This is a genomic window from Microbacterium sp. gxy059, from assembly GCF_050958665.1.
Taxonomy (GTDB): domain Bacteria; phylum Actinomycetota; class Actinomycetes; order Actinomycetales; family Microbacteriaceae; genus Microbacterium.
Map to the genome: position 1 here is coordinate 1 of NZ_JAMXWT010000013.1, position 82054 is coordinate 82054.

Genomic DNA, 82054 nt, shown 5'->3' on the forward strand with positions numbered 1-82054 from the left:
CGCCTGCTCGAGGTCGGGCTGCGAGAAGACGAACCCGGCCTCGAGCAGCCGCTCCGGCAGCACCCACCTGCTCTTCAGCACGAGCTCCGGCTCGGTGCGCAGCGCCCACATCGCGGGTTCGAGCATGAACCGCCAGGCCGGGATGCCGATGGGCATCCCCACGACACGGCGCAGCGTCGCCATGAGCTCGCGGTTGTCCGAGGGGTGAGGCGAGGCGATGTTCACGGGGCCCGCGATGTCGTCGCGGTCGCGGAGGAACGCGATCGCGCGGATGAGATCGTCGATGTGCACCCAGCTGAACCGCTGACGCCCGTGCGTCGGATCGCCGCGCGTGATGCCGGGGCCAGACGGATCCGACCCGATGCCGCGGTAGCGCCGGTGGGCCGGCCACCAGCCGTCGATCTGCGGGCCGCCGAGGCCGAGGCGCGCGAGGCGGAACAGCAGGTTCGTCGCGGGGCCGTCGCCGAGCGCGATGGTGATGCGCAGGGCCACGCGGCGCGTGCCAGGCAGGTCTCCTGCGAACAGCTCGCGCTCCCACTCGCGGGCGACGTCGACGGAGAACCCCTCGCCGATCTCACCGGTGCTCTCGGTCTGCGAGCGGTCCATCGCGTAGCGGTAGATGGTCGCGGTGCTCGCGTTCATCCACACGGGCGGCGGGGCGTCGGCCCGCTCGATCGCCTGCCGCAGCGCGCGGGTCGTCTCGGTGCGGGAGCGCAGGATCTCGTCGCGGTTGCGGTCGGTGTAGCGGCAGTGCACGGGCTTGCCCGAGAGGCCCACGACGAGGTCGGCGCCGTCGACCGCGCGGACGAGGTCGCCCGGACGATCCCACCGGACGGGGCCGGAGCGTCCGATCGTGCGGATCTCGTATCCCTCCCGGGTGAGCTCGTCGGAGAGGGTCGTGCCCACGAACCCCGTCGCCCCCGCGATCACCGCCACCGGCTGCGCCATGTCGCCTCCTGTCGTCTGCCGCGAGCGTATCGCGCGACGGGGCGGGGCGACGCGCGGGCATCGTGATCGGGCGGGTGCCGCCTGCGGCATCGGCGACCCGGACCCGCGTGGATCGCCGATGCGCGGCGCCTGCCCGCGCGGCATCCACCGCGCGCGGCTCTCCGGCGGAACGAGCGCCGGCCGGCGCCTCAGCGCGAGGAGCGGGCGGTGCGGCCGCGGGTGATGCCGACGAGCGCCTGCACGTCCTCCGCGTCGCGATCGCGGCGCCACGCGAGCACGACCTGCGAGGTCGGCCCGCCGACGAGCGGCCGGTGATCCGCGTCGCGGCGATGGTGCAGGCGGGCGAGCGACATCGGCACGACGACGATGCCGATGCCCGACGCCGCGGTCGCGATGGCGTCCTCGGTCGTCGCGACGGGAGCGAACGCGGGCTCCTCGGTCGGTAGGTCGAGCGGGCCGAGCACGTCGTCTCGGGGGGTGATGAGCACCTCGCCCGCGAGATCGTCCGGCGCGAGCTCGTCGGCCGCGCACAGGTGCGACTCCGCGCTCGCGACGACCACGGGGATCTCCTCGTACAGGTCGACGACGTGCAGATCGTCGCCCGCGAGGGGGCGGCGGGCGATCGCCGCGTCCACCCGGCCCGAGCGGAGCGCCTCAGCCTGCTCGGCGACCTCGATCGGCACGAGCTCGATGCGCTGGTGCGGGCGCTGCTCGCGCCACCGCGACACCCACTTGCCGGGCATCGCCCCCGGGATCGCGCCGAGGCGGAACGTCGGCAGGGGCGCGGGCGCCGGATCCTTCATCGCGGGCTTCTTCGGCCGCGGCGGCCGCGGGGCGGGCTTCCGCGCGCGTCCGCCTGGTCGGGGTCTCCGCTGTGCCATGGAACCAGCGTAGGCGGCGCCGTCGCACCCGAGAGCGCACCGTGCTGCCGTGCGGATCCCGCCCGCGCGTCCGCCACGGCGTGCGTGCGAGCGGCGAGCGTGCGGATCCGGCGACGTCGGGGGCGAGCACGCGGATCCGCCGTCGTGCGGGCCGGGCATGCAGAAGGCCGCCGCCCCGCGAGGGGACGGCGGCCTTCAGAGCTCTCAGGCGGCGAGGCGGAAGCCGCGGCGGTCGGTGGCGACGCGCTCTCCGTCGGGGATCTTCTCATCGTCGCGGATGAGGGATCCTCCGGCGATCTGCGCCCCGCGGCCCACGTAGCTGCGGACGCCGATCTTGGCCTGCGCGCCCACCGCGGCCTCGGGGCCGATGTGCGCGCCGGCGTCGATCACGGCGCCCTGGCCGATGATCGCGCCCGGTTCGATCCATGCTCCGGAGGCGATGCGCGCTCCGTCGAGCACGCGCGCGTGCGGCTCGATGTACGCGCCGGCCTCGACCCGTGCGGTGGCTGCGACCTTCGCGCCGTGCGCGACGAGGCCCCGGCCGTTGGCGTGCTTGCGGTAGCGCAGGACGCCGCCCTGGTCGTCTTCGATGTCGACGTAGTTCTTACCCACAATGTCCTTCCGCTGGAGTTCGGTGTCTGGTCGGACGTGAGGTGAAACCGAGGTGTCTGCCCGGTTATTCCCCGGATGCGCTCCCTATCCTTGTTCTGTGATCGAAGCCCCCGCTGAGCGAACCCTTTCCTTTGACTGGGAAGAGACGCGCCACACCGTCGCCGAGGACGCGCTCGGTCTCCTGACCGGCACCTTCGTGGCCTCCCTCGGGCTGCATCTGCTGCACGCGGCGGGCGCCGTCACGGGCGGCACCGCGGGCCTCGCCCTCCTCGTGTCGCACGCGGCGCCGTCCGCGCCGTTCTGGCTGCTGTTCCTCCTCATCAACCTGCCGTTCGCGGTGCTCGCGGTCGTGAAGAAGGGCGTGCGGTTCGCGGTGCTGACGGCCGTGTCGATCGCCGCGGTGTCTGGCTGGTCGGTCGTGCACGAGCACCTGCTGTCGTTCGACCGCATCGACCCGCTCTACGCGGTGCTCGGCGGCAACCTCCTCGCGGGCGTCGGCCTCCTGATCCTCTTCCGGCACGGCGCGACCCTCGGCGGCGTGAACATCATCGCGATCCTCATCCAGGAGAAGACCGGGTTCCGCGCGGGGTGGACGCAGATGATCTTCGACGTGCTCATCGTGCTGGCGTCGTTCGCGCTCGCCGACTGGCGGATGACGCTGATGTCGGCGGCCGGCGCGGTCGTGCTCAACATCGTCATCGCGCTGAACCACCGGCCGGGCCGGTACATCGGGCACTGACGGATCGGGCCGGGCGCTGACGGATCGGGCCGGGAGCGGACGGATCGGGCCGGGCGATGCGGCTGGATCGCTCGCGAGTGGCGCAGCTTCTCGCGAGTGGCGCAGAGATCCGGCCTCGGATCTGCGCCGCTCGCGAAGGTCTGCGCCACTCGCGAGCCGTGCGGGGCGGGTGGGCGGGCGATCGTCACGAGCCGTGCGGGGGACGGAAGTCGGGGTTGGGGCGGGGAGGATCCGCGCCGCGGGTCACGACATGATCGGCCGCACCTCGACGACGCCGTAGTCGGCGGTCGGCATCGAGCGGGCGATCCGCTCGGCGTGCGCGTCGTCGGCCGCCCGGATCGCGTGCACGGCGAACAGGATCTCGTCGCCGGGGAGAGCGACGGGGCCGACGAGCGCGCGAGCGGTGTCGAGCGCGAAGGCCGCGGCGATGATCCCCTCGCCGCGCAGCCGTTCGTCGATCTCCGCCCAGCTCCGCATCTCGGCGTCGTGCTCGGGCGTGCCCTCCTGCGGCCCATCGCCCGGGCGGTATCGGTGGAGGAGCAGGTGCGTGGCGGTCATGAGGGATCCCTTCTGTCGAGGCGGTAGCGGAGCGAGACGACGTCTCCGCGACGCGAGATGTCGTCGAGCACGAGGTCGCGGCGGCCGGGCGCGGATCGCAGCCGCACGCCGTCGCCGAGCAGCACGGGTGCGACGTTCACGTGGATCTCGTCGACGAGATCCGCGGCGAGGCACTGACGCGCGACGTCGGCGCCGATGAGCAGCACGTCCTTGCCGCCCGCCGCTCGCAGCGCCTCGGCGATCACGGCGCGCACGTCTCCCGAGCGCACCGCGATGCCGTCGGAGAGGCCGCCCGGCGCCCGGTGCGTCAGGAGGAACTGCGGCCCGGACCACGCGCCGTCGAACACCTCGCGGGCGTCGCGGCTCCCGACCTCGAAGCTGCGGCGACCCGCGACGACGGCCCCGGTGCGCGCGGGCACGTCGGCGTCGTCGGGATCCGTCGGGTCGACGTAGTCGAACACCCAGTCCTGGTCGTCGCCCGGCCCGGCGATGTAGCCGTCGAGCGAGGCGGTCGTGTGCCAGAGCACGCGTCCGGTGTGTGGCATGGCGGCCTCCGTCCGTCATCCGATTGCGTTCTGCAACTGGTACGTCCGACGGTAGGGCAACCGGATGTAAACTGCAACCGGATATCGCGGATCCGTCGGAAGGGACTCGATCATGGCCGCATCGCTCCGGTCGGGATGCCCGATCAACCTCTCGGTCGAGGTGCTCGGCGACGCGTGGTCGCTGCTCGTGATCCGCGACGTGATGTTCGGCGGACGCCGCCACTTCCGCGAGCTCCTGACGCGCTCGGAGGAGGGGATCGCGTCGAACATCCTGGCCGACCGGCTGCGGAAGCTCGTCGCGAACGAGCTGCTGAGCACGGCCCCCGATCCGACCCACCGACAGCGGCGTCTCTACAGTCTGACGGAGCGGTCGATCCGGCTCGTCCCCGTGCTCGCGACGCTCGGCGCATGGGGATCCGACTTCCTCCCCGTCACGCCAGAGCTGAGCGTGCGCGCCCGGATCCTCGCCGACGGCGGGCCCGAGATGTGGGACTCGTTCATGGGCGAGCTGCGCGAGCAGCACCTGGGCGTGCCGCGCCCCGCGGGCGCCCCCTCGGTTGCGCAGGCGCTGGACGACGCCTATCGCGCGGAGGTCGGCAGGGTCTGACGGGCGGATCCGGGGCGCTCTGTCCGCGGAACGGGCCGGGCGGGACGATGCGGTGCGATCGCTCGCGAGTGGCGCAGCTTCTCGCGAGTGGCGCAGAAATCCGGCCTCAGATCTGCGCCGCTCGCGAAGGTCTGCGCCACTCGCGAGCCGTGCGGCATCGGATGTCGGAGGCCCTCGATAGCGTGGCCCCGTGGTGAGAACGAGACTGTCGCAGAGCGAGGCGCGCCGGGCGGCGCTGTCCGCGCAGGGCATGGGGCGCACGCGCGCCGGTGGGGGAGCGCGGGCGCTCGCCGCCGAGATCGGGCGCATGGGGGTGCTGCAGATCGACTCGGTCAACGTGTTCTCCCGGTCGCACTACATGCCCCTGTTCTCGCGGCTCGGCGCGTACGACACGGCGGCGCTCGACCGCCTCGTCATGCGACGCGGCACGCCCGCGCGCCCCGCGCGGTATGTCGAGTACCTCGCGCACGAGGCCACGTTCCTGCCGGCAGACGACTGGCCCCTGTGGGAGTTCCGGCGGCGGCGCATGCGCGAGCGCTACGGGGGTGAGGGCAGCTGGGCGGGCGACCCGCAGAACGCCCGGGTGCTCGAGGGGATCCGCGCCGAGCTGCGCGACCGCGGACCGCTGAAGCCGTCCGAGATCGAGTCGGTCGTGCGGCGCGGGGGTCGCGGGCCCTGGTGGGACTGGGATCACGCGAAGCGCGGCCTCGAGATGCTGTGGCGCTTCGGCGAGGTCGCCGTCGCGGGGCGCGACGGCTTCGAGCGCGTCTACGCCCTCGCCGAGCAGTCGCTGCCCGCCGAGGTGCTCGCCCGCTCGGTGCCGGAGGACGACGCGCTGCGCGAGCTCGTGCGCCGCGCCGCGCGGGCGCAGGGCGTCGCCACCGTGGCCGACATCGACGACTACTACCGCCTGCGCAGCCAGCGGCTCGTCCGCGAGATCGTCTCCGACCTCGAGGAGAGCGGCGAGCTGCTCCCCGTCGAGGTCGAGGGGTGGGAGAACGGCGCGGGGCGCCCGATCCCCGCGTGGATCCACCGCGACGCCCGCGTGCCGCGAAAGGTCGACGGCGTCTCGCTGCTCACGCCCTTCGACCCCGTGGTCTGGTTCCGCGACAGGGCGGAGCGGATGTTCGACTTCCGCTACCGCATCGAGATCTACGTGCCGATGCCCGAGCGCCGGTACGGCTACTACTCGCTGCCCGTGCGGGTCGACGAGGCGATCGCCGGGCGCATCGACCTCAAGGCCGACCGCGCCGCCTCGACCCTCCGCGTGCAGTCGGCGTGGTGGGAGCCCGGGAGGGCGTCGGGCGAGACGAGCGTCCGCATCGCCGACGAGCTGCGGCACGCGGCCGCCTGGCAGGGGCTCGAGCGCGTGACCGTCTCGCGCTGGGGCGACGCCGCCGACGATCTCGCCGCCGCGCTCGGCGCCGACCGACACGACCACCCGAGGGGAGAGGGCCGATGATGGCGCACGTGAGGATCCCGCCCGCGCGCGAGGTGCGCGAGCGCGCCGAGGAGCTGTGGGGCCTGCACGCCGAGGTGTTCGACGAGACCGCGCCCTTCGCGGTCTGGCGTGACGAGCAGCTGCTGCGCCACGCATCGCGCGACCGGTTCCGCCTCGCCGCGGCGTTCGACGGCGACCGGGTGATCGGGTTCGCCTACGGGTACTACGGCGCGTCGGGCCAGTACTACACCGACAGCGTGCGCGACGCGCTCGGGCCCGACGAGGCGAAGGCGTGGCTCGACGGGCAGTTCGAGTTCGTCGAGTTCGCGGTGCGCGCCGCCCATCGCCGCGGCGGCATCGGACGAGCGCTCTACGACGCCGTCATGGCGGGCGTCGACGGTCCCGCGCTGCTCAGCACGTCGACCGACCCCGACGACCCCGCCGTGCGGTTCTACACCCGCCGCGGCTGGCGCCGGATCGGCGCGCATCCGCGCGCGGACGGATCCCGCGAGATGCAGATCATGGGCAGGCGCCCGTGATCACGACGCTCGCCGTGCGCGGGTACCGCTCGCTCGTCGACCTCGTCGTGCCCCTCGGCCGGACGACGGTCGTGAGCGGAGCCAACGGGTCCGGCAAGAGCAGCCTCTACCGCGCGCTGCGCCTGCTCGCCGCGGCATCCCGCGGCCGCACCGTGAGGGCCGTCGCCGAGGAGGGCGGCCTCGGATCCGTGCTGTGGGCGGGCCCCGAGACGCCGCAGGGCCCGGGGGCCCAGGGCGGCGTGCGGTCGGGGCCCCTCTCGGTCTCGCTGGGCTTCGCCGCCGACGAGCTCGGCTACCTCGTCGACCTCGGCGCGCCGCAGATCGATCCCGCCTCGCTCTTCGTGCGAGACCCCGAGATCAAGCGCGAGCAGGTGTTCGCCGGTCCGTTCGCGAAGCCCGCCACGACCTTCGTCGACCGCGACCGTGCGAGCGCCCGCGTGCGCGACGGCGCCTGGCGCGCGGTCGACCAGCCCCTCGCGCCCCACGAGTCGATCCTCACCGACCTCGCCGACGTCGACGCGACCCTCGAGCTGCTCGCCCTGCGTCGGCAGCTCGCCGGGTGGCGCTTCTACGACCACATCCGCACCGACCGCGACGCCCCGTGCCGGCAGCCGCAGGTCGGCACCCGCACCCGGCGCCTCGCGCACGACGGATCCGACCTCGCCGCCGCCTGGGCCACGGCGAGCGAGGCCGGGCTCGCCGATCGGCTCGACCAGGAGGTCGCACGCGCCTTCCCCGGCTGCCGCGTGGAGATCTCCGGCGGCGACGCGTTCCGCCTGCGCATGCGCCAGCCGGGCCTGCTGCGCCCGCTCGACGCATCCGAGCTGTCCGACGGCACGCTCCGGTACCTGCTGCTCGTCGCGGCGCTCGTCCCGGCGGCGCCTGCGCCGTTCGTCGTCCTCAACGAGCCAGAGGCCAGCCTGCACCCCGACCTGCTCGCGCCCCTCGCGCGGCTGATCGCCCACGCATCCGAGGCGTCGCAGATCCTCGTCGTCACGCACGCCGACGCCCTCCGCACGGCCCTCGCCGACGCCGGCGCCGAGACGATCGCCCTCGAGTCCGCCGGGTGGGGCACGCGGGTCTCCGGACAGGATCCGCTCGACCAGCCCCCATGGCGCTGGCCGAAGCGCTGACGCGCCTCCCCGGCGGGAGGGGGAGCAGGATCCCGCCGTCGCGGACGCCGTAGGGTGACCTCGGGCGCCCCCGCCCGCGCGAAGGAGGACACCATGTCGACGACACCCCGGATCGCCCTCGTGGGGCCCGGCGCGATCGGCACGACGGTCGCAGCCGCACTGCACGAGGCCGGGCGCACCCCGCTGCTCTGCGGCCGCACGCCCCGTCCGCAGCTCGAGCTGCGCGCGGGCGACGAGCGCATCGTCGTGCCGGGGCCGGTGCAGGCGGATCCGGCGAGCGTCGACGGGCCCGTGGATCTCGTGCTGCTCGCCGTGAAGACCACCCAGATCGCGGACGCCGCCGCGTGGCTGCGGGCGCTGTGCGGGCCGGACACCGTGGTGTGCGCTCTGCAGAACGGCGTCGAGCAGCGCGCGCTCGTCGCGGAGCGCGCGCCGGGGACGCACGTCGTCCCGTCGATCGTGTGGTTTCCCGCCCAGACCGAGGGCGACGGATCCGTGCGCCTGCGCGGCGAGGCGCACCTCACGCTGCCGGACGAGCCCGCCTCGGAGATCGTCGCGGAGGCGCTGGCGGGCACCCGCTGCGCCGTCGAGGTATCGGCCGACTTCGTCTCGGAGGCGTGGCGGAAGCTGCTGCAGAACGCGGCCGCGGGGCTCCTCGCCCTCGCCGGCCGGCGCTTCGGGGTGTTCGCGCGCGACGACATCGCGGATCTCGGCCTCGCCTACCTGCGCGAGTGCCTGACGGTCGCCCGCGCGGAGGGCGCGACGCTCGGCGACGACGTCCCCGCGCAGATCGTCGAGGGCTTCCGGGCATACCCGCCCGACCTCGGCACGTCGATCCTCGCCGATCGCGAGGCCGGCCGCCCGCTGGAGTGGGGCATCCGCAACGGCGTCGTCCGGCGCCTCGGGCGCGTGCACGGGATCCCCACCCCGATCAGCGACGTCGTCGTGCCGCTGCTCGCCGCCGCGAGCGACGGGCCGGGGTGAGGGTTCGACGCGGGAACCCCGCTCTCACGCGCGCGGGCGGGCGGTGCTCCGGCGCACGATGAACTCGACGTCGGGGAGTGCGACGGCGGGGAGATCCCGATGCTCGACCATCGCGACGAGGGTCTCGGCCGCGGCGGCTCCCCACGCCACGACGTTCTGCTTCACGGTCGTCAGGGGCGGCGCGACGAACGGCGCGAGCGGGACGTCGTCGAAGCCGACGACCGAGAGATCCTCGGGAACCCGCAGGCCCCGGGAGGAGGCGGCGGCCATGCCGGCGATCGCCATGAGGTCGTTGGCGTAGACGATCGCGGTGGGGGGCTCGGGCAGGTCGAGCAGCTCGTGCGTCGCCCGCGCGCCGCCCTCGCCCGTGAAGTCGGCCGCGGCGACGGGGCCCGAGGGGAGCCCCAGTTCGGCGAGGGCGTCTTCCCACGCGTGCTGTCGGAGCGACGAGTGCACGTACGCACGGGGGCCGGCCACGTGCCCGATCCGCCGGTGTCCGAGCGATGAGAGGTGGAGGACGGCGCGCCGCACGCCGGCCCCGTCGTCCATCCCGACCGCCGTGGGATCCTCCACGGGAGGAGCGACGACGGCGGCCGACAGGCCGAGCTCGCTCAGCTGTGCGGGTCGGTCGTCTCCGACGCGCATGTCGGTGAGGAACACCCCGTCGACCCGGGATTCGCGTGCGAAGCGCTCGTACGCGGCGCGCTCGGCGGCGTCGTCGGCGACCACCTGCAGCAGCAGCGCGTACCCGCGGGAGGCGAGCTCCGTCTCGACGCCCGCGACGAACTGGGGGAAGAACGGATCCGTGCTGAGCAGCTCGGGCGCGCGTCGGATCACGAGCCCGATGGTCTGGCTGGTGCTCTGCGACAGGGCCCGCGCCCGTGCGCTCGGCTGCCAGCCGAGCTCCTCCGCGGCGCGGCGGATCCGCTCGCTCGACGCGGCGCTCACGCCCGGGCGGTTGTTGAAGACGAACGACACGGCGCTCTTCGAGACGCTGGCGCGCGCGGCGACGTCGCCGATCGTCGGACGCCGCCCGCTGCCTGCCGCGTCGCGTGGGGAGGAGCTCTTCGCCGTCATGGTCTCAGGATAGCGCAGATTTAGTATCAGTTTAGTAGCGACTGATCGCGACAAGCGGCGTCCGAAGCCAGGTTTCGGCACCCGGTTGACATCGATGAACTGAACCGGTTTAAATGAGGTGTGCCGACGACGCCACTCGCGAGAGAGCTCGTTCGGCGCTCTCATCACCGTGAGCAGAGCTGCTCGAGAAGGAGTTGGACACCATGAGGCGTCACACACAGATCGCATCGATCGCCGCGCTGGGCCTGTTCGTCCTGCCGCTGGCGTCCTGCGGATCCGAGGGCGGCGGAAGCGAGGGCGATGCGCTCTCGAGCGGCCCGATCGAGATCTGGTACTCGACGAACGAACAGGAGATCGCCTGGGGCGAGCAGGTGGTCGAGGCGTGGAACGCCGACCACCCCGACGAAGAGGTCACCGCGCAGGCCATCCCGGCGGGCAGCTCGTCGGAGGACGTGATCGCGGCGTCGATCACCGCCGGCAACACCCCCTGCCTCGTCTTCAACACGGCCCCCGCGGCCGTTCCCGCCTTCCAGAAGCAGGGTGGCCTCGTCAACCTGTCGCAGACGTTCGACGACGCCGAGCAGGTCATCGCAGACCGCTCGGGCGCCGCCGCAGACGGCTTCCGCAGCACGGACGGCGACCTCTACCAGATGCCGTGGAAGACCAACCCGTTCATGCTGTACTACAACAAGGACGTCTTCGCGGAGGCCGGCCTCGACGCAGAGGACCCGCAGCTCGAGACCTATGACGACGTGCTCGCCGCGGCCGAGATCATCGTCGACTCGGGCGCCGCCGACTACGCGCTCTATCCGCCGGCGACGGCCGACTACACGAACATCAACTTCGACTTCTATCCGTTCTTCCTCGCCAACTCCGGCGGCACGCAGATCATCGAGGACGATGCCGCGACCTTCACCAGCGAGGAGGGCCTCGAGACGCTCGAGTTCTGGCAGACCCTCTATGCGGAGGGCTACTCCTCGGCGGAGGCGTACAGCGGCGACATGTGGGCCGGCCCGTTCGCAGACGGGGTCTCGGCGATGGGCGTCGCCGGCCCCTGGGGCAAGGCGCAGTTCGACGAGAAGGTCGACTTCGGCGTGGTGCCCCTCCCGACGGCCGACGGGACTCCCGCCGACGAGACCGCGACGTTCGCCGACTCCAAGAACATCGGCCTGTACAGCTCCTGCGCCAACCAGCAGACGGCGTGGGACTTCCTGAAGTTCTCGACGAACGACGAGAACGACCTCGCCCTGCTCGAGCTCACCGGACAGTTCCCGACGCGCGACGACGCGGCCGACCTCGCCGCCGACTTCCTCGCCGAGGAGCCCTTCTTCGAGCCCTTCTCGACCGCCGTCCCGCTCGCCGTGGACGTCCCGGCCGTCGACGGGCTCGCCGAGAAGATGCAGGTGTTCCGCGACACGTGGAGCGAGAACGTCCAGTCGGGATCCGGTGACCTGGAGTCGGCGTTCGGCGCGGCCGCCACGACCATCGACGGCATCTCGGGCTGACGTTCGGGACGCAGACGAGATGAGCACCCTCGCCAGAGCGGATCGCCCCGCGCGGGGAGGCGACACCGCCTCCCCGCGTCGCGGGCGCCGACTGCAGCGGTTCTTCGGCGAGAACCCGATCGGCCTGCTGCTGAGCAGCCCGTATGTCGCCTTCGTCGCGGTCGTCTTCCTCGTTCCGTTCGGCTTCGGGATCTGGATGTCGTTCCACGACTTCTTCTTCACCGCGCCGGGCGTCGCCGCGGAGCACCCGTTCGTGGGGTTCGAGAACTTCGCCGCGGTCCTCGCCGATCCGCAGGTGCGCCAGGCGTTCGGGAACCTCGGGCTGTTCCTCGTCATCAACGTGCCGCTGACGGTCGTCCTCGCCCTCGTCTTCGCGATGGGGCTCGACGCGGTCGTGCACTGGAAGGGCTTCTTCCGCGTCTCGTACTACATCCCGTACGTGACGGCGTCCGTCGCGACGCTCACCGTGTGGATCTTCATGTTCAACGGGCCGGGCGTCGTGAACCAGCTCCTCGGATCCCTCGCCCCCGATCCCACCTGGCTCGCGAACCAGGGGCTGATCATGCCCCTCATCGCGGTGTACGTCACATGGAAGAACCTCGGGTTCTTCATCCTGCTCTACCTCGCCGCGCTCCAGAACGTTCCGACGGAGCTGCACGAGGCGGCCGAGATGGACGGGGCCGGAGCCTGGCAGCGCCTCCGCGCCGTCACCCTCCCCGCCGTGCGCCCGGTCACGTCGCTCGTGGTGCTGCTCTCGATCATCACGACCGGCCAGATCTTCACCGAGCCGTACCTGCTCACGGGCGGAGGTCCGAACGGCGCGTCCATGACGCCCGCTCTGCTCGTCTACCAGAAGGGGATCCAGCAGGGCCAGCCCGACATCGCCGCGGCGATCGGCATGATCCTCGTGGTCGTCGTCATGGTCGTCTCGCTCGTGTCCCGGCGCCTGACGGAAGGGAAGAACGCATGAGCGAGACCACCGCGCTCGTCCAGCCGAGCGAGAAGGCGAGGAGGAAGACGGGAGCCAGGACGCGCGCCCGCCGCGGATCCCGCGTGCTGCGCGCCCTGCGGTTCGCGCTGCTGAGCGTCGGCGCGTTCCTCTCGCTCGTCCCCTTCTACTACATGGTCATCGGGGCGCTGCAGAAGGAGCGCGACACGAGCTTCCTGGGGCTGCTGCCGCTGCCGGGGAACCTCACCCTCGACAACCTCATCGGCGTCAACGACTCGCTGAACCTGCTGCAGGCGCTCACGAGCTCGCTCATCATGACGGCCGGCGTCCTGGGCTGCACGCTCGTGTTCGGACTGCTCGTCGGCTATGCGCTGTCGGTGCTGCGGTTCCGCGGGCAGGGGCTGGTGTTCGCGCTCGTCCTGCTCGTGCAGGCGATCCCGTTCCAGCTGCTCATGGTGCCGCTGTACGTCATGGTCGTGCGGTACTTCGGCCTCGCCGACAGCTACGTCGGCATGATCCTGCCGTTCGCCGTCAACTCGGTCGCGGTCCTGATCTTCCGCCAGTACTTCCTGCAGATCCCCCGCGACGTCTTCGACGCCGCTCGCATCGACGGGGCGAGCGAGTTCCGGATCCTCCGTTCGATCGCCGTCCCGCTCGTGCGCCCGGCGATCCTCACGGCGATGCTCGTGACGTTCATCGGCCCGTGGAACGAGTTCCTGTGGCCGTTCCTCGTGACGAAGGATGCCGCGAAGCAGCCGCTCGCCGTCGCCCTGGCGAACTTCTCCCAGGCCAACTCGACCTTCCAGGACAACCCGATGGGCGCGGTCCTCGCCGGCGCGTGCGTGCTCGCGATCCCCGCCGTCATCCTGTTCCTGCTGTTCCAGCGACACTTCACCTCCGCCAACCTCGGGTCCGCCATCAAGGGCTGACCCGCACGCTCTCTCCGAGGAACCATCCGTGAACACGACCCACACCGTCGCCTCCGTGCCGTACGCGCTCCGTCGCCTCGCGACGATCATGTCGCCCGAGGAGGGCGAGCCGCTCGAGGCCGAAGGCGTCCTGAACCCCGCAACCGCGTGGGGGCCGGACGGCGAGCTGTACCTCTTTCCGCGGATGGTCGCCGCGGGCAACGTCTCGCGCATCGGCCGCGCGCGCGTCGTCGTCGAGAACGGCGAGCCCGTCGGCGTCGAGCGCCTCGGCGTCGTGCTCGCGCCCGACGAGGGCTGGGAGCACGGCACGAGCAACGCGGGGGTCGAGGATCCGCGGATCACGTTCGTCGAGCCGCTCGGGCTGCACGTGATGACCTACATCGCGTATGGGCCGCTGGGCCCGAAGCCCGCGCTCGCCGTGTCGGAGGACACGGTCGTCTGGCGTCGGCTGGGCCCGGTGCGATTCGCCTACCAGCCCGAGCTCGACACCGACCTGAACCTCTTCCCGAACAAGGACATCGTCTTCTTCCCCGAGGTCGTCCCGGGCCCGGACGGGCGCCCCGCGCTCGCGATCCTGCACCGGCCGATGTGGGACCTCGACTGGCTGCGGCCCGGCGAGGGGGCGCCCACCCCGGCCGGCATCGACGACGACCGCCCCGCCATCTGGATCGGCTTCGTGGATCTCGAAGCTGCGCGACGGGATCCCTCGGCGCTGACCTTCGTCGAGCGCTCGTCGATGCTGGCGGGATCCGAGTTCCCGTTCGAGGCGTCGAAGGTCGGCGGCGGCCCGGCGCCGCTGCGCGTGCCCGAGGGGTGGCTCGTGCTGCACCACGGCGTCACGGGCGCGGACACGAAGGGATTCGAGCTCGCCTACGGGGCGCGCTACACCGCGGGCGCCCTGCTGCTCGACGCCGACGACCCGCGACGCGTCCTCGCGCGCACCCCCGAGCCCCTGCTCGTGCCGGAGACGGCCGACGAGCTCACCGGCACCCTCGGCAACGTCGTGTTCCCCACGGCGATCGAGGAGATCGACGGTCGCCGGTTCGTGTTCTACGGCATGGCCGACTCGAAGATCGGCGTCGCCGAGCTGACGCGCGCCGACGCCTGAGACCCCTGCGGCACCTCGCCGCGCCCCGCATCCCGACGACGACGTACAGGAGCGACATGATGAGATCCCCCTTCCCCGCGGCCCGGCGCGCGAGCGCCGCCGCCCTGACCGCGGCGCTCGTCGCCGGGGGCGCGCTGGTCGCCCCCGCGGCGGCCGCAGCCGCCGACGACCCCGTGGTGACGACGGCGGATCTCGTCGACGCCTCCGACGCGCAGCAGCGCTGGCTGTCGGTGCCGAACTCGCGCATCGTGCTCAATCCGTTCGACGGGGACCGCGACGGCAGCGAGCTCGATCAGACCGCCGGCCCGAACCTCCCCCTCCACCTCGGCTACTACGCGAGCGACGAGGCGCTGCGGATGCCGGGCCTGATCGAGACGTATGCGACCTCGGGCGAGCGGGCCGAGGGCGGCGGGTACCGTCAGGCGTTCGCGGAGTCCTTCGACGACGCCTCCGACTGGGATGCGCGGGGCGTCGCCACGACGTCCGAGGCCGGCATCACCACGGTGACGCTCTCCGAGGACCGCGGGTGGGGGCACATCGCGCGCACGATCGAGGTCGACGACGTCGCGGACACGCGCTTCCTCACGGTCGACGTCGCCTCGCTCGGCGAAGAGACCTCGTGGAACGTGAAGGTCGCCGATGAGAGCGGATCCGATCTGCCCGACCTCCAGCCCGATTCCACCGAGGCGGGCGAGGCGACCTTCGACCTCGCAGACGCATACGGCTGGGAGGAGGGACCCCGCACCCTCACGATCAAGATCTACGCCGTGAGCGACGAGGGAACCGCCGGCTCCCTCGACGTGCGCTCGCTGTCGCTCGACAACGGCGCGGACGCGCCGTGGGAACGCGACGACGACGCCCTCGTCGACGACTTCTCGGACGCGTCGGCGTGGTCGGCGGCGGCCGACAACGGGCGGTCCGCGACGCTCGTCTCGGACGGCGCGCAGGGAACCGTGCGCCTCGGCGACGACGCCTTCGGCGCGGTCGAGCGCTCCGTGACGGTGGATCTCGACGAGGCGCCTCTGCTGAGCGTGCGCGTGGCGGAGACCTCCGGCGAGTGGGCGCTGAAGGTGCGCACCGAGGACGGCGGCGACGTCGAGCTGCAGAGCGACACCTCGCGCACCGGCCTCACCACCGTCGACCTCGCGGACGCGACGGGCTGGAGCGGGGAGCAGACCTTCCTCGTGAAGCTCTTCCACATCGGCGCCGACGGCTACACGGCGTTCGACGACCTCGCCTTCCACGCCGGCGGCACGTGGCTCGACGAGGCGGAGTCGTACGACAACAGCTGGACGCCCGAGGCCCTCGAATCGCACGGAGACTACGCGGACGGCGGCACGATCGACGTCGTCGACGCCTTCCACGACGAGGACGCGTTCTCGCGCACCGTGACGGCGACGACCGACGGAGCCGCGCTCGCGGGCTCCTTCACGGGATCCGCCTCATGGGACGCCGAGAGGTCGCTGCTCACGGTCGAAGAGGAGTTCCACACCTACGCGATCGCGATGCCGCACGACGCCGAGGTGCGCTTCGGCGCCTCGGTCGCCGGGCTCTCCGTCTCCGAGGGGGAGGCGCGGCCCCTCGCGGGCGACGGCGCCTGGACCGCGGAGCTGACGGACGGCGAACAGGTCGTCGGCGTCGGTCTCGCGGCGAACGCCCCCGAGATGACTGACGACGCGGCGGCCGACGCGCAGGAGCGCGCGCTCGCCGCGGCAGCGGATCCTGCCGGGGACCGTGCCGCGTGGGCCGGGTTCTGGGACGACTACCTCACGCGGATCCCGCAGATCGAGGACTTCTCGGTGCAGCGCGTCGCGGACGGCGACGTCACCGTGGACGAGATGCGCCACTTCTGGTTCTCGGCCTGGATCAACCTCGAGATGAACGTGCTGCCCGCCACACCCGAGACGGGCAACGAGTTCGCCCAGCTCGGCACGGGCAAGCCCTCGATGTGGATGAACGGCACGCCCGGCACGAAGAACGTCGCGAGCTGGGACTCGCTCCTCGGCATGCAGCAGCTCGTCTACGTGGATCCCGAGAACGCCTGGGAGTCGTTCCAGGGCATGATGGCGCTCGTCGAGGACGGCCCGGACGCGACCGAGCCGAGCGACACCGAGTACGGCACCCGCGGCGAGCTCGGTGGCGAATCCCTTCCCTCGCGCAAGGCGCAGACGGCGTGGATCCTCTACTCCGTCACGGGCGAGAAGGACAGGCTCGAGAGCATCTACGAGCCGCTCGCGCTGCACCTCAACTGGGAGCGCTACAACATGCGCTGGGTGCTCGGCGAGAACAACCACTTCGACGAGCGCGACTCCGAGTTCGTCACCTCGCTCGCGTACGACCTCGAGTTCGCGATCAGGATCGCCGAGGAGCTCGGCCACGACGAGGACGTCGCGGAGTACGAGGCGGTGATCTCGGAGATCAGCGAGAGCTACTCCGAGTGGTTCTTCCCGAAGGGCGCGGACGACGACGGCAAGGTCTGGGACACCGTGCAGAAGGTCTACCTCGACGAGACGCGCGACGAGCCGCCCTTCGGAGACGACACCGAGGGCGAGCCGTTCCGCAACGAGAACGGCCAGTGGGTCCGCGCCGGGTTCTCCTTCTACACGTCGACGGCGTTCGTCATGGACGAGCTCGCGGACGAGTCGATGGTCAAGACGATGGACCGCTTCGTCGGCGACTACGACGAGACGGCCCAGCTCGCCGGCCTCGGCGACTTCGCCGTCAAGGCGCCCGACATCCAGCTCATCACCTACGGGCTGCTCGACATGGATCCGATCGAGGGATCGCCGGAGCCCGAGCTGCGCGATCGCGCGACGGTGCTCGTGAACACGTTCCTCCGCGACATGGTGCGCAGCGGGTGGTTCGCCGAGGTGTACTACGCGGACGGCGAGCCCGGGGATCCCGTCGGGGCACGAGGTGTGCGCCCCTCGCTGTTCGGCATCTCGAACTACATCGACTTCGTGCTCATGTCGAACGGCGTGCGCACGGACGAGGGCGATCCGACCTTCGTGCGGCTGGCCGGCGCGACCGGCGGCGTCTCGGGCCTCACCTATCGCGGCGAGGCGCTCGACGTCGACATCGACGGCGGCACCCTGCGGTTCTCGGGCGCCGCAGCGGAGGGCGTGTGCGACGCGATCGACGTCGCCGAGGGGCAGACCGTGACGTGGGCCGCCGACTGCGCGGACGCGGAAGAGCCCGGCGATCCCGGTGACGACGCGGAGGACGGCGGCGCGGGGTCGGACGACGCCGATGCCGGGTCGGAGGACGGCGGTTCCGCCGGCGATGCGGACGGTGGCGAAGAGGGCGCCGCGGATGCCGGTGCGGATCCGGCCGTTCCGGGCGATGCGGACGCGTCGGGCTCGGGTGATGCGGAAGCGGACGGCGGGGCGGATGCAGCCGAACCTCTCCCGGCGACGGGCGCGGAGAACGCGGGGGCGGTGCTCGCCCTGCTGATCGCTCTCGCGCTCGCGGGAGGCGGCGCGCTGCTGCTGCGCCGCCGAGCCGCACGCGGATAACGGGTCACCCGGGGGCGTCGCGTCGCACGGCGACGTGGCGCTCCCGGGCCGCTGGTCGGCGATGCGCGGAGGACAGGCTCTGCCTCAGCCCTGACAGGTCGGGCACGCCGCGCGCACGGTGCCCGACGACGCCAGATGGCGCCGTGGTCGCGGAATGCCCCGGATCCGGCTCGTGACCGAAGAACTGGCGTCGTCGGGCACGGACGGGTCGGGGTCGGCGCGGGACGCCGCTCTCGCGGAACACCGCCCGCGGGGCCGTCCCGGTCGATGTGCGCGGCGCCCGATCTCACCTCTGGCAGCTCGGGCACCAGAAGACGCGGCGCAGCTCGGTGGCGCGGGCGCCGAGGTCGGTGCGGCGGACGATCGTGCCGCAGCGCCGACACGGGCGGCCCTGCCGGCCGTAGACCCAGTGGCCCTTCCCGGGGCGGGCGTCGCCCGTGAAGTTGCGCACGGGGAGGTCGACGTTGCGGCGCATCGCCCGGAACCCCAGATCGACCAGCGGGGCGATGTCGACCGCGTTCATCGGCGTGCGGGGATCGACGCCCCGCAGGAACAGCAGCTCGTTGACGTACTCGTTGCCGAAGCCCGCGACGTTGTCCTGATCCATGAGGGCGACGTGCGCGGGGCGATCGTCGGCGGCGAGGCGGCGCCGGGCCTCGTCGGCGTTCCAGTCGGGCGAGAGCGGGTCGGGGCCGAGCCGGCCGACGAGATCGGGCTCGTCGGCGCGGGGCACGAGATCGACCATGCCGAGCTCGAACCCGACCGTGTCCCACTCGTCGACGTCGACGACCGCGCGCGCCTGGTAGGCGGGGCGGCGCCACGGGGATCCGTTGGGATACGTGTGCCACTCGCCCTCCATCCGCAGGTGGGTGCGGAGGGTCCAGCCGTCGCCGATGCGGTGCAGGATATGCTTGCCGACGGCGTGCACCGAGACGACGGGCTCGCCGCGCAGGTCGGCCGTCGCGGCCTGCGGCACGCGCAGGTCGAAGCGCGTGATCGTGCGCCCGGCGAGCACCTCGTTCAGACGCCGGGCGGTGCGGTGCGCGGTGTCGCCCTCAGGCACGGCGCACCTCCTCGGCGGCGGGCGCAGGGCAGGGGGCGTGTGCGAGGCACGCTGTGAGAGAGCGCCGCGGGACGGGTGGAGGATCGACGCGTCGGCGGTGCACCGTCTCGGCCACCGCGCGATCAGCGAACGCGACGGGCGGGGCGGCGTCCTCATGCCCAGCGCATGTGCGGGACCGGGCGAGGGGGATCTGCTGCGTCGGACCAGTGGTGCGGCGCGCTGCGTCGCCCTCAGCTGCGGCTCTCGTGCACGGGCTGACGCGCGGACGGGAGCGCTTGTGTGCGCGGCGGTGCGGCGTGGTGATCGCCCGCCGCCCGGTCATCGGCGCACCTCCCGGCGGAGGGCGAGGCCCTTCGGCGACTCGACGAACCCGGCCCGGCGCAGCGGCAGCGCGAGGGGGGAGGAGTACACGAAGACGCCGTTGACCTTCTCGATCGTGAGGGTCTCGAGCCGGTGCGCGCGCGATGCGCCGGCGAGCCCGGCGGCCGCCGCATCGAGGATGTCCTCGTCGTCGGAGAACGCGAGCACCGTGCGCCCGCCGCGTTCGAGGGTCAGCACGAGGGTTCCGTCGACGAGCACCACGAGCGCGCCGGCCTTTCGGCCCGGCCGGTGCGAGACGCCCTCGAGCGGCGGCCAGGCGAGCGCCGCGCCGTATGGGTTCGCGGGGTCGGTCGCGGCGAGCACCCGCGCGGCCCGGGGCGGCGGATCCGCGAGGTCGGCGAAGCGCCTCAGCCGGTCGACGGTGGCCGATGCCGCGAACTGGGCGGCGCCGAGCTTCTCGATGAGGTATCCGCGGCGGCAGTGCCCGGCCTCCTCGAACGAGGCGAGGGTGCGGTAGACCTGCGCGAAGCCGCCGGGGGAGCCCTCGTTCTGCGCTGACCCGCGGGTGACGACGCCGTAGCGGTCGAGCAGGATCGATGCGTGCGCGGCCGCGCGCACCTGCCCGTCGCTCTCGGACGCGGGCAGCAGCGCCCAGCGCCCGCCGAGCACGGGGCCGCGCGGCGCGGACGGCGCGGGCGAGAACGAGACCCCGCGGAAGGTGCGGGTGCGCGGGGCGCGACGGGCGGCCTTGTGGCTCTGGGATCCGCTCTGGAGCAGGGTGCGCACGGGGCCGAAGGTGTCGTTCGTGACGCGCCCCGCCCACACCAGCCGCCAGAGGGCCTCGGCGACGGCCGTCTCGGAGACGGTCGCCGCGTGTGCAGGATCTGCGGCGCGGGCGAGGTCGGCGATCTGGCTCGTGAAGAACGCGCCGCCGGTCGACAGCGCGCCGAGCACGCGGGCGTCGAGCGCGTCGTCGGCGACCTCTCCCTCGGGTGCGGCGAGGGTGAGCGGGGCGACGTCGGCGGGATGCAGGGCGATCCACCCGTCGCGCCCGGCGATCGCGCCGTGCCCCGACCAGACGATCTCGCCCGACGCGGTGAGCTCGTCGAGCATCGCCGGCGCGTAGTCGCGCACGCGGGCGGGCAGCACGAGCGACTCCCACGCGCTCGCCGGGATCGGCACGCCCGCCAGCTGCTCGACGACCTGCATCACCCCGTCGAGCCCCTCGAGCGGGCGGTCGAGGTGCTGCCAGGACGGCAGGAACCGGGCGAACGCCTCGGGCGCCACGGGCTCGATGGATCCTCGCAGTGCCGCGAGGGAGCGCATGCGGATGCGCCGCAGCCCCTCGGCGTCGCACCACTCGGGCTCGGCGGCATCGGACACGTCGGCCTGCGGCGACCCCTCGGGCAGGAAGAACCCGCTGACGAGGCGCCCGGCCGTCTCCAGCCGCGCGAGGGCATGCCGCGCGACCGCCGCACCCAGCCCGAACCGCTCCGCGAGGGCCCGCACCGCGAACGGGCCGTGCGTGCGGGCGTAGCGCGAGACGACGTCTCCGAGCGGATCCGCCACCGGCTCGGTGAACGCGACGGGCACTCCCACGGGGAGGGCCACGCCGAGCGCGTCGCGCAGGCGCCCGGCGTCTTCGATCGCGGCGACGCGGGGGATGCCGGCGATCGTCACCGGGATGGCGCGCCTGGCGTCGATCAGCGCGTCGAGGTGGGCCCGCGCCTCGGCCTCGGACGCGGGGGATGAGGAGCCGCTCGCTCCTGGCTCGTCGGGGGCGGCCGGCTCTCCGGCGTGCGCAGCCGCGCTCCGGCCCGCGGGAGGCGCGGCGCCATCGGCCGCAGGCGGGTCGGTGCGAGGGCCGGTCGCGCCGCTGCCCGCCGTGCCCTCGTCCGTTCGCGAAGTGCCCGCCCCTTCAAGGCGCTGCGCGACCTCCGCCGCGTCGAGCGGACCCAGCAGGCGAAGCAGGTCGGCGACGCCCTCGATGCCGCGCGCTCGGCGCCCCGGGGCGAGGCGCTGTGCCTCGAGCTCGTACTGGGCGACGACGGCGGGGTCGAGCAGCTCGCGCATCTCGACGCGCCCCAGCAGCTCGCCGAGCAGGGCGGGGTCGACCGAGAGGGCGGCCGCGCGGCGCTCGGCGAGCGGCGAGTCGCCCTCGTACATGAACGCCCCGACGTAGCCGAAGAGCAGGTCGCGGGCGAAGGGCGACGGCTGGGCGGGGGCCGATTCGACGAGCCGCACGCGGCGCTCGCCGATGGCGCGCGCGAGGCGCAGGAGCGCGGGCAGGTCGTAGACGTCCTGCAGCACCTCGCGCAGCGTCTCGAGGATCACGGGGAACGTGGGGTGATCGCGCGCGACCTCGAGCAGCGCCGCCGAGCGCTGGCGCTGCTGCCAGAGGGGCATGCGGGTGCCGGGTCGCAGCCGCGGCATGAGCAGCGAGCGGGCGGCGCACTCGCGGAACCGCGAGGCGAACAGCGCGGAGCCGCCCACCTCGTTCGTCACGATCTGCTCGAGCTCGTCGGCGTCGAACGCGAACAGCTCGGCACCGGGCGGCTCGCTCTCGGTGTCGGGCAGTCGGACGATGATGCCGTCGTCGCTGGCCACGGCGGATCCGTCGACGCCCAGCCGCTCGCGGATGCGGGCGTTCACCGCGAGCGCCCACGGCGCATGGACGGGCATGCCGTAGGGCGAGTGGAGGATGATGCGCCAGTCGCCGACCTCGTCGTGCCCGCGCTCGATCGTGAGCTCGCGGTCGGTGGGGAGCGATCCCGTCGCCTCGCGCTGCTCGGCGAGGTGGGTGAGGAGGTTCTCGCGCGCGTTGTCGTCGAGCCCCGCTTCGCGCATGCGCGCGTGCGCCTTCTCTGCGGGTGCGCCGGCGATCTCGCGGGTGAAGCGGCCGAGCGCCTCGCCCAGCTCGGCGGGGCGGCCGAGCCCGTCGCCGCGCCAGAACGGCACGCGGCCCGGCTGCCCGAACGCGGGCGTCACGTTGACGCGGTCGTGCGTGATCTCGAGGATGCGCCAGCTCGTCGTGCCGAGCGTGAAGACGTCGCCGACGCGCGACTCGTAGACCATCTCCTCGTCGAGCTCGCCGACGCGCGCGCCGGTCGTCTCGCCGGGCACGAAGACGCCGAACAGGCCGCGGTCGGGGATGGTGCCGCCGCTCGTGACGGCGAGGCGCTGGGCGCCGGGGCGGCCCTCGATCGTGCCGCCCTCGCGATCCCACACGACGCGAGGCCGCAGCTCGGCGAACTCGTCGGACGGGTAGCGGCCCGCGAGCAGGTCGAGCGTGGCCTCGAACGCGCTGCGCGGCAGGGTTCGGAAGGGCGCGCTGCGCCGCACGGTCGCGTACCACCCTTCGACGTCGAGGGAGTCGAGCGCCGAGGCGGCGACCGTCTGCTGCGCGAGGATGTCGAGGGGGTTCTGCGGGATCGCGATCGCCTCGATCTGCCCCGCGAGCATGCGCTCGGTGACGACCGCCGTGTGCAACAGGTCGCCGCGGTGCTTCGGGAACAGGTCGGCGCGGCTGATCTCGCCGACCTGATGGCCCGCGCGCCCGACGCGCTGCAGGCCGCTGGCCGCGCTGGGCGGCGACTCGACCTGGATGACGAGGTCGACCGCCCCCATGTCGATGCCGAGCTCGAGGCTGCTCGTGGCGACGACGCAGCGCAGGGCGCCGGACTTCAGCTCCTCCTCGACGACGGTGCGCTGATCCTTCGACACGGACCCGTGGTGGGCCTTGGCCAGCACGGGGGCGACGCCCGACGTCTGCCCGGAGGCGCCGATGATCTGCGCGGGCACCGTCGGATCGGGCACGTCGAGCCCGAGCCGGTCGGCGTAGATCTCGTTGAGGCGGCCCGTGAGGCGCTCGGCGAGACGGCGCGAGTTGGCGAACACGATCGTCGAGCGCCGTTCGAGCACGCGGTCGACGATGGCCTCCTCGACGTGCGGCCAGATGGAGCCCGTCGCCTCGGGGAGGGTCGCGTCGTCGGCGCTCACCGCGTCTCCGCCGCCCACCGCATCGCCCGCGCTCGCCGCGTCTCCGTCTTCCCAGAAGCGGTCGTCGGGCTCGGAGGCCGGCGAGCGCGCGCCCGCGAGATCGGCCCGGTGATCCTTGCGTCTGCTCTCGGCCGGCGGCGGGTTGTGCATGTCGTCGACAGGCACCCGCACCGCGAGCTCGAACGTCTTGGCGGCGCGCGGGGCGACGATGTCGACCGCCGCCGACCCGCCGAGGAACCGCGCGACCTCGTCGATCGGGCGCACCGTGGCCGACAGGCCGATGCGCTGCGCGGGGCGCTCGAGCAGCTCGTCGAGGCGCTCGAGCGAGACGGCGAGGTGCGCGCCGCGCTTCGAGGAGGCGACCGCGTGGACCTCGTCGACGATGACCGTGTGCACCTCGCGCAGCGTCTCGCGCGCGCCGCTCGTGAGCATGAGGAACAGCGACTCGGGCGTGGTGATGAGGATGTCGGGCGGCGTGCGCACGAGCTTCTGCCGCTCGCTCGACGGGGTGTCTCCCGACCGCACGCCCACCGTGACCTCGGGCGGGTCGACGCCCAGCCGCTTGGCGGCCTGCGCGATGCCGACGAGCGGGGAGCGGAGGTTGCGCTCGACGTCGACGCCGAGTGCCTTGAGTGGCGACACGTAGAGGATCTTCGTGCGGCGCTTCCCCGCCGCCGTGCGGCCCTCGAACCCCGGCAGCGGGGCGTCTCCCTGCTCTTCGCGGAAGACCCGGTCGATCGCCCAGAGGAACGCCGAGAGGGTCTTGCCGGACCCGGTCGGCGCGACCACGAGGGCGTGGCGCCCCTCGGAGACGGCGTTCCACGCGCCCTCCTGGGCGTCGGTCGGCGCGGCGAACGCCCCGCGGAACCACTCCCGCGTCGCCTCTCCGAACCGGTCGAGAACGTCCATGGGACCATCCTGGCCCCGGCGCCTGACAAACGGACCGCAGCGCCCTCGCGCGCGTCCCGAACCGGGGATCCCGGTGCCTCGCCCCTCCGCGGGTGCCGGCCGGAGCACGCGCAGCGAGAGGAGGGCCGTGACCGCGAAGAGGGCGATGAGGAGCCCCTCGGCGGTCGACCTGCCGATCCCGAGCGTCGTCAGCCCCGGATCATGCGGTGCCGCGGGAGGGACGCGAGTCCCTCGCGGGGGATCCGAACGGGCGGTCCGCGAGGCGCCGCACGCTCATGCGCGCTCGGTCCGGAAGCGCGGGTGGAGGAGGACGAACGCCGTCACCACCGCCATGAGCGCCCCACCGACGACGATCGGCACGAGCGGGGAGAGGCCGTACAGCACGGTGCTCGCGAGCGGGGCGACGACGAAGGTCAGGCCGTTGGTCGCGCCGATGAGCCCGGCGAGGCCGCCCTGCTCCTCGCGGCGCACGAGCATCGTCGGGCCCGCCGTGTACCCGGGCATCGCGATGCCGAGCCCGATGCCGATGAGGAGGATCGCCCCGAGCAGCCCGGCCGCGCCGAGGTCGACCGCGAGCAGGGTGAAGCCGCAGGCGGCGATCGCGCAGCCGACGCGCAGCAGGGTCGGCGGCGCCCAGCCGCTGCGCGGTACGACGACGCCCTGCGCGAGGAACATCCCCGCGCCGGCCGCGAGCATCGCGCCGCCCGGGACGAGGCTCGTCGTCGCGGTGGAGAGCCCCAGCCGGTCCTGCACGACGAATCCCGTGATCACCTGGATGAACCCGAGCGCGGTGAACATGCCGAAGCCCGCCGCGAGGAACGGCCACGCCCGGCGATCGAACGGGCTGACGCGAGCGGGACGCTCGACGAGCTCGTGACGCGGCTCGCGCCGCAGGCGCACCGCCACGAGCAGGAGCCCGACGAGCAGCACGACGGGGATCGCGACGAGCGGCGTCAGCAGGCCGAGACCCGCCAGCGCGCCGCCCGCGACGGATCCCGCCACCATCGCGATGCCCTGCACCGCCCCCACCGCCGACATGCCCCGCACGCGGGCGTCCTCGTCGTCCGTGACGTCGGCGATGTACGCCTGCGCGGTCGGGGGAACGGCGGCGATCGCGGAGCCGAACCCCACGCCCCGCAGGAGGACGAAGGCGGCGAACAGAGCGGTCCCCGTGACGGCGCCGGTCATCCCGAGTCCCGCGGCGACCGCGAAGAGGGCCATCGCGGCGGTCGCGACCGCGAGCGCGACGACGAGCACGGGCTTGCGGCCCCACGACTGCGTGCGGCGCCCCCAGAACTGGCTCGTCGCGACGACCATGATCGCCGCCGCGCTGATCGTGGCGCCGATCTGCCACTCGGCGAGGCCCACCTCGCGCGACAGCGGCGCGATGATCGGATTGAGGGTCATCTGCCCGAGATAGACGAGGAACACCGCCGTCACGACGAGCGGGATCTGGGGACGGACGGTCGTGCGATCGGGCATGCGGGCCCTCCCGGGACGAGGAGGTACCGGCAGCCGGCCCTCCGATAATTGATAATTGTTATCAATAGAAGGGGAAGGGGTGAGCGCGGATTCCCGGGGCGCGCCCTCTCTCTGCCGCGCCCCTGGCGCGCGAAGACGCCCCGAGGCCCGGGGCCATCGGGGCGTCTCCGCGGCGGATCTACGCGCGTGCGGCGATCGCGACGGCGGATCGGGCGGCCTGCGCCACCGCCTCGGCGCCGTGGGCGGCCGCCGCGGCGATCCAGCTGCCGCTCGCCGCGAAGACGGCCGGGTGGGCGAGGTGCTCGGCGAGGTTCGCCTCGCGCACGCCGCCCGACGGCATGAAGCGCGCCTCGCGGAACACGTCGGCGTAGGCGGAGAGGATCCCCAGGGCGTCGACGGCGCCGGCCGGGAAGAGCTTCAGGCGCGTCAGCCCCGCCGCGAGGGCGCGCTGCACCTCGGTGGGCGTGAGGACGCCGGGGATCATCGGGACGCCGGCCGCGCGCACGGCGTCGACCACCCGCTCGTCGAATCCCGGCGCGACGACGAACGCCGCGCCCGCATCGAGGGCGCGCTCCGCCCGCTCGGGGTCGAGCACGGTTCCCGCCCCGACGAGCAGGTCGCCCCGCGCCGCGAGGCGCTCGATCGCCGCCAGGCCGTGCGCGCCGCGCAGCGCCACCTCGACCACCGGCAGCCCGCCCTCCGCGAGCCCGTCGCCGATCGCGTCGACGTGTGCCGGGTCGGAGATCGAGGCGAGCGGGACGACGCGGGCGTCGAAGACGTCGATCACGACGCGAGCACGGCGAGCGCGTCGATCTCGACGAGCATCTCCTCGCGGGGCAGGCCTGTGAACACCGTGGTGCGCGCGGGCAGCACGCCGCTCTCCACGCGGGACGCGACGAACGCGCCGTACGCGTCGTTCATCGCGGCGAAGTCGTCGCGCTTCGTCAGGTAGACGCGCAGCATCATGACGTCGTCGAAGGTCGCTCCGGCCGCCGTCAGGATCGCCTCGACGTTCTGCAGCGTGCGGGTCGTCTGCGCCGCGACGTCGCCCTCGTGGAGGTACGCGTTCGTCGCGGGATCCACGGGTCCCTGCCCGGAGACCTGCACGAACGGGCCGCGCTTCACGCCCTGCGAGAACGTGTGCGCGGGCGCCGGGGCGTCGGCGGCGGCGATGCGGGTGCGCTCGGTCATGGGGCTCCTTCTGGTCGGCGGGGCGCCTGGGGTGGGAGTCTCATGCTAGGAGGCGCGGCGCATCTGGTGCAACAGTCGTTGCGCATGATGCAACGCCGGATGATCCGCCCGGCCCGCGGCCCGGATCGTCAGCGCTCCCGCTCCTCCTCGGGCAGCAGGCCCAGCTCGCGCGCCGCGACGACCGCGCCGCGCCGCGACGAGACGCCGAGCTTGCGGTAGACGCTCTGCAGCTGGGCCTTGACGGTGTGCGGGGAGACGACGAGGGCCTCGGCGATCTCCCGCGTGGTGCCGTGCCGGTCGAGAGCCTCGAGCACCGCGTGCTCGCGCGGCGTGAGGGAGGGCACGACCCGCGGGCCGAGCGTCGCGCCCTCGGGGGCCTCGAGATATCTCCGCAGCTCCGCGTCGTCCTGCGCGCGGGCGAACTCGAGCAGCCGGGTGCGCTCGCGGGGAGCGAGCAGCCCGACGTGGGCGCGCGGACCGTAGACGTCCGCGCTCACCGCCGCCGCGCGCAGCCACCCCTCCGCCAGCTCCTCGTCGCCCTCCCGCAGCGCCGCGACCGCGCCGATCGTCTGCGTGGCGGCGCGCGTGCGCAGCGTGTGGCCGTCGAGATCGAGCAGAGCGCGCGCCTGGCGCACCGCTCGCGAGGAACGGGCTCTCCTCGGGGAGCGACGTGAGGATCCGCGCCGCGCGTCGCGGATCGCCCTCGGCGATCCACGCGTGGGCGATCGCGCCGTGCAGGAACTCGGTGGCGGCGTTGTCGCCCGCGCCCGGCGGAGGGGTGCGGGCGGCCAGCTCGCGCCCGAGCCTCTCGGCCTCCGCCCGGCCCTGGCCCGCCCCGTGGCGCGCCATCATCGAGACGCCCATGAGGAAGGGCCAGAACTCGGCGGTCTGGATGTAGCCGCGCGACTCCCGGAGCACCTCCGAGGCGCCCGAGAAGTCGAGCGCGTCGAGACGCGCGAAGCCCTGGGCGAGGAGGCCCATGCCGTTCATGTACGAGGCGCGCAGGTCGGCCGGCCAGTCGTCCTCGCTGATCGCCGCCAGCAGGGCGCGAGCGCGTTCGAGGTCGCCCTCGAAGGCCGTCGCGCCGGCGACGTAGACGAGGGAGTAGTTGCGCGACGCCGGCGAGGCGCACAGCGTGACCGACCGCTCCATCACCGCGACCGCGTCCTCGACGCGGCCGCCCTGCAGCACCGAGTAGCTGAGCTGACGCAGCACGGTCGCGACGAGATCCCCTCCCTGCGCCGTGAACGCCGGATCCAGCCGCTCCGCCTGGCGAGCCGCATCGAGCGCCGCGGAGGACGACGTACGGAAGTCGAGGGCGAGGCGGCGGGACACGGCGCGCAGCGAGGAGAGGATGAAGTCGTCCACCTCCGGGTGCACGTACGCCGGATGCGCGGTCGAGGCGATCGCCCGCGCGATCGCCCGCGGCGCCTCCGAGCGGAGGACCGGGTGGGGCATGAGCGCGAGGCCCAGGCCGAAGGCGAGCTGCGGATGCGCGTCGAGAGCCGCGCCGGGCACCTTCTGCAGCGTGGAGAGGAACCGGTCGGTGATGTAGCTGTCCGGGTTGGTGATGAGCGCCTGCAGGAAGATCCGATCGGCGAGCGCGAAGTCGCCTCCGTCGATCGCCAGCCGCAGCGCGCGATCGACGTCGCCGTCGTCGAACAGCCAGGCCGCCGTGATGCCGCAGGCGCGCGTGAAGAGCTCCGCGTCGTCGAGCGCGCGGGCCCGGAAGGCGTCGCGGACCGTCTCGACGTACTGGAAGACGGGGCGATGGTTCGCGTACGGGATCCACCGGCCGAGGCCCTTCCGCTCGAGGAGGTCGAGCAGGTCGGCGGCGTCGTCCCTCCCCGTGACGGCGCGCGCGAGATCCGCGTCCAGATACGGCGGGATGCTCGTCGCCACGAGGAACGACGCGTCCACATCGTCTCCCAGGTGCTGCTCGATGCGGGCGGCGGCGATGGCGTCCCACTCGATCGAGCGTACGCTCGGCTCCCCGCCCATCTGCGCGACCGCGAGCACCGCGGCGCGCACCGTGAGGGCGTACCCGTCCGTCTCCCTCGCGATGGCGCTCGCGAGGGCGCGGTCGTGGAGACCCGCCTGCCGCGCGAGCAGCGCGTGCACCTCGTCGGCCGCGAACGCGAGCTCGCGGGACGTGATGAGGCGCACGACGCCCGTGCCGGGCAGATCCATGTCCGCGACGGCCGTGTGCCGCCTCGTCGTGATGACGAGGCGCAGCTGGGGTACCGCCCGGACGAGCCGCATCAGATCCCTGTCGATCTGCGGCCCGGCGTCGCCCGCGTTCTCGTACGCGTCGAGCACCAGCGTGACCGGCCCGGCGTCCCGCAGGAGGCCGATGGCGATCTCGGCGGGATCGACGGCCGCGCCGAGCCGCTCGGTGATCCAGCGATCGGTCGACTCGGACAGGGATCCGATGCGCCTCGCGGTCGTCGCGAGCTGCTGCCAGAACGCCTGGCGGCTGGCGACGCCCTCGGCGATCGGGATCCACGCGATCTGCTGACCGTCCCGGACGCGTCGCGCCCAGTTGCGCACGAGCGTCGTCTTGCCCGCGCCGCTCGGCCCCTCGATGACGCAGATCCGCACGACGGACGCGTCGAGGATCCGCTGCAGTCTCGGTCGATCGACCTCCCCTGTGATCTCCGCGTTCGGCTGTTCGTCTTCAGGCGCGGTGGGTCACCTCCGCGCTCCTCCCCTGATGAGCAGGCGCGCGACGCGTCAGAAGCGGATTCGCCCTCTCTTGACGCAGCCGCCGCGTCGGGGCCCTGTCGGCGAGGGTTCTCCGCTCCGGCTCGGCTGGGGCGGAGAGACGGGGCGAGGCGCCGCGGATCTCATCCCCGGATGAGATCCGCGCGCGAAGGAGCGAAACCGGCCGCGCCGCCGCGGGTCTGCGGGAGACTGAGGAGCCGTCCGCGGGGTTCGCCCCCGCGACGGGAGCGCATCGGCGCCCCGACGGCACCCAGCCGCGGCTCGACCCCGCGGCGACGCGGAGGCCCTCCCTCTCCATCTCCCCTCACACGGAGAAGGAGGGCGTCCGCGTCATCCGTCGGCGTCGATGCGCCGCTCCTCCAGCCGCCCGTCGCGCAGCTCCAGCACGAGGTCGGGCTCCAGCCGCGCGAGGAACGCGTCGTCGTGGCTGACGACGAGCACCGCTCCGCGGTACGACCGCAGCGCGTCGAGCAGCTGGTCGACCGTGTCGAGGTCGAGGTTGTTCGTCGGCTCGTCGAGCACGACCAGCTGGGGCGGCGGATCCGCCAGCAGGAGGCGGGCGAGCGCGACGCGGAAGCGCTCGCCGCCCGACAGGGCCCCGACCGGCCGGTGCGCCGCGTCGCCCCGCAGGAGGAAGCGCGCCAGGAGGTTCGGCAGGTCGCGGTCGGGAGCGCCGGGCGCCGCCTGACGGACGCTGTCGAGCGCCGACGCCGCCTCGTCGAGGCCGTCGAGGCGCTGCGGCAGGTAGCCGACCCGGTCGGTGAGCAGCCGCGACGCGGCGAGGACGTCCGCGATCGGATCGGCGCGCCCCGGCGCAGGACGACGCCGATTCTCGGGGGAGGAGGCGGAATCGGGCGGATCCACGGCGTCGCCGCGAGTTCTGGCGTCGTCGTGCATCGCGGATCCGGGAGCGTCTGGCTGCCGGTCAACCGGAGCAGCGGTGGCCGGGTCGGAGCCGCGCGGGGTGAGCTCGGGGTCGTCCGTTGACTGTCCCGATGCAGGACGACGCCGATCTTCGCCGGAAGGGGCCGATCCGGGGTGATCCGCTGCCTCGGCGCGAGTTCTGGCGTCGTCGTGCATCGCGGATCCGGGAGCGTCTCCCGGCACCGCATCCTCCTCCGCCCCGGCCAGCGCGCGCAGCAGCGTCGTCTTCCCCGCGCCGTTCGGCCCGGTGAGGGCGACGCGCTCGGGGCCCTGCACGATCCACGAACGCTCGCCGTCCCCGAGCTCGGCGATCCGGCGCGATGCGGGCACCCGCGGATCCGGCAGGTCGATGCGCACGGAGGTGTCGTCGCGCACGCGGCGCTCCGCGGCGTCGAGCGCGGAGCGCGCCTCGGCCTCCTTCCCGCGGGTCTCCTCGCGGATCCGCCCCGCCGTGTTCTCCGCCGCGTTGCGGCGGGCGTTCACGAGGATCTTCGGCATGTTCTCCGACGCCTTGCGGCCCGCCCGCGCGCGGCGGGCGATCTTCGTCTCGGCCTCGACCCGCTGGCGCTTCTCCTTGGCGAGCGCCTTCTTCGCGTCGGTCTCCGCCTGGCGGGCGGCCTCCTGCTCGCCCTTCAGCCACGCCCGCCATGCGGAATACGGTCCGCCGAACGTCGTCAGCTCGCTGTCGTGGATCTCCGCCGTCGCGTCCATCAGCTCGAGCAGGGCCGCATCGTGCGAGACGACGACGAGCGCGCCGCGCCACCCCCGCACCATGTCGTACACCCGGTGCCGGGCGCCGCGGTCGAGGTTGTTCGTCGGCTCGTCGAGCAGCGTGACGGCGGCACTGCGCAGGCGGATCCCCGCGAGAGCCGCGAGCATCGCCTCCCCGCCGGACAGCTCGCCGACGCGGCGATCCAGCGCATCCGGCGGCAGGCCCGCCTCGGAGAGCACGGCGTGGGCGCGCGCCTCGATGTCCCAGTCATCGCCGACCTCGTCGAAGCGCGCGGGATCCACGTCGCCCCGCTCGATCGCGCGCACGGCGTCGAGCGGCCGGGCGACGCCGAGCAGATCCGCGACGCGCGCCCCGACGTCGAGCGTGAGGCGCTGGGGCAGGAAGGCGACGTCGCCGTCGGCCGCGATGCGCCCGGCGCGGGGCGTCAGCTCGCCCGCCGCGAGACGCAGCAGGGTCGTCTTGCCGGATCCGTTGCGGCCGACGAGCCCCGTCCGCCCGTCGCCGAACGCGCCGGACAGGTCGGTCAGGGCGACGGATCCGTCGGGCCAGGAGAAGGAGAGATGGTCGAATGCGAGAGCGGGCATGATGCCTCCCGGAAGATCTGTGCACGAATGCGCTGATCCCGGGCAGGGACGTGCCTGCATGAGGGGCTCGGAGAAGGGCGAGCATCGACGGATCAGCGCGGGATGCGCTGCGCGATGCTCCTGCCATGGGCGGGCGACGACGATTCAGCGCGGTTCACGCGATGGCGTCGAGGTTCCTCACCGATTCGTTCCGTTCGTCGGGGACGGGGACCCGACCGAGCATAGTCGATCCGCTCGGCCGCGTCGCGGGGATCGGTCCGCCGGGCGACGGGGAGGATCCGTCGCGCGGGGGATCCGCGTCGCGCCGCGCGTTCGTATCGTCGAGGCCATGAGCAGTCAGCAGAAGCAGCCGAACTGGGGAGTCGGCATCGCGATCGGCGTCGGCATCGGCGTCGCGCTGTCGGTCGCGACCGACAACTGGGGCCTGCTCGCGATCGGCATCGCGCTGGGCATCGCCTTCTCCTACGCCTTCGCATCGGGCGACGGAGACGACGGGTCGGAGGGCGACGCGGATCCGGGCGACGGCCCCGATCCGGGAGAGGGAGCCCCGGGCGACGAGCCGGATCCGTCCGCGGCGCCGGGCGAGGGCGCACCGGGCTCCGCCGGAGGGGGCGCCGAGACGTGGGCGGGCTCGGACCTCCCGGCGCCCGAGGCGGACGCGCCGGGTCCCGACGCGGACGCGGGAGCGTCCGAGGGGGACGCCGCGCCGGGCTCGGAGGATCCGGAGACCGGGGCGGACGGCACCGAGGGGCCTACGCCGCCTGCCTCTTCGTGAGGAACGCGATGATGTCGGCGAGCTCGTCGTTCGCGATCGCGTGCCCGAGCCGGGGGTAGATGCGGCCGACGAGGTCGCTGTGCGCGGGCAGCCAGTCGGTGGTGTGCACGATGGCGGCCTCGGGGATGACCTGGTCGTCGGATCCGCGCCCCCAGAACACCGGGAGCGGCGCCTCGGCGAGCACGTCGTCGCCGGGAAGCGCCCCGCCGGCCGCGTAACCGGAGAGGTTCACGACGCTGTCGAAGCGCTCGGGGGCGAGGCGCATCGCCTGCAGCGACACGGCGCCGCCCTGCGAGAAGCCGAGGAGCGTGACGCGCGCCGCGTCGGGTGCCGCGCGGTCGAGCCACTCGAGCAGGCGCTGCGCGGCCTCGGTCACGAGCGCAGGGTCGCGCGTGTCGACGCCCTCGATGGGGTACCACGAGGCGCCGCTCAGGGGGAACGGCGGTGCGAGGGGCGCGCGCACGGCCGCGACCGCGAAGCCGTCGGGCAGGTGCTCGCGCAGGGGGAAGAGGTCGCGCTCGTCGGCTCCGTATCCGTGGAGCAGCACGATCAGGTGGGATCCGGCCGGCTCGCCCGACCAGAGCACGGCATCGTCGTCGAGGGGCGGTGTCTGCATGCAGACCATCATGCCCGCACCCTCCGACGGACGAGGCGGATCCACCCCTCGTCATACCCTCTGGGGGTATCGTGGCGTCGGCGGGCACGAGCCCGCCACGGGAAGGAGCATCGCATGGCCACGCGCACGTACACCGTCCAGGGCATGACCTGCCAGCACTGCGTCATGAGCGTCACCGAGGAGGTCGGGGAGGTCCCCGGCGTCGAGAGCGTCGACGTCGACCTCGCCTCGGGCCGGCTCTCCGTCACCGCGCCCCGGATCGACGACGCGGCCGTCGCCTCGGCGGTGTCGGAGGCGGGCTATGCACTCGCCGCCCCCGGAGATCTCGGTCTGCGCCCCTCCTGAGCGGGTGGCGTCGCGCGGGCTCGCCGCGCGGGTGACCGACCGAGCGGAGATCCCGCGGTTCGCGGGTCGTCCTCGCGGATCCGCGTCCGCCGCTCTCGGGATACCCGCCGTCTCGCCGCGCTCGCCGAGGTGCGTCGCCGGGAATCGCCGCGTCCGCGATCGGCGAGGCGGCGCCTCCCGTCACCCCGTCCGCCGTCTTCGCCGGATCCTGCGCCCGGGCCGCGCGGCGCGGTAGCGTGACGTCATGGCGGTCCGCACACCCGATCCCGATCCCGACGACCTCCCCGACGAGCCGCGTCTGCCGAGCGACCTGGGGATGAGCGGGCTGGGCGCCGTGCCCGGGGGATCAGCGAACCCGGCGTGGCTCACCGAGATCGAGCTGGCGGAGGCGCGTCGCCGCCTGCCGATGCTCTACGTCGAGGCCGTCCCCGTGCGCACGGACGGCACCGGTCAGGTGACCCAGGTGGGCATCCTGCTGAGGTCCACGAGCGTCGGCGAGCTCGTCCGCACGATCGTGTCGGGGCGCGTGCGCCACGGCGAGACCGTGCGCGACGCCCTCTACCGCCACCTCGAGAACGACCTCGGGCCGATGGCCTTCCCGCAGGTGCCGCCGTCGCCCGCGCCGTTCACGGTCGCCGAGTACTTCCCTCTGCCCGGCGTGACCGCCTTCCACGACGACCGCCAGCACGCCGTGTCGCTCGCCTACGTCGTGCCGGTCACGGGCACGTGCGAGCCGCGCCAGGACGCCCTCGAGGTCACCTGGATGACGCCGGAGGAGGCCGCGAGCGACGCCGTCGCCGACGAGATGGAGGGCGGCCGCGGCACGCTCGTGCGCATGGCTCTCGCGAGCGTCGGCGCCCTGCGCTGACGGACCGGCCGCGGGCGGGATGCGTCGGCCGCGACCGTTCCGTCGGAGATCTCGGCGCGGGCGGGGCGGATCCGCCCCGTGCGCGACATGCGGGTGAGGATCTCCGACACAACGGCCGCCCGCGGTCTCGGCGGGCACGCCGACCGGCTCTGCCCGCTCGCCGGCGCACCGGCCTCCGCGCCTCCGCACTCGCCCGATACGCCTCCCCGGATGATCCGCCCCGGCTCGCGCGGCGACAGAGGATCCCCGACGCGCCGGCACGCGCCCGAATACATCTCCCGGACGATGCGCCCCGCGACGGCACCGCCTAGCGTGAGGAGGATGACCCCCGTCCTCCGCCGACTGGAGCCGCACCAGCTGCCCGTCGACATCGTGCTCGCGGCGGCCTTCTTCGCCTTCGCCGGGTTCATCGGCATGAACGAGACGCCGTGGCCGTTCCTCGCGCCCGTCATCGGCGCGATCATGTCGGGGGCGCTCGCCGTCAGGCGCCTGTCGCCCCTCATCTCGCTGGGCGTCGCGTGGGCCGGAGCGCTCCTGCAGATGGCGGCCGGCATGCCGCCCCTGCCGAGCAACATCGCGATCTTCGGGGTGCTGTTCGTCACGGCCGCGTACGGCACGCGTCTCGTCATGTGGCTCGGCCTCGCGTCCGTCGGCCTCGGCGCGCTCGCGATCGCCGTGTACATGCTGCTCATCGACTCGCTGTTCGGGGTGTCGGATCCGCAGGGCACGCCGTTCCCGACGCTCCTGCTGCTCGGCGGCCTGATGTTCGCGACCGCGAGCTTCGGATTCGCGCTCGCGTGGACGGCGGGCGCCCTCGTGCGCGCCACCCGTCGGGCCCGTGCGAACCGCGAGGCGCAGCGTCGCGCCGAGGTCGAGATGCAGGCCGAGCAGGAGCGCGGCCGCATCGCCCGCGACATGCACGACGTCGTCGCCCACTCGCTCGCGGTCGTCATCGCGCAGGCCGACGGGGCGCGCTACGCGGCGAAGGCGGATCCCGAGGTCGCCGCCGACGCGCTCGGCACGATCGCGCAGACGGCGCGCTCGGCGCTCGGCGACGTGCGCATGCTCCTCGCCCAGCTGCGCCACCGCGAGGCCGACGGGCCGCAGCCCACGGTCGCCGACATCGATCCGCTGTTCGCCCAGGTGCGGGCGGCGGGCGTCGACCTGCGGGTCGACATCGACCCCGCCCCGCCCGAGGATGCGCCCGCCGCCGCGCAGCTGGCCGTGTTCCGGATCCTCCAGGAGGCCCTCACGAACGCCCTGCGCCACGGCGACGACGGATCCGTCGACGTCGCGATGTCGTGGCAGCCCGCGTCGGTCGTGCTGAGCGTCGCGAACGGCGTGTCCCCCGGCCGCGTCTCGTCCGACGGGGGAGGGCACGGCATCATCGGAATGCGGGAGCGCGCGCAGCTCGCCGGCGGCCGGCTCGACATCGACCGCGCGGACGGCCGGTTCGCGGTGCGCGCGGAGATCCCCCTGAGAGGAGCATCGTGACGGACGACGGATCCGCCGGCCGGCCCGTGCGGGTGGCGCTGGTCGACGATCAGGCGCTGTTCCGCGCCGGCATCCGCATGCTCGTCGACTCGCAGCCCGACCTCGAGGTCGTCGGCGAGGCGGGAGACGGCCGCGAGGCGCTCGACATGGTCGCCCGCGTGCGGCCGGACATCGTGCTCATGGACATCCGCATGCCCGTCCTGGACGGGATCGAGGCGACGGCGGAGCTGCTGCGCCGGCCGGATCCTCCCCGGGTCGTGATGCTCACGACGTTCGACCTCGACGAGCAGGCGGCTCGCGCGATCCGCGGCGGGGCGAGCGGGTTCCTGCTGAAGGACGCCGACCCGGAGTTCCTCCTCGCGGCGATCAGGGGCGTCAGCTCGGGGTCGTCGGTCATCGCCGCGTCGGCGACCCGCGATCTCTTCGCCCACTTCGCCGAGCCGGCGCGCGAGGTGCCGCCGGAGTTCGCGCGCCTCACCGAGCGCGAGCGGGAGATCTTCGAGCTCGCGGCGCGCGGGCTCAACAACTCGGAGATCGCGGCGAGCGAGTTCCTCAGCGAGGCGACCGTGAAGACCCACGTGAGCCGCATCCTCACCAAGCTCGGCCTCCGCGACCGTGTGCAGCTCGTGGTGTTCGCCTTCGACCACGGGCTGGTCTGAGGGGCGGAGCCGCGCTGCGCTCGCCGCGGGTGCGGATCCGTCGGATCGTCCTGCGGGGCCCCGTGCGCTGCTCGGCGGGTGCACGACGACGCCATTTCTCGGCCGCGGGCCGCGGGCGGGGCGTCTTGACGGGTCCGCTGGCGGATTCTGGCGTCGTCGTGCACGGGGGATCCGTCGGGGTGGCCCTGAGGCTTGGTCGACCGGCTCGCCGCCCCCGGATCTGCGAAGCGCACCTCCCTGCCGCCTCGCGGGGTGCGTTTGTGCGACTCGGAGGGCGGCCCACGTGCCCCGGTCTGCGCAGCGGCTGTGCTCCCGGCGCCCATGCGCTGCACGGCGACGGCCGGCGGAAGGGGCGTTTCCGCGCCCTGGACGCGGATCAGGCGCCCCGGGTCCGCGGATCGCACCTCCCGCCGCCGGATTCGGGTGCGTTTCTGCGATCCGGAAGTCGGTCCGCGCGTCCGTGCCTGCGAAGCGCTCGCACCCCGCGGTGGGGGAATGCCGGAGGCTCCCGGTAGCGTGCCCCTCGACGCGGACGACAGGAGGATCGCCATGATGATGCGGAAGATGACCGCGGTGGGCGCGACCGCTCTTGCGCTGCTCCTCGCGGGGTGCGGGGCCGCGGCCGAGCCCGTCACGGCCGACTCGCCCCCGCCTCCGGCATCCGAGGCGGAAACGCCCGAGGAGACCGCGCCGGAAGAGCCCGAAGAGCCGGAAGAGGCCTGCGCCGACCTCGATGCGGAGGCCGCGCTCGACGAGGCGCTTCCGCAGCTGCCGCCGCCGTTCCCTCCCGAGATGGAGCACATGGCGGATCACGAATGGACGACGCAGGCGGCAGACCTCGCCGCCTACGACCCGTGCGCAGAGCTCTCGTGGATCACCGTCTCGATCTGGGGCGCCACGGCCTCCTCGCCCAGCCAGGTCGCGCTGTTCCACCGCGGCGAGTTCGTGCAGGCGGCCACCGAGCGCGCCTACGGATTCTGGCCCGAGGTCGAACGCCTCAGCGAGGGGGCCATCGAGGTGGTCTACCGCTGGCCGCAGGCGGGCGAGGGCAACGCGAACGCGAGCGGCCGCTCCCCGATGCGCTTCGCCTGGGACGACGCGTCGCAGTCCGTGCTCGTCGAGGGGACCCCGCCGCCGATCGGCTGATCCGCCCCACATCATCCTCCGGGTGTACGCGGATCCGCCTTCCGGCCGACGACGCGCGACCGACCGCGTTCGTAGCGTCGAGGACATGGAGATCAAGACCTCGGACATGGGACTCGCGGCGCGGGTCGCGAACGTGACGAAGACCTACGGCGACGGCGCCGGATCCGTGCGCGCGCTCTCGGGCGTGAGCGTCGGCATCCGCCGCGGCGAGTTCACCGCCGTGATGGGGCCGTCGGGATCCGGCAAGTCGACCCTCATGCACGTCATGGCGGGCCTCGACCAGCCGACGACCGGGCAGGTGTGGATCGGCGACACCGAGATCACGGGGCTCGGAGACACCGAGCTGACCCTGCTGCGGCGCCGGCGCGTGGGCTTCGTCTTCCAGGCGTTCAACCTCGTGCCGACGCTCGACGTCGCCGCCAACATCCGGCTGCCCTACGACCTCGACGGGCGCCGGCCCACCGCGGGCGAGCAGAAGCGCATCGACGGGCTCGTCGAGGCGCTCGGCCTCGGCGCGCGCCTCGCGCACCGGCCCCACGAGCTGTCGGGCGGACAGCAGCAGCGCGTCGCGATCGTCCGCGCGCTGGCCACGGCCCCTGACCTCGTGTTCGCCGACGAGCCGACGGGCAACCTCGACTCCCGCACGGGCCGCGAGGTGCTCGCGATCCTGCGTGAGGCGAGCCGCACGCACGGCCAGTCGATCGCGATGGTCACGCACGACCCGATCGCCGCGAGCCACGCGGACCGCGTGCTGTTCCTCGGCGACGGGCGCATCGTCGCCGACAAGCCGCGCCAGACGCCCGAGCAGATCTCGGAGCACATGCTGCGCGCCGAGACGTCCGGCCAGGAGGCCGCGGCATGAGCGCCGAGACGCGCGGATCCTTCCTCCGCGAGCGCGGGATGGGCGCGAGCGTGCTCGTCGCGGCCCTCTCGTCGGCGTTCGGAGCGGTGCTCCTGTCGACCACCGGCTACCTCGGGTTCCTCGCCAGGGAGTCGATGGGCGACGGCGGATCCGTCGTGCTCGTCGTCGGCATCATGAGCGTGATCTTCCTCATCATCGCGATGTACGTCGGCGCGGTCGTCACGGCCAACACGTTCTCGACGATCGTCGCCGGCCGCACCCGCCAGATCGCCCTCATGCGCCTCATCGGGGCGACGGCCCGCTCGGAGCGCGGCCGCGTCGCGACGCAGGGGCTCGTCGTCGGCGTCCTCGGATCCGCCGTCGGCGTCGTCGTCGGCACCGCGCTGTCGTTCGGGGGAGCGGCGCTCGCCTCGCGCCTCATCGACGCGCCCGCGTACCGCGAGGTGCTGCAGCCCTGGCTCGCCCTCCCGTTCGTCGCGGTCGCCCTGACGACGTGGGTCGCGGCGTGGGCCGGGTCGCGCCGGGTGCTGCAGGTCACGCCGCTCGAGGCGCTCGGCGGATCCGTGGAGCGCCCCCACAGCGAGGTCGCCAGCCGCGGGCGCCGGGTCTCGTCGACCGTGCTGGCGGTGCTCGGCGTGCTGCTCATCGTCGCCGGGATCGTGGTGGGCCTCGCGAGCTCGGTCGGGGTGGTCATCGCGTTCCTCGGAGGGATCCTCTCGTTCACCGCCCTCGTGCTCGGCGCGACGACCGTCATGCCGCCGGTGCTGCGGCTCGTGGGGCGGGCGTTCGGACGGTCAGCGACCGCTCGACTCGCGGCCGAGAACGGGCTGCGCTATCCGGAGCGGTCGAGCCGCATGGCGATCGGCGTGGTCATCGGCGTGACCCTCGTGACGATGTTCGCCGTCGCGACCGAGTCGGCGAAGGCCGTGTTCTTCCAGGGGCTCACGGCGGAGGAGATCGAGGCGCACGGCGTCGGGGCGTTCCTCGACGGGTTCTCGGGGATCATGATGGCGCTCGTGGCGTTCTCCGCGGTGATCGCGGGGATCGGCCTCGTGAACCTGCTGACGATCGGCGTCGTGCAGCGGCGCACCGAGCTGGGGCTGCTCCGGGCGCTCGGCCTGTCGAGCGGGCAGGTGCGCCGCGTCGTGCTGCTGGAGGCGGCGCACATCACGCTCTCCGCGACGCTGCTGGGGCTCGCCCTCGGCATCGCGTACGGATGGGCGGGCGCGCAGTCGCTGCTCGCGTCGCTCGGCGAGGGCGGCGTGTTCCTCGCCCCGGCCGTTCCGTGGCTGCCCGTGACGATCGTGGTCGCGGCGATGGCGCTGCTCACCCTGGTCGCGGCGGTCGCCCCGACCCGCCTCGCCACCCGCGTGAGCCCGGTGGAGGCGCTCGCCGCGGCGTGAGAGGTCCCTGGCGAGGCTCGCGAGTGGCGCAGACCTTCGCGAGTGGCGCAGGTATTCGGCCGGATATCTGCGCCACTCACGAGAACCTGCGCCACTCGCGAGCCGGGCACCCGACCGACCCCGGTCCCGCCCGACCGACCCGGCCCCGTCGTCAGTCGATGTGGGGCATCGCGTTCGGGTCGCCGAACGCGGCGGCCGCGTCGTCGAAGGCCTGCTGCAGGGCGGCGCGCACGGCGATGACGCCCTTCGCGTCGCGCGACGACTCCCGCGCCGACGTGAAGATCTCGCGGTGCGGGGATCCGGGCAGGTCGATGAGGCGCACGGGGCTCTCGTCGCCGGCGAGCAGCTGCTCGGGCAGGAGCCCGACCGCGTGCCCCGACGAGATGAGCCGCACCTGCGCGAGCAGGTCGGCGGCGCTGTAGCGCACGTCGGGCTCGAAGCCCGCCGCACGGCACTGCTGCACCGACCAGGTGCGCACGGCCGTGCCCTCGGGCTCCATCACCCACGCCGCGTCCGCGGCCTCCTCGATCGAGAAGACGCCCGAGTCGTGCCCGACGGCGAGTCGGATCGGGTCGCGGCCCAGCACGACGCGGTCGAGGCCGGGCCGGTGCTCGCGCGTGTGGCCGGGGTACTGCTCGGCGATCACGAGGTCGAAGCCGCGGGCCTCGACCTCGAACAGGCCCTCTTCCGGCGGCGTCACCCACGCCTCGACGCGCAGCCCGGGGTGGGTGACCGCGAGCATGTCGAGCATGCGCGGCAGCAGCGCGCGGGCCGAGGTCTGCAGCGCCGCGATGCGCACGGGCGCGGGGAGCGGGTTCGACACGTCGATCTCGGCGCGCGCCCGCTCCTCGAGGCCGAGCACCTGCGCGGCGTGCGCGGCGACGGTCTCGCCCTGCGCGGTCAGCCGCACCCGGCGCCCGTCGGGCTGCAGCAGCGGCGCTCCGACCTCGCGCTCGAGCTGCGCGAGCTGCTGGGACACCGTGGACGGCGAGTAGCTGAGGGCGGTCGCGACGGCCGTGATGGTGCCGCGCAGCTGCAGCTCGCGGAGGAGCAGCAGGCGGTGCGTGCTCCATCCCGTCGACATCCTTCGAGGCTAGCGAACGGATCCCTTCGCCTTTCTGCGCTGTTGCCCGGGCGTGTCGAGGGGCAGGATGAGGGGCACGATGCCCGTGAGGAAGCGGGCGGACGGACGGATCCGCCGAGGGATCCGGGCCTCGCGCCAGGTCGCGGCGGAGCCGGGAATCCTTTTGGGATTTCCGAATGGATCCCTTCGAAAGTGTGAGCTTTACCTAAGAGTTCTTCCCGCAGAGGATGGATCGGATCCACACGAGAAAAGGGGTGAACGTCAATGACCATCGAGCCGCGCACATCCGCGTCGTTCCAGTCGCCCGACACCGCAGGAGCAGCCGTGAACACAGACATCGACAAGGAGCTCGCTGACAAGGCGATCGCCCAGGTGCGCACGTGGCTCGTCGCCGCGCGCGAGGAAAAGGTCGACGCCGCCGCCCGCAACCTCGCCGGCGTGCTGAGCGACCCGAAGGGGCTCGACTTCGCCGTCGGTTTCGTCGACGGCGTCGTGCGCCCCGAGGACCTGAAGGTCGCGGCGCGCAACTTCCAGCAGGTCTCGAAGATCACCCCGACGTTCCTCCCCGCCCCGCTGCGCGCGCTCATCCGCTTCGGCGGCGCGATGGCGCCCGCCTTCCCGTGGATCGTCGTGCCGATCGCGCGCAAGGTGCTGCGCGAGATGGTGCGCCACCTCATCGTCGACGCGAGCGACGCGAAGCTCGGCAAGGCGCTCGCCCAGATCGGCGGCGAGGGCATCCGGCTCAACGTCAACCTCCTCGGCGAGGCCATCCTCGGCCAGCGCGAGGCCGACCGCCGCGTCGCCGGCACGAAGCGCCTCCTCGAGCGCCACGACGTCGACTACGTGTCGATCAAGGTGTCCTCGACCGTCGCCCCCCACAGCCTCTGGGCGCACGACCAGGCCGTCTCCCACGCCGTCGAGGCGCTCGTCCCGCTGTACCGCACCGCGCGCGACAACGGCACGTTCCTCAACCTCGACATGGAGGAGTACAAGGACCTCGACCTCACGCTCGACGTCTTCATGCAGCTCCTCGACCGCGAGGAGTTCCGCCAGACCCGCGCCGGCATCGTGCTGCAGGCGTACCTGCCCGACTGCCTCGACGCGATGATCCGCCTCCAGGAGTGGGCCGCGAAGCGCGTCGCCTCCGGCGGCGCCCCCATCAAGGTGCGCGTCGTGAAGGGCGCCAACCTGCCCATGGAGCAGGTCGACGCCGAGACGCACGAGTGGCCTCTCGCCACCTGGCCCTCGAAGCAGCACACCGACGCCGGCTACAAGCAGGTGCTCTCCTACGCGCTCACCCCCGAGCGCCTCGCGAACGTGAACATCGGCGTCGCCGGCCACAACCTCTTCGACGTGGCCCTCGCGAAGCTCCTCGCCGAGAAGCGCGGCGTCCGCGTCGAGCCGGGCTCCGGCCTCGAGTTCGAGATGCTCCTCGGCATGGCGACCCAGCAGGCGGCCGTCGTGCGCCGCGACGTGGGCGAGCTGCTGCTCTACACGCCCGTCGTGCACCCCGACGAGTTCGACGTCGCGATCGCCTACCTCATCCGCCGCCTCGAGGAGGGCGCGTCGACCGACAACTTCATGTCGGCCGTGTTCGACCTCGACAGCAACGAGCAGCTCTTCGAGCGCGAGAAGCAGCGCTTCCTCACCTCGATCGAGATGATGCCGACCGAGGTCCCCGCGCCGAACCGCCAGCAGAACCGCGGCGAGCAGCAGCCCGCCGGCCCGCGCGGCGAGTTCCGGAGCACGCCCGACACGGATCCGGCGCTCGCCGCGAACCGCGACTGGGCCGCGGGGATCCGCTCCCGCATGGAGGGCTCCGAGCTCGGCGTCGCGACCCTCGCCGAGGCCGCCGTCAGCGAGAAGGGCGAGCTCGAGCAGCTCATCGTCGACGCGGCCGCGGCCGCCGAGGCGTGGGCCGCGAAGCCCCTCGCCGAGCGCGTCGAGATCCTCCACCGCGCCGGCGACGCCCTCGAGGCGCACCGCGCCGACCTCCTCGAGGTCATGGGCTCCGAGGCCGGCAAGGTCGTCGAACAGGGCGACCCCGAGGTGAGCGAGGCGATCGACTTCGCGCACTACTACGCCGCCAGCGCCGAGAAGCTCGCCGGCGTCGAGGGCGCCGAGTACGCGCCCGCCAAGGTCACCGCGGTGATCCCGCCGTGGAACTTCCCCGCCGCGATCCCCGCCGGCGGAGTGCTCGCCGCGCTCGCGTCCGGATCCGCCGTCATCTTCAAGCCCGCGTCCGCGACCGCCCGCACGGGCGCCGTCATCGCCGAGGCGCTGTGGGAGGCGGGCGTGCCCCGCGAGGTGCTGCGTCTCGTCAAGCTGAAGGGCCGCGACCTCGGCCAGCAGCTGCTGAGCCACCCGACGGTCGAGCAGGCGATCCTCACGGGCGCCTACGAGACGGCCGAGCTGTTCCGCTCGTTCCGCCCCGACCTCCCCCTCCTCGCGGAGACGAGCGGCAAGAACGCCATCATCGTCACCCCGAGCGCCGACTTCGACCTCGCCGCGAAGGACGTCGCCTACTCGGCCTTCGGCCACGCCGGCCAGAAGTGCTCGGCCGCGTCGCTCGTCGTGCTCGTCGGATCCGTGTCGAAGAGCGAGCGGTTCCGTCGCCAGCTCCTCGACGCCGTCGACGGCTACGAGGTGGGCATGCCCTGGACCGAGGGAGCGCGGATCGGGCCGATCATCGCCCCCGCCGAGGGCAAGCTGCTGCGCGGCCTGACGCAGCTCGAGCCCGGCCAGCGCTGGATGCTCAAGCCCGAGAAGCTCGACGCCGACGGCGCGCTGTGGACCCCCGGCATCCGCGAGAACGTCAAGCCCGGATCCGAGTTCCACCTCACCGAGTACTTCGGTCCCGTCACCGGCATCATCGAGGCGGAGACCCTCGAGGAGGCCATCCGGATCGTCAACGCGGTCGACTACGGGCTCACCTCGGGTCTGCACTCGCTCGACGTCGACGAGATCCAGACGTGGCTCGGATCGGTGCAGGCGGGCAACGCCTACATCAACCGCGTCATCACGGGCGCCATCGTGCAGCGCCAGCCCTTCGGCGGCTGGAAGAAGTCGGCGGTCGGCGCGGGCACGAAGGCCGGCGGCCCGAGCTACCTGTTCGGCCTCGGCACCTGGGCCGACGCTCCCGTCGAGGCGGAGGGGGCGCTCGACGCCGACGCCCGCGCGGCGGTCGCGGCGCTCGGCGGCGACGCCGACCGCGAGTGGCTCCAGAACGCGCTGCGCACCGACATCCGCGCGTGGAGCGACGAGTTCGGAGTGGCCCGCGACGTCCAGGGCCTCGAGCTCGAGCAGAACGTGCTCCGCTACGTGCCGACGGCCGTGACCGTGCGCTACGAGGGCGACCGCATCGCGGAGCTCGTCCGCGTCGTCGCCGCCGGCCTGCGGATCGGCGCCCCGATCGTCGTGTCGTCGTCCGAGCAGCTGCCCGGATCCGTGCGCTCCTACCTCGCGACCGCCGGCGTCTCCGCCGTCGTCGAGGGGGAGGACGCGTGGGCCGCGCGCACCGCGAAGACGGCCGAGACCGGCGGGCGCATCCGCCTCGTCGGCGGGTCGGCGGATCCGATCATCGCCGCCACGAAGGGCGAGCCGAACGTCGCGATCTACGCGGGCGAGGTCACCTCGGCCGGTCGCGTCGAGATGCTGCCGTTCGTGAAGGAGCAGGCCGTGTCGATCACGGCGCACCGCTTCGGCAACCCGCGCCGCTACGACGTCCCCGTCGTGGTCGGCGGCGCCAGCGACCTCATCGCCGGCTGAGACCCTCCCCATGAAGCGCCCCGGGCTCCGGCCCGGGGCGCTTCTGCGCGTGCAGGGGCGGGTTGCCGGGCGTGCGGTCGTGCGAGGCGGGAGGGTCACCAAGAAACGTGGCCAGGCGGGCGCGCGGCACGGCGTTTCCTGGCGACCCAACTGCGGGCGGGGGCTCGGCCCGTCGTGCGCGGGGCGCTTCGGGGGAGGGGCCGCCAGGAAGCGTCGCCTGGCGTGGGCGTCGGCACAGCGTCTCCCGGCGACCCCTCTGCGGGCGCGCGGCGGTTCCGTCGGGTCTCTTCGCGTGCGCGGGGACGGGATCGCGGGTTCCGGGCACGGCCCCCGCGTCCCCGCGGGAGCGAGTGAGCCCCGGCTCGCGATTCTCCGAGCGGGCGCCCCGACCGGGATGAGAGAATCGGATCCATGGCATCCTCCCGCGGCACGCAGCTCCTGCGGGGCGCCGCGGGCGCGTCCGTCGCGACGTTCGTCGCGCTGCTGTCGCACGTCGGCGCGGGCGGCGAGATGCCCGCCCTGCTCGGCGTCGCGGTGCCGTGGATCCTGTCGCTCATGGTCTGCACGCTGCTCGCGGGGCGCCGCCTCTCGGCCGTGCGGCTGAGCCTCGCGGTCGTCAGCAGCCAGGCTCTCTTCCACGTGCTGTTCGTGCTCGGCGCCGTCCAGGCGCTGCCGACGGGCGGCGGGCACCACCACTCGCTCGAGCCGATCGTGCTGGCCTCGGGAACGGCGGGCGATCGCCTCGTCGCGGATCCGCTCATGTGGGCGGGCCACGCGCTCGCCGCGGTCGCGACCGTCCTCATCCTGCATCGGGGCGAGGCCGAGATCCTGCGCGGGCTCCAGCTCGTGCGCGATCTCGCGCGCTGCGCGGTGCGCCGCCTCGTCGCCTTCCTCGACGCGCCGCAGGAGTTCCCTGCTCCCCGCGTCGCGGCCCCGCGGCGCGACGACGACCTGCGGCCGCTCGTCCTCGTCGTCTCGTCGCTGCGGCGGCGCGGTCCTCCCGCTCTCGCGTAGGGAGCATCCTCTCCTCCTCGCGACCCTCGTCGGGTGAGCGCGGATCGTCGGCTCGCGCCCGTCGGGCGTCCGCGACGCCGCCTCGACCGGCCGGGTCGGCTCTCCGCGAGCGCCCCGGGCCCAGCCAGCCGCAGACGGCGGCGACATCCGGCATGGTCTCGGACGGCGGATCCCTCGGGATCCCGCCGGCGCGGATCTCGCGGTGTCGCGCCGCCCGTGCGCCGACCGGCCCGGACATGGGCGCGGCCCGCGCTCCGCGAGCGCCCGCCGCGATCCGCCGGCCGGCTCGTCGACGGCGCGGAGCGGACGGCGTCCGCGGGCTCCGGCCCGCGGCTCGCGTCGGAGGAGAGGACGCTCCCTCATCGGAACCCGCCGCGCGCTCCTCGCGCCCGGCGTCATCTTCTGCGCGCGGATCCCGCGCGCCTTCCGAGAGCACGCCCGACCCCGGGCGAACAGAGAGGTCCATCCATGTCATTCACCCGTTCCACCCTCGCGGGCGGCGCCGTCGCGCTGCTCGCGCTCGTCCTGTCGGCCGCGCCCGCGGCCGCGCACGACCAGCTGATCGACAGCAGCCCCGCCGCCGACGAGCGGCTCGACGAGGCGCCCGCCTCGGTCGAGATGATGTTCTCCGGCGACATCATGACCATCGGCGAGGACCAGCTCGGCGCGACCGTGCTCGTCGTCGACGGGTCCGGCCGCGACTGGGTCGAGGGCGCGCCGCAGATCGACGGCGGGGCCGTCACGGTCGATCTCGCGGACGACATGCCCGCCGCCGAATACGAGGTGCGCTGGCAGGTCGTCTCGGAGGACGGCCACCCGATCGAGGGCGTCATCCCCTTCGCGGTCGAGGGAGCGGATCCCGCCGGGGAGGTTCCGACGGAGGAGTCGTCCGCCCCGAGCGCTGAGCCGGAGCCCGAGGCGGACGCGGAGGACGCCGACGACGCCGGAGCCGACGCGGCCGACGCCGAGGAGCAGGGCGTCCCGACCGGAGTGATCATCGGATCGGGCGTCGCGGTGCTGGCGCTGATCGGCGTCGCCGTGTTCTTCGCGATGCGCCGTCCGCGATCGGCGGACGCTGACGAGGAGGACCGGGCATGACGCGCCGCACGCTCGTCGCCGGATCCCTGGTCCTCGCTCTGAGCCTCGCGGGCTGCGCGGGCGAGGCCGCCCCCGACGGACCCGCGAGCGAGACCGTCGAGATCACGGACGCCTGGGTGAAGGCCGCGGACGAGGGGATGACCGCCGGGTTCGGCGTGCTCGCGAACTCCGGTGCCGAAGCGACCGTCGTGTCGGCCGAGAGCGATGTCGCCGGTTCCCTGGAGCTGCATGAGACCGTCGCGTCCGAGACGGGGGAGATGCTCATGCAGGAGGTCGCGGGTGGCTTCGTGCTCCCCGAGGGCGGCGAGCTGTCGCTCGAACCCGGCGGATCCCACCTCATGTTCATGGACCTGGCCGAGCCGCTTCGTCCGGGGGACGAGGTCGAGGTGACCCTCACCTTCTCCGACGAGTCCACCTTCACGTTCTCGGCTCCGGTGAAGGACTACTCGGGCGCCAACGAGAACTACGGCGGCTCCGAGGAGCAGGAGCACGGCGAGCACGAGGAAGGGGAGCACGCGGAGCACGAGCACGGGGGCGATGGCCAGGGGGGATCCGCCTCGGACGACCGCCGGGGACAGACGACCGGCGCGCGCTCGGAGCCTCGCTGATGTCCCGTCCGACGCGCAGCCGCGGCCCGAGCAGGCGACAGTTCCTCCTGGGCGGCACCCTGACCGGCGCCGGGGCGGCGGCCGCCCTGGGCATCGACGCGGCGCTGCGCCCGCGGCTCGCGGAGAAGCCGGAGCCCGCCCTGCACGGCGGCGACGTCGTGCCCTTCCACGGAGCGCATCAGGCCGGGATCGCGACGGACGCCCAGGCGCACGGCGCCTTCGTCGCGCTCGACCTGCGCGAGGGGGTGAACCGGGATGACCTGGCTCGTCTCATGAGGATCCTCACGGACGATGCCGCGCGCCTCACACAGGGGGAGCCGGCCCTCGCGGATTCCGAGCCGGAGCTCGCAGAGCATCCCGCCCGGCTCACCGTGACCTTCGGGTTCGGTCCCGGATTCGTGGCCCGCGCCGGCGGATCCGGTCCGTCGTGGCTGGGGCCCCTGCCGGCGTACGGGATCGACCGACTGGCCTCGGGATTCTCGCACGGCGACCTCGTGCTGCAGATCGCCTCGGACGATCCGATCACCCTGGCGCATGCCCTGCGCATGCTGCTGAAGGACGCGCGCTCGTTCGCGACCGTGCGGTGGACGCAGCGCGGCTTCCGGCGCGCGCACGGCACCGAGCGGCCGGGAACGACGATGCGGAACCTGTTCGGGCAGGTCGACGGCACGACCAACCCCGTGCCCGGCACGACCGACTTCGACGAGCTCGTCTGGTCGTCTGACGGGTGGCTCGCGGGCGGCACGGGCATGGTGATCCGGCGGATCCGCATGGATCTCGACACGTGGGACGAGCTCGACCGTCCCGGCAGGGAGGCATCGGTCGGACGCACCCTCGACAGCGGCGCGCCGCTCACGGGCGGAGGGGAGCACGACGCCCCCGACTTCGAGGCGACGACGGCGCTGGGGTTCCCCGTGATCCCGGTGTTCGCGCACATGCGTCGCGCGCGCAGTGCGGATCCTCGAGAGCGCTTCTTCCGACGGGCGTACAACTACGACGAGCGGGCGACGGGGGAGGAGATCTCGGATGCCGGGCTCATCTTCGTCACGTTCCAGGCCGACGTGGCGCGTCAGTTCGAGCCGGTGCAGCGTCGGCTCGACGAGCTCGATCTGCTGAACGAGTGGACGACGCCGATCGGATCAGCCGTGTTCGCCGTGCCGCCCGGGTGCGATGAGGGCGGCTTCGTCGGCGAGACGCTGCTGGGATAGGGCCTGCGGTGCGCCCGCGCGGCGCAGGGAGCCCCTCGGATCCCTGCGCCGCGCGGGTGGCGTCCCGGCCCTACGCGCAGTGCTCGCGGACGAGGCCCACGAACCGGTCGACGTCCTCCGGGGTCGTGTCCCAGCTCGTCAGCCACCGCACCTCGCGGGTCGCCGCGTTCCAGTCGTAGAAGCGCACGTGCGCGCGCAGTCGGTCGGCGGATCCCTCGGGGAGGACCGCGAAGACCCCGTTCGCCTCCGTGGGCTGGGTGAACGAGACGCCCCGCACGGATCCGTCGTCGATCGCGTCCTGGATCCCCTGCCGCAGCCGCGCCGCCATCGCGTTCGCGTGCGCGCCGGATCGGAGCCACAGGTCGTTCTCGAGCAGCGCGACGAGCTGGGCCGACACGAAGCGCATCTTGCTCGCCAGCTGCGCGGAGTTCTTGCGCAGGAAGTCGACGCCGTGCGCCGCGTCGGGGTTCAGCACGACGACCGCCTCCGCCCCGATGCATCCGTTCTTCGTGCCGCCGAAGCTCATCACGTCGACGCCCGCGTCGCGGGTGAACGCCGCGAGGGGCTGACCGAGGGCGGCGGCCGCGTTGGCGATCCGCGCGCCGTCGACGTGCAGGCTCATGCCGAGCTCGTGCGCGGTGTCGGCGATCGCGCGGATCTCGCCTGAGGTGTAGAGCGTGCCGAGCTCGGTGGACTGGGTGATCGACACGACCTCCGGCTGGATCGTGTGCACCCCGCGCGAGACGGCGTGGGCGCGCACGAGCTCGGGGGACAGCTTCGCGTCGGCGGTCGGCACCGGCAGGATCTTCAGCCCGCCGATCTTCTCGGGCGCCCCGCCCTCGTCGGTGTTGGCGTGCGCGATCGCGGGGGCGATCACCCCGCCCCAGCGGGTGACCATGCTCGTGAGCGCGACGACGTTCGCGCCGGTGCCGCCCCACACGGGGAAGACCTCGACGTCGTCGCCGAGCATCGCGTGGAACCGGGCCCGCAGGTCCGCGGTCCACGGGTCCTCCCCGTACGCGGGCACGTGCCCGACGTTCGCGTCGGCGAGCGCGGCGAGCACCTCGGGGTGCGCGCCGCTGTAGTTGTCGGAGGCGAACCCGCGCGGCGCGGGCACGGAACGGGGATCCATGCCCCCAGGCTACGGCGGGATCGCCGGCCCCCGCGCGCCCCGATGCCCGCGAGCGGGGCGTGCGGCCTCCGGTCGCGAACGGGGCGCGGGGATCCTGAGGCTGCCCCCTCCCGCGAGGGAGCGTTCGGCTGGGAGCAGCGCGGCTCGCGAGCGGCGCAGTTTCTCGCGAGTGGCGCAGTTTCTCGCGAGTGGCGCAGATATCCAGCCGAATATCTGCGCCGCTCGCGGATGTCTGCGCCACTCGCGAGGGGGAGGGGGCGCCGGGGTGCGCGAGCGGATGCGGATCCCGTTATTCGCGTGCGAGCGTCGGAATCCGACGCGACCCCTGCTCGCGGGTGGGCTCCTGCTCGCGAGCGGCGCAGATGCGCGTCGTCATGCCGTCGCCTCTCGGGGCTGTCGGCCCCGCTCGCGTCGGAGGGGAGGAACCACGGCGCGTCCACATCGCCCCGTATCCCCCGCCCCTCAGCGCACCATGCGCCTCTCGACGCGCACGTGATCCGCGCGGCGCTCCTCGATCTCGGTGCCGTCGAAGGAGAACCCGATCCGCTCGTAGAAGGCGATCGCGCGCTCATTGCCCCGCAGCACCCAGAGGTATGCGGGCGCGTCGGCGAGCGCCGCGTCGACGAGGGCGCGTCCGATCCCGGCTCCGTGACGGGCGGGATCCAGGTAGAGCGCCGACAGCTCGAGCTCGCGCGGAGCATCGTCGTCGCGTGCGGGGCCGGCGGAGGCGAAGCCGAGAATCCGCCCGTCGTCGACCGCGATGTCCAGCCGCGCGGGCGATGCCGCGTCGAGCTGCGCGATGACCTGCCGCCACATCGCCTCGCGCGCGCCGACGTCGAGGCCGTCGAGGACGTGCGCCGGCAGAAGGCCGCGATAGGCGTGTCGCCAGGTGGCGACGTGCATCTCCGCGATGCCGCGCTCGTCGCCAGCGCGTGCTGCTCGGATCTCCCACATGCGTCCAGGGTAGGAGCGGCCGTCCTCCTCCCGCGCGCCCCGATGCCCGCGAGCGGCTGCGGCCGCGGCCGCGGGCTCGAAGTGCGCGAGCCGTCGCGCGTGACGGCCGGTGACGCGACCGGCCCCGCGCCCGGGCGCCGCATCCTAGGGTGAGGGCATGACGGATCCGCGCTCGCAGTCCAGGTACCAGGTGCGCCTCGGATGGGGCGCCGAGGGTCTGCGCGAGCTGGCGCCGGCGGAGGTCGTCGTGATCGTCGACGCGGTCGGCTCGTCGCCGCAGCTCGCCGCCGACGCGATGTCGCAGCCGCATCGCCCCACCGTCTTCGCGGGCGCGCTCCGCAACGCGACCGCCACGGCGCGGGCCATCGTCGACGAGCAGCGCGCTCGCGGCGGCCGGGTGGGGATCGCCCTCGTCCTCGCCGGGGACGACGGCCGCTTCGCCGTCGAGGACTACCTCGCCGCGGGCGCCATCGCCGACGCGCTCTCGGACCTCGGGATCGATCACACCGCGCCCGACGTCGCGGTTGCGACCGAGGGCTTCCGGCCTCTCCGGCGGGCGCTCGCGCACCTGCTCTCGTCCAGCGCCGCCGGCCTCGCGCTCGCCGCGGACGGGCACCGCGGCGAGGTGCAGGCCGCGTCGGCGCTCGACGCGGAGGACGAGCCGACCGTCTTCTCCGCCCCGACCGACGAGGGCTGACGGGCGGATCCGTCCCGACCGTCTCGATATCGGCCGAGCGTCTCGGGATCCTGCCGTTCTGGTGGGGTCCTCGCGCGATCTCGAGAGGGCGGGATCCCTCGGCGGCGCGGGGTGCTGCGGAGCGTGAGAGCCCGAACCCGGGTTGCCGGCTGTGCCCCGACCGTCTCGAGGAGGGCCGAGTGTCTCGGGGTCCTGCCGTTCCGCCGTGATCCTCGCGCGATCCCGAGAGGGTGGGATCCCTGTGCGGCGCGCCCCGACCGACGAGGGCTGCGTCCCGACCGTCTCGGGATTCTGCCGTTTCGGCGCGTTCCTCGTGCGATCTCGAGAGGGTGGGATCCCTGTGTGGCGCGCCCCGACCGACGAGGGGTGACGGGCGGATCCGTCCCGACCGTCTCGATATCGGCCGAGCGTCTCGGGATTCTGCCGTCCCAGCGCGGTCCTCGCGCGATTCCGAGACGGCCGGGTCGGCGGGTGCCCGGGCCCTCCCCGTGCGGAAGGACCAGCCGGGTGGTCGTGCCCGAGCGAATCCTCCCCTCAGTCGCGCGGGGTGCGGGCCGCGATGCGGTCGGCGCGGGTGATCTCGCGGCGGCGCCAGGCGAAGGCGAAGCGCGGATCGAAGCCGCGCGCGCACTTCACGCACGACGAGGGGCGCGTGGGCCGTCGATGCCGGTACACGGTGTGGCCGTTGGGGCAGGTGCCCACCCACGGGGCGAGCTCGGTGGCGGTCTCGCCGTGGTGCGTCGTGCCGCCGACGTATCCGATCTCGCGGGCGATGCGCTTCCACGCCGGGCCGTGTCCGGCGTCGGGGCCCGCCATCGCGTGCGCGACCTCGTGCAGGAGGGTCTGGTGGACGTCGTCGTCGCTGAACCGCGCGGCGAGGTAGCGGGAGACCGAGATGCGTCGCTCGGTGAAGTTGCACAGGCCCGCGCGCCGCTTGGCGTTGTCGAACGCGAACGTCCAGCTCGCGTCGAGATGCATGCGGATGAGCGCCTGCGCCCACACCCTCACGCGATCCGGATCCGCCACGCCTCCAGGCTACGACGGGTCTCCGACATCCGACGCGCGGACCAGGTTGGAGTCGAGGGCCGCGCCGGATCCGGAGACGCCCGCACGATGTCGGAGCCCCACGCCGAGGGTGCGCCGCCTCTGCTGAGGAGCTCGGAATCACGCGGGGTGCGCCGGATCCGGGCCCTTCACGGAGACGCTCGGCAGATTCCGAGACGCTCGGGACCAGCCCGCCCCATGCCGGTGGCCTCGGGATCCCGCGGGCCGCGCCGGGGATCCGCTCCAGGCCCCGGCGAGGATGTCCCCGATCGTGCCGGCGGTCTCGGAATCGCGTGAGATGCGCATCAGAACGGCAGGATCCCGAGACGCTCGGCAGATTCCGAGACGCTCGGGAGCAGCCCAGCCCCACGCCGGCGGTCTCGAGATCCTCTGAGGTGCGGCGGGTCGGGGATCCGCCCCAGACCCTTGGGAGGATGCCCGCGCTCGTGCCGGCGGTCTCGGAATCGCGTGAGATGCGCATCAGAACGGCAGGATCCCGAGACGCTCGGCAGATTCCGAGACGCTCGGGAGCAGCCCAGCCCCACGCCGGCAGTCTCGGAATCCTGCGAGATGCGGCGGTTCCGTGCCCTTCGCCGAGACGCCTGCACGATGTCGGGCCCCAGGCCGAGCGCGCGCCGCCTCTGCCGAGCATCTCGGAATCACGAGGGCCGCGCCGGATCCGCCCTCCCTACCCGAGACCCTCGCCCGATCTCGAGACGCTCGGGATCCTCCCTCACTCGCCGGCGGGCGCGTCGCGCCCCGCGCGCCCCCGCGCCGCGACGATCACGGCCATCGCGGTCAGCGCGATCCCCGCGACCGTGACGACGCGCGCGTCGACGAGGCCGATCGCGCTCGCGCCGCCCGCCGTCAGCACGACCCGCGGGAGCTGCATGAGGAGGTTCGCGCTCGTCGTCGCGCGGCCGAGCAGGCGCGAGGGCGTGCGGATCTGCACCTCGGTCGAGTAGGAGACGATCGCGGAGGTCCAGCCGACGCCGATGAGCGCGAGGCCGCCGCCGAGCAGCCACACGCTGTCGCCCAGCATGGGCGCCTGGCCGATGCCGGCGACGACGGCCCCCGTCGCGAGCAGCCGGCCGCGCCCGAGCCGCCTCATCGCGATGGCCGCGACGAGCCCCGCGAGGATCCCGCCGACGCCCGTCATCGCCTCGAGCGGTCCCATCCAGGCGGCCTCGACGCCGATGCGGTCGAGCACCGCGAACCCGACCGCGCTCGTGAGGCCGGACGCGCAGACCATCAGCACGATCGCCGCGGTCATCCGGGCGAGCGGAGGCGTGCGCGCGAGGTGCCGGAAGCCCGCCGTGACCGAGCGCCAGAACCCGCCCTGCTCGTCCTCGACGGGCGACTCCGCGAACCGCAGAAGGAGGAACACGGCCGCCGCCGCGACGAAGCAGGCCGCGGCGGCCGCGACGAGCGGCGCCGGGCCCGTCCACATGTACACGCCCGCGGCGAGGAACGGCAGCGCGAGGCCGCCCACCTGGTCGATCGTCTGGAACAGCGCGTTGGCGGCGCCGAGCTCGTCGTCCTCCAGCAGGTCGCGCAGGATCCCGCCTCGGCATCCCGATGATCCGAAGACCGTCACGCCATAGACGAGCGTCGTCACGTAGATCCACCAGAACTGCTCGGGGCCGGGGAGGAAGAGCAGCGGAACGAGGGACGCGGCCCCGAGGAGGCACAGCGCGGCGAGCATGCGGCGGCGCGAGACGCGGTCGGCGAGGCGCCCGAACAGCGGAGAGATGAGCGCGGGCACGCCGGCGATGGCGAACACGAGCGCCGCGAGGCCCGGGTCACCCGTGAGGTCGGCGACCCACACGCCGAGGATCACGAGGAGCAGCGAGTCGGCGATGTTCTCGAGCACCCACCCGGCCGTGACGCCCGCGAACAGCGGGCTGCGCATGCGGATCCGCGCGGGCGCCTGCGCGTCCATCAGGTCTCCTCGGCGTGAGCGTCGTCGGTCCAGGTGACGGCCAGCAGACGCACGCGGCGGGATCCGTCGGGCCGCAGTGACGGATCCTGCTCCCGCTCGCGGAAGCGCTGGGCGAGGGCGGAGATCTGCCGGTTGAGCTCGGCGAGCTCGTCGCCGGTCACCCAGAACGCCGCGTGCGTCTGGGCGGTGGCGGCGGAGACCGGGTCGTCGCCGTCGCGGTCGATCGCCCGGTCGATGGCGTCGTAGGAGTGCTGGAGGAACGCCCGCACGGCGCTGCGCGATGCGGCCTCGACGTCGGGATCGTCGGAGTCGTCGCCGAGGGCGACGGGGTGCGGCGCCGCGCGCCAGGGCTTCTCGCGGCCGCGTCGCGGGGCGGGCTCGATGAGGCCGAACCGGCCGAGCTGTCGCAGGTGGAAGGAGCAGCTCGCGACCGACTCGCCGGTCGCCTCGGCCATCTCGGTCGCGGTCATCTCGGCGCCGCCGCGCAGCAGATCGATCATGCGGATGCGCAGGGGATGGGTGAGCGCGCGGATCTGCTCGGCGCGGGTGAGGACGCGGTCGGTCATGCCCCCATGATGGATCTTCAAGAACTCTTTAGCAAGAGATCTTTAGAATGGATCCGCGGAGACCGTGCTGGCGGTCTCGGAATCACGCAGGCCGCGGCGGATCGGGGGCTCCCGCTGAGACGCTCGCGCGATTCCGAGATGCTCGGGAGGGTGCCCGCGCCGACCGCTCAGGCGCTCGCGCGAGTCCGCGACGCGGGGGTCAGCCGACGGCCACGCCGCGCGACTCGGCGCGCCGGCGCTCGGCGGCCTCGATCGCCGTCATGGTGATCTCGAGCTGCTCGTCGTCGGCGCCCATCTCCTGGCGCAGGAACAGCTCGCGCTTGAAGTCGGCGCGCGCGCCGTCGTAGTCGCCGGCGTCATAGCGGGTCTTGCCGCGGTGCGAGTGCGCGAGCGCGCTGATGCGCCGCCATCCCTGGCCCTCGGCCTCCTCGACGCACGTCGTCAGCTCGGCCTCGGCGGTCGTGTACGCCCCGCGGTTCTGGTTCACCGTCGCGTGCAGGATCCGGGCGTGCAGCAGATCCCGACGGGTGCCGGACATGCGCGCGAGGCGCACGGCGTGCTCCGAGACCTGAAGGGCCTCCTCGAGCTCGCCCAGCACCTTCAGCAGCCACACCTGCTCGAGCTGAGCCGTGAAGCTGCGCTGCGGGCTCACCTCGACGAGCCGCTCGTAGATCTCGGTGCGGTCGACGATCTCGCGGAGGGTGTCGGGGTCATATCCCTGGATGAAGCCCACGCCGAATCCCTTCTTGCCGTGCGATGCGTGGATCCATCCTGCCGCGTCACGTCTGGGTAACGTCCCAGGCGCGCGGATCCGCGTGTGCGATCAGCGTTCGAAGAGGCGCTCGGACGGCTTCGGCGAGCTCGTGGCGTCGGCGTCCGTGGCGGGCAGCGCCCCCGCGGCGAAGTCGTCGACCTCGCGGCCCTCCGCGACCTTCGCCGGGTGGGGGCCGGCCGCCATGAGGCGCGGCAGCCACTCGGCGGGGAGGGGAGCGCTCGACGCGGCCAGCACGAGGTTGCCGAAGCGGCGGCCCTTCAGCACCTGCACCTCGGCGAGGATCGCGACGTGCGGCAGCACCTGGCGGACGGTGGCGACCTGGCGCCGGGCGAAGGCGAGGCCCGCGCCGTCGGCGATGTTCGCGAGCAGGATCCCGCCCGGCGCGAGCAGCGCAGCGCATGCTCGGTAGAACTCGACGGTCGTGAGGTGCGCGGGCGTCTGCGCGCCCGAGAATACGTCGCACACGACGAGGTCGACGGATCCGCGCATCGCCTGCGGCAGGCGTCCGATCCCCTCGCGGGCGTCGCCGATGCGCACGCGGATCTGCGCGCCGCGGGGGAGCGGCAGGTGCTCGCGCACGAGGTCGACGAGCGGCTGCTCGAGCTCGATGACCTGCTGGCGCGAGCCAGGCCGCGTGTGGGCGATGAACCGCGGGATCGTCATCCCGCCCGCGCCGAGGTGCACGGCGGTGAGCGGGCCGTCTGGCAGCTGGTCGATGACGGCGCCCATCCGCGCGACGTACTCGAACGCGAGGTGCGTCGGGTCCGCGAGGTCGACGTGCGACTGCGGGGTGCCGTCGATGATCACCTCGGATCCGCTCCCGAAGTCGCTCGGCCGGATCTCCGCGATGCCGCTCGAGAGCCGCGCCTGCGGGAAGTCGACGTCCTTCTGGCGCTGTCTGCCCATGGATCCATTCTCGCGCGGATCCGCGCCCGCCCGATGCGTCGCGACTGCGCCTCGCCGGGAAGCGCGGCCCGTGCGCCTGACGACAGCGCGTTTCGCGGCGACCCGGGGCGAGGCGGTGGCGGGGCTGTGCCTCGCCAGGAGATGTCGGGTGCGATGCGCCGCGGGAGGCCGCAGCGCGCGGCGACCCGCGCATGAGGGCGCCGCGCACCCTCGCGCCACGGGGCCGCGCGCGCCCGTGCGGCGTCTCGTCAGCGGCTGCTGAGGTCGCCGGTCACGACGAGGCGCCCGCCGGAGGCGTCGACGACGACGTCCGAGAGGGCGAACGCGTCTCCGCCGAGCGGGAAGGAGCGGCCCGCGAGCGCGCGCAGGCGCCCGCGCAACGGCAGCAGCGCGAGCTTCGACAGGATCCGGCGGCTCGCGGCGGTCGCGCGGTGCACCGTCGCGGTCCCGTCGCGCGCGATCGTGACGTCGGCGCCGATGCGCACCGAGAACCGCAGGAAGAAGGCCTTGAACGCCGCCCCGCCGGCGACGGTGAGGCGGTCGGCTCCGTGTGGCGAGATCGTCGCGGCGATGCTCTCGAGCTTCGCGCCGCGGACGTGCCGGAACGCGCCGGAGACGATGTGCTCGGCGAGGGCGACGAGCGCCTCCTGCGTGGTCTCGACGCGGAAGGATCCGTTCGCGCGTCCGTCGCCGCGGTGCTCGCCCGCCGTGCCCACGAGCTCGCCGTCGCGGCGCATGATGAGCCAGTCGAGGGGCAGATCGCGGACCGACAGCTCGGCGCGCACCTCGTGGCCCTCGATCGTCACAGGGCTCGCGGCGAGGCGCAGCTGCCCGATGGATCCCGGCACCCGCTCGACGATCTCGTCGTAGCGCGGGGTGGGGACGAGGCGGTCGGCGCGCGCCAGGCGGTCGCCGTCGAGCTGGATCCGGGATCCGGAGATGTCGACGGTGACGCGATCGACGTCGCCGCGGCGCGTGAAGGGGCTCGACGCGACGTGCACCGAGCGGGCGAGGTTGCCGGAGATCCGCACGCCGCGATCGGCGGCGTCGGTCAGCAGCCGCACGATTCCGGTCTTCAGCGTCGTCGCGGTGGCGGGCCAGGCCTTCGCGCTCGTCAGATGCCAGGGCCAACGATCCATGCCCCCAGGGTAGGGGACGCCCCGAGCCGGTCGGGGCGCGCGCACGGCATGGCGACGGTCCCGCACGGCGCGTCGCGCTCATATACCTGAGCGTCAGATCCGAGTCAACTACCCGGGTGGACGCCGCGTGTCTCGTGGGGTACTGTGGGTATTTGCGCTCAATGGGTCTTTCCTGCCTTCATATGGTGGTCGGTGGGAGCTGCTCGTGATCCCCGCATATAGCGGCGTGTGGTCACCGAAGGCGGACGCGGCCGTTCGAGCGCACCTCACACCCTGTCGGCAAGGAATCTAGAGGCTCTTCTCGAGCCCACGGAGGTCATCCCCTTGGCTGCTTCGCGCAACGCATCCACTCCCACCACCAAGAACGGACGCGACGCACAGCGTCTGTCGTTCGCAAAAGTCACCGACGCGCTGACGGTCCCCGACCTGCTCGCGCTGCAGACCGAGTCCTTCGACTGGCTCGTCGGCAACGAGTCCTGGAAGGCGCGCATCGAGGCCGAGAAGGCCTCGGGCCGCTCCGACGTGTCGGAGCGCAGCGGCCTCGAGGAGATCTTCGAGGAGATCTCGCCGATCGAGGACCTGAGCGAGACGATGCAGCTCTCGTTCGCGAACCCCTACCTCGAGCCCGAGAAGTACTCGATCGACGAGTGCAAGGACCGCGGCAAGACCTACGCGGCCCCGCTGTACGTCGAGGCCGAGTTCATGAACCACCAGACGGGCGAGATCAAGACCCAGACGGTCTTCATGGGCGACTTCCCGCTGCAGACCCGCGAGGGCACGTTCATCATCAACGGCACCGAGCGCGTCGTCGTCTCGCAGCTCGTGCGCTCGCCCGGCGTCTACTTCGACAAGACGCCCGACAAGACGAGCGACAAGGACATCGTCTCGTCGCGCATCATCCCCAGCCGCGGCGCCTGGCTCGAGTTCGAGATCGACAAGCGCGACCAGGTGGGCGTGCGCATCGACCGCAAGCGCAAGCAGCCCGTGACGGTCTTCCTCAAGGCGCTCGGCCTCACGAGCGAGCAGATCCTCGAGGAGTTCGAGGGCATCGCCTCGATCGAGGAGACCCTCGCGAAGGACACCGTCCTCACGCAGGAGGACGCGCTGCGCGACATCTACCGCAAGATCCGCCCGGGCGAGCAGGTCGCCGCCGAGGCCGCGCGCTCGCTGCTCGAGAACTTCTACTTCAACCCGAAGCGCTACGACCTCGCGAAGGTCGGCCGATACAAGATCAACCAGAAGCTCGGCCTCTCGACCCCGCTGTCCGACTCGGTGCTCACGGTCGACGACATCGTCGCGACCATCAAGTACATGGTGCGTCTGCACCGCGGCGACGAGACCTTCGAGGGCGTCGGCCGGGGCGGCGAGATCGTCGAGAAGCGCATCGCGGTCGACGACATCGACAACTTCGGCAACCGCCGCATCCGCGCGGTGGGCGAGCTGATCCAGAACCAGGTCCGCACCGGCCTCAGCCGCATGGAGCGCGTGGTGCGCGAGCGCATGACCACGCAGGACATCGAGGCGATCACCCCGCAGACGCTCATCAACGTGCGTCCCGTCGTGGCGGCGATCAAGGAGTTCTTCGGAACCAGCCAGCTGTCGCAGTTCATGGACCAGAACAACCCGCTGGCGGGCATCACCCACAAGCGCACGCTGTCGGCGCTCGGCCCCGGCGGCCTCTCCCGCGAGCGCGCGGGCGTCGAGGTCCGCGACGTGCACCCCTCGCACTACGGCCGCATGTGCCCGATCGAGACGCCCGAGGGCCCGAACATCGGCCTCATCGGCCGCCTCGCGACCTACGGCCGGATCAACGCGTTCGGCTTCATCGAGACGCCGTACCGCCGGGTCGTCGACGGCAAGGTCACCGACCAGATCGACTACCTGACGGCCGCCGAGGAGCAGTCCTACAACGTCGCGCCGGCCAACACGCGCCTGAACGACGACGGATCCTTCGCGGAGGACCGCGTGCTCGCCCGCGAGCACGGCGACGAGGTCGACCTGATCCCCGCCGAAGAGGTCGGCTACATGGACGTCTCGCCGCGCCAGATGGTGTCGGTCGGAACGGCCCTCATCCCCTTCCTCGAGCACGACGACGCCAACCGCGCGCTCATGGGCGCGAACATGCAGCGCCAGGCGGTGCCGCTGCTCGAGGCCCAGGCCCCCCTGGTGGGAACCGGCATGGAGAAGTTCGCCGCGATCGACTCGGGCGACTCGATCATCGCCGACCAGGCCGGTGTCGTCGCCGACGTCACGGCCGACTACGTCTCGCTGCAGCTCGACGAGGGCGGCACCCGCGACTACTTCCTGCGCAAGTTCGACCGCTCGAACCAGGGCAACACCTACAACCAGAAGGCCGTCGTCCGCGTGGGCGACCGCGTCGAGATCGGCGAGGTCATCGCCGACGGCCCCTCGACCGACAACGGCGAGCTGGCGCTCGGCAAGAACCTCCTCGTGGGCTTCATGTCGTGGGAGGGCTACAACTTCGAGGACGCGATCATCCTCAGCCAGAACCTGGTGAAGGACGACACCCTCACCTCGATCCACATCGAGGAGTACGAGGTCGACGCCCGCGACACCAAGCTCGGCAAGGAGGAGATCACCCGCGACCTCCCCAACGTCAGCCCGGAGCTGCTGAAGGACCTCGACGAGCGCGGCATCATCCGCATCGGCGCCGAGGTGCGACCCGGCGACATCCTCGTCGGCAAGGTCACGCCGAAGGGCGAGACCGAGCTCTCGGCCGAGGAGCGCCTCCTCCGCGCGATCTTCAATGAGAAGAGCCGCGAGGTGCGCGACACGTCGCTCAAGGTGCCCCACGGCGAGCAGGGGACCGTCATCGCGGTCAAGGAGTTCGACGCCGAGGAGGGCGACGACGAGCTGGGCTCGGGCGTCAACCGCCGCGTCGTGGTCTACATCGCGCAGAAGCGCAAGATCACGGAGGGCGACAAGCTCGCCGGCCGCCACGGCAACAAGGGCGTCATCGCCCGCATCCTGCCGGTCGAGGACATGCCGTTCCTCGAGGACGGCACGCCGCTCGACGTGATCCTCAACCCGATGGGAATCCCCGGCCGCATGAACTTCGGCCAGGTGCTCGAGATCCACCTCGGGTGGATCGCGCAGCAGGGCTGGAAGATCGAGGGCGACCCCGAGTGGGCCGTGAACCTGCCCGAGGAGTTCCGCGACGTCGCGCCCGGCACGCCGGTCGCGACCCCGGTGTTCGACGGCGCCGAGGAGGAGGAGGTCCGGGGTCTGCTCGGAGCGACCCTCCCGACCCGCGACGGCGACCGCCTGATCGACGAGTCCGGCAAGGCGCGTCTGTTCGACGGACGCACCGGCGAGCCGTACCCGTTCCCGATCTCGGTCGGCTACATGTACATCCTCAAGCTGCACCACCTCGTCGACGACAAGATCCACGCGCGCTCGACCGGCCCGTACTCGATGATCACCCAGCAGCCGCTCGGCGGAAAGGCGCAGTTCGGCGGCCAGCGCTTCGGCGAGATGGAGGTGTGGGCCCTCGAGGCCTACGGCGCCGCCTACGCGCTGCAGGAGCTGCTCACGGTCAAGTCCGATGACATCCTCGGCCGCGTCAAGGTGTACGAGTCGATCGTCAAGGGTGAGAACATCCCGGAGCCCGGCATCCCCGAGTCCTTCAAGGTGCTCATGAAGGAGATGCAGTCGCTCTGCCTGAACGTCGAGGTGCTCGGCAAGGACGGCGACGTCGTCAGCCTGCGCGACACCGACGACGAGGCCTTCCGCGCGGCGGAGGAGCTCGGCATCAACATCTCCAGCCGATTCGAGTCCGCCTCGATCGACGAGATCTGACCGCCGGCCGATACAGAGATTTCCCACACAGGAGAGTCAATTGCTCGACGCAACCACTTTCGATGAGCTTCGCATCGGCCTGGCCACCGCCGACGACATCCGTCGCTGGTCCTACGGTGAGGTCAAGAAGCCCGAGACCATCAACTACCGCACGCTCAAGCCCGAGAAGGACGGCCTCTTCGGCGAGCAGATCTTCGGACCGAGCCGCGACTGGGAGTGCGCCTGCGGCAAGTACAAGCGCGTGCGCTTCAAGGGCATCGTCTGCGAGCGCTGCGGTGTCGAGGTCACGAAGAGCTCCGTGCGCCGCGAGCGCATGGGCCACATCGAGCTCGCCGCGCCCGTCACCCACATCTGGTACTTCAAGGGCGTCCCCTCGCGCCTCGGGTACCTGCTCGACATGGCGCCGAAGGACCTCGAGAAGGTCATCTACTTCGCCGCCTACATGGTGATCTCGGTCGACGAGGACGCGCGCCACCGCGACATGCCGACGCACGAGAACAACCTGCGTCTCGAGATCAAGAACGTCAGCGACCGCCGCGACGCCCGCGTCGCCGCGCGCCTCCAGAAGCTGGAGGAGGAGCTCGCGACGCTCGAGGCGGAGGGCGCCAAGGCCGACCAGAAGAAGAAGGCCAAGGACGCCGCCGAGAAGGAGATGGCGACGATCCGCAAGCGCGCGGACGAGCAGGTCTCCAAGCTCGAGCGCATGTGGGAGGAGTTCCGCACGCTCGAGGTCGGTCAGCTCAAGCCGGAGGACGACGTCTTCCAGGAGCTGCAGGACCGCTTCGGCCAGTACTTCGACGCCCGCATGGGCGCCGAGGCCCTCCAGGTGCGCCTCGCGCAGTTCGACCTCGCCGCCGAGGCGGAGTCGCTGCGCCTGCAGATCTCCGAGGGCAAGGGCCAGCGCAAGATCCGCGCGATCAAGCGCCTGAAGGTCGTCAACTCGTTCCTCTCGACGGGCATGTCGCCCGCCGCGATGGTCCTCGACGTCGTCCCGGTGATCCCGCCGGAGCTGCGCCCGATGGTCCAGCTCGACGGAGGCCGCTTCGCCACGAGCGACCTGAACGACCTGTACCGTCGCGTGATCAACCGCAACAACCGCCTGAGCCGCCTCATCGATCTCGGCGCCCCCGAGATCATCGTGAACAACGAGAAGCGCATGCTGCAGGAGTCGGTCGACGCGCTGTTCGACAACGGTCGCCGCGGCCGCCCCGTCACGGGCACCGGCAACCGCGCTCTGAAGTCGCTCTCCGACATGCTCAAGGGCAAGCAGGGGCGCTTCCGTCAGAACCTGCTCGGCAAGCGCGTGGACTACTCGGGCCGTTCGGTCATCGTCGTGGGCCCGCAGCTCAAGCTGCACCAGTGCGGTCTGCCGAAGCAGATGGCGCTCGAGCTGTTCAAGCCGTTCGTCATCAAGCGCCTGATCGACCTGGGCCACTCGCAGAACATCAAGGCCGCGAAGCGCGCCGTCGAGCGCACCCGTCCCGAGGTGTGGGACGTGCTCGACGAGGTCATCCGCGAGCGCCCCGTGCTGCTCAACCGCGCCCCCACTCTGCACCGCCTGGGCATCCAGGCCTTCGAGCCACAGCTCGTCGAGGGCAAGGCCATCCAGCTGCACCCGCTCGTCTGCGCGGCGTTCAACGCCGACTTCGACGGCGACCAGATGGCCGTCCACCTTCCCCTGTCGGTGGAGGCGCAGGCCGAGGCGCGCGTGCTCATGCTCGCGTCGAACAACATCCTCAAGCCGTCGGACGGCCGCCCGGTGACCCTGCCCTCGCAGGACATGATCATCGGTCTGCACCACCTGTCGACGGTCAAGGAGGGCGCCACGGGCGAGGGCCGCGTGTTCGGCTCGGTCGACGAGGCGCAGATGGCGTTCGAGGAGGGCACGCTCGACCTGCAGGCCCGCGCGCGCATCCGCCAGCCCGGTCTCGACTTCCTCGAGGGCGACGCCCCCGAGGGCTACGAGACGCACGGTCTCGTGGACGCGTCGCTCGGCCAGATGATCTTCAACGACCAGCTGCCGAAGGGCTACCCCTTCGTGCGCGAGCAGGCCGACAAGGGCAAGCTCTCGCAGATCGTCAACAAGCTGGCCGAGGAGTACCCGAAGGTCACGACGGCGGAGACGCTCGACAAGATCAAGGACGCCGGCTACTACTGGGCCACGCGCTCGGGCGTCACGGTCGCCCTCAGCGACATCGTGACCCCGGAGTCGAAGCCGCGCATCGTCGCCGAGTACGAGGCGAAGGCCGCGAAGATCACGGCGCAGTACGAGAAGGGCCTGACGACCGACGACGAGCGTCGTCAGGAGCTCACGGCCCTGTGGACCGAGGCGACCGACGTGCTCCAGAAGGAGATGAAGGACGCCTTCCCCGAGGACAACACCATCTACCGCATGGTGTCGTCGGGAGCCCGAGGAAACTGGCTGCAGATCCGCAACATCGCGGCGATCCGCGGCCTGGTGAACAACCCCAAGGGCGAGATCATCCCGCGTCCGATCCTGTCGTCGTTCCGCGAGGGCCTGACGGTCGCCGAGTACTTCATCGCGACCCACGGCGCCCGCAAGGGCCTCGCCGACACGGCTCTCCGCACGGCCGACTCGGGCTACCTGACGCGTCGTCTCGTTGACGTCTCGCAGGACGTCATCATCCGCGAGGAGGACTGCGGCACGTCGAAGGGGCTCACCTACCCGATCGCGGCGCCGAACGCGGAGGGCGTGCTCGTCAAGGACGCCAACGTCGAGAACTCGGTGTTCGCCCGCAGCCTCGCGGTCGATGTCGTGGCGGAGGACGGCACCGTTCTGGCCCAGGCGGGTCAGGACGTGGGCGACCCGCTCATCGACCGGCTCGTCGCGGCCGGCGTCACCGAGATCAAGGTGCGCTCCGTGCTCACCTGCGACTCGGCGGTCGGCGTCTGCGCCCGCTGCTACGGCCGCTCGCTCGCGACCGGCAACCTCGTCGACATCGGCGAGGCGGTCGGCATCATCGCCGCCCAGTCGATCGGCGAGCCCGGCACGCAGCTGACGATGCGCACGTTCCACACGGGCGGATCAGCGTCGGCCGACGACATCACGCAGGGTCTGCCCCGCGTGCAGGAGCTGTTCGAGGCGCGCACCCCGAAGGGCGCGTCGCCGATCGCCGAGGCGTCCGGTCGCATCACGATCGAGGAGACGGAGAAGGGCCGCAAGGTCATCCTGACCCCCGACTCGGGCGACGAGCCGCACGTCTACTCGGTGCTCAAGCGCGCGACGCTCCTCGTCGAGGACGGCCAGCACGTCGAGGTGGGCCAGCCCCTCCAGGTCGGCACGCTCGACCCGAAGGAGATCATGCGCGTCATGGGCGCCCGCGAGGTGCAGAAGTACCTCGTCGACGGCGTGCAGGGCGTGTACCGGTCGCAGGGTGTGCCGATCCACGACAAGCACATCGAGGTCATCGTGCGCCAGATGCTGCGGAAGGTCACCGTGGTCGACCACGGCGAGACCGACCTGCTGCCGGGCGAGATGGTCGACCTGCGTCACTACCAGGACGTCAACCGCCGGTCCGTGGCCGAGGGCAAGCGCCCCGCGTCGGGCCGTCCGGAGCTGATGGGAATCACGAAGGCGTCGCTCGCGACGGAGTCGTGGCTGTCGGCCGCCTCGTTCCAGGAGACGACCCGCGTGCTCACGCAGGCCGCCATGGAGGGCAAGAGCGACCCGCTGATCGGTCTCAAGGAGAACGTCATCATCGGAAAGCTCATCCCCGCCGGCACCGGCCTCGCGAAGTACCGCGACGTCGTGGTGGAGGCGACGGAGGAGGCGAAGAGCGAGCGATACCCCAACCGCATCTTCGCGTCCGACGGCGCGTTCGCGGAGGGCGACTACAGCTACGTCGACTTCGACGCGTTCTCGACCGACGACTTCACGCCGGGCTCCTACAACTGAGCTGACGTGAGCTGAGCCGGAAGGCCCCGAGGGTTCGCCCTCGGGGCCTTCTCGCGTGTCCGGAGAGCGCTCCGGATGCGGATGTTCGCGCGGCGCGGTCGGGCGGATGGCCTGACCGCGCACGACGGGCTCGGCGGGGGTCGCCTGGCGTGCGCGGCCCCCGACCCGGCGCCTCAGCTCACCATGCGGGGGCGGCGACGCCCGGAAGCGTCCAGACGCCGAGCGCCGTTCCCGTCGACGACAGCTCGGCTCCGTCGAACGACACGCCCTCGCCGAAGAGGTGCGCCGCGTCGGCGCTCTCGGGAAGGCTGCCCGCGGGAATCGCGAGGGTCGCGGCGCTGCGGGCGGCGAACACGAGAACCGTCTCGTCGGCCGACTCGCGAACGAACGCCAGGGCCTCCTCCGAGGCCGCGATCCAGCGCAGGCCCCCCGTCGCGAGCGCGGGGTGCGCGCCGCGCAGCGCGAGCAGGTCGCGGTAGAGCGACAGGGTCTCCGCGACACCGGGATCCGACTCGGTCCCCCACGGAACGGGGGTGCGCGAGCTCTCGCCGTCGGCGCCGACGGCACCGAACTCGTCGCCCGCGAACACGACGGGGACGCCGGGGAGCGTCACCGTCAGGCCCAGCGCGACGGGGACCCCGCCGTCGATCGCGTGGGTGCGGAATCGCGCCGTGTCGTGCGTGTCGAGCGCATTCATGTTGCCCAGCTGCACGCGCCACGGGTATCCGCTCGTGAACCGCTGCAGCGAGTCGACGACGTCGCGCGCGTCGTAGCGGGAGAACGGCAGGCCGAAGTACCAGGGAACCGTGCGCTCCTCTCCGTCGGCTCCGACGTAGGGTGTCGGCTGCGGGTCGCTGAGCCACGCCCACACGGGGCGCGTGAGGATCGTGTAGGTCATCGCGCCGTGCCAGGCATCGCCCTGCATGTCCTCGGTCGCGTCGTTGGTCGACTCGGCGAGCAGCACGGTGTCGGGGTTCTCGGCGATCATCGTGCGCCGGATCGTCTGGCGCACCTCGGCGTTGAGGTCGACGTCGCCGAAGCGGCCCGTCATGCTGGCGACGTCGATGCGCCAGCCGTCGAGCGAGAACGGCGGCTTGAGCCACCGCGCCACGACCGAGTCGGGGCCGTCGATGAAGCGTCGTCGCAGCTCGGGGCTGCTCCAGTCGAACTTGGGCAGGCTCTTCGCGCCGAGCCACGACTCGTAGTCGCCGTCGTCGCCGAAGTAGTAGAAGTCGCGTTCGGGGGCGTCCGCCGAGGCCTCGGCGCGACGGAACCACTCGTGGCCGTCGCCCGAGTGGTTGGTCGTGAGATCGCCGATCACGCGGATCCCGCGCGCGTGCGCCGCCTCGGTGAGGCGCACGAGCGCGTCGTCGCCGCCGAGCAGCGGGTCGACCGACGTGAAGCTCGACGCGTCGTAGCGGTGCGCCGAGCGCGCCGGGAAGAAGGGCGTGAGGTAGATCAGGTTCACACCGAGACTCGCGAGGTGGTCGAGGCGATCCGTGACGCCGTCGAGGTCGCCGCCGTAGAACTGCTGGACGCGTGCGGGCATGACGGGGTCGACGGGATCGTCCCAGTCGGCCGAGATCGCCCACTCGGGGGCGGGGCGCTCGTCCGCCGCCTCCGAGCGCGCGAAGCGGTCGGGGAACACCTGGTACATGACGGACTCGGCGAGCCATGCGGGCGGCGCGGGGTGCGCGAGCAGGGCGAAGTCGTCGTCGTCGCGCTGCTCGATATGGCTGAGGCCCGACTGGTTGAGCCAGGAGACGCGGCCGTCGCTGTAGGTCAGCATCCAGCGGTACCCGTGCCGGGGGTTGACGACCGTGACGGCGGCCTCCCACCACTCCCAGCCTTCGGCGTCGGTCGCGACGAGCGTCGCGTCGCTCCAGGAGGGCTCGCGGTCGGGGTTGGAACGCACGCGCACCCCGGCAAGGGGGGTCTCGGCGCGCGTGCCGAAGGCGGCGGGGACGCGCAGCCGCACGCGCACGACGTCTCCGAGCGCCGGGGCGGCGTCTTCGACGCAGAGCGGCGAACCGTCGTGATGGGGAATGTTCATGGGGTGCCTCCGTTGAGGGGGAGCCGACGAATGATCACGCGGTTGCGCGGACGAGGTGCCGCGGCAGAGCCGTCAGGTTGTTGTTCGGTTGTGGTCTCGCGCGCGTCGAGGCTACTTGACGCTGCCCGCGGTCAGGCCGCCGACGATGTAGCGCTGCAGCGAGAGGAACAGGGCGGTCGGCAGCACGGCGGCGATGAGCGCGCCGGCGGAGAAGACGCCCCAGTTCTGCGCCGTCTCCTGCGAGACGAACTGGTACAGGCCGATCGCGAGCGTCTGCTTGGCGGGATCCTGCAGCACGACCGACGCGATCACGAAGTCGCCCGTGACGCTGATGAACGACAGCAGGCCGACGATCGCGAGGATCGGCGCGACGAGGCGCAGGATGATCGTGAAGAAGATGCGGGCGTGCCCGGCGCCGTCGATCTTCGCGGCCTCGTCGATCTCGGCCGGCACGGTGTTGAAGAAGCCGTACATGAGGAACGTGTTCACGCCGAGGGCCCCGCCGAGGTAGATCATGATGAGGCCGATCGACGAGTTCAGCCCCAGGAGGGGGAAGATGTCGCCGATCGCCGACATCAGCAGGAAGATCGACACGAACGCCAGCATCTGCGGGAACATCTGCACGAGCACGAGCCCCATGAGCCCCCCGCGGCGGCCGCGGAAGCGCATCCTCGAGAACGAGTAGGCGGCGAGCGCGCACAGGATCACGGTCCCGATGGATGTCGCGACGCCGATCACGAGCGTGTTGATGAACCAGAGACCGTACGGGCGGTTGGGATCCTGGAACAGCTCGGCGTAGTTGGCGAACGAGATCTCGGAGAACAGGGAGTTCGCGGTCAGAAGCGTGCCCGACGAGTTGAACGACGCCGACAGCACGTACACGAGCGGGAAGGCGCAGAACACGACGACGACGAGGCCGACGAGGTGCCGCCACCCCGTCTCGCGGAACCAGCGCCCGAAGGGGCGGCGGGTGCGGGCCGCCTGCGTGCCCGGCGCGACGATCAGGCGCGTCGCGTTCGCGGTGTTGTTCGCAGCCATGTCAGTTCAGCTCCTCGAGCATCTTCGTCCTGCGGAAGCTGATGAGCGATATCCCCGCGATCACCAGGAAGATGATGATCGAGAAGGCGCTGGCCAGACCGTAGTCGCGGTCGGATCCGATGAACGCGACCTTGTAGACCATCGAGATCAGCAGGTCGGTGTGCCCGGCGTTGATGCTCGCGTCGGACATGCGCGGGCCGCCGCCCGTGAGCATGTAGATCAGGTTGAAGTTGTTGAAGTTGAACGAGAACGACGAGATCAGGAGAGGCGCGACCGAGATCATGAGGAGCGGCATCTTGATGTGCCGGAAGACCTGCCACGCGCTGGCGCCGTCGATGCGTCCCGCCTCCTGGACGTCCTCGGGAAGCGCCTGCAGGGCGCCCGTGCAGATGAGGAACATGTAGGGGAAGCCGAGCCAGAGGTTGGTGAGGAGGATCGCGACCTTCGCCAATGTGGGGTCGTTGAGCCACGGTATCTGCGCCCCGCCGAGGATCACCTGGTTGATGAAGCCGAAGTCCTCGTTGTACATGCCCATCCACACCAGAGCGGAGAGGAACCCGGGGAAGGCGTAGGGCAGGATCATGACGACGCGGTAGTACTTCTTGCTCTTCATCCGCGGATCGTTGAACACGATCGCGAGGAACAGTCCGAGCGCGAAGGTGGTCGCGACCGACAGCACGGCGAAGGCGATGTTCCACGCGAACACCGCGATGAAGGGCCCGCGGATGGACTGCTCGGTGAACGCCTCGACGAAGTTGTCGGCGCCGACCCACACCTGCCATCCGGGCTGCAGCTCGGTGCCGTCCTCGGCGACGAAGGCGCCCGTGCCCTCATCGCTGTACACCGTTCCCGTCGCGGTGTCGGTCATGGTGTCGGCCGTCTCGTCCCAGACGAGATCGGAGCGGAACACGTAGGAGGTGGATCCGTCGGTCGTGCGCAGCGAGCCGTCGTTGAGGTCGTCTGTGAGGGGGACGCTGAGGTCGCCGATGCGGTCCTGGTTGCGCACGATCTCGTCGAACGCGAGGGCGCGGTACCCCTCGGCTTCCGGGTTCGCGACCGACTCGAGCGGCTGCTCGCTGCCGCCGATGAGCTCCTCGCCCGTCGACGGGTCGGTCACGAGCAGGAAGAAGTCGTCGTCGCGCTCCAGGACGCTCGTGGGGTAGGAAGGCGAGTTCTCGACGCGCTCCTCGGACTGCAGCAGCAGCGCGTGCACGGCATCGGCTTTCGACGAGTTGTGTCCCGAGCCGAAGTTCGTGAACGCGATGTAGCCGGAGTACAGCACGATGAAGATCTGGAACACGAGGAGGAACACGAGCCCCGGCGTGAGGTACTTCGCCGGGAGCATGCCGGGAACCAGGTAGATGACGTTGATCGCGACGACGGCCGCGCCGATGATGAGCGGCACGATCCACTGCCCCTGCGCGATGAGCGACAGCGACGCGTAGACGGCGAGCGCATCGATGCCGCCGAGCAGCGCGATCTTGATCGCCCAGACGTACCACGGCACGCTCGCGGCGTCCGCGACGGAGCGGGCGCGACGGCGGCGACGCGCTTCGGCGGCGCTCTCCGGCGCCTCGGTCTCGGGGGCTGCTGAGGTCATCATCGATTCCTGAGTGTCCGTTGGAGGGGCGAGGTGGGGGGGGGGGGGGGGGGGCCCCCCCCCCCCCCCCCCCCCCCCCCGCCGGGGAACCGAGCCGTCAGGCGACGAGCTGAGCGCCGCCTGCGACGATGTTGAGCTCGTCGCCGAGCTCCATCGAGATGAAGCCGTCGCGCGCATCGGCGACGATCTTCGTGCCGTCGACCTGCGTGATGCGCACCTGGCCCTCGGCCAGCGTCGCGAGCGTCGGCTCGTGACCGGGCATGAAGCCGATCTCGCCCTCCGGGGTCTTCGCGACTACGAGGGTCGCCTCGCCGCGCCAGACCTCGGCCTCCGCCGACACCAGGTTCACCGTGAGCGCCATGATCAGGCGTTCTCCTTCTGGATCCTGTCCCAGTTGGCGAGGACGTCGTTGAGGCCGCCGACGTTGAAGAACGCCTGCTCCGCGACGTGGTCCATCTCGCCCTTGACGATCGCGTCGAACGACTCGATGGTCTCCTTGAGCGGAACGGTCGAGCCCTCGACGCCCGTGAACTTCACGGCCGTGTAGGTGTTCTGCGAGAGGAACTGCTGGATCCGGCGCGCACGCGACACCGTGATCTTGTCCTCCTCGCTGAGCTCGTCGACGCCGAGGATCGCGATGATCTCCTGCAGCTCCTTGTTCTTCTGCAGGATCTGCTTCACGCTCGTCGCCACGCGGTAGTGGTCCTCGCCGAGGTAGCGGGGGTCCATGATGCGGCTCGTCGAGGTGAGCGGGTCGATCGCCGGGTACAGGCCCTTCGACGCGATCTCTCGCGAGAGCTCCGTCGTCGCGTCGAGGTGCGCGAACGTCGTCGCCGGGGCCGGGTCGGTGTAGTCGTCGGCGGGGACGTAGATCGCCTGCATCGAGGTGATCGAGTTTCCGCGGGTCGACGTGATGCGCTCCTGCAGGATGCCCATCTCGTCGGCCAGGTTGGGCTGGTAGCCCACGGCCGACGGCATGCGGCCGAGCAGCGTCGACACCTCGGAGCCCGCCTGCGTGAAGCGGAAGATGTTGTCGATGAACAGCAGCACGTCCTGCTTCTGCACGTCGCGGAAGTACTCGGCCATCGTCAGGGCCGACAGCGCGACGCGCAGACGCGTCCCCGGCGGCTCGTCCATCTGGCCGAAGACCAGGGCGGTCTTGTCGAGCACGCCAGCCTCGTCCATCTCCCAGATGAGGTCGTTGCCCTCTCGGGTGCGCTCGCCGACGCCGGCGAACACCGACACGCCGCCGTGGTCCTGCGCGACGCGGGTGATCATCTCCTGGATGAGCACGGTCTTGCCGACGCCCGCACCGCCGAAGAGGCCGATCTTGCCGCCCTGCACGTAGGGGGTGAGGAGGTCGATCGACTTGATGCCCGTCTCGAACATCTGCGTCTTCGACTCGAGCTGGTCGAAGGCCGGGGCCTTGCGGTGGATCGGCCAGCGCTCGGTCACCTCGAACGAGTCGGCGTCGACGTTCAGCACGTCGCCCGTCACGTTGAAGACCTTGCCCTTGGTGACGTCGCCGACGGGGACCGAGATCGGCTCGCCGGTGTCGCGCACCTCCTGGCCGCGGACCATGCCGTCGGTGGGCTTCAGCGAGATGGCGCGGACCATGTCGTCGCCCAGGTGCTGCGCGACCTCGAGGGTGATCTCGAAGGGCTCGCCGCCCGAGGTGATCGTCGTCTTGAGCGCGTTGTAGATGTCGGGCAGCGAGTCGTGCGGGAACTCGATGTCGACGACGGGGCCCGTGACTCGGGCGACGCGCCCGACGACCGCGGTGCGGGTGTCAACCGTGGTTGTCATGTCTTTCGTCTCTTTCCTGGATGTCCTAGGACGCCAGCGCGTCCGCGCCGCCGACGATCTCGGCGATCTGCTGCGTGATCTCCGCCTGACGCGCGTTGTTGCGCAGGCGGGTGTAGTCGGTGATGAGCTTGTCGGCGTTGTCGGATGCCGACTTCATCGCCTTCTGCGTGGCGGCCTGCTTCGCGGCGGCCGACTGCAGGAGGGCGTTGAAGATGCGGCTCTGGACGTACACCGGCAGGAGCGCGTCCAGCACCTCTGTCGCCTCGGGCTCGAACTCGTAGAGCGGGTAGAGCTCGGCCGGCGCGCCGGCGTCGCCCGCCTCATCCGCCTCGACGACCTCGAGCGGCAGCAGGCGGACGGTCTCCGGCTCCTGCGTCATCATGCTCACGAAGCGGTTGTAGACGACGTGGAGCTCGTCCACCCCGCCCTCGGCCGCGTCGGTCGTGTACGCCTCGAGGAGCGCGTCCGCGATCTCCTTCGCGTTCTCGAACGACGGGGTGTCCGCATCGCCCGTCCACTCCTGCTCGGCCGCCATCTGGCGGAACTGGAAGTAGCCCACCGCCTTGCGTCCGAACAGGTAGTAGACGACCTCCTTGCCCTCGCTGCGCAGCAGCTCGCCGAGCTCGAGGGTCTCCTTGATGACCTGCGAGTTGAAGGCGCCGGCGAGGCCGCGGTCGCTCGTGAGGAGCAGGATCGCGGCGCGCGTCGGGTTCTCCGGCTCGCGGGTCAGCGGGTGGTCGATGTCGGTGTAGGTCGCGACGGCGGAGACCGCTCGCGTCACCGCGCGGGAGAAGGGCGACGACGCGCGCACGCGCGCCATCGCCTTCTGGATGCGCGAAGCCGCGATGAGCTCCATCGCCTTCGTGATCTTCTTGGTCGTCTGAGCAGAGGAGATCCTCTGCTTGTACTCCCGGAGTTGTGCGCCCATGATGCGTCTCTTTCGCGGGCGTTACGCCGTGCGGCCCTTGACGATCTTCTCCTGGGCGATGTCCGCCTCGTCGGCGGCATCGTGGTGCTCGGCCACCGGAGCCTGATCGGAGGGCTGGAACTCGAGGAGGAACGTGTCGACGCCCTTCTCCATCGCCTCGAGGACCTCGGGCTCGAGCTTGCCGGACGAGCGCAGGTCGTCGAGGACCGACGTGTTGCGCCCCAGGTAGTCGAGCAGCTCGCGCTCGAAGCGGAGGACGTCCTCCACCGGAACCGTGTCGAGCTTGCCGTTGGTGCCGGCCCAGATCGAGACGACCTGCTCCTCGACGGGGTACGGGGAGAACTGGGGCTGCTTGAGCAGCTCCATGAGGCGCGCGCCGCGATCGAGCTGACGGCGCGAGGCCGCGTCGAGGTCGGACGCGAACATCGCGAACGCCTCCAGCGAGCGGTACTGGGCCAGCTCGAGCTTGAGCGTTCCCGAGACCTTCTTGATGTGCTTCAGCTGCGCGTCGCCGCCGACTCGCGAGACGGAGATTCCCACATCGACCGCGGGACGCTGGTTCGCGTTGAAGAGGTCGGACTGCAGGAAGATCTGGCCGTCCGTGATCGAGATCACGTTGGTCGGGATGTACGCCGAGACGTCGTTGGCCTTGGTCTCGATGATGGGCAGGCCCGTCATCGACCCCGCGCCCAGCTCGTCCGAGAGCTTCGCGCAGCGCTCGAGGAGGCGGGAGTGCAGGTAGAAGACGTCGCCGGGGTACGCCTCGCGGCCCGGCGGGCGACGAAGGAGGAGCGACACGGCGCGGTAGGCCTCGGCCTGCTTCGACAGGTCATCGAACACGATGAGGACGTGCTTGCCCTGGTACATCCAGTGCTGGCCGATGGCCGAGCCCGTGAACGGGGCGAGGTACTTGAAGCCCGCGGGGTCCGAGGCGGGAGCCGCGACGATCGTCGTGTACTCCATCGCGCCGGCCTCTTCGAGCGAGCCCTTCACGGACGCGATCGTCGAGCCCTTCTGGCCGATGGCGACGTAGATGCAGCGGACCTGCTTCTCGGGGTCGCCCGACGCCCAGTTGTCCTTCTGGTTGATGATCGTGTCGATCGCGATCGCCGTCTTGCCCGTCTGGCGGTCGCCGATGATCAGCTGACGCTGACCGCGGCCGATCGGGATCATCGCGTCGATGGCCTTGATGCCCGTCTGCATCGGCTGGTGGACGCTCTTGCGGTCCATGACGCCGGCGGCCTGGAGCTCGAGCTCGCGCTCGCCCTCGATGCCGGCGATATCGCCGAGGCCGTCGATCGGGGTGCCGAGCGGGTCGATGACGCGGCCGAGGTAGCCCTCGCCGACCGGGACCGACAGGACGCGGCCGGTGCGGGTGACCTGCTGGCCCTCCTCGACGCCCGTGAACTCGCCCAGCACGAGCGCGCCGATCTCGTTCTCGTCGAGGTTCTGCGCGAGGCCGAGGGTGCCGTCCTCGAAGCGGATGAGCTCGTTCGCCATGACGCCGGGGAGCCCCTCGACGTGTGCGATGCCGTCGGCGGCGTCAGCGACGGTGCCGACCTCGTTCGCGCCAGAACCGGTGGGCTCGTAGGCGGCGACGAAGTCCTTCAGCGCGTCACGGATGACGTCGGGGCTGATGGTGATGTCTGCCATTGTCTTCCTTCGTTGTGCGGGCCGTGCGGCCCGGATGCTTCCGGCGCGGAAGCGTTCAGCCTGCGAGCCTCGTCCGGAGATCGGAGAGGCGGGACGAGATGCTGCCGTCGATGACCTCGTCGGCGATCTGCACGCGGATGCCGCCGACCACGGAGGAGTCGACGACCTCGTTGACGGTCACCTCGGAGCCGTGGCGAGCAGTGAGAGCGGCGCGCAGCCGGTCGCGCTGCGCATCGGTCAGCGGCGCGGCCGTGTGCACTGTCGCGACGGCGCGGCCGCGCTCGTCGGCGACCACGCGGATCGCGTGCTGCAGCGCGGCGCGCACGCGGCGCTCGCCCGGCTGCTGCACGAGCGAGGACACGACGACCTCCGAGCCGGCGCTCACGCGACCGCCGAGGAGCGTCGCGACGAGGTCGCCCTTCTTCGACGCGTCGCCCAGGCGCGCGCCGAGCGCGAGCTCGAGCTCCGGGTTCTGCGCGATGAGGCGGGTGACCTGGAACAGCTCGCTCTCGAGGTCGCCCTGATCGGCCTTCGACGCGGCGCGGATCGCAAGCTCCTCGATGCCCCGGACCAGGTCGGCTGCGTTCGACCAGCGCTGCTCCGCGACGGCCGCGAGCACACGCTGAGCGGCGGGAGAGAGGGATCCGAAGACCCGGCCGACGAGCGCCGCGCGAGCGGGGGCGTCGGCGGTCTGGTCGGCGAGCGCGCCGCTCAGCGCCGAGGAGCCGCCCGCGGCACGGGCGGCGGCGAAGAGCTCGCGCGCCGTGTCGAGGTCGACCGTCGCCTGGGCGAGAGCGTCCGCGCTCGCCTTCAGCGCCTGAGTGGTCGCGCTGCCCATTACCTCGCCGCCTTCTCGGAGGCCTCGAGGTCGGCGAGGAAGCGGTCGACGACGCTCTGCGCCTTCTGGTCATCGCTCATCGACTCGCCGATGACGTTGCCCGCGAGGTCGAGGGCGAGGGAGCCCACGTCGCTGCGCAGCGAGACCATGGCGGCCTGACGCTCCGCCTCGATCTGCGTCTGCGCGGAGGCCGCGATGCGCTCGGCCTCGGCCGTCGCCTGCGACTTCGCCTCGTCGACGATCTTCTTGCCGTCGACGCGGGCGGCCTCGCGGATCTCGCCGGCCTCCTTGCGCGCCTCGGAGAGCTGCTGCGTGTACTCGGCCAGAGCGGCCTCGGCCTTGCGCTGCGCCTCGTCGGCCTTCTCGATGTTCCCCTCGATGGCGGCGGAGCGTGCGTCGAGCACCTTGTTCAGGCGCGGCACGGCCACGAAGACCACGACCGCGATGATCACGGCGAAGCACACGGCCGACCAGATGATGTCGTATGCCGCGGGGATCAGAGGGTTCTGATCCTCCTCGGCGGCGACAGTGACAAGAGCCTTCAGCATCCTGTCTCCTTACCTGTGAGTCGAGGGAACGGGATCAGCCGAAGATGAAGGGCGTCGCGATGCCGATGAAGGCGAGGATCTCGATGAACGCGACACCGATGAACATCAGCGTCTGCAGGCGTCCGGCGAGCTCCGGCTGGCGAGCCGTCGACTCGATCGTCTTGCCGACCACGATGCCCAGACCGATGGCCGGGCCGATCGCGGCGAGACCGTATCCGATGGTCGCGATGTTGCCGGTGATGTCGGCGAGAACCGTCGAAGCGTCCACTGGGGTGTTTCCTTTCGTAGGGCGAGCAGCCGGTCGGCTGCCCGTCAGTGCTCGTCCGCAACCGCGAGCTGGATGTAGACCGCGGTGAGGATGGTGAAGACGTACGCCTGGAGGGCGGCGACGAAGATTTCGTAGAGGGTGAAGGCGAGGCCGAGGCCGAGCGTGGCCGGCGACAGGACCGTCAGCCAGTTGAGGCTCAGCAGGAAGAAGTGGGTGGCGCTGAAGAGCAGCACCAGCACGAGGTGGCCCACCATCATGTTGAGCAGGAGTCGCAGGGTGAGCGACACCGGGCGGAAGACGAACGTCGAGACGAGCTCGATGATCGCGATCACGGGAACGAGGTACCCGGGCACGCCGCCCGGCACCAGCGAGTTCTTCATGAAGCGCCCGAAGCCGTGGCGCTTGATGCCCGCGTAGATGAAGGTGATGTACGCGACCACGGCGAGCATGAGGGGGACGCCGATGACGCTCGTGCCCGGGATGTTCATGCCGGGGATGATGCCCGTGATGTTGAAGAACAGGATGCCGAGGAACATCGCCGACAGCAGCGGCACGAACCGCTTCCCGTCCTTCTCGCCGAGCACCTGGTAGACGATCTGCTCGCGCACGAAGCCGAACAGGAACTCGATGACCTGCTGGCCGCGCCCGGGGATCACCTTCATGTTGCGCGTCGCAAGGAGCAGGATCGTCACGAGGACGACCGTGGCGATCACCTGAGCGAGGTTGATGCGCGTGAACTCGAAGGGGCCGATGGAGAAGATCGCCTCGGGGAAGAATTCGGCGATCGACGGCGGGTGGAACTCGACCTTGTCGGCCATCGGTGCGATCTTGCTCGGCTGAGTCAACGCATGGCTCCAGCTTCTCGCGCAGACCGGGGCCTGCGGGGTGTGGTGTGGTGAGAAGGCCTGCTGCGTCGAACCGGCGCCTCAGTGTGCCGGGACCCGTCGCAGGACCTCCACCAGCCTACCAAACGATCGGCGTGCTTTTGACGGGCTGTAGAAATCGATCAGCGATCCGCGGCGCGCTCCCCGCGGTCCTCGCCCTGCTCGTCGTCGCCCGGGAGGGCGACGTCGCTCACCGAGGGGATCCGCATGCGGGCGATGACCGCGACGTCGACGACGAGCGAGGCCACCGCGGTGACGACCAGCGCGCCGTAGAGCACCCCCCGGACGACCCAGTCGATGCCGAACACGAGGTTCAGCGCGATGATGAACGCCAGGATCTTCACGAGGAAGACCCCCATGAAGATCCCGAAGAAGACCACGGGGTAGTTCGGGGTGCCGAACCAGCGGTTCGCGAACAGGATGCTCGCCGCCGTGAGGGCGGGGAAGAGGAATCCGATCACGGAGCCGAGCACTCCGCTGAGGAGGCCGTCCGTCCCGGCCGCGAGCTGGCCGATGACGGCCGCCCCCACGAGCACGACCCCGCAGACGACGGCGCTCCAGATGAGGACGTTGCGCATGATCGGGTTGCTGGACACGGGCGAGGGGGCCATTCAGGTCTCCTGGGTCTCGGAGGCGACGGGGGTCGCGGAGGGGCGGGGCGGGGGCTGCGAGGGCACGAGCGTGAGCACCAGGCAGGCGGCCACGCCCACGAGGCCGAAGCCCACGGCGAGCCAGTACTCGCCGAACCAGTGGTCGCCGAACCAGTCGGCTCCCGTGAAGAGGTACATGAGGAGGACCGTGAGCGCGGACACCGCCGTCCACGCGTAGAAGATGAGGGTCGCGTCGCGGTCGGTGTGCCCCATGTCGAGCATGCGGTGATGCAGGTGCTCCCTGTCGGGCGAGAAGGGCGACTTCCCCCTGCTCATGCGCCGGATCACCGCGAGGCCGAAGTCGAGGAGCGGCAGCACCACGACGATGATCGGCAGGAGGATCGGCAGGAGCGTGCCGAGGATCTGCGAGCGGCCCGTGACGTCGGGGTCGAGCGCGGCGGGGGGCAGCTGCCCCGTGATGGCGATGCCGCTCGTCGCCATGAGCAGGCCGATCACGAGCGCGCCCGTGTCGCCCATGAACATCTTCGCGGGGTGCCAGTTGATCGGCAGGAATCCGGCGCACGCGCCGACGAGGACGGCCGCGATGAAGGTGCCGAGGTTGGCGAAGCTCGTGGCGCCGGCGTCGCGGACCAGGATGTACGAGTAGACGAAGAACACGCCGTTGGCGATGAGGCACACGCCCGCCACGAGGCCATCCAGGCCGTCGATGAAGTTGACGGCGTTCATGACGATCACGATCGAGAACATCGTGAGGATGATGCTGATCCAGCTCGACCACAGCGTGATGCCGCCGATCGGGAGCGCGTAGATCTGCAGCCCTCCCCCGATCGCGATGATGCCGGCGGCGATGAACTGCGCGCCGAGCTTGATCATCCAGTCGAGGTCCCACAGGTCGTCGGCGACGCCGACGAGCGCGATGAGGAGCGTCGCCCCGAGCACCGACCAGACGACACGGGGCTCCGCCCAGAAGATGCCGAAGTAGTCGAAGGCGCGGGAGACGAGGATGGCGGCGACGATGCCGAGGAACATCGCGATGCCGCCGAGACGCGGCGTCGGCGTCTTGTGGACGTCGCGCTCGCGGACGGGGGGATGCAGCCGGTACCGCAGCGCGATGCGCCAGATCACCCAGGAGAGGACGAACGTGATGCCCGCCGTGATGAGCGCGGTGAGGAGATAGAGCTTCACGCGTCGTCCTGGAGGAGGTCGCCCAGGACCTCGCGCAGCGCGTCGCGGCTCACCGCACCGTCGCGAAGGATCCGCACCGCCCGCTCGCCGCGGCCGGGGACGAGCGACGTCGCGTCGACGATCGTCGAGGCGACGCCCGTGCGCACGGGCCCGTCGTCCAGATAGGCGGCGACGCTCTCGCCCAGCATGCCCTTGGCGGAATCGATGTCGATCGCCGCGGGACGGCCGGTGAGGTTCGCGCTGGACACCGCGAGCGGGCCCGTCTCGGCGAGCAGCTCGAGGGCGATGGGGTTGTCGGGCTGGCGCACCGCGACGGTCCCCCGCGTCTCCCCGAGATCCCAGGTGAGGGAGGGCTGGGAGGGGAGCACGATCGTCAGTCCCCCCGGCCAGAACGCCTCGACGAGGCGCGAGACCTCCTCCGGGACCTGCTCGACGAGCGCGGGGAGCGTGTCGGCGGACGAGACGAGCACAGGCGGCGGCTGCTGCCTGGTGCGCCCCTTCGCGTCGAGGAGCGCCTGCACGGCGTCGGCGCTGAACGCGTCGGCCGCGATGCCGTAGACCGTGTCCGTGGGCATCACGATGACCTGGCCGCGCTGGATCGCCTGGCGAGCGTGGCGCATGCCGGAGAGCATCTGCTCGCGTTCGCGGCAGTCGAAGACGGAGATCATATCGGCTCGATTCTACGGTTCCTCCCGCCCTCAGGCGGGTCGCAGCGCGGTCGTCGCGCGGTCGCGCTGGGTCAGGTCGGGGTGCGTGGCCGTCGCCTGCCACCCGTCGGCGGCGAGGATCGCGCGGACCGCACCGCCCTGCCACTCCCCGTGCTCGAGGACGATGACCGCCCCCGGTCGGCCGAGGCGGAGGCCGACCCTGCTGATGGTCCGGATCGGATCGAGGCCGTCCGGCCCGCCGTAGAGCGCGGCGGCGGGATCGTGCAGACGCACCTCCGGGTCGCGCGGGATCGCCTCGTGCGGCACGTAGGGCGGGTTGGAGACGATCACCGCGACGGTTCCCGCCAGGTCGTCGAGCGCGGCGTCGAGGTCCCCATGCCGCAGGTCGACCCGTGGCGCGATGGCGTCGACGTTCCGCCGGGTCCAGACGATCGCCTCGTCGGACCGCTCGACCGCGTGGATCCGCGCGTGCGGCACCTCGGTGGCCAGCGCGAGGGCGATCGCTCCCGATCCGGTGCCGAGGTCGACCGCGATCGGCTCCGGCTCCGCCGCCGAGCGGAGTGCGTCGACGGCGAGCTGCGCGACCTGCTCGGTCTCGGGCCGCGGCACGAACACCCCGGGACCGACCCTCAGCGTCAGGTGCCGGAACGGGGCCGCTCCGACGATGTGCTGCAGCGGCTCCCGGTCGCGCCGCCGGCGCAGCATCGCGCGGAGCGCCTCCCCCGCGCGCTCCGGCATCGCGTCGCCGCGGATGATCGCCGTCTGCACCTCGCCGCGCGAGACGTCCGGCCCCAGGGCGGCGGCGACGAGCAGCTCCGCGTCGACCGCGGGATCGGGCACTCCGGCGTCCGCGAGGGCGCTGATCGCCCCCCGCAGGACGTCGCGGAGAGCGGGAGGCGATGAGGGCTGGTCCGACACGATCCCCCACCCTATTCCGGCACCCTGTGACATCCTTCGACACACATCGGCGCCGCGCCGTCCGCGCGCCTCTAGGCTTACCGTGAGCCCCTGGCCCCTGACCGAAAGGCACCCCTCCCATGGCTGCGATCCACTCCGACATCACGAGCGCGTTCGGCGGCACGCCCCTCGTCCGCCTCAACCGCGTGACCGACGGCGCCGGCGCCGAGGTCGTCGCGAAGCTCGAGTTCTTCAACCCCGGCTCGAGCGTCAAGGACCGCCTGGGCGTCGCCATCGTCGACGCCGCCGAGGCGTCGGGCGAGCTGCCCGCCGGCGGCACCATCGTCGAGGGCACCTCGGGCAACACCGGCATCGCGCTCGCGCTCGTCGGCGCCGCGCGCGGCTACCGGGTCGTGCTGACGATGCCGGCCTCGATGTCGCAGGAGCGCCGCGTGCTGCTGCGCGCCCTCGGCGCCGAGCTCGTGCTGACCGACCCCGCGAAGGGCATGAACGGCGCCGTCGAGGAGGCGAAGCGCATCGTCTCGGAGACCCCCGGCGCCGTGCTCGCGAGCCAGTTCGAGAACCAGGCCAACGTCGAGATCCACCGCCGCACCACCGCCGAGGAGATCATCGCCGACACCGACGGCGAGATCGACGTGTTCGTCGCGGGCGTCGGCACGGGCGGCACCATCACCGGCGTCGGCCAGGTGCTCAAGGAGCGCGTCCCGAACGCGCGGATCGTCGCGGTCGAGCCGGCCGACTCGCCGCTCCTCAGCGAGGGGAAGGCCGGCCCGCACAAGATCCAGGGCCTCGGCGCCAACTTCGTTCCGGCGATCGTCGACCGCGACGTCATCGACGAGATCGTGACCGCGCCGCTCGACGCCGCCCTGGCCACGGCGCGCGACCTCGCCGCGAAGGAGGGCATCCTCGCGGGCATCTCGTCCGGCGCCGCCGTGTGGGCCGCGGTCGAGATCGCGAAGCGCCCCGAGTACGCGGGCAAGCGCGTCGTCGTGGTCGTCCCCGACACCGGCGAGCGCTACATCTCGACCCCCCTGTGGGAGAGCCTCCGCGACGACTGATGGCTCTCGGGATCCGCGAAGACCTCCGCGGGGGGGGGGGGGGGGGGGGGGGGGGGGGGGGGGGGGGGGGGGGGGGGGGGCGCCGGCCCCCCCCCCCCCCCCCCCCCCCCCGCCGGGGATCACTGGATGACGGTGACGGACAGCGTCGAGGTGTAGTCGC

Annotated in this window: 66 protein-coding genes and 1 pseudogene; 28 read left to right on the plus strand and 39 right to left on the minus strand. The window is 72.2% G+C overall.

Annotated features, from left to right (window positions below; all coding sequences use genetic code 11):
• The 3 genes from NHL53_RS09015 to NHL53_RS09025 form a co-directional block, all read right to left on the minus strand.
• Positions 1–948, minus strand: a 948-nt coding sequence (locus NHL53_RS09015; RefSeq protein WP_433776529.1) for an epimerase, incomplete at its 3' end; no start/stop codon positions are given.
• A 188-nt stretch (positions 949–1136) separates the two neighbouring features.
• The gene (locus tag NHL53_RS09020; protein ID WP_433776530.1) at positions 1137–1751 is read right to left on the minus strand and encodes a LysR substrate-binding domain-containing protein; all 615 of its coding nucleotides are present in this window, start codon (positions 1749–1751) and stop codon (positions 1137–1139) included.
• Between the two features lie 282 nt (positions 1752–2033).
• Positions 2034–2441, minus strand: a complete 408-nt coding sequence (locus NHL53_RS09025) for a transferase (protein WP_433776531.1) — start codon at positions 2439–2441, stop codon at positions 2034–2036.
• 97 nt (positions 2442–2538) lie between these two features.
• On the opposite strand from NHL53_RS09025, the gene NHL53_RS09030 reads away from it, so the two are divergent.
• Positions 2539–3180: a YitT family protein gene (locus NHL53_RS09030; protein ID WP_433776532.1), complete on the plus strand. Its 642-nt coding sequence runs from the start codon at positions 2539–2541 to the stop codon at positions 3178–3180.
• 243 nt (positions 3181–3423) lie between these two features.
• Here NHL53_RS09030 and NHL53_RS09035 read toward each other — a convergent pair whose 3' ends face one another.
• Complete coding sequence (locus NHL53_RS09035) at positions 3424–3738, minus strand: YciI family protein (protein WP_433776533.1); 315 nt, start codon at positions 3736–3738, stop codon at positions 3424–3426.
• The gene (locus NHL53_RS09040) at positions 3735–4283 is read right to left on the minus strand and encodes a dihydrofolate reductase family protein (RefSeq protein ID WP_433776534.1); all 549 of its coding nucleotides are present in this window, start codon (positions 4281–4283) and stop codon (positions 3735–3737) included. Before NHL53_RS09040 ends, NHL53_RS09035 begins: the two co-directional genes overlap by 4 nt.
• Positions 4284–4395: 112 nt before the next feature.
• On the opposite strand from NHL53_RS09040, the gene NHL53_RS09045 reads away from it, so the two are divergent.
• The 5 genes from NHL53_RS09045 (at position 4396) to NHL53_RS09065 (ending at position 8987) form a co-directional block, all read left to right on the plus strand.
• Positions 4396–4890, plus strand: a complete 495-nt coding sequence (locus NHL53_RS09045; RefSeq protein ID WP_433776535.1) for a winged helix-turn-helix transcriptional regulator — start codon at positions 4396–4398, stop codon at positions 4888–4890.
• 190 nt (positions 4891–5080) lie between these two features.
• Complete coding sequence (locus tag NHL53_RS09050; RefSeq protein WP_433776536.1) at positions 5081–6352, plus strand: winged helix-turn-helix domain-containing protein; 1272 nt, start codon at positions 5081–5083, stop codon at positions 6350–6352.
• Positions 6353–6360: 8 nt separating this feature from the next.
• Positions 6361–6870 carry an N-acetyltransferase family protein gene (locus NHL53_RS09055; protein WP_433776537.1) on the plus strand — a complete coding sequence of 170 codons (510 nt, stop codon included), beginning with the start codon at positions 6361–6363 and terminating at the stop codon, positions 6868–6870.
• Positions 6867–8003, plus strand: a complete 1137-nt coding sequence (locus NHL53_RS09060) for an AAA family ATPase (protein WP_433776538.1) — start codon at positions 6867–6869, stop codon at positions 8001–8003. The genes NHL53_RS09055 and NHL53_RS09060 overlap by 4 nt, the downstream gene beginning before the upstream one ends.
• A 93-nt stretch (positions 8004–8096) precedes the next feature.
• A complete protein-coding gene (locus NHL53_RS09065) occupies positions 8097–8987 on the plus strand; it encodes an oxidoreductase (RefSeq protein WP_433776539.1) in 891 nt (296 codons plus the stop codon).
• A 24-nt stretch (positions 8988–9011) separates the two neighbouring features.
• Here NHL53_RS09065 and NHL53_RS09070 read toward each other — a convergent pair whose 3' ends face one another.
• Entirely contained in the window at positions 9012–10064 is a 1053-nt protein-coding gene (locus tag NHL53_RS09070; protein WP_433776540.1) for a LacI family DNA-binding transcriptional regulator, read from the minus strand.
• Between the two features lie 203 nt (positions 10065–10267).
• On the opposite strand from NHL53_RS09070, the gene NHL53_RS09075 reads away from it, so the two are divergent.
• Genes NHL53_RS09075 through NHL53_RS09095 form a run of 5 tightly spaced genes read left to right on the plus strand, consistent with a single transcriptional unit; the run spans position 10268 to position 18070 of the window.
• Positions 10268–11569, plus strand: a complete 1302-nt coding sequence (locus tag NHL53_RS09075) for an ABC transporter substrate-binding protein (RefSeq protein WP_433776541.1) — start codon at positions 10268–10270, stop codon at positions 11567–11569.
• Between the two features lie 19 nt (positions 11570–11588).
• On the plus strand, positions 11589–12539 hold the full coding sequence (locus NHL53_RS09080) for a carbohydrate ABC transporter permease (RefSeq protein WP_433776542.1): 951 nt from the start codon (positions 11589–11591) through the stop codon (positions 12537–12539).
• Positions 12536–13447: a carbohydrate ABC transporter permease gene (locus NHL53_RS09085; protein WP_433776543.1), complete on the plus strand. Its 912-nt coding sequence runs from the start codon at positions 12536–12538 to the stop codon at positions 13445–13447. The genes NHL53_RS09080 and NHL53_RS09085 overlap by 4 nt, the downstream gene beginning before the upstream one ends.
• Positions 13448–13475: 28 nt before the next feature.
• Complete coding sequence (locus tag NHL53_RS09090; RefSeq protein WP_433776544.1) at positions 13476–14555, plus strand: glycoside hydrolase family 130 protein; 1080 nt, start codon at positions 13476–13478, stop codon at positions 14553–14555.
• Positions 14556–14611: 56 nt separating this feature from the next.
• Positions 14612–18070, plus strand: a complete 3459-nt coding sequence (locus tag NHL53_RS09095) for an LPXTG cell wall anchor domain-containing protein (RefSeq protein ID WP_433776545.1) — start codon at positions 14612–14614, stop codon at positions 18068–18070.
• Positions 18071–18356: 286 nt separating this feature from the next.
• Here NHL53_RS09095 and NHL53_RS09100 read toward each other — a convergent pair whose 3' ends face one another.
• From NHL53_RS09100 to NHL53_RS09135, 8 genes and pseudogenes are all read right to left on the minus strand, one after another.
• Positions 18357–19133, minus strand: coding sequence for a DNA-formamidopyrimidine glycosylase family protein (locus NHL53_RS09100; protein ID WP_433776546.1), 777 nt, complete (start codon positions 19131–19133; stop codon positions 18357–18359).
• Positions 19134–19451: 318 nt separating this feature from the next.
• Positions 19452–24362 carry an Lhr family ATP-dependent helicase gene (locus NHL53_RS09105; RefSeq protein ID WP_433776547.1) on the minus strand — a complete coding sequence of 1637 codons (4911 nt, stop codon included), beginning with the start codon at positions 24360–24362 and terminating at the stop codon, positions 19452–19454.
• 273 nt (positions 24363–24635) lie between these two features.
• Complete coding sequence (locus tag NHL53_RS09110; protein ID WP_433776548.1) at positions 24636–25844, minus strand: MFS transporter; 1209 nt, start codon at positions 25842–25844, stop codon at positions 24636–24638.
• A gap of 178 nt (positions 25845–26022) precedes the next feature.
• A complete protein-coding gene (locus NHL53_RS09115) occupies positions 26023–26631 on the minus strand; it encodes a bifunctional 4-hydroxy-2-oxoglutarate aldolase/2-dehydro-3-deoxy-phosphogluconate aldolase (RefSeq protein WP_433776549.1) in 609 nt (202 codons plus the stop codon).
• Entirely contained in the window at positions 26628–27035 is a 408-nt protein-coding gene (locus NHL53_RS09120; RefSeq protein ID WP_433776550.1) for a RidA family protein, read from the minus strand. The genes NHL53_RS09115 and NHL53_RS09120 overlap by 4 nt, the downstream gene beginning before the upstream one ends.
• Positions 27036–27163: 128 nt before the next feature.
• Complete coding sequence (locus tag NHL53_RS09125; RefSeq protein WP_433776594.1) at positions 27164–27670, minus strand: response regulator transcription factor; 507 nt, start codon at positions 27668–27670, stop codon at positions 27164–27166.
• 1579 nt (positions 27671–29249) lie between these two features.
• Positions 29250–29690, minus strand: a pseudogene (locus tag NHL53_RS09130) (AAA family ATPase); the annotation flags it as partial.
• Positions 29691–30089: 399 nt separating this feature from the next.
• Complete coding sequence (locus NHL53_RS09135) at positions 30090–32000, minus strand: ATP-binding cassette domain-containing protein (protein WP_433776551.1); 1911 nt, start codon at positions 31998–32000, stop codon at positions 30090–30092.
• Between the two features lie 328 nt (positions 32001–32328).
• Between NHL53_RS09135 and NHL53_RS09140 the strand changes: the two genes are divergently transcribed.
• A complete protein-coding gene (locus tag NHL53_RS09140; RefSeq protein ID WP_433776552.1) occupies positions 32329–32775 on the plus strand; it encodes a hypothetical protein in 447 nt (148 codons plus the stop codon).
• Here NHL53_RS09140 and NHL53_RS09145 read toward each other — a convergent pair.
• A complete protein-coding gene (locus NHL53_RS09145) occupies positions 32753–33391 on the minus strand; it encodes an alpha/beta hydrolase (RefSeq protein ID WP_433776553.1) in 639 nt (212 codons plus the stop codon). The genes NHL53_RS09140 and NHL53_RS09145 overlap by 23 nt on opposite strands.
• Before the next feature lie 114 nt (positions 33392–33505).
• Between NHL53_RS09145 and NHL53_RS09150 the strand changes: the two genes are divergently transcribed.
• The 7 genes from NHL53_RS09150 to NHL53_RS09180 all read left to right on the plus strand — a co-directional run bounded on the left by NHL53_RS09150 (position 33506) and on the right by NHL53_RS09180 (position 40168).
• Positions 33506–33736 carry a heavy-metal-associated domain-containing protein gene (locus NHL53_RS09150; protein WP_433776554.1) on the plus strand — a complete coding sequence of 77 codons (231 nt, stop codon included), beginning with the start codon at positions 33506–33508 and terminating at the stop codon, positions 33734–33736.
• A gap of 244 nt (positions 33737–33980) precedes the next feature.
• Positions 33981–34604 carry an NUDIX hydrolase family protein gene (locus NHL53_RS09155; RefSeq protein ID WP_433776555.1) on the plus strand — a complete coding sequence of 208 codons (624 nt, stop codon included), beginning with the start codon at positions 33981–33983 and terminating at the stop codon, positions 34602–34604.
• A 321-nt stretch (positions 34605–34925) separates the two neighbouring features.
• The gene (locus NHL53_RS09160) at positions 34926–36098 is read left to right on the plus strand and encodes a sensor histidine kinase (RefSeq protein ID WP_433776556.1); all 1173 of its coding nucleotides are present in this window, start codon (positions 34926–34928) and stop codon (positions 36096–36098) included.
• Positions 36095–36757 carry a response regulator gene (locus NHL53_RS09165; RefSeq protein WP_433776557.1) on the plus strand — a complete coding sequence of 221 codons (663 nt, stop codon included), beginning with the start codon at positions 36095–36097 and terminating at the stop codon, positions 36755–36757. The genes NHL53_RS09160 and NHL53_RS09165 overlap by 4 nt, the downstream gene beginning before the upstream one ends.
• Before the next feature lie 549 nt (positions 36758–37306).
• Positions 37307–37903: an LppP/LprE family lipoprotein gene (locus NHL53_RS09170; RefSeq protein ID WP_433776558.1), complete on the plus strand. Its 597-nt coding sequence runs from the start codon at positions 37307–37309 to the stop codon at positions 37901–37903.
• A gap of 85 nt (positions 37904–37988) precedes the next feature.
• The gene (locus NHL53_RS09175) at positions 37989–38765 is read left to right on the plus strand and encodes an ABC transporter ATP-binding protein (protein WP_433776559.1); all 777 of its coding nucleotides are present in this window, start codon (positions 37989–37991) and stop codon (positions 38763–38765) included.
• Complete coding sequence (locus tag NHL53_RS09180) at positions 38762–40168, plus strand: FtsX-like permease family protein (RefSeq protein ID WP_433776560.1); 1407 nt, start codon at positions 38762–38764, stop codon at positions 40166–40168. The genes NHL53_RS09175 and NHL53_RS09180 overlap by 4 nt, the downstream gene beginning before the upstream one ends.
• Positions 40169–40319: 151 nt before the next feature.
• Here the strand turns inward: NHL53_RS09180 and NHL53_RS09185 are convergent, their stop codons facing one another.
• Positions 40320–41252, minus strand: a complete 933-nt coding sequence (locus NHL53_RS09185; RefSeq protein WP_433776561.1) for a LysR family transcriptional regulator — start codon at positions 41250–41252, stop codon at positions 40320–40322.
• Between the two features lie 264 nt (positions 41253–41516).
• Between NHL53_RS09185 and NHL53_RS09190 the strand changes: the two genes are divergently transcribed.
• The 5 genes from NHL53_RS09190 (at position 41517) to NHL53_RS09210 (ending at position 48948) form a co-directional block, all read left to right on the plus strand.
• Positions 41517–45020, plus strand: a complete 3504-nt coding sequence (locus tag NHL53_RS09190) for a bifunctional proline dehydrogenase/L-glutamate gamma-semialdehyde dehydrogenase (RefSeq protein ID WP_433776562.1) — start codon at positions 41517–41519, stop codon at positions 45018–45020.
• A gap of 411 nt (positions 45021–45431) precedes the next feature.
• On the plus strand, positions 45432–46034 hold the full coding sequence (locus tag NHL53_RS09195) for a hypothetical protein (RefSeq protein ID WP_433776563.1): 603 nt from the start codon (positions 45432–45434) through the stop codon (positions 46032–46034).
• A gap of 468 nt (positions 46035–46502) precedes the next feature.
• Positions 46503–47132, plus strand: a complete 630-nt coding sequence (locus NHL53_RS09200; protein ID WP_433776564.1) for a copper resistance CopC family protein — start codon at positions 46503–46505, stop codon at positions 47130–47132.
• A complete protein-coding gene (locus NHL53_RS09205; RefSeq protein ID WP_433776565.1) occupies positions 47129–47740 on the plus strand; it encodes a copper chaperone PCu(A)C in 612 nt (203 codons plus the stop codon). Before NHL53_RS09200 ends, NHL53_RS09205 begins: the two co-directional genes overlap by 4 nt.
• The gene (locus NHL53_RS09210) at positions 47740–48948 is read left to right on the plus strand and encodes a Dyp-type peroxidase (protein WP_433776566.1); all 1209 of its coding nucleotides are present in this window, start codon (positions 47740–47742) and stop codon (positions 48946–48948) included. The genes NHL53_RS09205 and NHL53_RS09210 overlap by 1 nt, the downstream gene beginning before the upstream one ends.
• Positions 48949–49018: 70 nt before the next feature.
• On the opposite strand, the gene NHL53_RS09215 is transcribed toward NHL53_RS09210, so the two are convergent.
• Entirely contained in the window at positions 49019–50080 is a 1062-nt protein-coding gene (locus tag NHL53_RS09215) for a threonine aldolase family protein (protein ID WP_433776567.1), read from the minus strand.
• 462 nt (positions 50081–50542) lie between these two features.
• Positions 50543–51034 (minus strand): N-acetyltransferase family protein, encoded by a 492-nt coding sequence (locus NHL53_RS09220; RefSeq protein WP_433776568.1) that lies wholly within the window; start codon positions 51032–51034, stop codon positions 50543–50545.
• A gap of 157 nt (positions 51035–51191) precedes the next feature.
• On the opposite strand from NHL53_RS09220, the gene NHL53_RS09225 reads away from it, so the two are divergent.
• Positions 51192–51731, plus strand: a complete 540-nt coding sequence (locus NHL53_RS09225; protein WP_433776569.1) for a 2-phosphosulfolactate phosphatase — start codon at positions 51192–51194, stop codon at positions 51729–51731.
• A 534-nt stretch (positions 51732–52265) separates the two neighbouring features.
• Here NHL53_RS09225 and NHL53_RS09230 read toward each other — a convergent pair.
• From NHL53_RS09230 to NHL53_RS09255, 6 genes are all read right to left on the minus strand, one after another.
• Positions 52266–52757, minus strand: a complete 492-nt coding sequence (locus NHL53_RS09230) for a SprT-like domain-containing protein (protein ID WP_433776570.1) — start codon at positions 52755–52757, stop codon at positions 52266–52268.
• Between the two features lie 751 nt (positions 52758–53508).
• Positions 53509–54717: an MFS transporter gene (locus NHL53_RS09235; protein ID WP_433776571.1), complete on the minus strand. Its 1209-nt coding sequence runs from the start codon at positions 54715–54717 to the stop codon at positions 53509–53511.
• Positions 54717–55283: an ArsR/SmtB family transcription factor gene (locus tag NHL53_RS09240; protein WP_433776572.1), complete on the minus strand. Its 567-nt coding sequence runs from the start codon at positions 55281–55283 to the stop codon at positions 54717–54719. The genes NHL53_RS09235 and NHL53_RS09240 overlap by 1 nt, the downstream gene beginning before the upstream one ends.
• Before the next feature lie 199 nt (positions 55284–55482).
• Complete coding sequence (locus NHL53_RS09245) at positions 55483–56016, minus strand: hypothetical protein (protein ID WP_433776573.1); 534 nt, start codon at positions 56014–56016, stop codon at positions 55483–55485.
• A gap of 90 nt (positions 56017–56106) precedes the next feature.
• A complete protein-coding gene (locus tag NHL53_RS09250) occupies positions 56107–56964 on the minus strand; it encodes a spermidine synthase (RefSeq protein ID WP_433776574.1) in 858 nt (285 codons plus the stop codon).
• Positions 56965–57212: 248 nt separating this feature from the next.
• Positions 57213–58103, minus strand: coding sequence for a hypothetical protein (locus tag NHL53_RS09255; RefSeq protein ID WP_433776575.1), 891 nt, complete (start codon positions 58101–58103; stop codon positions 57213–57215).
• Between the two features lie 324 nt (positions 58104–58427).
• On the opposite strand from NHL53_RS09255, the gene NHL53_RS09260 reads away from it, so the two are divergent.
• Positions 58428–61922: a DNA-directed RNA polymerase subunit beta gene (locus NHL53_RS09260; RefSeq protein ID WP_433776576.1), complete on the plus strand. Its 3495-nt coding sequence runs from the start codon at positions 58428–58430 to the stop codon at positions 61920–61922.
• Positions 61923–61962: 40 nt separating this feature from the next.
• The gene (locus NHL53_RS09265; RefSeq protein WP_433776577.1) at positions 61963–65838 is read left to right on the plus strand and encodes a DNA-directed RNA polymerase subunit beta'; all 3876 of its coding nucleotides are present in this window, start codon (positions 61963–61965) and stop codon (positions 65836–65838) included.
• A gap of 178 nt (positions 65839–66016) precedes the next feature.
• Here NHL53_RS09265 and NHL53_RS09270 read toward each other — a convergent pair whose 3' ends face one another.
• The 15 genes from NHL53_RS09270 to prmC form a co-directional block, all read right to left on the minus strand.
• Positions 66017–67891: an alpha-amylase family glycosyl hydrolase gene (locus NHL53_RS09270; protein WP_433776578.1), complete on the minus strand. Its 1875-nt coding sequence runs from the start codon at positions 67889–67891 to the stop codon at positions 66017–66019.
• Positions 67892–68002: 111 nt separating this feature from the next.
• Positions 68003–68929, minus strand: a complete 927-nt coding sequence (locus NHL53_RS09275) for a sugar ABC transporter permease (protein WP_433776579.1) — start codon at positions 68927–68929, stop codon at positions 68003–68005.
• A gap of 1 nt (position 68930) precedes the next feature.
• Positions 68931–70529 (minus strand): ABC transporter permease subunit, encoded by a 1599-nt coding sequence (locus NHL53_RS09280; protein WP_433776580.1) that lies wholly within the window; start codon positions 70527–70529, stop codon positions 68931–68933.
• A gap of 97 nt (positions 70530–70626) precedes the next feature.
• Positions 70627–70890, minus strand: a complete 264-nt coding sequence (locus tag NHL53_RS09285; protein WP_433776581.1) for a F0F1 ATP synthase subunit epsilon — start codon at positions 70888–70890, stop codon at positions 70627–70629.
• Between the two features lie 2 nt (positions 70891–70892).
• The gene (atpD, locus tag NHL53_RS09290) at positions 70893–72335 is read right to left on the minus strand and encodes a F0F1 ATP synthase subunit beta (protein ID WP_433776582.1); all 1443 of its coding nucleotides are present in this window, start codon (positions 72333–72335) and stop codon (positions 70893–70895) included.
• Positions 72336–72360: 25 nt separating this feature from the next.
• Positions 72361–73263 (minus strand): F0F1 ATP synthase subunit gamma, encoded by a 903-nt coding sequence (locus NHL53_RS09295; RefSeq protein ID WP_433776583.1) that lies wholly within the window; start codon positions 73261–73263, stop codon positions 72361–72363.
• Between the two features lie 21 nt (positions 73264–73284).
• The gene (atpA, locus tag NHL53_RS09300) at positions 73285–74916 is read right to left on the minus strand and encodes a F0F1 ATP synthase subunit alpha (protein ID WP_433776584.1); all 1632 of its coding nucleotides are present in this window, start codon (positions 74914–74916) and stop codon (positions 73285–73287) included.
• Between the two features lie 55 nt (positions 74917–74971).
• Complete coding sequence (locus NHL53_RS09305) at positions 74972–75754, minus strand: F0F1 ATP synthase subunit delta (RefSeq protein ID WP_433776585.1); 783 nt, start codon at positions 75752–75754, stop codon at positions 74972–74974.
• Entirely contained in the window at positions 75754–76302 is a 549-nt protein-coding gene (locus NHL53_RS09310; RefSeq protein ID WP_433776586.1) for a F0F1 ATP synthase subunit B, read from the minus strand. The genes NHL53_RS09305 and NHL53_RS09310 overlap by 1 nt, the downstream gene beginning before the upstream one ends.
• A 34-nt stretch (positions 76303–76336) precedes the next feature.
• A complete protein-coding gene (gene atpE, locus NHL53_RS09315; RefSeq protein ID WP_433776587.1) occupies positions 76337–76570 on the minus strand; it encodes an ATP synthase F0 subunit C in 234 nt (77 codons plus the stop codon).
• Positions 76571–76614: 44 nt separating this feature from the next.
• Positions 76615–77388, minus strand: coding sequence for a F0F1 ATP synthase subunit A (atpB, locus tag NHL53_RS09320; RefSeq protein WP_433776588.1), 774 nt, complete (start codon positions 77386–77388; stop codon positions 76615–76617).
• Positions 77389–77576: 188 nt separating this feature from the next.
• Entirely contained in the window at positions 77577–78065 is a 489-nt protein-coding gene (locus NHL53_RS09325; protein WP_433776589.1) for a hypothetical protein, read from the minus strand.
• Positions 78066–79250 (minus strand): MraY family glycosyltransferase, encoded by a 1185-nt coding sequence (locus NHL53_RS09330; RefSeq protein WP_433776590.1) that lies wholly within the window; start codon positions 79248–79250, stop codon positions 78066–78068.
• Positions 79247–79918 (minus strand): L-threonylcarbamoyladenylate synthase, encoded by a 672-nt coding sequence (locus tag NHL53_RS09335; RefSeq protein WP_433776591.1) that lies wholly within the window; start codon positions 79916–79918, stop codon positions 79247–79249. The genes NHL53_RS09330 and NHL53_RS09335 overlap by 4 nt, the downstream gene beginning before the upstream one ends.
• 30 nt (positions 79919–79948) lie before the next feature.
• Entirely contained in the window at positions 79949–80836 is an 888-nt protein-coding gene (gene prmC / locus NHL53_RS09340) for a peptide chain release factor N(5)-glutamine methyltransferase (RefSeq protein ID WP_433776592.1), read from the minus strand.
• A 119-nt stretch (positions 80837–80955) separates the two neighbouring features.
• Here prmC and cysK point away from each other — a divergent pair, with 119 nt between their 5' ends.
• Positions 80956–81894: a cysteine synthase A gene (gene cysK / locus NHL53_RS09345; protein WP_433776593.1), complete on the plus strand. Its 939-nt coding sequence runs from the start codon at positions 80956–80958 to the stop codon at positions 81892–81894.
• The last annotated feature ends 160 nt before the right edge of the window (positions 81895–82054 follow it).

Coding starts and splice junctions, on each gene's coding strand:
- NHL53_RS09020 (WP_433776530.1), bottom strand. CDS start 1,751: ATGAAGGATCCGGCGCCCGCGCCCCTGCCGACGTTCCGCCTCGGCGCG.
- NHL53_RS09035 (WP_433776533.1), bottom strand. CDS start 3,738: ATGACCGCCACGCACCTGCTCCTCCACCGATACCGCCCGGGCGATGGG.
- NHL53_RS09040 (WP_433776534.1), bottom strand. CDS start 4,283: ATGCCACACACCGGACGCGTGCTCTGGCACACGACCGCCTCGCTCGAC.
- NHL53_RS09045 (WP_433776535.1), top strand. CDS start 4,396: ATGGCCGCATCGCTCCGGTCGGGATGCCCGATCAACCTCTCGGTCGAG.
- NHL53_RS09065 (WP_433776539.1), top strand. CDS start 8,097: ATGTCGACGACACCCCGGATCGCCCTCGTGGGGCCCGGCGCGATCGGC.
- NHL53_RS09070 (WP_433776540.1), bottom strand. CDS start 10,064: ATGACGGCGAAGAGCTCCTCCCCACGCGACGCGGCAGGCAGCGGGCGG.
- NHL53_RS09075 (WP_433776541.1), top strand. CDS start 10,268: ATGAGGCGTCACACACAGATCGCATCGATCGCCGCGCTGGGCCTGTTC.
- NHL53_RS09080 (WP_433776542.1), top strand. CDS start 11,589: ATGAGCACCCTCGCCAGAGCGGATCGCCCCGCGCGGGGAGGCGACACC.
- NHL53_RS09085 (WP_433776543.1), top strand. CDS start 12,536: ATGAGCGAGACCACCGCGCTCGTCCAGCCGAGCGAGAAGGCGAGGAGG.
- NHL53_RS09095 (WP_433776545.1), top strand. CDS start 14,612: ATGATGAGATCCCCCTTCCCCGCGGCCCGGCGCGCGAGCGCCGCCGCC.
- NHL53_RS09105 (WP_433776547.1), bottom strand. CDS start 24,362: ATGGACGTTCTCGACCGGTTCGGAGAGGCGACGCGGGAGTGGTTCCGC.
- NHL53_RS09110 (WP_433776548.1), bottom strand. CDS start 25,844: ATGCCCGATCGCACGACCGTCCGTCCCCAGATCCCGCTCGTCGTGACG.
- NHL53_RS09120 (WP_433776550.1), bottom strand. CDS start 27,035: ATGACCGAGCGCACCCGCATCGCCGCCGCCGACGCCCCGGCGCCCGCG.
- NHL53_RS09135 (WP_433776551.1), bottom strand. CDS start 32,000: ATGCCCGCTCTCGCATTCGACCATCTCTCCTTCTCCTGGCCCGACGGA.
- NHL53_RS09140 (WP_433776552.1), top strand. CDS start 32,329: ATGAGCAGTCAGCAGAAGCAGCCGAACTGGGGAGTCGGCATCGCGATC.
- NHL53_RS09145 (WP_433776553.1), bottom strand. CDS start 33,391: ATGCAGACACCGCCCCTCGACGACGATGCCGTGCTCTGGTCGGGCGAG.
- NHL53_RS09150 (WP_433776554.1), top strand. CDS start 33,506: ATGGCCACGCGCACGTACACCGTCCAGGGCATGACCTGCCAGCACTGC.
- NHL53_RS09155 (WP_433776555.1), top strand. CDS start 33,981: ATGGCGGTCCGCACACCCGATCCCGATCCCGACGACCTCCCCGACGAG.
- NHL53_RS09160 (WP_433776556.1), top strand. CDS start 34,926: ATGACCCCCGTCCTCCGCCGACTGGAGCCGCACCAGCTGCCCGTCGAC.
- NHL53_RS09170 (WP_433776558.1), top strand. CDS start 37,307: ATGATGATGCGGAAGATGACCGCGGTGGGCGCGACCGCTCTTGCGCTG.
- NHL53_RS09175 (WP_433776559.1), top strand. CDS start 37,989: ATGGAGATCAAGACCTCGGACATGGGACTCGCGGCGCGGGTCGCGAAC.
- NHL53_RS09180 (WP_433776560.1), top strand. CDS start 38,762: ATGAGCGCCGAGACGCGCGGATCCTTCCTCCGCGAGCGCGGGATGGGC.
- NHL53_RS09185 (WP_433776561.1), bottom strand. CDS start 41,252: ATGTCGACGGGATGGAGCACGCACCGCCTGCTGCTCCTCCGCGAGCTG.
- NHL53_RS09190 (WP_433776562.1), top strand. CDS start 41,517: ATGACCATCGAGCCGCGCACATCCGCGTCGTTCCAGTCGCCCGACACC.
- NHL53_RS09195 (WP_433776563.1), top strand. CDS start 45,432: ATGGCATCCTCCCGCGGCACGCAGCTCCTGCGGGGCGCCGCGGGCGCG.
- NHL53_RS09200 (WP_433776564.1), top strand. CDS start 46,503: ATGTCATTCACCCGTTCCACCCTCGCGGGCGGCGCCGTCGCGCTGCTC.
- NHL53_RS09205 (WP_433776565.1), top strand. CDS start 47,129: ATGACGCGCCGCACGCTCGTCGCCGGATCCCTGGTCCTCGCTCTGAGC.
- NHL53_RS09210 (WP_433776566.1), top strand. CDS start 47,740: ATGTCCCGTCCGACGCGCAGCCGCGGCCCGAGCAGGCGACAGTTCCTC.
- NHL53_RS09215 (WP_433776567.1), bottom strand. CDS start 50,080: ATGGATCCCCGTTCCGTGCCCGCGCCGCGCGGGTTCGCCTCCGACAAC.
- NHL53_RS09220 (WP_433776568.1), bottom strand. CDS start 51,034: ATGTGGGAGATCCGAGCAGCACGCGCTGGCGACGAGCGCGGCATCGCG.
- NHL53_RS09225 (WP_433776569.1), top strand. CDS start 51,192: ATGACGGATCCGCGCTCGCAGTCCAGGTACCAGGTGCGCCTCGGATGG.
- NHL53_RS09235 (WP_433776571.1), bottom strand. CDS start 54,717: ATGGACGCGCAGGCGCCCGCGCGGATCCGCATGCGCAGCCCGCTGTTC.
- NHL53_RS09240 (WP_433776572.1), bottom strand. CDS start 55,283: ATGACCGACCGCGTCCTCACCCGCGCCGAGCAGATCCGCGCGCTCACC.
- NHL53_RS09250 (WP_433776574.1), bottom strand. CDS start 56,964: ATGGGCAGACAGCGCCAGAAGGACGTCGACTTCCCGCAGGCGCGGCTC.
- NHL53_RS09255 (WP_433776575.1), bottom strand. CDS start 58,103: ATGGATCGTTGGCCCTGGCATCTGACGAGCGCGAAGGCCTGGCCCGCC.
- NHL53_RS09270 (WP_433776578.1), bottom strand. CDS start 67,891: ATGAACATTCCCCATCACGACGGTTCGCCGCTCTGCGTCGAAGACGCC.
- NHL53_RS09275 (WP_433776579.1), bottom strand. CDS start 68,929: ATGGCTGCGAACAACACCGCGAACGCGACGCGCCTGATCGTCGCGCCG.
- NHL53_RS09280 (WP_433776580.1), bottom strand. CDS start 70,529: ATGACCTCAGCAGCCCCCGAGACCGAGGCGCCGGAGAGCGCCGCCGAA.
- NHL53_RS09285 (WP_433776581.1), bottom strand. CDS start 70,890: ATGGCGCTCACGGTGAACCTGGTGTCGGCGGAGGCCGAGGTCTGGCGC.
- atpD (WP_433776582.1), bottom strand. CDS start 72,335: ATGACAACCACGGTTGACACCCGCACCGCGGTCGTCGGGCGCGTCGCC.
- NHL53_RS09295 (WP_433776583.1), bottom strand. CDS start 73,263: ATGGGCGCACAACTCCGGGAGTACAAGCAGAGGATCTCCTCTGCTCAG.
- atpA (WP_433776584.1), bottom strand. CDS start 74,916: ATGGCAGACATCACCATCAGCCCCGACGTCATCCGTGACGCGCTGAAG.
- NHL53_RS09305 (WP_433776585.1), bottom strand. CDS start 75,754: ATGGGCAGCGCGACCACTCAGGCGCTGAAGGCGAGCGCGGACGCTCTC.
- NHL53_RS09310 (WP_433776586.1), bottom strand. CDS start 76,302: ATGCTGAAGGCTCTTGTCACTGTCGCCGCCGAGGAGGATCAGAACCCT.
- atpB (WP_433776588.1), bottom strand. CDS start 77,388: ATGGCCGACAAGGTCGAGTTCCACCCGCCGTCGATCGCCGAATTCTTC.
- NHL53_RS09325 (WP_433776589.1), bottom strand. CDS start 78,065: ATGGCCCCCTCGCCCGTGTCCAGCAACCCGATCATGCGCAACGTCCTC.
- NHL53_RS09335 (WP_433776591.1), bottom strand. CDS start 79,918: ATGATCTCCGTCTTCGACTGCCGCGAACGCGAGCAGATGCTCTCCGGC.
- cysK (WP_433776593.1), top strand. CDS start 80,956: ATGGCTGCGATCCACTCCGACATCACGAGCGCGTTCGGCGGCACGCCC.